General features: G+C 59.9%; 79 protein-coding genes and 1 rRNA gene. 39 read left to right on the top strand and 41 right to left on the bottom strand.

Going from position 1 to position 93,541, the window contains the following annotated elements:
- A 5S ribosomal RNA gene (gene rrf, locus AC0N03_RS07850) occupies positions 1-86 on the top strand; the annotation flags it as partial.
- A 97-nt stretch (positions 87-183) separates the two neighbouring features.
- Here the strand turns inward: rrf and AC0N03_RS07845 are convergent.
- Together AC0N03_RS07845 and AC0N03_RS07840 are read right to left on the bottom strand one after the other, a co-directional pair.
- Positions 184-1,155 (bottom strand): NAD(P)H-dependent flavin oxidoreductase, encoded by a 972-nt coding sequence (locus tag AC0N03_RS07845; RefSeq protein ID WP_474288102.1) that lies wholly within the window; start codon positions 1,153-1,155, stop codon positions 184-186.
- A 146-nt stretch (positions 1,156-1,301) separates the two neighbouring features.
- Positions 1,302-3,104 carry a chloride channel protein gene (locus tag AC0N03_RS07840; RefSeq protein WP_474288101.1) on the bottom strand — a complete coding sequence of 601 codons (1,803 nt, stop codon included), beginning with the start codon at positions 3,102-3,104 and terminating at the stop codon, positions 1,302-1,304.
- Here AC0N03_RS07840 and AC0N03_RS07835 point away from each other — a divergent pair.
- Positions 3,086-3,430 carry a hypothetical protein gene (locus AC0N03_RS07835; RefSeq protein ID WP_474288100.1) on the top strand — a complete coding sequence of 115 codons (345 nt, stop codon included), beginning with the start codon at positions 3,086-3,088 and terminating at the stop codon, positions 3,428-3,430. The genes AC0N03_RS07840 and AC0N03_RS07835 overlap by 19 nt on opposite strands.
- Before the next feature lie 34 nt (positions 3,431-3,464).
- Here AC0N03_RS07835 and AC0N03_RS07830 read toward each other — a convergent pair whose 3' ends face one another.
- The 4 genes from AC0N03_RS07830 to AC0N03_RS07815 all read right to left on the bottom strand — a co-directional run bounded on the left by AC0N03_RS07830 (position 3,465) and on the right by AC0N03_RS07815 (position 5,838).
- Positions 3,465-3,674, bottom strand: coding sequence for a YgaP family membrane protein (locus tag AC0N03_RS07830; protein WP_474288099.1), 210 nt, complete (start codon positions 3,672-3,674; stop codon positions 3,465-3,467).
- 93 nt (positions 3,675-3,767) lie between these two features.
- Entirely contained in the window at positions 3,768-4,268 is a 501-nt protein-coding gene (locus AC0N03_RS07825; RefSeq protein ID WP_474288097.1) for an ArsR/SmtB family transcription factor, read from the bottom strand.
- 9 nt (positions 4,269-4,277) lie between these two features.
- The gene (locus AC0N03_RS07820; RefSeq protein ID WP_474288095.1) at positions 4,278-5,570 is read right to left on the bottom strand and encodes an NAD(P)/FAD-dependent oxidoreductase; all 1,293 of its coding nucleotides are present in this window, start codon (positions 5,568-5,570) and stop codon (positions 4,278-4,280) included.
- Between the two features lie 64 nt (positions 5,571-5,634).
- On the bottom strand, positions 5,635-5,838 hold the full coding sequence (locus tag AC0N03_RS07815; protein ID WP_474288094.1) for a YgaP family membrane protein: 204 nt from the start codon (positions 5,836-5,838) through the stop codon (positions 5,635-5,637).
- 79 nt (positions 5,839-5,917) lie between these two features.
- Between AC0N03_RS07815 and AC0N03_RS07810 the strand changes: the two genes are divergently transcribed.
- The 4 genes from AC0N03_RS07810 (at position 5,918) to AC0N03_RS07795 (ending at position 13,524) form a co-directional block, all read left to right on the top strand.
- Entirely contained in the window at positions 5,918-6,886 is a 969-nt protein-coding gene (locus tag AC0N03_RS07810) for an efflux RND transporter periplasmic adaptor subunit (RefSeq protein ID WP_474288093.1), read from the top strand.
- Entirely contained in the window at positions 6,883-10,146 is a 3,264-nt protein-coding gene (locus AC0N03_RS07805; RefSeq protein WP_474288091.1) for an efflux RND transporter permease subunit, read from the top strand. The genes AC0N03_RS07810 and AC0N03_RS07805 overlap by 4 nt, the downstream gene beginning before the upstream one ends.
- A 212-nt stretch (positions 10,147-10,358) precedes the next feature.
- Entirely contained in the window at positions 10,359-12,224 is a 1,866-nt protein-coding gene (locus tag AC0N03_RS07800; protein ID WP_474288090.1) for an ABC transporter ATP-binding protein/permease, read from the top strand.
- 16 nt (positions 12,225-12,240) lie between these two features.
- On the top strand, positions 12,241-13,524 hold the full coding sequence (locus AC0N03_RS07795; RefSeq protein ID WP_474288089.1) for a glucoamylase family protein: 1,284 nt from the start codon (positions 12,241-12,243) through the stop codon (positions 13,522-13,524).
- A gap of 106 nt (positions 13,525-13,630) precedes the next feature.
- Here AC0N03_RS07795 and AC0N03_RS07790 read toward each other — a convergent pair whose 3' ends face one another.
- Complete coding sequence (locus AC0N03_RS07790; RefSeq protein WP_474288088.1) at positions 13,631-16,900, bottom strand: GH36-type glycosyl hydrolase domain-containing protein; 3,270 nt, start codon at positions 16,898-16,900, stop codon at positions 13,631-13,633.
- A 281-nt stretch (positions 16,901-17,181) separates the two neighbouring features.
- Between AC0N03_RS07790 and AC0N03_RS07785 the strand changes: the two genes are divergently transcribed.
- A complete protein-coding gene (locus AC0N03_RS07785; protein ID WP_474288087.1) occupies positions 17,182-18,474 on the top strand; it encodes an NRAMP family divalent metal transporter in 1,293 nt (430 codons plus the stop codon).
- A 31-nt stretch (positions 18,475-18,505) separates the two neighbouring features.
- On the opposite strand, the gene AC0N03_RS07780 is transcribed toward AC0N03_RS07785, so the two are convergent.
- The 10 genes from AC0N03_RS07780 to AC0N03_RS07735 all read right to left on the bottom strand — a co-directional run bounded on the left by AC0N03_RS07780 (position 18,506) and on the right by AC0N03_RS07735 (position 31,506).
- Complete coding sequence (locus AC0N03_RS07780) at positions 18,506-18,979, bottom strand: hypothetical protein (RefSeq protein WP_474288086.1); 474 nt, start codon at positions 18,977-18,979, stop codon at positions 18,506-18,508.
- Complete coding sequence (locus tag AC0N03_RS07775) at positions 18,976-20,103, bottom strand: HPP family protein (RefSeq protein WP_474288084.1); 1,128 nt, start codon at positions 20,101-20,103, stop codon at positions 18,976-18,978. The genes AC0N03_RS07780 and AC0N03_RS07775 overlap by 4 nt, the downstream gene beginning before the upstream one ends.
- Positions 20,104-20,202: 99 nt before the next feature.
- Positions 20,203-20,817, bottom strand: a complete 615-nt coding sequence (locus AC0N03_RS07770) for a DUF2478 domain-containing protein (protein ID WP_474288083.1) — start codon at positions 20,815-20,817, stop codon at positions 20,203-20,205.
- Complete coding sequence (locus AC0N03_RS07765) at positions 20,783-21,157, bottom strand: hypothetical protein (RefSeq protein WP_474288082.1); 375 nt, start codon at positions 21,155-21,157, stop codon at positions 20,783-20,785. Before AC0N03_RS07765 ends, AC0N03_RS07770 begins: the two co-directional genes overlap by 35 nt.
- A gap of 12 nt (positions 21,158-21,169) precedes the next feature.
- Entirely contained in the window at positions 21,170-21,991 is an 822-nt protein-coding gene (locus AC0N03_RS07760) for a peptidylprolyl isomerase (protein ID WP_474288081.1), read from the bottom strand.
- 5 nt (positions 21,992-21,996) lie between these two features.
- On the bottom strand, positions 21,997-22,701 hold the full coding sequence (gene narI, locus AC0N03_RS07755) for a respiratory nitrate reductase subunit gamma (protein ID WP_474288079.1): 705 nt from the start codon (positions 22,699-22,701) through the stop codon (positions 21,997-21,999).
- A gap of 13 nt (positions 22,702-22,714) precedes the next feature.
- On the bottom strand, positions 22,715-23,467 hold the full coding sequence (gene narJ / locus AC0N03_RS07750) for a nitrate reductase molybdenum cofactor assembly chaperone (RefSeq protein ID WP_474288078.1): 753 nt from the start codon (positions 23,465-23,467) through the stop codon (positions 22,715-22,717).
- Positions 23,467-24,999, bottom strand: coding sequence for a nitrate reductase subunit beta (gene narH, locus AC0N03_RS07745; RefSeq protein ID WP_474288077.1), 1,533 nt, complete (start codon positions 24,997-24,999; stop codon positions 23,467-23,469). Before narH ends, narJ begins: the two co-directional genes overlap by 1 nt.
- Positions 25,000-25,011: 12 nt before the next feature.
- Complete coding sequence (locus AC0N03_RS07740; protein WP_474288076.1) at positions 25,012-28,761, bottom strand: nitrate reductase subunit alpha; 3,750 nt, start codon at positions 28,759-28,761, stop codon at positions 25,012-25,014.
- 18 nt (positions 28,762-28,779) lie between these two features.
- The gene (locus AC0N03_RS07735; protein WP_474288075.1) at positions 28,780-31,506 is read right to left on the bottom strand and encodes a nitrate/nitrite transporter; all 2,727 of its coding nucleotides are present in this window, start codon (positions 31,504-31,506) and stop codon (positions 28,780-28,782) included.
- Positions 31,507-31,764: 258 nt separating this feature from the next.
- Here AC0N03_RS07735 and AC0N03_RS07730 point away from each other — a divergent pair, with 258 nt between their 5' ends.
- The 5 genes from AC0N03_RS07730 (at position 31,765) to AC0N03_RS07710 (ending at position 36,085) form a co-directional block, all read left to right on the top strand.
- On the top strand, positions 31,765-32,463 hold the full coding sequence (locus AC0N03_RS07730; RefSeq protein WP_474288074.1) for a cyclic nucleotide-binding domain-containing protein: 699 nt from the start codon (positions 31,765-31,767) through the stop codon (positions 32,461-32,463).
- Between the two features lie 135 nt (positions 32,464-32,598).
- Positions 32,599-32,937: a hypothetical protein gene (locus AC0N03_RS07725; RefSeq protein ID WP_474288073.1), complete on the top strand. Its 339-nt coding sequence runs from the start codon at positions 32,599-32,601 to the stop codon at positions 32,935-32,937.
- A 113-nt stretch (positions 32,938-33,050) separates the two neighbouring features.
- Positions 33,051-33,806: an SDR family NAD(P)-dependent oxidoreductase gene (locus AC0N03_RS07720; protein ID WP_474288072.1), complete on the top strand. Its 756-nt coding sequence runs from the start codon at positions 33,051-33,053 to the stop codon at positions 33,804-33,806.
- A gap of 63 nt (positions 33,807-33,869) precedes the next feature.
- A complete protein-coding gene (locus AC0N03_RS07715; protein WP_474288071.1) occupies positions 33,870-35,072 on the top strand; it encodes an acyl-CoA dehydrogenase family protein in 1,203 nt (400 codons plus the stop codon).
- Entirely contained in the window at positions 35,057-36,085 is a 1,029-nt protein-coding gene (locus AC0N03_RS07710; RefSeq protein WP_474288070.1) for a phosphotransferase family protein, read from the top strand. The genes AC0N03_RS07715 and AC0N03_RS07710 overlap by 16 nt, the downstream gene beginning before the upstream one ends.
- On the opposite strand, the gene AC0N03_RS07705 is transcribed toward AC0N03_RS07710, so the two are convergent.
- The 4 genes from AC0N03_RS07705 to AC0N03_RS07690 all read right to left on the bottom strand — a co-directional run bounded on the left by AC0N03_RS07705 (position 36,082) and on the right by AC0N03_RS07690 (position 40,123).
- Entirely contained in the window at positions 36,082-36,795 is a 714-nt protein-coding gene (locus tag AC0N03_RS07705) for a cytochrome c biogenesis CcdA family protein (protein ID WP_474288069.1), read from the bottom strand. The two genes, AC0N03_RS07710 and AC0N03_RS07705, sit on opposite strands and share 4 nt — an antisense overlap.
- A complete protein-coding gene (locus AC0N03_RS07700; RefSeq protein ID WP_474288068.1) occupies positions 36,792-37,193 on the bottom strand; it encodes a thioredoxin family protein in 402 nt (133 codons plus the stop codon). The genes AC0N03_RS07705 and AC0N03_RS07700 overlap by 4 nt, the downstream gene beginning before the upstream one ends.
- 122 nt (positions 37,194-37,315) lie before the next feature.
- Positions 37,316-39,640, bottom strand: a complete 2,325-nt coding sequence (locus AC0N03_RS07695; RefSeq protein WP_474288066.1) for a xanthine dehydrogenase family protein molybdopterin-binding subunit — start codon at positions 39,638-39,640, stop codon at positions 37,316-37,318.
- A gap of 171 nt (positions 39,641-39,811) precedes the next feature.
- On the bottom strand, positions 39,812-40,123 hold the full coding sequence (locus AC0N03_RS07690) for a rhodanese-like domain-containing protein (protein WP_474288065.1): 312 nt from the start codon (positions 40,121-40,123) through the stop codon (positions 39,812-39,814).
- 215 nt (positions 40,124-40,338) lie between these two features.
- Between AC0N03_RS07690 and AC0N03_RS07685 the strand changes: the two genes are divergently transcribed.
- Together AC0N03_RS07685 and AC0N03_RS07680 are read left to right on the top strand one after the other, a co-directional pair.
- A complete protein-coding gene (locus AC0N03_RS07685) occupies positions 40,339-41,532 on the top strand; it encodes an acyl-CoA dehydrogenase (protein ID WP_474288063.1) in 1,194 nt (397 codons plus the stop codon).
- On the top strand, positions 41,532-42,680 hold the full coding sequence (locus AC0N03_RS07680) for a CaiB/BaiF CoA transferase family protein (protein WP_474288061.1): 1,149 nt from the start codon (positions 41,532-41,534) through the stop codon (positions 42,678-42,680). The genes AC0N03_RS07685 and AC0N03_RS07680 overlap by 1 nt, the downstream gene beginning before the upstream one ends.
- Before the next feature lie 47 nt (positions 42,681-42,727).
- Here AC0N03_RS07680 and AC0N03_RS07675 read toward each other — a convergent pair whose 3' ends face one another.
- Entirely contained in the window at positions 42,728-43,795 is a 1,068-nt protein-coding gene (locus tag AC0N03_RS07675; RefSeq protein ID WP_474288059.1) for a glycosyltransferase family 4 protein, read from the bottom strand.
- On the bottom strand, positions 43,795-44,613 hold the full coding sequence (locus AC0N03_RS07670) for a UDP-2,3-diacylglucosamine diphosphatase (RefSeq protein ID WP_474288058.1): 819 nt from the start codon (positions 44,611-44,613) through the stop codon (positions 43,795-43,797). The genes AC0N03_RS07675 and AC0N03_RS07670 overlap by 1 nt, the downstream gene beginning before the upstream one ends.
- Positions 44,614-44,652: 39 nt before the next feature.
- Between AC0N03_RS07670 and AC0N03_RS07665 the strand changes: the two genes are divergently transcribed.
- The 3 genes from AC0N03_RS07665 (at position 44,653) to AC0N03_RS07655 (ending at position 47,727) form a co-directional block, all read left to right on the top strand.
- A complete protein-coding gene (locus tag AC0N03_RS07665; protein ID WP_474288057.1) occupies positions 44,653-45,687 on the top strand; it encodes a DMT family transporter in 1,035 nt (344 codons plus the stop codon).
- A gap of 68 nt (positions 45,688-45,755) precedes the next feature.
- A complete protein-coding gene (locus AC0N03_RS07660) occupies positions 45,756-46,373 on the top strand; it encodes a helix-turn-helix domain-containing protein (protein WP_474288056.1) in 618 nt (205 codons plus the stop codon).
- A gap of 130 nt (positions 46,374-46,503) precedes the next feature.
- Positions 46,504-47,727, top strand: a complete 1,224-nt coding sequence (locus AC0N03_RS07655) for an MFS transporter (RefSeq protein WP_474288055.1) — start codon at positions 46,504-46,506, stop codon at positions 47,725-47,727.
- Here the strand turns inward: AC0N03_RS07655 and dgcA are convergent.
- On the bottom strand, positions 47,689-48,672 hold the full coding sequence (gene dgcA / locus AC0N03_RS07650) for an N-acetyl-D-Glu racemase DgcA (RefSeq protein ID WP_474288054.1): 984 nt from the start codon (positions 48,670-48,672) through the stop codon (positions 47,689-47,691). The genes AC0N03_RS07655 and dgcA overlap by 39 nt on opposite strands.
- Before the next feature lie 86 nt (positions 48,673-48,758).
- On the opposite strand from dgcA, the gene AC0N03_RS07645 reads away from it, so the two are divergent.
- Genes AC0N03_RS07645 through AC0N03_RS07630 form a run of 4 tightly spaced genes read left to right on the top strand, consistent with a single transcriptional unit; the run spans position 48,759 to position 52,419 of the window.
- The gene (locus AC0N03_RS07645; RefSeq protein ID WP_474288111.1) at positions 48,759-49,892 is read left to right on the top strand and encodes an ABC transporter permease; all 1,134 of its coding nucleotides are present in this window, start codon (positions 48,759-48,761) and stop codon (positions 49,890-49,892) included.
- A 7-nt stretch (positions 49,893-49,899) separates the two neighbouring features.
- Positions 49,900-50,697 (top strand): ABC transporter ATP-binding protein, encoded by a 798-nt coding sequence (locus tag AC0N03_RS07640; protein WP_474288053.1) that lies wholly within the window; start codon positions 49,900-49,902, stop codon positions 50,695-50,697.
- 14 nt (positions 50,698-50,711) lie between these two features.
- Positions 50,712-51,845, top strand: coding sequence for an MlaD family protein (locus tag AC0N03_RS07635; protein ID WP_474288052.1), 1,134 nt, complete (start codon positions 50,712-50,714; stop codon positions 51,843-51,845).
- A gap of 1 nt (position 51,846) precedes the next feature.
- Positions 51,847-52,419, top strand: a complete 573-nt coding sequence (locus AC0N03_RS07630) for an ABC-type transport auxiliary lipoprotein family protein (protein ID WP_474288051.1) — start codon at positions 51,847-51,849, stop codon at positions 52,417-52,419.
- Positions 52,420-52,602: 183 nt separating this feature from the next.
- Here the strand turns inward: AC0N03_RS07630 and AC0N03_RS07625 are convergent, their stop codons facing one another.
- Entirely contained in the window at positions 52,603-57,492 is a 4,890-nt protein-coding gene (locus tag AC0N03_RS07625; RefSeq protein ID WP_474288050.1) for an apolipoprotein A-IV repeat region-like domain-containing protein, read from the bottom strand.
- 277 nt (positions 57,493-57,769) lie between these two features.
- Here AC0N03_RS07625 and AC0N03_RS07620 point away from each other — a divergent pair, with 277 nt between their 5' ends.
- The 3 genes from AC0N03_RS07620 to AC0N03_RS07610 all read left to right on the top strand — a co-directional run bounded on the left by AC0N03_RS07620 (position 57,770) and on the right by AC0N03_RS07610 (position 59,676).
- On the top strand, positions 57,770-58,204 hold the full coding sequence (locus AC0N03_RS07620; protein ID WP_474288048.1) for an Hpt domain-containing protein: 435 nt from the start codon (positions 57,770-57,772) through the stop codon (positions 58,202-58,204).
- A 91-nt stretch (positions 58,205-58,295) separates the two neighbouring features.
- Positions 58,296-58,616, top strand: coding sequence for a 2Fe-2S iron-sulfur cluster-binding protein (locus AC0N03_RS07615; protein ID WP_474288047.1), 321 nt, complete (start codon positions 58,296-58,298; stop codon positions 58,614-58,616).
- Positions 58,617-58,758: 142 nt separating this feature from the next.
- The gene (locus AC0N03_RS07610) at positions 58,759-59,676 is read left to right on the top strand and encodes a protein-methionine-sulfoxide reductase heme-binding subunit MsrQ (RefSeq protein WP_474288046.1); all 918 of its coding nucleotides are present in this window, start codon (positions 58,759-58,761) and stop codon (positions 59,674-59,676) included.
- Here AC0N03_RS07610 and AC0N03_RS07605 read toward each other — a convergent pair.
- From AC0N03_RS07605 to AC0N03_RS07590, 4 genes are all read right to left on the bottom strand, one after another.
- Positions 59,633-60,667, bottom strand: coding sequence for a YcjF family protein (locus tag AC0N03_RS07605; protein ID WP_474288045.1), 1,035 nt, complete (start codon positions 60,665-60,667; stop codon positions 59,633-59,635). The genes AC0N03_RS07610 and AC0N03_RS07605 overlap by 44 nt on opposite strands.
- A complete protein-coding gene (locus AC0N03_RS07600) occupies positions 60,664-62,106 on the bottom strand; it encodes a YcjX family GTP-binding protein (protein WP_474288044.1) in 1,443 nt (480 codons plus the stop codon). The genes AC0N03_RS07605 and AC0N03_RS07600 overlap by 4 nt, the downstream gene beginning before the upstream one ends.
- Before the next feature lie 52 nt (positions 62,107-62,158).
- Positions 62,159-62,680, bottom strand: a complete 522-nt coding sequence (locus tag AC0N03_RS07595) for a SixA phosphatase family protein (RefSeq protein WP_474288043.1) — start codon at positions 62,678-62,680, stop codon at positions 62,159-62,161.
- Between the two features lie 111 nt (positions 62,681-62,791).
- Positions 62,792-63,004, bottom strand: coding sequence for a hypothetical protein (locus tag AC0N03_RS07590; RefSeq protein WP_474288042.1), 213 nt, complete (start codon positions 63,002-63,004; stop codon positions 62,792-62,794).
- Between the two features lie 96 nt (positions 63,005-63,100).
- Between AC0N03_RS07590 and gcvA the strand changes: the two genes are divergently transcribed.
- Complete coding sequence (gene gcvA, locus AC0N03_RS07585; protein ID WP_474288039.1) at positions 63,101-64,024, top strand: transcriptional regulator GcvA; 924 nt, start codon at positions 63,101-63,103, stop codon at positions 64,022-64,024.
- 98 nt (positions 64,025-64,122) lie between these two features.
- The gene (locus AC0N03_RS07580) at positions 64,123-64,281 is read left to right on the top strand and encodes a hypothetical protein (protein ID WP_474288038.1); all 159 of its coding nucleotides are present in this window, start codon (positions 64,123-64,125) and stop codon (positions 64,279-64,281) included.
- Positions 64,282-64,323: 42 nt separating this feature from the next.
- Here AC0N03_RS07580 and AC0N03_RS07575 read toward each other — a convergent pair whose 3' ends face one another.
- The 7 genes from AC0N03_RS07575 to AC0N03_RS07545 form a co-directional block, all read right to left on the bottom strand.
- Positions 64,324-65,433: an alcohol dehydrogenase family protein gene (locus tag AC0N03_RS07575; RefSeq protein ID WP_474288036.1), complete on the bottom strand. Its 1,110-nt coding sequence runs from the start codon at positions 65,431-65,433 to the stop codon at positions 64,324-64,326.
- Between the two features lie 201 nt (positions 65,434-65,634).
- Positions 65,635-66,399 (bottom strand): SH3 domain-containing protein, encoded by a 765-nt coding sequence (locus AC0N03_RS07570; RefSeq protein ID WP_474288035.1) that lies wholly within the window; start codon positions 66,397-66,399, stop codon positions 65,635-65,637.
- A 185-nt stretch (positions 66,400-66,584) separates the two neighbouring features.
- Positions 66,585-67,304, bottom strand: a complete 720-nt coding sequence (locus AC0N03_RS07565) for an SDR family oxidoreductase (protein WP_474288034.1) — start codon at positions 67,302-67,304, stop codon at positions 66,585-66,587.
- A 71-nt stretch (positions 67,305-67,375) separates the two neighbouring features.
- Complete coding sequence (gene queC, locus AC0N03_RS07560) at positions 67,376-68,089, bottom strand: 7-cyano-7-deazaguanine synthase QueC (protein WP_474288033.1); 714 nt, start codon at positions 68,087-68,089, stop codon at positions 67,376-67,378.
- Positions 68,090-68,194: 105 nt separating this feature from the next.
- Complete coding sequence (locus AC0N03_RS07555) at positions 68,195-69,499, bottom strand: class I SAM-dependent methyltransferase (protein WP_474288032.1); 1,305 nt, start codon at positions 69,497-69,499, stop codon at positions 68,195-68,197.
- Between the two features lie 93 nt (positions 69,500-69,592).
- Complete coding sequence (locus AC0N03_RS07550; RefSeq protein WP_474288031.1) at positions 69,593-70,000, bottom strand: OsmC family protein; 408 nt, start codon at positions 69,998-70,000, stop codon at positions 69,593-69,595.
- 78 nt (positions 70,001-70,078) lie between these two features.
- Positions 70,079-70,474 (bottom strand): (R)-mandelonitrile lyase, encoded by a 396-nt coding sequence (locus tag AC0N03_RS07545; RefSeq protein WP_474288030.1) that lies wholly within the window; start codon positions 70,472-70,474, stop codon positions 70,079-70,081.
- A gap of 547 nt (positions 70,475-71,021) precedes the next feature.
- Here AC0N03_RS07545 and AC0N03_RS07540 point away from each other — a divergent pair.
- Positions 71,022-73,058: a hypothetical protein gene (locus AC0N03_RS07540; RefSeq protein ID WP_474288029.1), complete on the top strand. Its 2,037-nt coding sequence runs from the start codon at positions 71,022-71,024 to the stop codon at positions 73,056-73,058.
- 24 nt (positions 73,059-73,082) lie between these two features.
- Here AC0N03_RS07540 and AC0N03_RS07535 read toward each other — a convergent pair whose 3' ends face one another.
- A complete protein-coding gene (locus AC0N03_RS07535) occupies positions 73,083-74,042 on the bottom strand; it encodes a DUF535 family protein (protein ID WP_474288028.1) in 960 nt (319 codons plus the stop codon).
- Between the two features lie 442 nt (positions 74,043-74,484).
- On the opposite strand from AC0N03_RS07535, the gene recA reads away from it, so the two are divergent.
- The 3 genes from recA (at position 74,485) to AC0N03_RS07520 (ending at position 79,630) form a co-directional block, all read left to right on the top strand.
- The gene (gene recA / locus AC0N03_RS07530; RefSeq protein WP_474288027.1) at positions 74,485-75,570 is read left to right on the top strand and encodes a recombinase RecA; all 1,086 of its coding nucleotides are present in this window, start codon (positions 74,485-74,487) and stop codon (positions 75,568-75,570) included.
- 167 nt (positions 75,571-75,737) lie between these two features.
- Positions 75,738-78,410 (top strand): alanine--tRNA ligase, encoded by a 2,673-nt coding sequence (gene alaS / locus AC0N03_RS07525; protein ID WP_474288026.1) that lies wholly within the window; start codon positions 75,738-75,740, stop codon positions 78,408-78,410.
- A 23-nt stretch (positions 78,411-78,433) separates the two neighbouring features.
- Positions 78,434-79,630, top strand: a complete 1,197-nt coding sequence (locus tag AC0N03_RS07520) for a cyclic nucleotide-gated ion channel (RefSeq protein ID WP_474288025.1) — start codon at positions 78,434-78,436, stop codon at positions 79,628-79,630.
- 81 nt (positions 79,631-79,711) lie between these two features.
- Here the strand turns inward: AC0N03_RS07520 and AC0N03_RS07515 are convergent, their stop codons facing one another.
- Positions 79,712-80,926: an NADP-dependent isocitrate dehydrogenase gene (locus AC0N03_RS07515; RefSeq protein WP_474288024.1), complete on the bottom strand. Its 1,215-nt coding sequence runs from the start codon at positions 80,924-80,926 to the stop codon at positions 79,712-79,714.
- Between the two features lie 98 nt (positions 80,927-81,024).
- Here AC0N03_RS07515 and AC0N03_RS07510 point away from each other — a divergent pair, with 98 nt between their 5' ends.
- From AC0N03_RS07510 to AC0N03_RS07470, 9 genes are all read left to right on the top strand, one after another.
- Positions 81,025-81,834, top strand: a complete 810-nt coding sequence (locus AC0N03_RS07510; protein ID WP_474288023.1) for an RNA methyltransferase — start codon at positions 81,025-81,027, stop codon at positions 81,832-81,834.
- A 91-nt stretch (positions 81,835-81,925) separates the two neighbouring features.
- On the top strand, positions 81,926-82,756 hold the full coding sequence (gene murI, locus AC0N03_RS07505; RefSeq protein WP_474288022.1) for a glutamate racemase: 831 nt from the start codon (positions 81,926-81,928) through the stop codon (positions 82,754-82,756).
- 263 nt (positions 82,757-83,019) lie between these two features.
- Positions 83,020-83,637 carry a 30S ribosomal protein S4 gene (rpsD, locus tag AC0N03_RS07500; RefSeq protein ID WP_474288021.1) on the top strand — a complete coding sequence of 206 codons (618 nt, stop codon included), beginning with the start codon at positions 83,020-83,022 and terminating at the stop codon, positions 83,635-83,637.
- 168 nt (positions 83,638-83,805) lie between these two features.
- Positions 83,806-84,504 (top strand): AzlC family ABC transporter permease, encoded by a 699-nt coding sequence (locus tag AC0N03_RS07495; protein WP_474288020.1) that lies wholly within the window; start codon positions 83,806-83,808, stop codon positions 84,502-84,504.
- The gene (locus tag AC0N03_RS07490) at positions 84,497-84,790 is read left to right on the top strand and encodes an AzlD family protein (protein WP_474288019.1); all 294 of its coding nucleotides are present in this window, start codon (positions 84,497-84,499) and stop codon (positions 84,788-84,790) included. The genes AC0N03_RS07495 and AC0N03_RS07490 overlap by 8 nt, the downstream gene beginning before the upstream one ends.
- Positions 84,791-85,009: 219 nt before the next feature.
- A complete protein-coding gene (locus AC0N03_RS07485) occupies positions 85,010-86,527 on the top strand; it encodes an NAD(P)/FAD-dependent oxidoreductase (RefSeq protein WP_474288018.1) in 1,518 nt (505 codons plus the stop codon).
- 87 nt (positions 86,528-86,614) lie between these two features.
- On the top strand, positions 86,615-88,570 hold the full coding sequence (locus tag AC0N03_RS07480; protein ID WP_474288017.1) for a hypothetical protein: 1,956 nt from the start codon (positions 86,615-86,617) through the stop codon (positions 88,568-88,570).
- A gap of 163 nt (positions 88,571-88,733) precedes the next feature.
- The gene (locus AC0N03_RS07475; RefSeq protein WP_474288016.1) at positions 88,734-89,618 is read left to right on the top strand and encodes a DMT family transporter; all 885 of its coding nucleotides are present in this window, start codon (positions 88,734-88,736) and stop codon (positions 89,616-89,618) included.
- 361 nt (positions 89,619-89,979) lie between these two features.
- The gene (locus AC0N03_RS07470; RefSeq protein WP_474288015.1) at positions 89,980-90,858 is read left to right on the top strand and encodes a hypothetical protein; all 879 of its coding nucleotides are present in this window, start codon (positions 89,980-89,982) and stop codon (positions 90,856-90,858) included.
- Positions 90,859-90,923: 65 nt separating this feature from the next.
- Here the strand turns inward: AC0N03_RS07470 and AC0N03_RS07465 are convergent, their stop codons facing one another.
- The 3 genes from AC0N03_RS07465 to AC0N03_RS07455 all read right to left on the bottom strand — a co-directional run bounded on the left by AC0N03_RS07465 (position 90,924) and on the right by AC0N03_RS07455 (position 93,506).
- Entirely contained in the window at positions 90,924-92,162 is a 1,239-nt protein-coding gene (locus tag AC0N03_RS07465; protein ID WP_474288014.1) for an MgtC/SapB family protein, read from the bottom strand.
- A 38-nt stretch (positions 92,163-92,200) separates the two neighbouring features.
- The gene (locus AC0N03_RS07460; RefSeq protein ID WP_474288013.1) at positions 92,201-93,031 is read right to left on the bottom strand and encodes a universal stress protein; all 831 of its coding nucleotides are present in this window, start codon (positions 93,029-93,031) and stop codon (positions 92,201-92,203) included.
- Positions 93,032-93,143: 112 nt separating this feature from the next.
- Positions 93,144-93,506 carry a carboxymuconolactone decarboxylase family protein gene (locus AC0N03_RS07455; RefSeq protein WP_474288012.1) on the bottom strand — a complete coding sequence of 121 codons (363 nt, stop codon included), beginning with the start codon at positions 93,504-93,506 and terminating at the stop codon, positions 93,144-93,146.
- Positions 93,507-93,541 lie beyond the last annotated feature (35 nt).

The raw sequence follows: 93,541 nt of genomic DNA, 5'->3' as shown, positions 1-93,541 counted from the left end.
CGATCCCATCCCGAACTCGGCCGTCAAACGCTTCCGCGCCAATGGTACTCTGTCTCAAGACATGGGAGAGTAGGTCGCTGCCAGGCCTGCAAATCACAATAAGTGCCTTCTGAACCGAATGCAAAACAACCAGTTTGATCCTGGCATGTATGCGCTACCGGTGAATTCCGGGAAGTTTTCCCCCTAAAATCTGTTTATGTACGCTGCAAGGGCCGCCCGGACGAATGTGTCTTGCTGGTGTTCAAGGCAGGCCTCAGCAAATTCCGCACGCAGACGGGCGCAGAGATCCGCTGTAGCGGGAATGTCGCTTATCTGACCAACGCCCTGGCCTGCCGACCATATCGTTTTCCAGACACGCGCTTCATCATTGAGATCAAGCTGGCCATGCGGTGGCAGCTTATCGGGATCGAGGCCGGCATTGATGATGCTTTGGCGCAAAAAGCTGCCGTAAACGCCAGAAATATTAGGCGTGCAGATGATATCCGCAGCGCGGGCGGCGAGGATCATGTGCTTTTGCGCCTCTGAAATCATGGCTTCTTTTGTCGCCAGAAACCGGGTGCCCATGTAGGCGAGATCCGCGCCCATCATCCGTGCGGCAGCAATATCGCGGCCTGTGCTGAGTGCACCCGCCAGAACGAGCGTACCGGAGAAGAACGAGCGGATTTCGCCGAGCAGCGCAAACGGGCTCATGTGTCCGGCATGTCCGCCGGCGCCTGCGCATACGGCAATCAAGCCGTCCACGCCGGCATCAGCGGCCTTTTCCGCATGGCGGCGGTTGATGACATCGTGAAAGACCAGTCCGCCATAGGAATGTACGGCTTCGACAACATCCCGCACCGCGCCGAGTGAAGTGATCACCAGCGGAACCCTGTGCCGGACAACGAGTTCAAGGTCGGCTGTGAGGCGATTGTTGGATTTGTGGACGATGATATTTACCCCGAAGGGCGCTGCGCTTGCGGTTTCCGAAAGCCGAGTCGTGATTTCATCGAGCCAGCGGGCAAAGCCTGAACCGGTGCGTTGGTTGAGTGCGGGGAAGGTGCCGATCATGCCGGAACGGCATACTTCCACAACCAGCTCCGGCCCTGAGGCAAGAAACATCGGAGCGGCAATGGCAGGCAGCAGCAGCTTGTCCTGAAGGCTTTGCGGCAGGCTCATTGCGTCCGTTCCCCTTTGCCTGTTGCTGCTGAACGATGCGCCGGGGATCAGCCGGGCCGGAAGGATAATAGCCCCGGCGCCGACGTGTTGGAAATGCAGTTGGAAGATAATCCGCTATTATTTTGTCCCGCGCGATGCGTCTTCAATCAGGCATCGGATGGCAGTTCTTCCTGATATTGGCTGGCTGAGCGGGAAAAGTAAACGCTGCGCTTCTCCTCGGAGTCGATTACCGCTGCCCGGATGCGCAGGAGATCCTTGCGCGATACGAGGCCGACGAGTTTCAGACTGGCGCGGTCGAGAATAGGAACGCGGCCCATATCTGCCGCAACCATTCTGTCCGCGAGCTGGGCAACCTGTTCATCGGCATATCCCACCACAAGCGACGTATCTGACGCTCTGTCGAACAGGGTTTCGCTGCCGTGGGTCTGTTCGGCGCTCCACCGCAGGACATCGGCTCGCGCGACCATGCCGACGGTTGTGCCCGCCTGATCAAGGATGGGATAGGATTTATGACGCGGCGCATTCCGGGAGAAGAATTGCACCGCCTCGTCGATGCGCATGTCAGCGGGAAGCGTATCGACAGTCTTGACCATGACCTCTTCCACACGCGTCAGCTGGAATGGATCGATGCTGTATTCCCGGACGACATGCTGGCCGCGGCGGGCGATTTTTTCGGTGAGGATGGAGCGTTTGAGCAACAGAACCGTCAGGGCATAGGCTGCGCCCGTGGCTGCGAGAAGCGGGGCAAGCAGAGCAAAATCTCCGGTCAGTTCAATAGCGAACAATATTCCGGTGAGCGGCGCCCGCATGGTGCCGCCCATCATCGCCGCCATGCCCAGCAGCGACCAGATTCCCGCGTCGCCCGGCAGAAATTGTCCCTCAAGCCAGCCCAGACATCCGCCGAATATCAGCAGCGGCGCAAGCACGCCGCCGGACGTGCCGGAGGCAAGGGCGACAATCCAGATCAGCGATTTGACCAGCAGGATCGTCACTGTTCCCGACAGGCTGAGTTGGTTTGTCAGGAGATCGCCGATGACATCATATCCCACGCCCAGCGCTCTGGGCTCGATCAGTCCGCCGATGCCCACCGCGAGGCCGCCCATGGCGGGCCACCACATCCAATGAACGGGCAATTCGCTGAACAGGTCTTCCATGCGGTAAAGCAGCAGGGTCAGAAGGCCCGATTGCAAGCCCGCAACAATGCCGACGCCTATACATACGAGCAGCCCCCACCACGGCAATTCGAGGTGGCCGGCAAAGGGAAACAGCGGCCCCACGCCGAAAAGGCTCGGCCGCCATGTCGCGGCTATGAGGCAGGCCGTCAGCACAGGAATCAGGCTGCGCGGCTTCCATTCAAACAAAAGCAGTTCGACGGCGAGCATGACTGCCGCGATCGGCGTTCCGAAAATGGCCGTCATGCCGGCGGAAGCGCCCGCCACCAGCAAGGTTTTGCGCTCCGCCGCGCTCAGGCTGAAGCATTGAGCGAATAACGAACCTATGGCGCCGCCGGTCATGATGATCGGTCCTTCGGCGCCGAAAGGTCCGCCGGTGCCGATCGAAATGGCCGAGGAAAGCGGCTTCAGTAGCGCAACCTTGGGCTGAAGCCGGCTTTCGCCGATCAGGATCGCTTCAATTGCCTCCGGAATACCGTGGCCGCGGATTTTTTCGGAGCCATAGCGGGCCATCAGGCCGATAGCCAGCCCGCCAAGCACCGGCGCCAGAACCACCCAGAGACTGGGATGCACATGCGCCAGAGAGATGCTCTTTGTGCTGAACTGCTGAAACCAGACAAGGTTTGTCGTCAGGGCAATCGCCTTGAGCAATATCCAGGCCGCCGCCGCGCTGCCTGTGCCGACCACCACAGCCATTGCAGTGAGGACGAGGACGCGGCGATCGGTTGTGAAATCGCCGATGCGCGGCAGCGGATCCGATGGCAGAGAATGAGGCATTTGCACCTTTCAGGCGTTGGAGAATTGAGCGCTATTTATATCGTAATACGATACAAATCAAGAAAGGCCAGCCGAATTTACATATTTTCAGTCAGGGCGAGGTAAGGGAACTGTTTCTCTACTGCCGTTGCAGCGGCTTCCTCCTATTGCGCGCCGCTCATGTCGAAAGACGAGAAAAGAGGAAACAATCAGTCGGGGCGTTCCGGGCCCGCGCCCGGTCGCGGGCACAGGGCAAAGACGTGGAGGCGCTGAGTCATCGTCTGGCGCCGATGCCCGAACATCTCAATCTGGCGCGCCAGTGCCGAAATCCGTCTGGCCGCGAATAATGCCGTATGATTATGTCTGACCAGACCGAACGGCTTATTTCTTTTCAGCCGTGTCCGTCGACATTCCCAAAATCGCATAAAGCGGGCAGAAGTTGAAAATGGCGGTTGCCAGCGGAATGATGCCGATCCAGCCAACGAAATTCCAGCCCGTATGCTGAAATCCGACCGGTATGGCGTAAGCGATCAGAATAAGTCCGACGATGATGCGGATGATACGATCAGTTGATCCGATGTTTTTATTCATGCTGACCTCCGTGCGAGAGGACGTGTGCAATTTCGCCAATTTAAAATTGATCAGACGTCTTCACTCTATCGATGATGAGCATAAAGCGTTCTTTCACGCCTGCTCTCTCATTTGGACGACTTCTTCTTCCTCTTCATCATTGCAAAACAAATTATAGAGGAAATTTATGGTCTTTTCCACTTTGTCATTCGCCAGCGAATAGAAGATCGTCTGCGATTCGCGGCGTGTCTTGACGAGATTGTCCTCGCGCAGGCGGGCAAGATGCTGCGACAGGGCGGACTGGCTCAGGCCAAGCTTGCTCTGAATCGGCATGACGGACAGCTCGCCTTTGGAAAGCTCGCAAAGGATCATCAATCGATGCCGGTTGCCGATGGCTTTGAGAAACGCCTCTGCTTCTGCGGCCTTGAGGTTCAGTTTTTCCAAATTCATGTGACTTAACGTAGTAATGGCGTCGGCGGCCGTCAATGAAAACCTTGGATGAGCGTGAATCTCATCCTCGATTGTTATGTCAGGCGACGAGCAGCAACACAAGCCCTCACTTTGGGTTTGCGGTGCTGCCGGTCTGATGGGTTCGCTTGGGCCTGACTTGCGCATCTCTCTGGCTCAATCCGGCGTTTTAAGCCGCTGCACACCGATAGCTTTTGTGAGGATACGCTCATAGACGGGCTCGCTGGAGCCGACGCGGATCTTGCGCAGGAAATATTTTTCAAAGGCAAGCTTGGCGAGATGCACCCAATATCCCTTGCTCGACCAATTGACGTTACGCGGCGGAATCTGCGGCAGGGCGACGAAGGCAATTCCGTTGTTGCCAAAATCAGCGAGGCAGATGGCGTTCCAGGTTGCCTCGTGGCTTGGCTCCTTGCCGGCGAGCAGTTCATCGATGTTGCAGGCGACCGCCGCGACCATGGATTCAATCATGTAGCCGGTTTTCGGCACACCCACTGGAACGGGGGTCGCCTCATAGGGCGGAATGGCCGTGCAGACGCCCACTGCGAAAATGTTGCGGTATTTGGGATTGCGCTGATGTTTGTCGATCAGCACGAAGCCGCGCGGATTGGTCAGACCTTCGATCCATTTGCCATCTTCGCCGCGCAGGCAATCGACGCCGCGGAAGGCGGGGAGGAACATCGAAAATTTGGATGGCAGTTTGTGGGTTTTCTTCACCGAGCCGTCGTCATTGACCTCGGTTATCTCGACACCGTCGGGGCTTATCCGGTCAACCTTGGCATTGGTGATCCATTTTATGTCGCGGTCGCGGAAGAGCGATTCCAGCATGCCCTTGGTGTCGCCGACGCCGCCAAGGCCCAGATGCCCGATATAGGGCTCGGACGTGACGAAGGTGATCGGCACGCGATTGCGGATCTTGCGTTTGCGCAGATCCGTGACCGCAGTCAGCGCATATTCATAGGCGGGGCCGAAGCAGGATGCGCCCTGCACGGCGCCGACCACCATCGGGCCGGGGTTCTGGCAGAAGGCTTCCCAGTCGTCCCGCGTGCCGGCGGCGTGGCTCACTTCGCAGATCGAATGCGAGTGCTGATGCGGCCCAAGGCCCTCGATTTCGTCAAAGGCGAGCCTGGGGCCGGTGGCTATGACGAGATAGTCGTAATTGACGCTGGTGCCGTCGCCCAGTTCGAGCCTGTTGTTGTCCGGATCGACGCGTTTGACGCCGGCGGACGAGAAGCCGATGCCGAGCTTGCCGAAAGTGGTGGGCAGATGCACCTGAACGTCCTGCGGCTTGCGCCAGCCAACCGCGACCCAGGGGTTGGAGGGGACGAAGCTGAAATATTCCGTGTTTGAAACCACGAGAATTTCGGCCGAATTTCCCAGCCGTTCTTTCAGTTCGAATGCCATGGGGCAGCCGCCAATTCCGGCGCCAATGATCACAATCTTGTTCATTTTCCCCTCCGCGATTGATCTATGTGGTTTTTTGATCGTCAGATGCGTGTCATGAATGGCGGGCTTATTTGAAAGCGGCGCCCGGACGGACCCCCAGCTTCTTGAAAATGCTGGCGGCCGGGCAGAAGCCCGTGAAGGAGGACTGAATCAGATTCAGGGCTATGAATAACGTAAACAGCCAGAACAGGGGATGAACGAAATAGGTCAGGGCGAGGCTGAGCAAAATCATGAACCCGGCGAACCTCATGACGGCACGATCGATGCACATTTGTTTATCCTTTCATAAATTAGATGTTGCTAAATTAAATATAAGAAATATATTTGTCAACAGAAATTGGAGAATCGTTATGCGTCCTTCGCTGTTGCTTCTGAGCGGTCTCCTGTGCGTGACGAGCGCCAGGGCGGCTGACCTGTTGACTGTTCATGTTTCTTCCGTCGCCGACCAGAAGGCGGTCATTGCCACGGTCGAGCCGGTGCGCCAGCTGGTCGCCCGGGCGCGCATCGGCGGCACGATCACCGCGCTCGACATCAGGGAGGGCGATCTCGTCACCGGAGGGCAGGAAGTGGCCCGCGTCACCGATCCCAAACTGCAGCTGCAGATGCAGGCGCTGGATGCGCGCATCCAGTCCCTGCAGGCGCAGCGCGACCTCGCCAAGACTGAATTTGACCGCATTTCCGAATTGCAGAAGCGCGGCGTGAGCAGCACCACCCAGCTCGATCAGGCACGCACCACGCTGGATGTGGCCGAGCGCAGCCTTCAGGCCATGAATTCCGACCGCGGCGTATTGGAGCAGCAGGCTGCCGAAGGCGCTGTGCTGGCCCCCGGTGCGGGGCGGGTGCTAAACGTGCCCGTTTCGGAGGGGCGGGTCGTCATGCCGGGCGAGACCATCGCAACGCTGGCCGAGGACAAATATATCTTGCGGTTGCAATTGCCGGAGCGCCATGCCCGTTTCCTGCGTGCGGGCGATACGGTCGAGATCGCCGCGCGCGGTCTGGCGCAGAACCAGCCGGGCGACCTGCGCGAGGGCAAGGTTCGTCTCGTCTATCCTGAAATTCAGGGCGGACGGGTGATCGCCGATGTCGATGTCAGCGGTCTGGGCGATTATTTTGTCGGTGAGCGCACCCGCGTCTATGTCAACACCGGAGAGCGGCAGACCATCATCGTGCCGCAGGATTATGTGTTCCGGCGCGCAGGCATCAATTATGTCCGTCTTGCCAATGGCACGGATGTCGTGGTCCAGCCGGGCGAAACACGGCGCGAGGGCGTTGAGATTCTTGCCGGTCTGAAAGACGGCGATCAGTTGGTGAAGCCATGAGCCAGACGCCTTCTTCTCCTGAAAGCGGCAACGTCAAGCTAGGCCTTTCGGGTGTGCTGACGCGCACCTTCATCCGCTCGCCGCTGACGCCCCTGCTGCTGATTGCCGCCATGATTGCCGGCCTGCTGGCTGTCATGTCCCTGCCGCGCGAGGAAGAGCCGCAGATTTCGGTACCGCTGGTTGATATCATTGTGCAGGCCAATGGCTACAAGGCGCAGGGCGCGGTTGAACTTGTCACCCGCCCGCTCGAGGATCTGGTGCGCAGCATCAATGGCGTCGAGCATGTCTATTCGCAGACGCAGGACGATCAGGTGGTGGTGACAGCGCGGTTTTTTGTCGGAACAGACGAAGATACCGCCGTGTTGCGCGTCCATGAAAAAATCCGCGCCAATATTGTCGATCTGCCCAAGGGCATTCCCGAACCGCTCATCGTCGGGCGCGGCATCAACGATGTGGCGATAATGACGCTCACACTGTCGGCGGATCCGAAACAATCCGCCAGCTGGACGCCGAACGGCCTGTATCAGGTCGCCGAGGAATTGCAGCATGAACTGTCAAAGGTCGACAATATCGGCAGCACCTATATTGTCGGCGGCGATCCGAACCAAATCCGCGTCGAGCCCGATCCGGAGCGTCTGTCGCTGTATGGTGTCACGCTCAATCAGCTGATCGACAAGCTCACCAACGCCAACCGCTCGTTCATCGTCGGCGCGTTCCGCGATAATGGCAAATCCGTGCCGGTGCTGGCCGGGCAGACGCTGCAGGGCGTGCCCGATATCGGCCAGTTGCTGCTCACCACGCGCGATGGCCGCCCTGTCTATGTCAAGGATGTGGCGGACGTGGTTGTGGGGGCGGCAGAGCCCGAGCACCGCGCTTTCATGATGACACGCGCCGCCGATGGCAGCCTTGTTTCACGACCGGCCGTCACGCTGGCGCTGGCCAAGCGCAAGGGCGCGAATGCCGTCGTTGTTTCGGATGAAATCCTCAAGCGGCTCGACGAGGTCAGGGGGCGCATCGTCCCGCCAGCGCTGCAGCTTGACGTCACCCGTAATTACGGCGAAACGGCCAATGAAAAGGCCAATGAGCTGCTGTTCCATCTGGCGCTGGCCACGGTTTCGATCGTGGTTCTGATCACCATGACGATCGGCTGGCGCGAAGGCGTCGTGGTGATGATCATCATCCCGACGACGATCCTGATCACGCTGTTTGCCTCCTGGCTGATGGGTTACACCATCAACCGCGTCAGTCTTTTCGCGCTGATCTTCTCCATCGGCATTCTGGTCGACGACGCTATTGTCGTGGTCGAGAATATCGTCAGGCACTGGCACATGCGCGGCGCGCGCGGTCTGGTGGAAACGGCGGTGGAGGCCGTGGCCGAGGTCGGCAATCCGACCATTGTGGCCACGCTCACCATTGTTGCCGCCTTGCTGCCGATGATGTTCGTGTCCGGGCTGATGGGCCCGTATATGAGTCCGATTCCAGCCAATGCCTCGATGGCGATGCTGTTCTCGTTCTTTATCGCCGTCACGATAACGCCCTGGCTGCTGCTGAAAATCGCACGCCGTCGCTTCGAGCAGGCCGGATCGGGCGGGCATGATCATGCCGAGATCGGCGCCATGGGCCGCTTCTATATGCGTATCGCCCGCCCGCTGCTGACCGGGCGCGCCCGCTCGAAAGTGTTTCTGCTTGTCGTGGGCGCGGCGACGCTGGCGGTCTGCGTGCTTTTCGCCACGAAGGATGTGCGCGTCAAATTGCTGCCCTTCGACAATAAATCCGAAATGCAGGTGGTGGTTGATCTGCCCGAAGGCTCCTCGCTGGAGGATACGGGCCGGGTATTGCAGGCCGCAGCCGAGCGCCTCAAGGATCTGCCGGAACTGGTTTCTATCCAGTCCTATGCGGGGACGGCGGCGCCCTACAATTTCAACGGACTGGTGCGCCATTATTACATGCGTGAAAAGCCGGAACTGGGCGATCTGAGCATTAATCTCACGCCGAAGGGCGAGCGCAGCCGCGCCAGTCACGCCATTGCGCTGGATATCCGCCAGCGGCTGGCCGATCTGCCGGTGCCGCCGCATACTTCGATCAAGGTGGTTGAAGCGCCTCCGGGCCCGCCGGTTCTGGCAACTCTGCTTGCTGAAATATACGGCCCGGATGCCGCAAGCCGCAGGGCACTCGCCACCAAGGTGAAGCAGGCTTTTGCATCGAACGATTTTATTGTCGATGTCGATGACAGTTTTGGCGTGCCGTCCGAACGGCTGCGTTTTGAACTGGATCAGGAAGCGCTGGAATTCCATGGCGTGCAGGAACAGGCGGTTTACGACACGATCGCGGCGCTGGTCGGCGGTGTCAATGTCGGCTATTCGCAGCGCGGCAACGGCCTGAAGCCCGTCTCGATCCGTGTCGGCCTGCCGCGCGACGCCATGACGCTGAGCGAAAAGCTGCTGTCCACGCCGCTGCCTGCGGGCGGCTCCGTGCGGCAGGGCGCGAATGTCGAACTGGGCGATGTCGTCAAGATCAGGCGTGAGCAGGCGTCCTATCCCATTTTCCGGCATAATGGCCGCTATGCCGAAATGGTGACCGCCGAAGTGGCGGGCAAATTTGAGGCTCCGATCTACGGCATGCTGGCGGTGGACAATGCCATCGCCAAAATGGACTGGGGCAAGGACGGCCCGCCAAAAATCCTGTTCCATGGCCAGCCGCTCAATGATTCCGAGCGCGCCCTGCTGTGGGACGGCGAATGGGAAGTCACTTATGTCACCTTCCGCGACATGGGCGCAGCCTTCATGGTGGCGATCCTGGGCATATATCTGCTGGTGGTGGGGCAGTTCGGCTCGTTCAAGCTGCCGCTGGTGATCCTCGTGCCGGTGCCGCTGACGCTGATCGGCATCGTGCTGGGCCATTGGCTGCTGGGCGCGGCCTTCACCGCGACATCCATGATCGGCTTTATCGCGCTGGCGGGCATCATCGTGCGCAATTCGATCCTGCTGGTGGATTTCATCCGCCACAGGCAGGGGCATGGGCTGCCGATACGTCAGGTGCTGCTCGAAGCGGGGGCCACACGGTTCAAGCCGATATTTCTCACGGCAGCGGCGGCTGTGATCGGCGCGGCCTTCATTCTGGCGGATCCGATTTTTCAGGGTCTCGCCATATCGATGGTGTTCGGCCTCATATCCTCGACGGCGCTGACCTTGCTTGTCATTCCGGCCATTTACATCTGGCTGCGCGACGATGGCCGGCCCTTGCCGGATGAGGAGCGCTGATTCGCACCCTCGGGTGTAATGCGCCGCACGGCCGCACTCTCCCCCAAGCCGGCCTTGGGGGAGAGTTTTTTGTGGCTATTCATGTGGATCAAACGGCTGAAGACCTGACCGGCTGGTAAAAGCCTCTTGCCGGGCGCGCCGTTCCTTGATCCAATCGTTAACCATAGTGTGATAGATGGTTGATATCGGGAGAAGGCGGAGGCAGCAGCCATATGTCGGTGCATAAAGGTCATGAGCACGGCGACGGAGGTCACGCCCATGGGCGGACCAACGGTCGTTTCTTCGATCCGAAGGTGGATCAGCTTGCCCATGATGAGTCATTCTTCAGGCAGTTCATGGGAATGGCGCGGGCGTTCTGGGTTTCTCGGCAATGCGGGAAACTTCTGGTGATCGGCGTTGGCATTGTCGCCGTGGTAAGTGCGACCGCTTACGGCCAGATCAGGCTGAATGCTTGGAACCAGCCTTTTTATGACGCCCTCGCCGGTAAGGATATGCCGGAATTCCTGCATCAGATTCTGGTGTTCGGCATGATTGCCGGGGCGCTGCTTGTGCTCAACGTGGTTCAGCTCTGGCTGCGCGAGACGGCCAAGATCACATTGCGCGAGGGCCTTGTTTACGACCTGACCCGCGAATGGCTGATCCCCATGCGTGCTTTCCGCATGACAACGGCGGGTGAAATCGGCGCCAATCCCGATCAGCGCATTCATGAGGATGCCCGCCACCTGACGGAGCTGACTGCGGAGCTTGGCATCGGCCTGCTGCAGTCGACGCTGTTGCTGGCCAGTTTTATCGGCGTCTTATGGGTTCTCTCGCGTACGGTGACTGTGCCTTTGGGCGAATTCAGCTTCGTGATGCATGGCTATATGGTGTGGACGGCGCTGCTCTATGCGGGGACGGCGTCATTTCTGAGCTGGCTTGTCGGGCGGCCGCTGATCGACCTTAACGCCAAGCGCTATGCCCGAGAAGCGGAACTGCGGTTTGCGCTGGTGCGTGTCAGCGAGGAAATCAGCGGTATTGCGCTTTATGGCGGCGAAGGAGACGAAAGGCAGCGTCTCAATGAAATATTCGGCAGCGTCATCGAGGCGTCGAAGCGCGTGGTGACCTGCCTGACGCGGCTGACATGGGTCACCGCCGGATATGGCTGGTTTACCATTGTCGCGCCGATCTTTGTGGCTGCGCCCATCTATTTCCGCGGCCAGATGACCCTTGGCGAACTGATGACCATTGTCGGCGCGTTCAATCAGGTTCAGCAGGCCCTGCGCTGGTTTGTCGATAATTTTTCCGTGATCGCCGACTGGCGCGCGACCTTGCTGCGTGTGGCGACCTTCCGCACCGTCGTGCGCGCCATGGACAGCGTGGGCGAGGAACTGGGCAGCATCGTCGTCGAGGAGGGGGATGGCTCGCGTCTGCAGATGGATGAGCTGCATATAGCCGGGCGCGCAACCTGCGTGATGCTCAGCGACACGCATTGCACCATAGAAGCCGGCGAACGCGTGCTGATCTCAAGCGAGGTCGGTTCGGAAAAGATCATGCTGTTTCAGGCGCTTGCCGGACTCTGGCCCTGGGGACAGGGGCGCATCCACCGGCCGCCGCGCGAAAGCATGATGTTCATGCCCGAGCGGGCCTATGTGCCGCCGGGCACTTTGCGCGCGGCCATCACCTATCCGCATTCGACCATGCTGTATGACGACGCGCAGGTCTCGAAAGCCCTGACGGCGGTGGGGCTGGAGCGCTTCGCTTCGCAATTGCACCGCTCTGACCGGTGGGACAAACTGCTGAACGAAGATGAGAAACAGTGCCTCGCCTTTGCGCGTGTGTTGTTGCAGCAGCCGAAGTGGGTGATCATGGACGATGCTTTCGAACCGCTTGATCCGGTATCCCGCAGACGCATCGAAGCCATTTTCATGCGTGATCTGCCGGATGTCACGGTGATCAGCATCGGCCATGCCAAGCTGCCCGGCAGCTTCTTCAGCCGTTCGCTGCATATTGTGGCAGATTCGCTCGGGCCGGTCTTCCGTCCGGCGAGCCGCCACCGCGGCGCACATTGGACTCATGCCCGCGCCGCCATGCCGGGTTGAGGGAGAAAGCCAGACCATGACCCACCATCCAGATGCCGGCGTCCGGCCGCGATTCACACCGGAGCAGGGGGATGAGGCGCTGCTTGATTATGTGCAGCGCCAGACTTTCCGTTATTTCTGGGATGGCGCGCATCCCGTCAGCGGCCTTGCCCGCGACAAGATTCATATCGCCGAAGCCCCGCAGGATGATCTTGTGACCAGCGGCGGCTCCGGCTTCGGCATTATGGCGATTATCGTTGCCTGTTCGCGCGGCTGGATCACCCGCGATCAGGCTTTGACGCGTCTCGAGATGATGCTCGCCTGTCTCATCAAGGCGCCGTGCTATCATGGCATGTTCGCACATTTCATGAATGGTGCGACCGGCGCAACCATTCCCTTCAGCCGCAAGGATGATGGCGGCGATCTGGTGGAATCCTCGTTTCTGTTTCAGGGGCTGCTATGCGCGCGCGCCTATTTCGATCAGGAGAATGCGCGCGAAAAATGGCTGCGCGACACCATCAGCTGGCTGTGGAACGATGCCGAATGGAACTGGTTCACGCGGGACGGGCGCAAAATACTGACCTGGCACTGGAGTCCCAATAACGGTTTCGGGCTTGATCACGATATCCGCGGCTGGAACGAATGCCTCATCACCTATGTGCTGGCCGCGGCTTCTCCGCGCTTTCCGATCAGCATGGAGGTTTATCGCGACGGCTGGGCAGAATCCCGCGTGTTCAGCAACGGGCGTCACTATGAGGGGCTGGAACTGCCGCTCGGCCCGGAATTTGGCGGGCCGCTGTTCTTCGCGCATTTTTCCTTTCTGGGTCTTGATCCGCGCGGATTGCGCGATGCCTATGCCGATTACTGGCGGCAGAATGTGCATCACACCCTGATCCATTATCTCTATTGCTGCCGAAATCCGCATGGCTACAAAGGCTACGGGCCGGGAAGCTGGGGGCTTTCGGCCAGCGAGAGCGTGAACGGCTATAGCGCGCATACGCCGGACAATGATCTGGGCGTCATCAGCCCCTCGGCGGCGCTGTCCAGTTTTCCATATGCGCCGAAGGAAGCCATGGCGGCGCTGCGGCATTATTATGATGCGCTGGGAGACAAGATCTGGGGGCCCTATGGCTTTGTCGACGGGTTCAGCGAACAGCATGACTGGGCCTCGCCCCATTCGCTGGCGATCAGTCAGGGGCCAATCGTCGTCATGATGGAAAATTACCGCAGCGGCCTGTTGTGGAACCTGTTCATGGGTATTCCGGAAATTCAGGCCGGATTGCGCAAACTCGGCTTTCAGAGCCCGCATTTTGACGGATAGCGCAGGTTTTTGCGGTGCCGCCGCTGTCGATGCGCGGCGGGCGCGACCGCGTTTGGTTCTTCCGGATTTTCGTCCTTCGACGGGCTCAGAACAAAGCGGTGGGCGCTCAGTTGTCCGCGCGTCCGGGCCAGATGAGGCGCAGGCCGGCAAAAGCCTCCGGCAGGCAGGGTTTCTTCAGCCGCTGGCCATAGCGGCGCCTGAGGCCAAAGGCATGCTGCACCAGCATGTTGATGTAAAGGCCCGGCCCACTTGAATAAATGCGCCAGCCGCCATCTACCGCGATGCTCTGGTTCCGGACGCGGTCCCACTCCGCGCTGGCGGCTAAGCGATCAGGGAAAGCGGCGTCGCTGCTGGAAAAATAGGTGTTGCGCTGGCGCAGGCTGGCATTATCCATCCGCTCGGTCACGGCAATGGGATTGACCGCGAGCAGACCGCTCCACATGCTTTCCGCCCGGCCCATATCGGCCATGGCCTCGCAATAGCGCAGGTGCGAATGCACATACATCAGGCCGATTTCCCGCCCGAAAAATGCAGCCGATTCGGCGCGGCGGAACAGGGTTTCTATGCCGCCGTGATAGGCGATGGGTTTATCCATCAGCCGCGCGCCATCCGCAAAGACCAGATATTCGTCGATCAGCGCAGCGTGACGCTCCGCCTGTTCCGGCGTGAACAGCCCGCCGGTGATGCCTTGAATCATCGGCAGCAGAGAATAGGATACGCCTGTGATCGTATCATCGGGATGCAGCAGCAGGGTATCGATTTTGCCCTGCGGCGAAAGCACGCCATAGCCTGCGATTATCCCGTCGCGGATAAGGTGCCGGTTGACATCGGCACGCATCTCCCCGGCAAATTTTGTAAGATCGTCGGCGGCCCCGGTCTGGTCCCGCTGGTGCAACAGGGCGGCGTACCGGTTAAGTTGCTGGTAGAGCAGGGCCACTGTCCAGCTGCTGACCATCAGATCGCGTTGCGCCGGGTTGACGGGCTGGAGCGAGTCGTTCCAGTCGCCGTTGCCATAGCGCACCAGCGCTGTTCCGGGCAGGCATTGCCCGCGCAAAGCTGCAATGAGTCTGGAGACGTGCTCATATATGCTGGATGTATGGCTGGTTGTGGCGAAAGTGTCTTCCCGCCGCCAGGGAATCTGCTCATTGAGAAAGGCAAAATCGCCGGTTGTCTCGAGATAATCGCACAGCGCTTTCAGCGGCCAGATGATCACATCGCCATGGGCGTGCTTATCCTGAATGAAGCTGTAGGGCTCCAGCATGAACCATTGCGGCCAGTCGCTGCTGTGCTCATATTGCTGGGCGAACAGGATACGCAATATGTCTTTGACGAGCGCGTCATGCTCCAGCGACAGCAGCAGCTCCACCGGGCCCTGACAGACATCGCGCGTGCCCCAGGCGGCGCCGGTATATTGCTCCAGCCCGTGCGGAATGGTCAGATGCACCATGGCATTGTGCACCAGCCAGGGCAGCAGTGTATCCATGGCCTCGGCCCCGGAATCCGGCGGCCCGCTGATGCGGATGCCGCGCGTGAGCTTGCGCCACCAGTCAACGGAAGTTTGGCGTAATTCAGCCATAGGAACCGCGCGTTCATAGCGGCTGGCAAGAGCTCCGGCTGCATCCGTATCCGTCAGCGAACCGGTGACGGAAAAAACGAAGTCATGCGTCGCCTTGGTGCGAAGGGCGACTCGGGGGCCATTGCGCAAGTGAGCGTCGGCATGAAGAAGCTCATCGCCGCCCAGCGTGTCGAGCGCGTCCGGCGTTGCGCAGGTCAGGTGAAACGCGGCGTTCGGATAGGCCTTGCCCCAGAGATCATCGGCCGCGAACTGGAAGCCGATCCGTGCCTGAGCGGGGGCATATGTCACGCGTCCGGCGCTGGCATATTCGCGCTCGCCCATGACGACATGGCCGAATATGAGAAAGCGGCATGGCGCACCCTCGACCTCGATCCGCCATTGCACGGCGGCGTCAAGGCCGGATACGACTGCCTGAATGGTGATCAGCGCAGATGGTGTCCGGTAAAGCCAGCGGCAGGCGTCCGGCGCCATGTCGAAGGCGGTGGGAATGGTGAGAAGCTGCCAGCCTGCACCCTGATCGGTGAGAATGCGCAGGCCGCTGCCGCGCGTGATGTTATAAGGATCGCGCGAGATCGAAAACAGCTGATGGAACGATGTGTTGCCGAGGCTGATCTGCGCACCAAAAATGCCGTGCATCCATGTGGTGATGCTGAATGTGCGCTCGCTCGGCAGCATATCTTCGCCGGAGCGCATCAGCAGGCCATGGCGGCGCGCAACCAGCCGCTCTTTCTGCGCCAGCACGACATGAGACGCACAGACCTCATCCGGCACAAAGAAGGAGAGCAACTTGCCCTCATTATCGTGTTCCTCATGGGTGCGCGCAGGAAAGAGGCGGTCAAGTTCGCCGGGTGAAAACGCGGATGCGCGCAGCGCGGGGGCCGCTTGCACCAGCGAGACAACAGCAGGACGCCAGCTTTGCGCAGGCTCCATCCACGCGCTCTCGGGCGAAGGCGCGCTGATCATGGCGATATCGCCCTCGCCGGAGGCGGCGGGATGATCCGCCAGAAAGCAGCCTGCGAAGGTCCAGTGGGCGGAGCCGCCGGGCGGCAGGGCGACGGGCTTGCTCTGCAGCGCGGCGCAGGCGCTTTCAAACTGCAGCTTCTGTGAGGGCAGCGATGTTCCGAAAGGCAGGCTCAGACCGTCCGCGTCGCGGTGGGCCGGGCCGAGCACCTGCCGCAGGTCGGTGGCAAATGCGGCGGTCCCATCCGCGCAGGCATGGGCAACCCAGGGAAACCCGCCGTTCTGGCGTAGATTCTGACGGTTCATCAGCACTGTGCCGAATTGCGGGTGCGACGCGATATGATGGTCCAGATATTGGCTGGCATAAGCCTCGTTGCCCATGACGAAATTGGGCTCGCCGAGGCCGATATCAGCAATCAGGACAGCATCGCAGGCAAGCGGGGACGGCCCGCTGTTGCGGATGTCCAGCCGCCATATCCAGCGATCTTCCGAGGGATGCAGCCAGAGGCTGACGACATGTTCCAGTCCGTCCCGACTGCCGCGCCAATGCAGGCCGTGGGCGCTCATGCCCAGTTCTCCGCCCGCAGCGGGGGACAGCAGCGGGATGTTGCGGGGCGCATCGCCGCCGACGCGCAGGACGATCTCGGTCATGCCGGGCGCGACCGGCGAGCCCAGCGTCTGGTTGATCATAATGCGGGCTTCGCCGCGCGCATGTTCCATCGCGAAAATCGCGCCATTGTCCCAGCGGCCGATTTCAAGGCCGCTCCCGTTGCAGATGCGTTCTATCGCAAGCTCGCTCCGGCGTGGGAGTGTGGATATACGATCCTTTGGTGGCGCCATTGTGTCCTCGCGCGCTGGCCGGCAACATATCCGATGAACGAACCGGCAGGGCCGCAGCCCAAATCAGCATGATGATAGGGTGTGGGGCAAATGGCGCGCAATGCCGATGGAGAGAATAATTGTCGCCATGCGCATGAATCTTACGCCGGACAGTTCGGGCGTCGGCAATTAAAAAAGCTTTGCAAGTCTTGTGTCTGATGTCTCAATGATGATTACGCGCGTGGCAGGGGACAATGCCGCGCGCTGGCGACGGGTTCAGGTGGCGGATGACGGATCAGAGCGTGACGAACGACCCTCCGGCAGAGGCTGCTGAAGACCAGCCTTTGCCTCCGCCTGCCGCGCCGCTGTCGTGGATCGGCCCCGGGCTTATTACCGGCGTCGCCGATGACGATCCCAGCGGCATCGCCACTTATGCGCAGGCGGGTGCGCAATTTGGCCTCAACATGCTCTGGACAATGCCGCTTGCCTATCCGCTGATGGCCGCCATCCAGCTGATGGTTGCGCGCCTTGGCCGCGTGACGGGGCGGGGGCTGGCGGCCAATATCCGGACCGCCTTCCCGCCTGTCGTGCTCAAAGGTGTGGTTGTGCTGCTGCTGTTTGCCAATATCCTCAATATAGCGGCGGACGTGGCAGCCATGGGGGAAGCCGCACAGATGGTGAGCGGTATCAACCGCCACCTCATGACGGTGTTTTTCGTTGGTCTTTCGCTCCTCCTGCAGATATTTGTGCCCTATCACCGTTATGTGCATTTTCTGAAATGGCTGGCGCTTTCGCTGCTCGCCTATGCTGCGGTGCTGTTCACGGTGCGGATCGACTGGGGCGAAGTTGCTCTGCGCACGGTCTGGCCGCAGTTTTCCGCAAGCTCCGACGCCGCCATGATGGTGGTGGGCATATTCGGCACGACCATCAGCCCCTATCTTTTCTTCTGGCAGGCCTCCGAAGAAGTGGAGGACATGATGCGCAGCGGCAATGCGCCGCCGCTGGCTCAGAGCGCGCTTGGCGCTGAAACTGAACTCAGCCGCATTTCATGGGATACATGGACCGGCATGTTCTATTCCGATGCGACGGCCTATTTCATCATGCTGGCCACAGCCGTGACACTCCATGCAACGGGTGTCACCGATATTGAAACGGCGGCGCAGGCGGCAGGCGCGCTCAGGCCGCTGGCGGGGCATTTCGCCTTTTTGCTGTTTGCCGTCGGTATCATTGGCGTGGGGCTTATCGGCGTGCCCGTGCTGGCCGGTTCGGGTGCCTATGCCATGTGCGAGGCGATGGGCTGGACATGGGGGCTGGAGCGCCCGGCGCGGCAGGCTCCCGGCTTTTACGGCGTCATTGCGCTCAGCATGATCGGCGGGCTGATCATTCAATATTTGCCGGTGAATCCGATGAAGGCGCTGGTATGGAGCGCCGTCATCAACGGCATTGTCGCCGTGCCGCTGATGGTGGTCATCATCCTGCTGGTGTCGCGGCGCGCGGTTATGGGCGCCTATGTCGTCAGCAGGCCGGTTCAGGTGCTCGGCTGGATCGGCGCGCTGGTCATGGGCGCGGCCTCTGTGCGGATGTTCCTGCCCTGAGCCTTTTGCTGCACATCATGCGCCGCCCGCTTCAGAAGACATCGTAGCCTTGTGATCCGGCGACAGCGCCGGCAATGGTGATGAAGGCAAAAAACAGCAAAATCTGATGCAGGCGCGTCACCTTACGCAGTGTATCTTCCGGGTTTTCCCGGGCTCTGGCCTCGAAGCGGGCGTGCAGCAGAGGCTCGGCGACAAAGATCATCGCCATGAAGATGAGCCACAGGCCGAACATGGCGCTCATCCACCAATAATGCCCATCCCGGAACCGCGACCACAGATCGGCGCGCCAGGTCATCCACAAGCCGCTGGCGCCGGCCAGCGGAATGCTGAAGCGCACCTGCCGCGAAAACAGCCGCTCGGCTGTTGCAAATGTGGCAAGGCTGTTCTCTCGCGCCAGATTTTGCCGTGTCTGCGGCAGAACGATCAATGTGACGAAGGCCAGTCCGCCGATCCAGTGCACAAGGCTCAGAACATGAATGACGCGGGCGAGAACGAGATCCGTCATGGCATCTCCGGAGCAGGCCGGCGCAGGGCGGGCAGGCGCGCCAGCGCCGCGAGCAGGTCTGTCTGGGTGATGAACCCCTTCACTCTGCGGTCTTCATCGACGATGACAATGGCCCGTATCGAGGCGTCGGTCAGGGAATCAAGCTGGGCGAGGGCGGATTCGGTTTCGGCGGCGACGGGCGCGGGGATCATCACATCGCCGACATGCGTGCCATCCGTCATCAGTTCGCGCAGGCCGACAACGCCCACCAGCCGCTCGTCATCGTCGAGCACCGGCAATGATTTGATATTATGTTCAAGCAACAGGCGCTGCGCCGATCTGACTCCGGTGCCGGGCCGCGTGGTGATCACATCCCGCGACATGATGTCGGCGCAGGTCATTTCGGGGTGAGCGCGCGCCAGCGCGTTGAGTTCAACCTTGCGCAGCAACTGGTCGATGTCGTCCCGGTCGATATCAAGCGTTTCGCCAAGTTCCGCCAGCGCGGCGTCCACATCCTGCGCGGCGAAGCCCACACGCATTTCTGGCGGCAGGTCGCGGGTATAATGGGTGTTCTTCGGCATATGGGCGGGCCGGTGCGGATAGGAATGTCCTGAAATCCGGTGAAACAGCCACCCCGCTGCCACCAGAAGGACGGAATTGAGTCCCACGGGAACAAGGGCAAATTTATAGGGCAGCGGGCCGTTGCTCAAGCCGATAAGGGCGGTGAGCAGCGCCGCTGCGCCGCCGGGCGGGTGCAGCGAGCGCGTCATCGACATAGCGGCGATGGCAAGGCCGACGGCGAGCCCGACCACAAGCACGGGCGTCTGCACCCAATGCGTGACGCCGATGCCGATCAGAGCCGAAATGACATTGCCGCCAACAATCGACCAGGGCTGCGCCAGCGGACTGGCCGGAACAGCGAACAGCAGCACGGCAGAGGCGCCCATTGGCGCAACCAGCAAGGGCACGCTGACGCTTTGCCCGACAGCAAGATCAGAGATGAGAGCCGACAAGGCAATGCCGGCAAGCGCGCCCAGACAAGCGCCCAGCCTGTCGCGCACCGTCGCACCCGGCAGCGAAAAATTGAACAATGAAAATATAGGTTTGCCCGGAAATTGTCTTTCCGGGCCTGATGATGGCGACATGTATGTCTCGACTATGCGGTCTTGATCAATGACCGGAATGCGTCCGGGATAAATGGCTAAGTCTTGGTTCCGACATTGTTGTTATGACACGCTTGCATCTCACATCGTTTCCCGCGCCAGATGGCCGGATCTCATGCCCTTCGCGCGCTCCTGCTGGTGCGCGGGCGCGACGACGGCCTTGATCCAGCTCTCGACCTCGCTGCATCCCGTGCCTAATTCGCAGGCAAAAGATCCGGCGAAAGCGCGCCATGCCTCAATATTGCGCAGCGATACACCGATCAGAACAGGAATGTCCAGAGCCAGCGCCTCGCCGATAACCTCGCGCAGGCCGCCGCCCTCGGCTTCCACCTTGCCGAATTTGTTGATGATCAGCAGATCTGGCCGTTCCTGCGCCAGCGAATGCAGGATCAGGCCTGCCGCCCGCATCAGGCCGTTCTGATCGATGCGGCAGCCGCGCGACTCTTTGCCGCGATCTTCCGACAGGCCGATCAGAGCGCCCGAGCCCAGTTCCTCCAGAATCATGTCGCAGCGGCTGCGGTCGCTGCGCATCACATCATGCTGGATGATGCCGGCAAGGCGCAGTCCGCGTGTCTGCAGATCCCGCACCGTCCGGCTGAATATCTGGTCGGGATATCTGCCCTCGCCGTAAATGACGGCGGCGAGCGGGGCGCGGGCAGCCTCAGCCATGCGCGTGGCCTTCATGTTCATGATCATGGCCGTCCTCCGCGCCATGATGGCCGCCGCACGTGCAGCCGCCGGTCTTCATGGGCTCGGCGTCGCGCTTGAGCGCCCAGTCGATCATGTGTTCAAGGCAGGCGCGCGCCGGGTCATTCTCGCTGCGCTCCAGCTTGGTCATCAGTGAGAGCCAGCATTCATCGCTCGCGGCAACGGCGAATCTGGCGGCTGCATTGGCCGCATATTCGCCGTTTGTCTCGCCATATTCTCCGGCCATGGCCGAAATGCGCGCGAGAAGCACGAGATCGCCGGTCGCCTCCAGCAGCGATATGGCGTTTGATTCGTTTTGCAGGTCTTCCAGCAGGGTTCCGAGCAGCATGTTTATTTTCCTTCAGGCGGCTTCCGGGACGAGATCGATGCCGGTGATGACAGCGCGTTCGGCCAGAATGGCGACATATTGCTGGAGCGCGCGGCGGCGCACGCTCTCGTTGAGATAGGCGGCGATGCGCGCTTTCACGAGATCGAAGGGCAGTTCCTCACCCTCGACCTTCTGATCCAGCAGGATAACGTGGAAGCCATAGCGTGTTTCGACCGGCTCGGGATGCAGGCCGATGGCCATGGTGCGCAGAGCCGCGTCGAATTCGGCAACGGTCTGGCCGGGGCTGATCTGGCCGAGATTGCCGCCTACCTCGCGTGAGGGGCAGGCCGAGAATTCGCGGGCCATGTCGCTGAACCGCGACGGAGTCTCCTGCAGGGTGGCGATGAGAATTTCCGCTTGCGCCCGTCCCGTCTTGCGCGCCTGTGTGTCAGCGGCGGCGGCGATCAGAATATGCCGGACGCCATAGAGCGGCGCGGAACGGAATTTGGCGCGGTTCTGCGCGTAATAGCGCGCACAGGTGGCATCGTCGGCGCTGGGCACCTTGACCTCTGCGTCGATCAGCGCGCGCATATTGGCCTCGTCCGGTGTCTCCCGGCGGCCTTCCTCGTCGCTTTGCGGTTCGGCGCAAATGCCGAGACGGGTTGCTTCCTGATGCAGCAACTCGCGGATGACCAGCGCCCGCGCGGCCTGCTTCCATGCAGCAATGGGGCTTGGCGCCGCATGGTTCTGGGCCTCGCGGGCGATGGCGTTCCGGGGTATCGTGACATCATTGACGCTGACAGCGCGCGGCTTGATGTCGATCTTGGGGGATTTGATCTCACAGGTGTCTGACATGATGCTTACTCCGCAGCCTTGAGTTTGTGGCGCGAGCGCACGACCTGATAGCCGGTGCGTCCCAGATACCAGACGGGCGCCGACCAGATGTGCACCAGCCGCGTGAACGGAAACAGCAGGAAGATGGTCATTCCCAGCGTGAGATGCAGCTTGAAGATCAGCGGCACGTCCTCGACATAGGTCCAGGCATCGGCGCGCAGGATGAGCACACCCTGCGCCCAGTTCATGAACTTGACCATTTCATGGCCGTCCATCGCCCCCAGCGAGACGGAGATCGTGCCAAGCCCAAGCAGCAATTGCGCAAACAATATCAGCAATATGGCCGTGTCGGCGAAGCTCGATGTCGCGCGGATGCGCGCATCGAACAGCCGCCGGTGCGTGAGCATCGCGATGCCGGCAAGGCACATCAGGCCGGCAAGGCCGCCCACGACAATGGCGAGGCCCTGCTTGAAGCTGTGCGGGATGCCGAGCGCGTCGAACACGAAGATCGGCGTCAGCAGGCCGACAAAATGCCCGGCAAAAATGATGAGTATGCCGACGTGGAACAGGTTCGAGCCCCAGCGCAGTTGCTTGCGCCGCAAGAGTTGCGAGGAGCCGGTCTTCCATGTGTAGGGCTCGCGGTCGAAGCGGATGAGCGAGCCGAGCGCGAAAACAGTGATGCAGAGATAGGGATACCAGCCGAACAGGGCGTGATTGATGTAGGAGGCCATGACGTGATCCTTCTCAGATTTTTGCGCCGGTATGCGCGAATGTGGTGCGCGGCCCGGCCTTCGGGGCGGATTCGAGACCGGGCGCCGGGCGGCGGGCCTGACGCACCTTGGCGATCAGGCCTTCGTGGCCGCAGGCATCGGACGCGGCTGCGCCGGGGCCAAACTTGACCTCTTCCTCTTCCCATGCGGCATCGAGCGCTTCGAGATCGTCGGGCGCGTGTTCCGGCTCAGCGAGAAGGGCGGCCAGCGCCTCGCGGTCGGGCTTCGCGCTGGAAAGGCTCAGCAGGGACCGGAAGATCGCTTCATAGGGCGAATTGCGCTTGGCAAGGCGTTCGGCCAGCGCGGAAAGCACGTGGGCGGGCTGGCCGATAAGTTCGATCGCCTCCTGCGGCGGCCGCGTGGAGGCATATTCGAGAAACAGCGGCAGGTAATCGGGCAGTTCCTCGATGGTCGGCGTATAGCCGCCTTCCTCGTAGACGCGGATGAGGTCCACCATGGCCTGTCCGCGATCCCGGCTTTCGCCATGCACATGCTCGAACAGGTGCAGCGAGAGCGCCCGCGTGCGGTCGAACATGAGGCCGTAAGCCTCCTGCAGGTCAAACAGGTCCGTGGCTTCAAGATGATCTGCGAGCGCCCGCAGGCCGCGCTTCTCGCCGGCGCGCAGCAAGGGGTCGCTGTCGAGCAGGGTGCGGATCTCAGGCAAGGCGGCGATGAGATCCTCGCGCGGATAGGTGAGCAGCGCCGACAGCGCTTTCAGGCTTTTCATCAGGCGATCTCCATCGGATTCTTGGCCGGCTTGCCGGTGGCGGTCTTAGCGCCGAACATGTTGACGTTGTTTTCTCCGGGCGAGCAGCCGTTGCCGAAGGAGAAGCCGCAGCCGCCGCGCAGGTCATAGGCGTCCTCGGTGGTCTCGCGGTGCGAGGTCGGAATGACGAAACGATCCTCGTAATTGGCGATGGCCATGATCTGGTACATGGTCTCGATCTGCAGGGGCGTAAGGCCGACGCGGCGGGCGACCGCCTCGTCAATCACGCCGTCCACTGTCTTGGCCCGCATGTAGGCGCGCATGGCCAGCATGCGCTCCAGCGCCGAGGCGACGGGTGCCTCTTCGCCGGCGGTAAGTAGATTAGCGAGATATTTCAGAGGGATGCGCAGAGAGCGCACATCTGGCATTCCGCCATCTATGCCCATCTTTCCGGCTTCCGCGGCCGAGGTGATCGGCGAGAGCGGCGGCACATACCAGACCATGGGCAGAGTGCGGTATTCCGGGTGCAGCGGGAAGGCGACCTTCCATTCCATCGCCATTTTCCATACGGGGGACTGGCGCGCGGCTTCCAGCCAGTTCTCCGGCACGCCATCGGCACGCGCCTGCGCGATCACGGCGGGGTCGTTCGGATCCTTGAAGACCTTCATCTGCGCCTCGTAGAGATCGGACTCATTGGGCACGCTGGCGGCGGCCTCGATAGCATCGGCGTCATAGAGCATCACGCCGAGATAGCGGATACGCCCGACACAGGTTTCGGAGCAGACCGTCGGCTGGCCAACCTCAAGGCGCGGATAGCACATGATGCATTTCTCGCTCTTGCCGGTGGACCAGTTGTAATAGATCTTCTTGTAGGGGCAGCCGGAGACGCACATGCGCCAGCCGCGGCACTTTTCCTGATCGATGAGTACGATGCCGTCCTCCTCGCGCTTGTAGATCGCGCCGGACGGGCAGGAGGCGACGCAGGCCGGGTTGAGGCAATGTTCGCACAGGCGCGGCAGGTACATCATGAAGGTGTTTTCGAACTGGCCGTACATCTCCTTCTGCACGCCCTCGAAATTATAGTCGGCGGAGCGCTTGGAGAATTCGCCGCCCAGAATTTCCTCCCAGTTCGGGCCCCAGTTGATCTTCTCCATCCGCTCGCCGGTGATCAGCGAACGCGGGCGCGCCGTTGGAAAGGCCTCCATTTCAGGCGCCTTCTGCAGATGTTCGTAATCGAAGGTGAAGGGCTCGTAGTAATCGTCGATTTCCGGCAGGTCAGGATTGGCGAAAATATTGGCCAGCACGCGCCATTTCGAGCCGATGCGCGGTTCGATCTTGCCGTTGGCCTTGCGTTTCCAGCCGCCGTTCCAGCGCTTCTGGTTTTCCCAGTCCTTCGGATAGCCGATGCCGGGCTTGGTTTCCACATTGTTGAACCAGGCATATTCCATGCCTTCGCGGCTGGTCCAGACGTTCTTGCAGGTGACCGAACAGGTGTGGCAGCCGATGCACTTGTCGAGGTTCAGCACCATGGCGATTTGCGCGCGAATCTTCATTTTCTCGGTCCTTTATGCTGAAACGGGCAGGGCGGCGGAGGCTGCATCCTTGTGGGGACGTTCCAGCCAGTCGATATTCTTCACCTTGCGGATGATGACGAATTCATCGCGGTTGGTGCCGATCGTGCCGTAATAATTGAAGCCATAGGCATATTGCACATAGCCGCCAATCATGTGGGTGGGCTTGAGCACGACGCGCGTCACGGAATTGTGGATGCCGCCGCGCTGGCCGGTCATCTCGGAGCCGGGCACGTTCACGATCTTTTCCTGCGCGTGATACATCAGGACCATGCCTTCCTTCACGCGCTGCGAGACGACGGCGCGTGCCGTCAGCGCGCCATTGGCGTTGTAGGCCTCGATCCAGTCATTGTCGGCAATGCCGACCTTTGCGGCATCCACCTCGCTGATCCAGACAATCGGCCCTCCGCGCGACAGCGTGAGCATGAGCAGGTTGTCGGTATAGGTGGAGTGGATGCCCCATTTCTGGTGCGGGGTGATGAAATTGAGCACGATCTGCTTTTCGCCATTGGGCTTCATGTCGATCACGGGCTTTGTCGCGCGCAGGTCTATCGGCGGGCGGTAGACGCACAGCGCCTCGCCGAAGGCGCGCATCCACAGGTGATCCTGATAAAGCTGCTGGCGGCCGGTGAGGGTGCGCCATGGAATAAGCTCATGCACATTGGTGTAGCCGGCGTTGTAGCAGACCTTCTCGCTTTCCAGACCCGACCATGTCGGCGCCGAGATGATCTTGCGCGGCTGTGCCACCACATCGCGGAAGCGGATTTTCTCGTCTTCCTTGGGCAGCGCGAGATGAGCGTGCTCGCGCCCCGTGGTTTTCGAGAGGCTCTCCCATGAGCGCACCGCCACTTCGCCATTGGTCTCGGGCGCCAGCATCAGCAAGGTTTCGGCGGCATCAATGTCAGTGACGATTTTCGGCATGCCCTTTGTGGGGCCTTCGTCGGTCACGACGCCGTTGAGATGCCGCAGATGCTCGACCTCGGTTTCGGTTGGCCAGTTGATGCCCTTCACGCCGTTTCCGAGCTTGTCCATCAGCGGGCCCAACGCCGTGAAGCGCTTGTAGATATTGGGGTAATCGCGTTCAACCACAGTCACGTTGGCCATGGTCTTGCCGGGAATGGGCTCGCATTCGCCCTTTTTCCAATCCTTGACGTCGAAGGGCTGTGCGATTTCGCCCACTGTGTCGTGCATCATCGGGGTGAGAACAGTGTCCTGCTCGACCCCCAGAACCTCCGGCGCAACCGCCGAGAAGCTCTTGGCCAGCCCCTTGTAGATCTCCCAGTCGCTGCGCGCCTCCCATGCCGGGTCAACCGCCGCCGTGAGCGGATGGATGAACGGGTGCATGTCCGAGGTGTTGAGATCGTTTTTCTCATACCATGTGGCGGTGGGCAGCACGATGTCCGAATAGACGCATGTTGTGGACATGCGGAAATCCAGCGTCACCAGCAGGTCCAGCTTGCCCTCCGGCGCCTGCTCGTGCCAGACGGCCTCCATCGGCTTGGTGCGGCCTTCGGCCCCGAGATCCTTGCCCATGACGCCGTGGCTGGTGCCAAGCAGATGCTTGAGGAAATATTCATGGCCCTTGCCGGACGAGCCCAGCAGGTTTGAGCGCCAGATAAACATGTTGCGCGGCCAGTTTTTCGGATTATCCGGGTCCGTGCAGGACATTTTCAAGGTGCCGTCCTTCAGGCCGTTGGCGACATAATCCTTTATGTCCATGCCGGCCTTTTTCGCAGCTGCGGCCAGATGCAGCGGATTTGTCTCGAGCTGCGGCGCGGAAGGCAGCCAGCCCATGCGCTCGGCGCGGATGTTATAATCGATCATCGCGCCATCCCATGCGCCTTCGGGCGCGGTGGGAGAGATGATATCGCCGACATTCATCGTCTCGTAGCGCCATTGGTCGGAATGTGCGTAGAACGACGAGGTGGCGTTCTGCTGGCGCGGCGGGCGGCCCCAGTCGAGGGCGAAGGCCAGAGGCGCCCAGCCCGATTGCGGCCGCAGCTTCTCCTGCCCGACATAATGCGACCAGCCGCCGCCGGATTGGCCGATGCAGCCGCACATCACCAGCATGTTGATGACGCCGCGGTAGTTCATGTCGGCGTGATACCAATGGTTCATGGCGGCGCCGATGATCACCATGGAGCGGCCATTGGTCTTTTCGGCATTGGTGGCGAATTCGCGCGCAACCTGAATGATCTTGTCGCGCGAGACACCTGTGATCTTCTCGGCCCATGCGGGTGTATAGGGCGCATCGTCATCGAAATTCTTCGCGACATTGCCGCCGCCGAAGCCGCGGTCGATGCCGTAATTGGCCATGAACAGGTCATGGACGGAGGCGACCAGAGTCTCGCCATCGGCCAGCCTGAGTTTCTTGACCGGAACATTGCGCGTCAGCACGCTGGCGTGGTCGGTATGGGTGAAATGCTCATGGGCGATATTGCCGAAATAGGGAAAACCGACTTCGGCAAATTCGTCCCTGATGTCGGCCAGAGACAGCCGCAGCCGCGTATTCTCGTCCTTGGCGTTCTTCTCCTCAAGGTTCCACTTGCCCTGTTCGCCCCAGCGAAAGCCGATCGAGCCCTTCGGCACGACAATATTGCCGCTCGCCTCGTCATAGGCGACAGTCTTCCATTCCGGATTGTTGGTCTCGCCCAGACCGGCGTCAAAGTCGGAGGCGCGCAGGAAACGCTCCGGCACGTAGATGCCGTTCTGCCTTACGAGGCGCACCAGCATCGGCATATCGGTATATTGCCGCAGATAGCGCGTGAAATAGTCCACCTGCCGGTTGACGTGATATTCCTTGAGGATGACATGGCCCATGGCCATGGCGAGGGCCGAATCCGTACCCTGTTTCACTGAGAGCCAGATATCGCCGAATTTGGCCGCCTCGGAATAATCGGGGCAGATGACCGCCGATTTGGTGCCGCGATAGCGCGCTTCCGTATAGAAATGGGCGTCGGGCGTGCGGGTCTGCGGCACGTTGGAGCCCCACAGGATGATGAAGCCGGCATTATACCAGTCGGCGGATTCCGGCACGTCGGTCTGTTCGCCCCATGTCTGCGGCGAGGAGGGCGGCAGGTCGCAATACCAGTCGTAGAAGGACATGCACACGCCGCCAAGCAGTGAGAGATAGCGCGCGCCCGAGGCATAGCTCACCATCGACATGGCCGGGATCGGCGAGAAGCCGAAGATGCGGTCGGGGCCATGCGCCTTGATTGTATAGGCATTGGCGGCGGCGATGATCTCGTTGACCTCTTCCCAGCGGGCGCGCACGAACCCGCCCATGCCGCGCTTTTTCGTGTAGGCGGCGCGCTTTTCCGGGTTTTCGACGATGGAGGCCCAGGCTGCGACAGGCGCGGCGTTCTTGCGGGCCTCGCGCCACAGACGCAGAAGGCGCGAGCGGATCAGCGGATATTTCACGCGGTTGCCGGAATAGAGATACCAGCTGTAGCTGGCCCCGCGCGAGCAGCCGCGCGGCTCGTGGTTGGGCAGATCGGGGCGCGTGCGTGGATAATCGGTCTGCTGGGTTTCCCAGGTGACGATGCCGCCCTTGACATAGATCTTCCATGAGCAGGACCCGGTGCAGTTGGCGCCGTGCGTCGAGCGCACGATCTTGTCGTGCTGCCAGCGCTTGCGATAGCCATCCTCCCAGCGGCGATCCTCGTTGGTGGTGATGCCGTGCCCGTTGGCAAATGGTTCACGAACCTTGGAGAAGAAGGTCAGACGGTCGAGAAAATGGCTCATGATGATCCTCTTTTAAATTCAGGCGGTTCTGGCTTTGCGAAAGCGCGGGCGCTCCACATCGAAGAGCAGGCCGCCCTTGCGGGTGTAGAAAGCCCATGTCACCGCGACACAGGTCACATAGAAAACAAGGAAACAGAGCAGGGCGGCTTCCGGCCCGCCCGTGAGGGCGATGGATGTGCCATAGCTCTGCGGAATGAAGAAGGCGCCATAGGCGGCAATGGCCGAGGTGAAGCCGATGATGGCGGCGCTTTCCTTCTCGGCCTGTTTGAGCGCAGCCTCGCGTGAGAGTTGCGGCTCCAGTTCCGGCACGCGCTTGCGCATGATGTTGGGGATCATCTGGAACGTCGAGGCATTGCCCACTCCCGTCAGGAAGAACAGGGCGAGGAAGCAGCCGAAGAAGCCCCAGAACGCGCCGGGCTGGTCCTTTGTGGCGAGGAAATACATGACGCCCACCACAGCGACGATCATGCCGCAGAAGACCCAGAAGGTGACGCGCGCCCCGCCCCATTTATCCGCCACCCAGCCGGAGCCGGCGCGCGAGAGCGCACCCACCAGCGGGCCAAGGAAGACAAATTGCAGGCTGTCGATAGCCGGAAACTGCATCTTGGCCAGCAGCGGGAAGCCTGCCGAATAGCCGATGAACGATCCGAACGTGCCGACATAGAGCCAGCTCATCAGCCAGTTGTCGAGACGGCGGAAGATCACCGCCTGATCGGTGAAGGAGGCTCTGGCCGAGGCCAGATCGTTCATGCCCAGCCAGGCCGCGACGGCGGCGGCAATGATGAACGGCACCCAGACGAAACCGGCATTCTGCACGAACAGCTTCTGCCCGTTGCCGAGCACCTGCCCGTCGCCGCCCGCCGCTCCGAAAATGCCGAAGGTCACGACAATCGGCACGACGAACTGCACCACGCTGACGCCGAGATTGCCGAGCCCCGCGTTAAGCGCCAGCGCGTTGCCTTTCTCGCTCTTGGGAAAGAAGAACGAGATATTGGCCATGGACGAGGCGAAATTGCCGCCGCCCGCGCCGCACATCAGCGCCAGCAGCACAAAGATATAATAGGGCGTATCCGGGTTCTGCACGGCGAAGCCTATGCCGAGCGCCGGAACGAGCAGCGAAGCGGTGGTGAGCGTCGTCCACATGCGCCCGCCGAAAACAGGCACCATGAAGGAATAGAAGATGCGCAGCGTCGCGCCAGATACACCCGGCAGCGCCGCCAGCCAGAATAATTGCTCGGTATCGAACTTGAAGCCGATGGCCCGCAGCTTGGCAATAACGACCGACCAGACCATCCAGACGGCGAAGGCCAGCAGCAGCGCGGGGATCGAGATCCACAGGTTGCGCCGGGCGATGGCGCGCCCCTTTGTCTGCCAGAATTCGGCATCCTCTGGCCGCCAGTCCTCGATGATATGGCCCGCGAGCGCGCCGATGTGCCGGGCCTCGTGAATGGGCAGCATTTCCGGCAGTTCGGGCAGCCGCTTCAACGTGGATTCTGTGGCCTCGCGCTCCATCTGCCGGATGGCGAAATGCATCCAGACCAGCGATGTCGTGGCGATGACGAACAGAAGCATGAAGCAGGATTGCCAGAGTCCGCTCTGATCCAGCAGCCAGCCGAAGGCAAGCGGCATGATGAAGCCGCCAAGGCCGCCCACCAGACCGACAATGCCGCCCACCGCGCCGACCCGGTCGGGGTAATAGACCGGGATATGCTTGTAGACGGCGGCCTTGCCGAGGCTCATGAAGAAGCCAAGGACAAAGGTCAGCCCCATGAAGCTGTAAATTCCGGTTTCAAGATGGAAGCTGATGGCGCCCTTTTCGCCGATCATCGTATATTCTGTCGGCGGGTAGGAGAGGATGAACGTGGCTATGGCGGCGACCGAGAACGTCCAGTACATGATGCGCCGCGCGCCATATTTGTCGGAGAGGACTCCGCCATAGGCGCGGAACAGGGAAGCGGGGATCGAATAGACCGCGCCAATCATGCCGGCGGTCTTGATGTCGAGATGATAGACGCCCATCAGATAGCGCGGCAGCCACAGAGCCAGCGCGACGAAGCCGCCGAAAACAAAGAAATAATACAGCGAGAAGCGCCAGACCTGCACGCTTTTGAGCGGCTCCAGCATGGCTTTGAGCGATTCGGCTTTCTTGCCATTCGCGCGCCGCGCGGCCAGATCCGGGTCGTCGCTGGTCACAAAAAAGAACACGATGGCCGTCGCCAGCAAGGCAATGGCCCAGACGATGGCCACCATCTGCCAGCCATATGCGACAAGCACGCTGGGGGCCGCAAATTTGGTGACGGCGGCGCCGACATTGCCCGCGCCGAAAATGCCGAGTGCGGTACCCTGCTGGTTCTTGGGGAACCATTTTGCAACATAGGCAACGCCAACGGAGAAGGTGCCGCCCGCAATGCCGACGCCCAGCGCCGCCAGCAGGAATGTGGGGTAATCGTAAGCGAAGGTCAGCGCGAATGTCGCCGCAGCGGCTGTCACCATTGTCCAGAAGAAGACGAGACGCCCGCCGAACTGATCTGCCCAGATGCCAAGAATCAGCCGGATGAGCGAGCCGGTGAGAATTGGCGTGCCGACGAGCAGGCCGAATTCGGTTTCATCGAGACCGAGGTTGCTCTTGATCTGGATGCCGATGATCGCAAAAATCGTCCAGACTGAAAAGCACACCGTAAAACTGAATGTCGACATCCATAGCGCAGCATTCTTTTTGCTTTTTGATGCGAAACATGTGTTCATCTTGCCCTCGCGGCGGATTTTGCCTCTCCGAGGTCGGATTTTTGGTATAAACGATCCGTTTCCCTTGATTTGGATCAAGGCCAGTGCGCAAAAAACACGATTCAAGCTGTGTCGTGGTACGAGGCAAGTTGTTGCCGTAAATGTGGCAATGATCTGGTATCTGATCTGCAATCGGCGACATGACTAAAATCAATTTTAAGCGTGATTTTTGGCTGCGGTCGTGATTTGATGAATTGAATTTTTGGAAAGGTGCGGCCTATGCGGGCGGAGGAACTCGATCTTGTGCGGCAGATTGGTCTGCTGGCAAATCTGAGCGAGGCGCATCTGTCCGAATTGCTGCATGGCGCCTTTCTGCAGCGGTTCCCTGCTCATGTCGATCTTATCCAACAGGGCGATCCGGCCGATTTCCTGCACATCGTGCTGGAAGGGCAGGTGGAGATATTCGGCTCGTTCCGGGAGCGCGAGACGACAGTGTCGGTGGTCGGACCGGGGGATTGCTTCATCCTTGCGGCCGTTATTCTCGACAAGCGCTATCTGAAGGCGGCGCGCACGCTGACGTCCTCGCGGATTCTGATGGTGCCGGCGCAGGCGACGCGGCGCATATTTGATATTGATGCCAGCTTTGCCCGCTCCATCACGCACGAACTGGCCAAGGCTTACCGCTCCGTCGTCAAGGAACTAAAGAACCAGAAATTGCGTTCCGGCCTTGAACGGCTGGCAGCCTGGCTGCTGCGCTATAACGTCGAGAACGGACTTTCGGGCGAATTTGACCTGCCTTTCGACAAGAAGGTGCTTGCCAGCCGTCTCGGCATGGCGCCCGAGGTGCTTTCGCGCAGTTTTGTGACGCTTCAGGCCTATGGCGTCAGGGTTGGCGGCCCGCATATCAGCATCACCGACATGCCCGCTCTGATCAAGCTCGCCACGCCCGACCCGATGATCGATGATCCAAAAAGCTGACTCGCCAGAAGGCTGACTCGCCGCCATTATGCGCTGTGCCGTGGCAATATGCCGGTTTGCTCCCATATGAAAGAAATAATATCCCTTTCTTCGCGGCAGGCCTGTCCGGGCTTGCGTGCCCGGCCGGGAGCGATCATGAGAAGATTTTCCATCCTTTCCATCCTGCCCAGACATCCGATCTGGCGCTTCATGGTTATGCACTGGCTGCTGGGCATGGGCGTAGGCGCGGCGCTTGCGGGCGCATTGCTGGCCTTTGATGCAGGCGGCCTGCGCACGCTGATGGCGCATTCCGATGTGCTGTTCGTGGCGGGTTTCTTGTTTGTGGCCAGTTTCGCTTTCAGTTTTGGCGGCCTGTTCTGCGCCACCGCTGTCATGGGCATGAAGGATGAGGGCGCTGCGCCGGGCCCGCGCCTGCGGGCGCTGGTGCCCGTCATTTTGCGCCGTCGCGGCATGCCGCCCGGCAGGTCTCACTGAAGCCGACCGCCCGGGAGCCAAATTTACTTGCGCCTTAGGTTGAAGGTCCGGGGGGCTTTGCTCCCTTTCGTTTCCGGCTATGATGGCTGTCAGTCTGGCCTTCGGAGCTGAGAATGGCGCATTTTGACGATATTGCCGGAAAGACAGCGTTGATCACCGGTGCCTCAGGCGGGCTGGGATTGCATTTTGCCGGGCTTCTGGCGCGTCAGGGCGCAAGGGTTGTTCTGGCGGCGCGGCGGCGCGTCGCCTTGCAGGATCATTGCGAACGCCTGACAGCTGCGGGCGGAACAGCCGTTGCGCTGGAACTTGATGTCACCCGCAGCGAGTCCATAGCGCAGGCTCTGGCTGAATTCGGGGAGCCTGTTGATATCCTGATCAATAATGCCGGCATAGCGACTGGAGTCAGCGCCGCCGATCTGAGCGAAGCCGGATGGGACAATGTCATCGATACGAATCTGAAGGGCGCTTTTATGCTGTCTCAGGCTGTGGCAGCGCGGATGAGGCTTGCCGGCGGCGGCGCTATTGTCAATATTGCGTCCATTCTCGGACTGCGCGTCGCCAGTCATGTTGCAGCCTATGCCGCTTCCAAGGCGGGGCTGATCCAGCTCACAAAAGCGCTTGCGCTTGAATGGGCGCGCGATTCCATCCGCGTCAACGCCCTCTGCCCCGGTTATGTGGAAACAGATCTCAACCGGGATTTCTTCGCCGGGCCGGCCGGGCAGCGCATGATCCAGCGCATTCCGATGCGCAGGCTCGGGCAAATGGCCGATCTTGACTGCGCTTTGCTGCTGATGTGCTCCGATGCCGGTCGCTACATCACTGGTGCAACGCTGGCCGTCGACGGCGGGCATCTGGTCTCATCGCTCTGAATTTTCGCTCTTTTGGCGCGGGATTGAAAACACGCACATATTTGGCTGAGGACTGGAACGCTCATGGATTTTCAAATTGCTTCGCGTATCGAGGATTACCGGGCGCGCATTGCTGCCTTTGTCGGGGCGCATATCCTGCCGCTTGAGGCGGAGCGTGCGTCCTATGACGGCCATGGCAATATTGCCGAGACGCCTTTGCAGGAATTGCGCGCCAGAGCCAGAGCCGAGGGGCTCTGGTGCCTGCAGCTCAAGCCCGAAAGCGGCGGGGCCGGCCTTGGCAAGGTTGGCATGGCCGTGTGCTACGAGGAGATGAACCGTTCCATTTTTGGCCCCGTCGTCTTCAATTCGGCGGCTCCCGATGATGGCAATATGATGTTGCTGGAGGCGATGGGCAGCGCCGAGCAGAAGCGCAAATGGCTTGATCCTATCGTCTCTGGCGCGGTGCGCTCGGCCTTCGCCATGACGGAGCCGCATCCGGGCGGCGGCTCCGACCCCGGCATGATCATGACGCGGGCGGTGCGCGATGGCGGCGGCTATGTCATTTCCGGGCGCAAATGGTTCATCACCGGTGCGCAGACCGCCAGCCATTTCATTGTGGTTGCCCGCACTTCGGATGACCCGCGGCACGGCCTGACGGCTTTTCTTTTTCACAAGGATCAGCCGGGCTGGCGCATTGCGCGGCGCATCGACATCATGGGGCCGGAGGAGCATGGCGGCCATTGCGAGCTGGAATTTGACGGCCTGCGCGTTACTGATGCCGATATTCTGGGCGGCGAGGGGCAGGGGCTGAAGGTGACGCAGGTGCGGCTTGGTCCGGCGCGTCTGACGCATTGCATGCGCTGGCTGGGTCTGGCCCGGCGCAGCATAGAGATCGCGCAGGATTATGCTGCCGTGCGTACCGGCTTTGGCCAGAAGCTGGCTGAGCGCGAGAGCATCCGGCTCATGCTGGGCGATATAGCCATGCGCATCGAGATCGGGCGATTGCTGGTGATGCGCGCGGCATGGGAACTCGATCAGGGGCGTTATGCCCGCAAGGAAATTTCCATGGCCAAGGTGCATGTGGCCCGCGTGCTGCATGATGCCGCCGATATCGGCATTCAGATCAATGGTGCGCGCGGCTATTCGCAGGATACGGTGCTCGAATGGATTTACCGCTATGCCCGGCAGGCGCGGCTCGTCGATGGCGCTGACGAAGTGCACAAAATGGTGCTCAGCGGCTTTCTCTCCAAGGAGGGGCGCGGCTTCTGGTCATGGCCCGTCGCATGACGCTGCAGCTTGATTTTGATCCCCGGCCGCTGGCTGATTTTCTGCGCGCGCAACTGGGCGGCCCGGGCGAGCCCGTGCTTGAACGCATCGGCGGCGGACAATCCAACCCAACCTATTTCCTGACCTATGGCGGCGAGGCCTTCGTGCTGCGCAAAAAGCCCGCAGGGCCGATCCTGCGCGGCGCGCATGCGGTGGAGCGCGAATACCGGGTTCTGACGGCGCTGGCCCGGACGGATGTTCCGGTGCCGGAAACGGTGCTGCTGTGCGAGGACCCCGGCATCATCGGCACGCCGTTCTATCTGATGCGCCGCCTGCATGGGCGGGTGTTTCATTCCGCCGCGCTGGAGGAGGCCGCTCCCCATGAGCGGCGCGGGATCTATCTCGCCATGGCGGAGGCGCTGGCGCGGTTGCACAGGGTGCGTCCAGAGACGGTCGGGCTTGGCGATTTCGGCAGGCCCGGCAATTATTTCCGCCGCCAGATCGACCGCTGGTCGCAGCAATGGCGCGATTCGCCGATGGAACGGATCGCCGATCTTGACCGGCTGATGGACTGGCTCAACGCTAACCTGCCGCCGGATGACGGACAGGTCGCCATTGCGCATGGCGATTTCCGGCTTGGCAATCTGATCTTCCACCCGCATGAACCAAGGGTTCTCGGCATATTGGACTGGGAACTCTCGACGCTTGGCCATCCGCTGGCCGATCTAGGCTTTTGCGTCATGCCCTGGCACTCCAGCCCCGACGAATATGGCGGGATTATCGGGCTCGACCGGGCGGCGATGGGCATTCCGGGCGAAGAGGAATTCGTGCAGCATTATTTCGCACATGCGGCTGCGACAAACCCGTTGTTGCCGTTTCACATTGCCTTTGCGCTATTCCGGTTTGCCGTGATTTTCGTCGGCATTGCCGACCGCGCGCGTCAGGGAAATGCGGCGGGCGATGCAACCTCGGCCGCACCGCGTCTTGCTGCCCGCTTTGCTGCCCGCGGTCTGGAAGCCGTGCGGAATGTCTAGATTTTCGTGGCTGCCTGTACCAGCCAGTCGGGCATGAGCGAAACCAGCCGGGCCTCGATCACGATATCCGCACCGCTCAATATTGCGCCGCCGACGAAGATCAGAACCGCTGCAAGAATGTCATTGGCGATGCGGCCGCTCAGGCGGGTCAGGAGGCGCCCGCGCGCGGCAAGGCGCGAAATGCCGAATCCCGCCAGCAGCAGGGCCAGCGCCGCGCCAAAGGCAAAGGCGGTCATGGTGATGACGGCGCTCGCCAGCGAGCCGCCGCTGGCCGCAAGGGCAAAGGCCGCGCCCAGGGTGGGGCCGACACAGGGCGCCCAGGCAAAGGCCAGAATGACGCCGGCAAGGAACTGGCCCCGCAGGCCGAGTCTGCCCTGCATCTGCCCGAGCCGGTCGGCAAAACCGGCAAGAGGTCCGAGCGCAGCCTCGGCTTTCAGTCCAAGGGCCGGAATCAGCATGATCAGGCCAAAGGCCACCATCAGCGCAGCAGCAATATTGCGGATAAAGCCCGCTTCGCCGAACTCGATGCTGAAGCTGGCGAGCACGCCGCCGACCAGACCGAATGTCACGGCAAGGCCAAGCGCCAGCATCAGCGGCCCGCTGGCGTTTCTGGCGCGCGCACCGGCGATCACGATGGGCGCAAGCGGGAGTACGCAGGGCGACACGATGGTGAGCAGGCCAGCCATAAAGGCAAGAAGCAGCGTGATCATCCGTTCAAAGCGGCTTTCAGCACGTCGACCACATCCTTTTCCGAAGTGCTCCACGACATGCGGGTGATTTCCTTGCCGCCCCTGTAGGCAATGAGGGTTGAACGCGGGCATTTGAGCGCGGCGACAATATCCTTCTGGTTGTCGTAATCGACGCGGTAGAAGCTGATCTTGGCGTAATCGCTGGCAGCAAGGCTGGAGAGAATGGAAGCCTGCGCATGGCATTGCAGGCACCAGGGCGCATAGACATGCACCACGACCGGCTTGCCGGACCTGATCATTTTTTCAACGTCGCTGGCAACATAGGGCTGCAATTCAAGCGCAGCGGCGGGCCGGGCAAAAGCCACAAGCCCGGTGGCCATCATAAGACCTGAAGAGAGAAGCATTCGGCGCGATAACATGATGAACCTCCGTTTTGTCTGTTTACGGCGGTTTGTGCGGCCCGGATGCAGCATCACGTCTTTGTGATGCGGCCCGCCGCCTATCCCCGGCAGAGGATGGCGGCAGGCGCTTGATCAGCGGTTCAGTGACCCTGATAACGCGGGCCGGGACGATTATAGCCTCCGGCCGCACGGATTGCGTCAAAAACGGCAAGAGGCGTTGCTGGCATGTCGATTTTCGTAATGCCATAGCCGCGATACAGCGCATCGGCTACCGCATTCATCACCGCCGGGCTTGAGCCGATGGAGCCGGCCTCGCCAGCGCCCTTGAGGCCCATTGGATTGCTGGTCGAGGGGATGTTGCGCGTCTCGAATTCATATGAGGGCACGTCATCGGCGCGCGGCAGGGCGTAATCCATCAGGCTGGCGGTCAGCAACTGGCCGTCTTCGCTGAAGACGGTGCGCTCGAACAGCGCCTGTCCGATGCCCTGCCCGATGCCGCCATGCACCTGACCAGCCAGAAGCAGCGGGTTAAGCGTCATGCCGAAGTCGTCGACGACATGATATCCGACAATCCGGGTTGTGCCGGTCTCGGGGTCGATCTCGACCTCACAGACGTGGGTTCCGTTGGGATAGGTTGCTTCCGGCGGCTCGTAGGACGCCACCGCTTTCAGTTGCGATGGTTTGGCCTTGGGCGAGGCGGCGATCTCGGCATAGGTGACAGCGCGGTCGGTGCCCGCGATGCGGATGGCGCCATTGGCGATCTCGACATCGGACGGCGCTGCCTCCAGCATGTCGGCGGCCAGATCCTTCAGTTGCAGCGAGAGCTTTTCCGAAGCCAGATTGAGCATGGCCGCGCCCACCGGGATGGAGCGCGATCCGCCGGTTCCGTGGCCGGTCGGCACGGCTTTCGAGTCGCCCTGAATGAGCGTGACCTGTTCAAGCGGCACATCCAGATAGTGCGCCACCACCTGCGCATAGGCCGTGGCATGGCCCTGTCCGTTGGACTGGGTGCCGACACGCATGGTGAATGTGCCGTCCTTGTTCAGTTCGACCGAGCCTTCCTCGCCGTCGCCCCATGCGGTGCATTCGATGTAGGACGCAAAGCCGATACCACGCAGTTTGCCGGACTTGGCGGAGGCCTTCGCGCGTTTTTCAAAGCCCTTGTAATCGGCTTTGAGCAATGCGGTTTTCATCGCGCCCTCGAAATCACCAACATCATAGGTGCGGTGAGTCTGCGTGCGGTAGGGCATCTGCTTCGGCTTGATGAAATTGCGTGCGCGGATCACGTCGCGGCCGATGTTCATCTCGCGGGCGCAGGCATCGACAAGGCGCTCCAGCACATAGGCGGCCTCAGGGCGTCCCGCGCCGCGATAGGCATCCACGGGAACCGTATGTGTGTAGACGCCGCGCACCCGGCCGGCATAGGCCTTGATATCATAGCATCCGGTGGCCATGGACATGCCGAGCCAGGGAATATAGGGCGCGAATGTCGAGAGATAGGAACCAAGCCCGCCCAGAATATCGACTTTCATGGCGACGAAGCGGCCCTTCTCGTCCATCGCCATCCGGGCTGTGGTGAGATTGTCGCGGCCCTGCGTGTCGGCCACGAAATGTTCCGAACGGTCGCCCACCCATTTCACCGGCTTGCCCAGCCGTCTGGCGGCTTCCAGCACCAGCGGATATTCGCGGTAGACGAAGCCTTTCGTACCGAATCCGCCGCCGACATCCGGCGTTTTCACGTGGAGGCTGCCCGGCGCGATCTGCATGATCTTCGATACGATGCCGCGGATGGAATGCACCCCCTGCGATCCTGTCGTCAGGGTGAATTCCTGCTTGCGCGCATCATAGGCGCCAATGGCTGAGCGGGTTTCCATGTAATTGGCGACAACGCGGTTGTTGACAACCGTAATGCTGACCACCTTGGCCGCACTGGCGAATATGGCCTCTGTCGCGGCGAGATCGCCCATGGTGGCTTCATAGGCAATATTGCCGGCGGCGAAGGGCCAGACCTGCGCTGCGCCCGGCGCGATGGCCTGTTCGATGGTGGCGACGGCGGGTTTCGACTGATAATCGACCTCGATCAGTTCGGCGGCGGCGCGCGCCTGCGCCAGAGTGTCCGCCACGATGAGCGCCACTGCATCCCCCACATGCTGCACCACGTCCTTTGCCAGCACGGGATAGACAGGCAATTCCATCTCGACGCCGTCAGGCACGCCGCTGCACGGCAGCGGCCCGAGGTGAGCGATATCCGCCGCTGTCAGGATCAGGCGAATGCCCGGCGCTGATTTTGCCGCCTCGATGTCGCTGATCGTGAAGGTAGCGTGGGCATGGGGGCTGCGCAGCACGAATGCATTCAGCACGCCCTTTGGCTGAATATCGTCGGTATATTGTCCTTTTCCCGTGGTGAAGCGCACATCTTCCACGCGTCGGGCGGACTGGCCTATGCCAAATTTCATCGGTTTCATACCAAAATCCTTGTTTTCGTATGTTGAGCGCGCACAAGCGCGAATGATTGCGGTGGCATGCAGTGGAACGCGTCGGACTCAGACGGGCAGGTCGCCGCCGCGCTTTCCGGCCAGCAGCCATCCAGATGCTGTCGTCCAGACAGGAGATCGTTTCAGAGCCACCGGGCAAACCTATTCGACGGGCTCGCCCGCATTGTACCAGCCGAGAAAACCGGGCGCGAAATGCGTATCTACATCCGTGCGCCCCGCCGCCTGCGCCATGGCGAAGGCTGTTTTCGAGCGGTTGCCGGAGCGGCAGCTCAGGATGACGCGCTTGCCGGCCGGCAGGCGGCTGACGTCGAATGCGGAGAGCGGATTAAGCACGGAGCCGGGAATATGTCCGGCGGCAAACTCGTTGGGCTCGCGCACGTCCACGACCACCAATGATCCGTCGGCCATGCCCGCCTTCAAAGCCTCGATTGAAATTTCCTTCGGCCCAGACATGTAAGATCCTCGCTGTAATCCAATGCGGCGCACGATAAAGCGCTAACATCAGCGAGGCAAGTGACGCCGAACGAAAAGCGCCAGCCTTGCGGATTTTTTCCAGTTTGAACGAAGGTTGAGCCTGCGGCGACCTAAAACGGCGCTGTGCGCATCTGGTTTTCGGACGCGACAACGATTATGACTTGAATTCTGTCTCTTAAAGTTCGGAGTCGATCTTGTCCGCTTCTGCCCCCGCCGCTTTTGTCTGGAACGACGCTTTTCTGCTGGAAGACCAGCTCACCGAGGATGAGCGCATGATCCGCGACGCCGCCCGCAGCTTCGCGCAGAGCGAACTCGCGCCGCGCATTGAGAAGGCCTATCTTGATGAGACGACAGATCCCGGCCTTTTCCGCCTGATGGGTGAAGCGGGGTTGCTTGGCGTCACGGCGCCGGAAAAATACGGCGCAGCCGGGGCGGGTTATGTCTCTTACGGGCTGGTGGCGCGCGAGGTGGAGCGGGTTGACTCGGGCTATCGCTCGATGATGTCGGTGCAATCCTCTCTGGTGATATATCCTATTCAGGCTTATGGCAGCGAAGCGCAGCGGCAGAAATATCTGCCTGATCTCATCTCCGGCAGGAAAATCGGCTGTTTCGGCCTTACAGAGCCCGATGCAGGCTCCGACCCTGCGGGCATGAAAACCCGTGTCGAGAAGATCGCGGGCGGCTATCGACTCAATGGCGCAAAAATGTGGATATCGAACGCGCCGATCGCCGATGTCTTTGTTGTCTGGGCCAAATCGGCCGCGCATGACAACGAGATCCGCGGCTTCATTCTCGAAAAAGGCATGAAGGGCCTTTCCGCGCCGAAAATCGACGGCAAGCTGTCGCTGCGCGCGTCCATCACCGGCGAAATCGTCATGGACAATGTCGAAGTGAGCGAGGAGGCGCTTCTGCCCGGCGTTTCCGGCCTCAAGGGGCCGTTCGGCTGCCTCAACCGCGCCCGTTATGGCATATCCTGGGGTGTGATGGGCGCTGCGGAGGATTGCTGGCACCGCGCTCGCCAATATGGGCTGGATCGCCGGCAGTTTGGCAGGCCGCTCGCAGCCACGCAGCTCTATCAGAAGAAGCTTGCCGACATGCAGACAGAGATCACGCTCGGATTGCAGGGCTCTCTGCGCGTCGGCCGCCTGATGGATGAAGGCCGGATGGCGCCGGAGATGATCTCGCTGATGAAGCGCAACAATTGCGGCAAGGCGCTCGATGTTGCGCGCGCTGCCCGCGACATGCACGGCGGCAACGGCATCCAGATCGGCTATCACGTCATGCGCCATGCCGCCAATCTGGAAACCGTCAATACCTACGAGGGAACGCATGACGTGCATGCGCTTATTCTGGGCCGCGCGCAGACCGGCATTCAGGCCTTCTTCTGATGAGCCCGCTCGACGGCATCAGGGTTATCGAGCTGGCGCGCATTCTGGCCGGGCCATGGATCGGCCAGACGCTGGCTGATCTGGGCGCGGACGTGATCAAGGTCGAAAGCCCCGAGGGTGACGATACCCGCAGTTGGGGGCCGCCCTTCATTGAAACGGCGGGTGAGAGCTCTGCTGCCTATTATCACGCCTGCAACCGCGGCAAGCGGTCGGTGGTCGCGGATTTTACCAGCCCTGAGGGCCGGGATCTGGTTCGGAGGCTCGTTGCGACAGCCGATGTGCTGATCGAGAATTTCAAGGTTGGCGGCCTGAAGAAATATGGCCTCGATTATGAGAGCCTGAAGGCACTCAACCCGCGCCTCATCTATTGCTCGGTTACGGGATTTGGCCAGAGCGGGCCTTATGCGCAGCGCGCGGGCTATGATTTCATGATTCAGGGCATGGCGGGAATCATGGATCTTACCGGCCAGCCCGAGGGCGAGCCGCAGAAAATGGGCGTGGCTTTTGCCGATATATTCACCGGGCTTTATGGTGTCATCGGCATTCAGGCGGCGCTGATCCAGCGGGGAAAGACCGGACTTGGCCAGCATATCGATATGGCCTTGTTCGACTGCATGAGCGGTGTCCTTGCCAATCAGGCGATGAATTATCTGGCCAGCGGCGTCGCGCCCAGACGCCTTGGCAATGCCCATCCTAATATCGCGCCCTATCAGACCTTCAGGGTTGCCGACGGCCATGTCATCATTGCCGTGGGCAATGACGGCCAGTTTCAGCGTTTGTGCGGCGTGCTCGGGCTTGATGTGCTTGCCGCGGACGCGCGCTTCGCCACCAATGCGCTGCGTGTTAAAAACCGAGCTGAACTGACTTCGGCGCTTGGCGCCGCGCTCGCCTCATGGCCGCGCGATGCGCTGCTTGCAGCAATGGAAGCGGCGATTGTTCCTGCCGGGCCGATCAACAGCGTCGCCGATGTTTTTGCTGATCCGCAGTTTCAGCATCGCGGTATGAAAATCGAGGTGGACGGCGTGCCGGGTCTGCGGACCCCGTTGAAATTCTCCGACGCCGAACTCGCGCTCAGCCGCCGCGCGCCCAACAAGGGCGAGCATAATGCGCAGGTGCTGGCCGAACTGGAGACCGGCAAGAAGGCGTAATGCCTGAATGCGCTGTCGTTTTGTGCAGCGCCAACAGCGAGACCGGTTCAGACCTCTGGTTCACCGACAAGGCTTGCCGATCTGGTCATCCGGCTTGTTGTGCGCTGAGCAATGTTTTTGTGCGAGGCGGCAATATTGTCGAGAAACTGCCGGGCGCTGTTCTCCCAGGAATAGCGCGCTGCAAGATCAAGCGCCGCATCGCGCGGAATATCCAGCGCCGCAAGACAGGCGCTTTGCAGGTCCTCATCGAGCACGCCCGCGCCTGAGCCGCCGATGACATCAAGCGGGCCGGCAACCGGAAAGGCGGCGACGGGCAGGCCGCTGGCCAGCGCCTCAAGCAGAACAATGCCGAATGTGTCGGTGCGGCTGGGAAAGCAGAATACATCGGCGCTGGCGTAAAATTCGGCTAGTTCGATGCCGGATTTCATGCCCACGAAATGCGCGTCGGCATAGCGCGCCTGCAGCGATGCGCGGGCAGGACCATCGCCGACGATGATCTTGCTACCGGGCAGGTCAAGCCGCAGGAAGGCTTCGATGTTTTTTTCCACCGCCACTCGGCCGACATAAAGAAATATCGGCCCCTTGAGCGCAAGGTCGCGTCGCCGGGCGGGCGAGAACATCTGGCGGTCGACCCCGCGCGACCAGCGCATGAGATGGGTGAAGCCGCGCGCTGCCAGTTCGGTCTCGACGCTGGCGGTGGAGACCATTGTACCGCTGCTCCTGTTATGGAAGCGGCGCATCAGGCCATAGGTGAAGCTGAGCGGCACCGGCGCCCGCGCGGCGATATATTCCGGGAAACGCGTGTGATAAGAGGTGGTGAAGGCGCGTCCCGTGCTCATGCAATAGCGCCGTGCCGCAAATCCGATCGGTCCTTCGGTGGCAATATGCACATGATCGGCGCGAGATTGTTCTATATACCGGCCAAGCTGGCGCGACGTGACCAGCGAAAGCCGGATATCTGGATAGGTCGGCAGGGGCAGGGTGCGGAATTCCTTCGGCGTGACGAAGGTAAACCGCGCATCCAGTTTCTGCGCCGCCGCCGTCATCGCCCTGAGCGAATGGACGACGCCGTTGACTTGCGGCGTCCAGGCGTCGGTGGCGATCAGGATATGCATCAGGCGGCCGCCTGATCCGCAGTCTCCGGCCCGGCATCGACCAGCAGAAGGTGCTGGCGTTGTTCGACCTCCTTGTGCCAGTGCAGAATCTCCATCCGGCCATCCTCATGCTCGGCAATGGCGGTGCAGGATTCAACGAAATCGCCGGTGTTCATATAGGTGATGCCTTCAATGTCGCGGATCGTGGCATGGTGGATATGGCCGCAGATGATCCCGTCCGCACCCGCGCGGCGCGCCTCGTCCGCAAGCGCGGTTTCGAAGGCTCCGATGAAATTGACGGCTTTTTTCACCTTGAGCTTGGCCCAGGCTGAGAAGGACCAATAGGGAAAGCCGAGCTTGCGGCGGAAGAAATTGAAATATCGGTTGACGAAAACCGCGAAATCATAGGCCCAGTCGCCGAGATAGGCGAGCCAGCGCGCGTTATGCACAACAAGATCGAATTCGTCTCCATGCATGATCAGGAAGGTTTTGCCGTCGGCGGTGAGGTGCTGCGCGCGGCGCTGGATCGCGATGCCGCCAAAGGTCAGCTTGACGAACTGCCGGGCAAACTCGTCGTGATTGCCGGGGATATAAACCATTTTCGTGCCCTTGCGGGCCTTGCGCAGCAGTTTCTGCACCACGTCATTGTGCGATTGCGGCCAATACCAGCCGGATTTCAGACGCCATCCGTCGATGATGTCGCCGACAAGATAAATTGTATCGGCATCGTTCACCCTGAGAAAGTCGAGCATCAGTTCGGCCTGCGAGGCTTTCGAGCCCAGATGCAGGTCTGAAATGAAGAGGGTACGGTAACGGCGGGTGGATTTTGTCTTGACCACGGCTTTTATCCTGTTGACGCAGGAAGCTTAGCCAGTTTCATGTTGCGTCTGTATGACAGTGCCGCGCAAGCCCTGAATCACGGGCGATCGGGGCTGGTCCTGCAGGAGAAACGGGTCGTGTTGCTGGGAATTTGCCTGAAATTGCTCTCGACCATCGCCTTTACGGTGATGAATGCGCTCATCCGTGCCGAATCAGCCGAAGTGCCGACCGGCGAAATGGTGTTTTTCCGGTCTGCTCTGGCCATGATGGTTCTGGTGGGCTGGCTGCACGGGCGCGGGCAGTTTCCACGGGCGATTTTCACCAAACGCCCTTTCGGCCATCTGCTGCGCGGGCTGATCGGCTCCGGCGGCATGTTTTTCGGCTTCGGGTCGCTGGCCTTGCTGCCCTTGCCGGATGTCACGGCCATCGGCTTCGTGACGCCGCTGATCGGCGTGGCTCTTGCCGCGCTCATTCTGAAGGAAACTGTGCGCATCTATCGATGGTCGGCGGTTGGCGTCGGCTTTATCGGCGTTCTCATCATGCTTTACGACCAGTTGGGGCTGGCTTCGGCCATTGCCGGCGGGAGGGGCGCAGGCGCGCTCCTGGCGCTGGCCGGCGCTGCCTGTTCGGCCGCGGCCATGACACAAACCCGGCGTCTGACCCAGACCGAGCAGACCGGTGCCATTGTGTTCTATTTCTCGCTCCTGACGACAATCATGGGTCTGGCCAGCGCCTTTCTGCCGCTGCTGGCGCCGGACCGGGGCGAGATCGGGCGCTGGCTGCTGTCGCAGAGCTGGGTCTGGCCGGGCTGGGCCGGATTGGCTTTCCTTCTTGGCATAGGCGTGCTTGGCGGATCGGCGCAGATTCTGATGACGGAATCCTACCGGCTTGCCGATGCCTCTGTCGTCGCGGCGTTCGATTACACATCGATGTTGTGGGCCAGCCTTATCGGTTTTTTTGCGTTCGGCGATCTGCCGTCCGGCCTTGTCGTCAAAGGTGCCGTCATCGTCGCCGCGTCCGGCATTTTCGTGATCTGGCGCGAGCACAGGCTGGGATATCTTGCCAGCGGCACGCGCGCGCCGCCACTTTCCTGATGCCGTTTGCCGCTTAAAAATCGTTCTTTATTTCAAACAAATTTGGTATGATCCGCGCCGGAGGCTCCATGGGTATCGAAGGCAAGGACAAGGTCAAGGTGCTGGAAGCGGGCGCAACGGCGCTCAGCGGCCAGCTGGGCAAAACGGTGCAGCGCCTGCGCAAGGCGACCAATTATTCTATTTCCGAATTGTCCGAACAATCGGGCGTCGCCAAATCGATCATCAGCCAGATTGAGCGCAACGAAACCAATCCGACATTGGCGACCATGTGGCGGCTGGCGCAGGCGCTGGACGTCTCGATTGAGAAGATGCTGCAACGCTCCGACGACGAGCCCTTCGTCGAGAAGACCTCCAAGGGAGACACGCCGCTGCTGATTTCAGATGACGGCAAATGCCGTCTTGATATTACCGGCTGGATCAAGACCGTCGACTGGCTGCAATGGTATGATTTTCGCGCCGAGCCCGGCGGCGTGCTTGAATCTGACCCGCACCAGCGTGGCTCCATCGAATCGCTTTCCGTGCTGGAAGGGGAACTCGAGGTCGAGGTCGGCGGCGTTATCGAGCGCGCCGGACCGGGCGAGACCCTGCGCTATCGCTGCGACCGGCATCACGTTATCCGCAACCGCTCCGGCAGGCCGGCGCATGCCACCATGGTCTGCATTCTGAAAGCGGCGGTGATGGAATAGGGGTGGAACAACAGGCGCAGGCTGACATGCCAGCCATGTGTTATTTTCATGCCGGTTTGACGCAATCAACTTTATTCTGCCGTAATATCGTTGTTCCTGATGCCTTTATTCTCCCGGTTACCGCGCCCTGATGTCCTCGCTCCCGCTGCCTTCATTTTCGCTGCGCTCGTTCTCGCCTGCGTTTCAGCTTTCGTTCCTGTGCGGGGCGATTTATTTTTATGTCGGCATTTTTGCTCCATTCTTTCCGATATGGCTGGCGGCGCGGGGGCTTGATTCGGCACAGATCGCCATTGTCATCGCGGTGCCGCTGATCGCCCGCGTGATCGGCAATCCGATTGTGCTGGGGCTGGCCAATCGCCGCAATGCCGTCGGCGAGACAATTGTTTTCGGCGCTTTGGCGACATTGGCGGGCTATGTGGCGCTCACCTTCGCCCACGGGTTCTGGCCGATCATGATCATCACCGGCGTGACCTTCCTGTTTCAGGGCTCGCTGATGCCCCTGAGCGACGTGCTCATCCTGCATCAGGTGGAGGATGATTCCACGCTTCATTACGGCACGATCCGTTCATGGGGCTCGATTCTGGTGCTGGTCGGCATGGTGATGAGCGGCTTTCTCGCCGGAATTCTGCCATCGGAGGCGATTATCTGGCTGCTGGTTATGGCCGCCGTCATTCAGGCGCTGACGGCGGTCAACCTGCTGTCCAGCAACAAGCCGCGCGCCGCACGGGCGGCCAAGCCGCAGATCAGAGAGCGGATCCTGCGCGTCGATCTTGTGGTTCTGGTGATAGTCGCGGCATCGCTGGTGCAATGCAGTCATGCGATGATCAACACATTCGGTTCGATCGACTGGCGCGGGCGCGGCCATTCGGATGCGTTCATCGGGCTGGCCTGGGCGATGGGTGTTTTCACCGAGATCATCATGTTTCAGGTTGCCGGGCGTTATCTGGGCGGCGCAGCCAATGCCATGACATTTTTCATGGTGGGGGCGGTTTCCGCGATCCTGCGCTGGAGCATTACCGGCTTCGATCTTGGCGGAACCGGCATCATGGCGACGCAGGCCATGCATGGACTGAGCTTCTGCGCCACGCACCTTGGCACGATGTATCTGATCTCCCGCCTGGTGCCCAGCAGCCGTCTGGCGCAGGCGCAGGGCTATTACGGCGCAGCCAATTCGTTGTTCATGGCGCTGGCCACGACCGCCTGCGGCCCGATCTATGCCGAATGGGGCCGTCCGGGCGCTTTTTTCATGATCGCACCGGCCGTTCTGGGCCTTGGCATGATCCTTCTTGTCTGGCGCCTGCGCCGCAGCGGCGGCCTAGCCCCAGAGGGCGGGACGGGGTGGATGTACGAGTGAGCCGTTGTACTCAAGGCCGTTTTCGCGGTCTTTGGCCAGCAGCAGCGGCCCATCGAGATCAACAAACCGGGCCTGCGGCGTGAGCAGCATCGCTGGAGCCATGGCCAGCGACGTGCCGACCATGCAGCCGATGAAAAGGCTGAAACCGAGCGCACGCGCAGCTTCGGCCAGCGCCAGCGCCTCGGTGAGGCCGCCGGTTTTGTCCAGCTTGATATTGACCGCGTCATAAAGCGGGCGAAGGGCGGCCAGACCCTGACGATCATGCACCGATTCATCGGCGCAGACGGCGATGGGGCGCGGCAGACGGGCCAGCAGGCCATCCTGCCCGGCCGGGAAGGGCTGCTCGACGAGCGCGACGTCTGCCGCGACGCAGGCGGCTATATTTTCTGCATAGAGCGCTTCGCTCCAGGCTTCGTTGGCATCGACGATCAGCACGGCATCGGGCGCGGCCTGGCGCACGGAGCGCAGGCGCGCGGCGTCTCCGGCGCCGCCGAGCTTGATTTTCAGCACCGGCCGACCGGCGGCGGCCTTCGCGGCCGCAGCCATGCTTTCCGGCGTGCCGAGCGAGAGCGTATAGGCGGTTGTCGCCGGGCTGAGGCGGTCAAGTCCGGCCAGCACGAAAGCCGGCACGCGGGATTTTTTCGCCTCCAGATCCCACAGAGCACAATCTACGGCGTTGCGCGCCGCGCCTGCGGGCAGGGCGTTCTGCAATTCATGACGATCGAGCCCGTTCTCGATCGCGGCGCGGATGGATTCTATCTGCTGCGTGACCGAATCAAGCGTCTCGCTATATCGGGCATAGGGCACGCATTCGCCGCGTCCCCTTATGCCGTTCTCGTTCAAATCTATGGTGAGCACATGCGCGTGTGTGCGGCTTCCTCTTGAAATAACAAAGGCTTGTGCAAGCTCGAAGCTCTCGTGCGTGATATGGAGCTGGCGTGTCATGCGGTCTTTCATTATGTTCGTATAAGCTGCGGCGGTCCTATGATAAAGGGTCCGGTGGTGTGCTTGGCTTATAGCTCCGGTGAATGATGCGGGCAAATATCGGTTTTTCTCCGTCGCAGGATGGCAATCAGCTCGTATTGGCGCTGACGGGCGACTGGAGCGTGGCATCCGGCGCGGAACTGGAGAAACAGGCCGGAGAACTGTCGCGCCAGGGCGAAGGGCAGGCGGCGGTCGCGCTTGACCTGAGCGGCATCGAACAGCTCGATACGGCGGGCGCCTGGGTGATCGACCGGGCGAGGGCGCTTCTGGCGGAGCGGAAAATCAGCGTTTCTCTCACCGGTGTCAGCGAAACGCAGGCCATTCTGCTGCGTGAGGCGCATTTTCGCATATTTGAACCGGCCAAGCGCGAGTCGTTTTCCCTGTTCATTTCTTTTCTGGCCGATATCGGGTCCAGCGTCGTCTTTGCGCTGAAGGACCTTTTCGCCGGCATGGCGTTTCTGGGCGAAATGATGACAGCCCTTGTGCGGCTGGCAAAGCGTCCGCGCCGGTTCCGTCTGACATCGCTGGTGTTTCAGATTGAGCGTATCGCCTTCCGTTCCGTACCCATCGTCGGGCTGATCAATTTTCTTGTCGGGTGCATTGTCGCCCAGCAGGGCATTTTTCAGCTGCAGCGTTTTGGTGCCGCGCCTTTTGCCGTCGATCTGATCGGCATTCTGGTGTTGCGCGAACTGGCGGTGCTCCTCACCTCGATTATGATCGCCGGCCGTTCCGGCTCTGCCATTACGGCCGAGCTGGGCTCGATGAAGATGCGCGAGGAAATCGACGCCATAAGGGTGATGGGCCTTGATCCGAATGAAGTGCTCATCGTGCCGCGTGTGCTGGCGCTGGTGATCAGCTTGCCGATCCTGACCTTTCTTGGCGACATGACGGCCCTTTTTGGCGGATTGGTGACTGCATGGCTTTATGGCGACATATCTCCGCCGGTGTATCTGGACCGGTTGCAGGAGGCCATCGGCCTCAACACATTTCTCGTGGGTCTGATCAAATCGCCGTTCATGGCGCTGGTGATCGGGCTCAATGCCTGCGTCGAGGGCTTTGCTGTCGGCGGCTCGGCGGAATCCCTTGGCCGGCAGGTGACGGCTTCTGTCGTCAAATCCATTTTCATGGTGATCGTCGTAGATGGTTTGTTCGCCGTCTATTTTGCCGGTGTGCATTATTGAGGCCGCGATGACTGCTCCTGACCGCCATTCCGCTTCTCCCGTCATTCTTGCCGCGAAGAAGCTTGTCGTCGGCTTCGGGCCGAAGATCATTCTTGACGGGCTCGATCTCGATGTGCGCCGCGGCGAAATTCTGGGCTTTATCGGCCCGTCCGGCAGCGGCAAATCCGTACTCACCCGCGCCATTCTTGGCCTTACGCCGATCCGCAGCGGCACAATCGAGGTCTTCGGGCAGGATATAAGCCAGCTGAGCAAGGTGCAATTGCAGCGCATAGAGCGGCGATTCGGTGTCATGTTCCAGCAGGGCGCCTTGTTCTCGGCGCTCACCGTCAAACAGAATATTCAGGTGCCGATGCGGGAATATCTGCATTTCAGCCAGGAACTGATGGATGAACTGGCCATGCTCAAGATCGATCTTGTCGGTCTGGCGCGCGACTCTGCCGATAAATATCCATCCGAACTCTCCGGCGGCATGATCAAGCGCGCGGCTCTGGCGCGGGCGCTTGCGCTTGATCCGGACGTGCTGTTTCTCGACGAGCCGACGTCCGGTCTCGATCCGATCGGCGCGGGCGAATTTGACGAACTCATCGTCACCTTGCAGAAGACACTCGGACTGACGGTCTTCATGGTGACACATGACCTTGATAGTCTTTACAGCTCCTGTGACCGTGTTGCGGCGCTTGGATCAGGACGAATTATCATGGAAGGGCCGATTTCTGAGCTGGAAGCCTCGAATGATCCTTGGCTTCATGCCTATTTCCACGGTAAAAGATCGCGTATCCTGCAGGATGCAGTGATTCATTCTTGATGATCGGGCATTGAATGGAGACCCGTGCAAACTATGCACTGATAGGCGCTTTCACGCTGGCGATGATCGCTGCGGGATTTCTTTTTGTATATTGGTTCTCGGGCGGCACAAAGACCGTAGGCCTGAAGCAATATCAGATCATCTTTGCCGGGTCGGTTTCGGGGCTTTCGCGCGGCTCCTACGTGCTGTTCAACGGCGTGCGCGTCGGCGAAGTCCAGCAGATCGACCTCGTTGCAGACGACCCCAGCCATGTGGCGGCGCTCGTGTCCGTCGCCGCGCATACGCCGATCAAATCCGATACAAAGGCACGGCTGGAATTTACCGGCCTGACCGGCGTCGCCGCCATAGCCATGACGGGCGGATCGGCAACCTCGCCGCCGTTGCCGGTTCCTGCTGACGGCGGACCACCCATAATCAATGCCGAGCGTTCCGATCTCCAGAATCTGCTGGAATCCGTTCAGGGGCTTTCCGCCAAGGCGGATTCCGTTCTTGCGAAAGCCGACAAGATTTTCGGCGACAATGCCGATTCCATCCACAATACTGTCAAGAATGTCGAGGATTTCTCGCAGACGCTGGCCAGCAACAAGGACGGCATCAATGCCTTCCTGAAGGGTGTTGGCGATCTTGGCAGCACTGTCGGGCCGCTTGCCGACAAACTGAAACTGCTTTCCGGCGATGCCGATACGCTCGTCAAGGCTGTTGATCCCGATCAGGTGCGCAACATTGTGCATAATCTCGATCAGTTTTCCGGTGTGCTTGCGGATAACAAGGCCTCGCTCAAGGATATTATCACTAATGCGCGGGATCTGACGGCAAAGCTCAATGCGACGGCTGATAAGCTCGATGGCCTCGTTGCCACCATGAACGGCGTTGTGTCCTCGCCAGACGGCAAGGGCATGTTCGCCAATATATCCGATGCCGCCCGCTCAATTCATACGCTGGCTGTCAATCTTGACAAGCGCACCGCGGAAATGAGTGCTGGCATCAACCGCTTCACGGGGCCGGGGCTGCGCGATCTTGAAAGCCTGACGAGCGATGCCCGCCATTCGCTCAACGAGGTGAACCGATCGCTGCGTTCGCTGCAATCCAATCCGCAGCAATTCATCTTCGGCGCCAAGCCCGAATTGCCCGATTATAAGGGGAACTGATATGAGGCGGCTGTTGCTCGCAGGCGGAACCGTGTTGTTGCTGGCAGGCTGCGCCAGCGCGCCGCCCGCTTCCTATGATTTATCGGCCTTGCGGACCGAGTTGCCCGCAGGCCGCAAGGTTGCCGCGCAACTGGTGGTTTCGACGCCGCTGGCCGGAGAATTTCTCGATTCGCGGCGGATTCTCGTGCGCCATGGCGAAAATGAGCTGGCTTATCTGCCGGGCGCGGAATGGGCCTCGCGCCTGCCTGAAATGGTGCAGGCGCGGCTTGTGCAAAGTTTTGAGAACACGCATCGCGTGATTCATGTGGCCCGGCCCGGCGGGCGCATCGTGCCTGACGACCAGTTGGACACGGAAATTCGCGCCTTTGAATGGAACCCCGGTACCGGCGAGGTGGTTGTCGAGATTGAAGCCAAGCTGATCAATGACCGAACCGGCAAAATTGTCGCGACGCAGACATTCAGGCATGCGGCTGCGCAATCGGGGACTGATCCGCAGGCCGTCACTGCCGGGCTGGATAGTGCGCTGACGGACGTCATGAAGCAGATTATCGGCTGGACTGCCAAAAGTCTTTAACGCTTGTCCGCGCGGCCTTGACCCGCCTTCTTCGCCTGCGACGGGGTGTGTGACATAAACTCCCCTCATGCTGGGCCCGTTGAAGCATGAGCCTGCCGGATGAAGCCGGAACTTATTGAGCGCATCGCATGAAAAACCCCGCATTACGCGGGGTTTTTGCTTTTCTGGTTGAGATATCCGGGGCTAGTCGAAGCGGCCTGCGGAATGGGCCAGCATCGTGTAGACCTTGCCGGTGTCAGAGACCAGATAGGTGCGTGTCAGGCTGCCGTCCCGGTCATTGCGGTTGACCTCGCCAAGCAGGCGCTCGAATTCCTGCATGTAGCGATCCACTGTTTCGCGGAAATCGGAATTGGTGCGATAACGGCGCCGGATTTCCTCGAAGGTGGTCTGACCCTGCTGGGTATAGAGCCGCCGCCCGAAGGCATTGCTCTCACCAGCGCGGTAGCGATCCCAGGCGTCAATGGCGGCATCGGCGTCCACCATGCGGGCAATGTCAAGCGAGAGCGAGTCAAGCGCCTGAACCGGAGCCGCTGCTGGCCGTGCGGTCTGGCGGTTCTCATCGTCGCGGGATGCACGGTTGAGCAGATCAGACAGCCAGCCGCCGCCCGAGCGTTCCTGCGCCGTCGGCGTCGTCTGCCGGGGCAGGGCCGCTGGCTGCTGGGCAGGCCTTGGCCGCACAATCTCCTCGCGCGGCGCCTGCGGCGCCGGAGCAGGTGCGGGCGGCACGTTGAAACGCGCCGGCGCCTCAGCAACAGGCTGGCGGACGGCTGGTTCAGGCGCGCGTGCTTTAGGCAGTGGCTCGGCGAAGCGACGATGGCCGACAGGGTTCTCCGGCGGGGCCACATCCAGGCCGCGGCCCGATCTGTTGGCGATTTCGGTCAGTTCGTTCAGCGCCTTCAGCTGGTCGGCGACGACCCGGCGCAGGGTTGCCGTCTGTGCTGCAGTTTCCTTCGGCAGTTCTTCGGTGTTGCGGCGCAGTTCCTCGCGCGTTGCGTCGAGTTCGCGGCGGATGGCATTGGACATCGACAGGAGTTCTTCGGTCGAATCCTTGAACTTCGAAGCGGTGCCGGAGAAAATCTCTTCCATTTCGGCCTTGGCCTGTTCGTAGGCGGCGCGCAGCGCGCTTGCCGTGCGCTCGCGCTCTTTTCCGGTTGTGGAGCGGATCGCCTCGAAATGCTGTCCGATGGACGATTGCGCCGTTTCCGTCGACTGGGCCAGATAGGCACCGATTTCACGGGCGCGCGCTTCGGCGTTGCGGAACGATTCTTCGATCATGCCGGCAAAAGCCCGCATGACGCTGTCGAGATCGTCGCTGCGCTCGTTGACGCGGCCCAGCAGCGATTCAAGGCTCTGAATACGCTGTTCAAGCGCGCCGTCCACCTCGCCCTGCGCCCGGAGCAATTCGCCGGACGTCTGGGCCAGCGCTTCGCCCTGCCGGCCAAGCTGTTCGGCAATGCCGGTGGCGTTGCCAAGCGTGGCGGCGGAAGTTTGCGACAGCGTATTGATCTGTTGATGGATGTTGGTCAGCGCCAGATCGAATTCCTTGACGCGGGCACCAAGGTTGTTCTCGATAAGGCCAAGGGCCTGATGCGTGTTTTTGGCCAGCGATTCCAGCGATTGGTTCTGGTTGCCGAGTTCTGCGAGCAGGGCGGCGAGTTCGCTGCTGATACGCGAATTCGTATCCTGCAGGGCATGTACGGATTCCTGCGTCTGTGCTTCGATGCTGGTGCGCATGGCCTCGCTCGACTGATCGAGAGCCGAGGTCAGTTCGTTTTGCTGGCGGGCCAGATGGTCGGCAATGGCGAAGCCGCGCGACTCGATGGCGCGGGCGACGAGATCGCCGATCGAAGCGATTTCGCGGGTCACGTCGCCACCACGTTCCTGCAGGGCCTGCACAAGGTCGCGCCCTTCGGTTTCGAGCAGGGTGCGGATGGAGACCGTGCCGGAATCGAGCGCGGAACTCTGCGCTTCGAGGATTCTGGCAATATCGTGCGCCCGTTCGCGCAGGATGTCCGCGACATTGGCGCTGCGGCTGTCGAGTTCCGAGGCCACGGCATCAAGACGCCGCACAACCCGCTCCTCGAATGTGGCAATGCGCTCGTCGAGCGTTCCGGCGATTTCGTGCGCGCGTCCGCCAAGCGTCTGATTGATCTCTTCCGCCTTGCCGGCCAGTGTTTCGGTAAGCGCCGTCGAATGCGCCAGCAGGATGGAGTCGATTTCGCCGACCTTGGCATCGAGGGCGCGGGTGACTTCGCTGCCGCCTTCGCTGAGCACACGGGCCACTTCTACCGCGCGGTGTGCGAGCATGTCGTTGAGCGCCGCCGAGCGGGCATCGAGGCCGGCATCGATCTTGGTGATAAGCGTATCGAAGGATGTGGAAATCTCGCTCGACTTGGTGACCGCGCGGCTTTCAAATTCAACGATACGGGCTTCGAGCTGCTCCGCAGTGGTGCGGGTTCTGATGTCGAGATCATTGAGGAAGGCATCGCCATGCACGGTGAAGGCTTCATTGACCGCGCTCAGACGTTCATCGACAATCGTCGTGAAGCGATCAGCCTCGCTGACGATCCGGTTGGTGAGTTCGCCGCCATGGGTAAGAATGGCGTCTTCAAACGCGTTGAGCCGCTCGACGAGAGTTTCGTTCACGCGTTCGCCATGCATACCGACGGCCGCAATGGTTTCGCTGGCGGTCTGGGCGAATTTCTGATCGAGCGTTCTGGCGTTTTGCGAGAAGGTCGAAAGGGCATTCTCGACGGTGGAAATGAACTGGGTGTTGAATGCTTCGCCCTGATAGGCCAGAGCGTTGACCGCGCCCTGAACTGTCTGCTGATATTCGGTGTGGAAGGCATCGCCATGGATGCGGATGGCGGAGGTTGCCTGTTCGGTCGTGGATTGCAGCCGGTGATCGAAATTCTGCAACTGGCTGACCAGCGCGCCGCCCTTTTCATCCAGCGTCTGCACCGCCTGCGCAATCGTGGACTGATATTGTCCGAGGAGTGCGCCGCCTTTTTCATCAAGCGCAGCTGTCGCCTGTTCTATGGTGGACTGATACTGACCGACCAGCGCGCCGCCCTGTTCATTGAGCGCCTGCAGGCTCTCATCGACGATGGAGCGGTATTGGCCGCTGACAGCGCCGCTCTGCTGCTGCAAGGTTCTGAGGGCGTTGTCAACGGTGGCGCTGTAATGTTCGGCGAGAGCGCTGCCCTGCTCGTTGAGAGCCTGAAGGCTGGAATCAACCGTTGCCTGATAGCGCCCTGCAAGCGTGCTGCCCTGTTCGTTGAGCACATGAACGGCCTGACCCACTGTTTGCTCATATTGGCTGTGCAGAGCCTGGCTTTCCTGCCGCAATGTTTCCGCGGCATGACGGGTGCTGGCGCTGATGCGCTGGTCAAGAGCCGCGGTCTCCGCCGCCATCGTATCCATGGCGCTTTGCGTGGAGGCGCGGATCTGGTCGTTGAAATCGCTGGAATGGGCGTGCAGAGACTGCGCCGCGCCCACAACCACTTCGCTCAGGCCCTGCTGGATGCGCCCGGCATGTTCGCCCATCGACTGCAGCGCATGCAGCGAGGCTTCGCTGAAATGGTTGACCAGCGTCGAGGAATGGCGCGTCAGCTCGCTGTGGATATGGGTCTGGCGCTCGTCGAGCATGCTGGCGAAAGCTTCGCCGGAGGCGTGGAACAATTCATGGGCTTCCGTCGTGCGGGCGACAAGCATCTCGGCGATCCTGTCGCCGGTTTCGGCCAGACGCGCCGTCAGTGCGGCGCCGTCGACGCCGACGGTCTGCTGCAATCTTGTGCTGGTTTCGCCGATCTGGGCGATGATCCGCTCGCTCTGCTGCACGACGTCTTCAGCAATACCGCGGCTCGTATAGCTGATCTTTTCGTTGAGCTGCTCGCCAACGCCGGTGAATTCGGCGACGAGGCTGGCCGAGGTGGCGCGGAAATGCTGGTCGAGTTCGGCAATGCGGCTGTCGATGGTTGCCGCTATATCGGCATTGGACTGCCCGAGCTGCGCCGAGATTTTCTGGCTCTGATAGGAGAGCTGCTCGATGATCTGCTCATTGGTTGCGCCGATATTGGAAGCGATTTCCTCGCCCTTGGCGCCGAGGCGCGACGTCACCTGATCGCCGACGTCGTTGACGCGGGTGACCAGTGCGCGCGAGACATGCTCGAGATCGCTGGTCAGCTTGTCATGGGCGCCCGAGATGGCGATGCGCACCTTGTCGGAATGATTGATGATGGCTTCGCGCTCGCTGGCCAGACCGTCGACCAGAATACGGATGCGTCGTTCATTGTCGGTGTAGGAGCGTTCGAGGTTGGAAACTTCGGTGCGCACCATGGTCTCGAGTTCGCTGGCCCGTGCCAGAGCACGCTCGATGCCGTCACCCATGGAGGCGACCTCGCGGCGGATGGCCTGCGACAGAGTGATCACCTGCTCGCTGGCCATGGTTTCCGGTTCGGCAAGGCGCATGGCGACCTTGGCCATGGATTGCGCGCTCAGCCGGATTTCCTGAACCCGGCGCACCAGCGCCGCAATTATAAAGAAAAACAACACCGGCCCGAAGGCAAGCATTAGCCAGGACGGAAAGCGCTCGCTGCCGATGAGGGCGCTCAGAAAGCCGCTCTGCCCGAGATCAAGCGAATTACGGATGTAAAAGCCGCTCAGGCCAAGCCAGAGGATGGAGGCCGCGACTGCTGCCACCACCGGCAGCCGGCTTGGCCGGATCTGCATGGCTTGCACGATCTGTGCCGCCATCTTGCGGTCGTCGTTGGCCGGACGGCTTGCCGTCGCGGCGAGGGCAGACTTCTTATCGCTGGCTGATCTTGGGGTTTCCGCCGGTTTAGCGGCGCCGCGCTCAGGCTTGGCGGCATTCAGCGGCTTGAATTCGCCAACATTGGCTTCGACATGCGGCAACTTGATTTCAAGCACCGGCTCGGCGGCAGGCGTCTTCGGCTGCTCCGGCGCATTTTCAACCTTGTCTTCAACCTTGTCGTCCAGCGACAGGTTCAGGGCTTCCTCAATCGCCGACAGTGCTGCGCTTGCGGGATCCTGTCCAGGTCTTTGCTGTGCCATGTCTCTGCCTTTTACTCTGACTTACGCGTCTGCCAGTGTGCAGACAGAACGATCATCCTATCAGATAATCAACCTGCTTCTGCCGCACCCTAGCAATTTAGTTAACACCTTTTTAACATATCGCGATGTGAAGACGAAAGAAACTGTGAACAATCAAGATTTATAAACGTCGTTAACGCGGAAATTACCATTTGATTATAAGTGGTTGCTCGGCTGATCATCTTGAGAGGCAGCGGCTGGCCTGCTGTTTCTCGCCCCTTTCTGCCGGGAGAACTCCATGTTCCCATTTTTTTGCGGCGCATCGCTCCCGGATGGCGGGGCCGCTGGCCGTGATCCGGGCGAGGATGGAAATTCCCTGCTGGTCCTCGACAGGCAGCATCTTTCCGCGCAGTCCTGCGGCGACCGCGGCGTTGAGCGCGAGCTTCTGGAGCTGTTCTTGGAACTGGCGGGGCAAACCGGACATTCATTGCCGAGTCTTGCGGCGCAATGGCCCGGCTCGGCCAGCCAGCTCGGCGATGCCGCACACAGGATCAGGGGAGCGGCGCTTGCCATTGGCGCGCAGCGCGTAGCCTTTGCCGCCGCGGCGCTTGAGCAGGCCGTGCGCGAAGGGGCGGATGAGGATTGTGTCGGCGCGCGGGCGCAAGGTCTTGCCGAAGCTCTCGCTCTGACCCGCGAGCTATTAACCAATATCTTGGCTGCGAGCGGGGATTAGCCCCTTTTCCTTTGCAGCGCGGGCGACTATGTAGGCGCATCGACTTTTCCATAAGCATGCGCGTGCGCAACATCCATTGAATGAGAGCGACATGATCAAGGTGACATTTATAGACTCGGCAGGCAAATCCCGGGAAGTGGAGGCCAAAGCCGGAGCCACACTGATGGAGACAGCCATCAAGAACGGCGTTCCGGGGATAGAGGCCGAGTGCGGCGGCGCCTGCGCCTGCGCCACCTGTCATGTTTATGTCGATCCGGCCTGGATGGACAAGGTTGGCAAAGCTGAATCCATGGAAGAGGACATGCTGGATTTTGCCTCGGACGTGAAGCCGACATCGCGCCTGTCCTGCCAGATAAAGATCACGGAAGACCTTAACGGGCTGGTGGTTTCGACGCCGGTACGGCAGGGCTGAGGCTCCCGGCTGGTGCGCGGAGCGACCTGCTCTGCGCCGCCTTCACATAAAAGTGAACCGATGTGTGAAGCCTTTGCCGCTGTCTTGCGTATCTTGAGATGAGCCCATTTCCGGGCTCATCCGCGATATGAAAGTTCTGGCCATGTCTTTTGCTCTCGAACCGCGATTTTTGCCCTGGCTTGATCGGCAGGGGCGTTTTTCCTGGCTCAAGGCGCTGACGCTTGCGGGCATGATTGCGCCGGGCTTGTACATAGCCGTTGAACTGGCGCTGGGCTGGCTGCAACCCAAACCGATAACGCTGGCCTTGCACGGTCTGGGCGACTGGGCGATCCGATTCGTGGTGCTCTCGCTGATGATCTCGCCGCTGCGGCGCATTCTGAACTGGTCGAGGCTTATTCTGGTGCGGCGGATGATCGGCGTATCCGCATTTGCCTATGTGGCGTTGCATTTGACCTTGTACACCATCGACCAGCAATGGAACCTCATTGTGGTCGGGCGGGAAATTCTCCTGCGCTTTTATCTGACCATCGGCTTTGTCGCTCTGCTCGGCCTTGCGGCGCTGGCCGCCACCTCGACCGATGCGATGATCCGGCGCATGGGTCCGGTGCGCTGGAACCGCCTGCACAAGCTGATTTACCTGATCGCGGCGCTCGGACTCGTGCATTACCTGATCCAGTCGAAGCTGGATGTCACCCGCGCCGTGCTTGTGTGCGGCTTTTATATCTATTTCATGCTTTACCGGATGGCGCTCAAGCGCGGCTGGCCGGCGAGCGGCGCGGCTCTTGGCGTGCTCGGCGCTGGCGCGGCCGTGCTGACGGCCCTGCTTGAGGCCTCATGGTACCATTGGCGCAACGGCATAGACTTGCTTATGGTGCTCGCCAATAATTTCAATTTCCTCGACGGCTGGCACCTTGCCGATGATTTTTCGGTCAGCGACGTGACCATGAGCTGGTGGGTGCTGCTGCTGGGAATAGCGCTGATGCTGCTGGATTTTGGCCGCAGCGCGGGTCTGAAGGTCAGCCTTGCGGCTTTTTCGCGAACAAAGATGGCGCGACCTTAGTCAGGCCCGGCGCCGGTTCAAGAAAAAATGGCATTGGCCGGCACAGGGCCATGGCGGAGAGTCCGACGCGCGCCGTCAGGATGCCGTTGAGCACGCCCTCGCCGATGCGGGTCGAAATGCGGGCGGCAAGGCCGTGGCCAATGAATTGCTGCAGGATATTGTCGCCAGCCGCCATGCCGCCGGTCATGACGAGATGCAGCGCCACCGATCGTATGAGCCGGATCAGACCGAGAAGTCCGGGGCGGCCACCATAAATTTCCGCGATGCGGCGAATGAGCCAGATCGCCTGTCCGGCCACGAACACCATGTCGAAAATGGCGCGCGGAGCAAATGTCGTCACCATGGAGACGCGGGTCGTTGCCGCGCCGATCTCGCTCTGTACCTTGGCATCCAGCTTTTGCAGAAGCTCGCGCTCGGCAATATGGATGAGGTCGCGTCCGTCGACAATTTCGCCCGACAGATGGGCGACAAGGGCGCGGGCGCTGGCTGTCTCGGGCCGGTGCGCGTAAAGCGCGGACAGGTGGCGCACCAGATCGCGCGCCAGCAACTGATTGTCGGCGGCTTCCGCATGCGCGAAATCCTGATGCAGCGCGGCAATCTGCTTCTGTTTTCTAAATGCCAGCACCTCGCGCGTCAGCAGGGCCAGCGCCGATGCCAGCATGAGGCCGGCCAGCGTCACTCCAAACCAGCCCAGAGCGGCGGAGCGGGTAAAAAGGCCGAGCACGATGTCGTCGATCCAGAGCGCGAGGGCCAGCAGCACAAGCGCACCCAGCGAAGACCAGAAAAGTCCGCCCCAGCTCAAAATGCCGGATCGCGCCAGCATCGGCTGCTGCGCCTGTTCGATGATCTGTTCTTCGCGCGGCAGCTCGCCGGAGCCGAAGGTGTCGGGCTGCGGTTCGACATGCACAGGCTTGTGCGCCGGTTCCGCGCCGATATGGACATCGGGACGGTCGAGGCGGAAAGCCTGCGGGCGCGGTGTTTCCGGGGTCATGTCACATCTCCGAGCAGAAACTGAAGGGCGCGGTCCATTCTTATATGGGCGAAAGGCTCGCCCGGGTGCAACAGCGGCGGGCGGAAGCGCAGAAAGCGCAGATCGGGTGCTTTCGGCGGCTGCACCGGCTGGCGCCTGCTGAAAATATCCTGCGCATTCTGCGGCAGTTCGCCGGGAAAAACGGCGGCTTCGGTCTGGCCGTCGAATATATCGCCGTTTATGCTTTCGCCGGCGAGCGGGGTGCCGATGATCGCCTCAAGGCTGCGCCCGCGCTGCGTGACACGGGCCTCGCGTGTGGCGCGCAAAGCGGCGAGCGCCACCACATCGACCTTCGCCGAAAGGCTTTCCGCCCGGCTGAGGGCGCGTGCGATGAGCAGCCGCAAAATGGCTTCGAGGCGCTCGTGCTGGCTGTGATGGAGATGATCGGCCTTGGTTGCGGCGAAAAGCACCCGGTCTATGCGCGGCCGGAAAACATGTCCGAGCAGACCGCCGCGCCCGAGGCGAAAGGCGCTCAGGATGTCGTTCAGCGCCGTTTCGAGGTCCTGCAGCGCTGTCCGTCCGGAATTGAGCGCCGTCAGCGCGTCGACAAGCACGATCTGGCGGTCAAGCCGTGCAAAATGGTCACGGAAAAACGGCAGGACGATATATTTCTTATAGGCCTCGAACCGGCTTTCCATCATGGCCCAGAGCGAGGCGTTGTCATGCGCGGCAGGCTTATGCAGCGGTGCGAAAGTCAGTGCCGGTGCGCCCGCCCATTCGCCGGGCCAGAGAAAGCGCCCCGGTGAAAGCGTTGAGAGCGCCAGCGCTCCGCTTTTGCAGGCGCGCAGATAAGCGGTGAAAAGCTCTGCCGCCTGACGGGCCCGATCCTCCGAAGCTGGCAGGGCCGCATCGGTTTCGCGGCAGAATTGCCGCCAAGGCTCTGCCAGCGCCTGCCGGTCCGGCTGTTCAGCGGCCTCGCAGCTTTCCCGCGCCCATGTTTCATAACTTTTGGTGAGCAGAGGCAGATCAAGCAGCCATTCGCCGGGATAATCGACAATATCAACCGCCAGATGCGCGGGTCTGCTCCGCCAGCCGCCTTTGCGGCTGAATTCAAGATCAAGCCGCAATTGCGAGACGGCGCGGGTTGAGTCCGGCCATTGCCGGTCGCGTGTGAGGGCGCCGACATGCTCTTCCAGCGCAAAGCGCGGAACCGCCTGATCGGGCTGGGGCTGCAGGCTGACGCCGGACAATCGTCCCTCCGCCGCTACGCGAAAGACGGGGAACGCCGAGCGGTGCAACAGATTATGCGCCAGCGCCGTGACAAAGACCGTCTTTCCTGCCCGCGACAGGCCGGTGACGCCAAGGCGGATCGCGCCGCCACGGGCAAAATCGCCAACGCTGGCGGCGGTGATCCGCGCTTCAAGCGCAATGGATTCGGCAAGGGATTGAAACAGGTTCACGTCGGGTCGGGCTCCCCGTCAGATATGGGGGCTCCGACGCGCGAGTGTAAGGTCAGGATTCGGCTTTTTCGAGATCATCCGGCACGATGAACCGATCAAGACGGCCTTTATGAGGACTGATCTGCGCCCAATCGGTATCGAAATCGATTACGGCCAGACTGCAGGTCGGCATGGCGGCTTGCAGCCGCGCTGCCGCATAGCGGTCGCCAAAGCCAGCAAGCAGGATCGCAAGCTCATGCATTCCGGGGTTATGGCCGACCAGAAGACAGCTCTTTGCATCGTCGGGAATGTCCCGCACCACATGCAGCAAGCGGGCAGCATCGGCGAGATAGATATGCGCATCCGGCTGCACAGGCGGCGGCGGATCGAAAGCGGCAGCGGCGAGTTTGGCGGTTTCGAGCGTGCGCCGCGAATTCGAGGCCAGAACGATATCCGGCCAGAGGTGTTCCGCGAGCAGATAACGTCCCATGCGTGCGGCGTCCTTCAGCCCGCGCGGCGCGAGCGCCCGGGCGTGATCGGCGGCGCTGTGGGGCGTGGCCTTGGCGTGGCGGAGGATGAGAAGTCGGCGGTTCATGCCGCGATTTAACGCCAAATGCGGGTCATCAGCAATGGCAATATCGGGCGTAAAAATACGAAGACCAGCGGGGGAGGGGATTCCGCTGGCCTTCGCAGTTGCAGCATTCCCTTAGCGGGTCAGCCGGTAGTCCCTGTCGGCGTCGGTCAGGCCGATGTCTGAGAGGTGATTCTCGCGCATGTGGGCAAAACGCTCGCGCGCGTCATGCGCGTCGGCAATGCGGCGGGCATGGTCAGAAAAACTTAACACAATTTTAACGACTGACGAGGTCAGTTCGCCGATAAGGGAGGAAGAAGGGGAGAAAGAAGTTGTTGTGGGGCGCATTTCTTTAATTCCAATGTGGGGTTGGCGTCTTTATACTTGAAAATATGGAAAATTGAAGGCAGAGTTCATTTCTGTTCAGTCAAGAAAAACTATACGATGAGCCAGCTGGAACGTCTGCCCTCCCTCAATGCCCTGCGTGCCTTCGAGGCCGTTACGCGGCATCTGAGCTTTTCTGCCGCCGCGACCGAACTCAATGTCACCAAAGCGGCCGTGGCGCAGCAAATCCGCCTTCTGGAAGCTGAGATTGGTGCTCCTCTTGTGCAGCGCAGCGGAAGAGGTCTTACACTGACCGAAGCTGGCCATGCCGGCCTTATCGACCTGCGCGAGGGCTTCGACATGCTGTTTCGCGGCGCGCGCCGGATGCGCGAGGCCTCGGGCCACAGCCGCCTTGTCATCAATTCCTCGCCCTCTTTTGCGGCGACATGGCTGGTTGGCCGCATCGGCGATTTCAAGAAGCGTCATCCCGAGATGGATGTGCTGCTTGATGCCACCACCGAGGTGCGGGATTTATGGCGCGATAATGTCGATGCGGTGATCCGCTGGTCGCAGGGCTCGTTTCCTGATCTCCATGCCACCCATCTTTTCGACGAGGATCTTTTTCCGGTCTGCGCGCCCAGCCTGCTCGAGGGCCCCCGCGCCATCCGCACACCCGCCGATCTGGCGCATCACACGCTTCTCCATCTGGAATGGAACCCCAATTATGACACCTGGCCGACCTGGGAGACTTGGCTGGCGGCTGCGGGCGTCACCAATGTCGAGACCGGGCGCGGGGTCTGGTTTTCACAGATGTCGATTGCGCTTCAGGCTGCGGTGCAGGGGCAGGGCGTCGCCTTGATGACCAAAGCGCTTGCCGCCAGCGAAATGGAGGCGGGCCGGCTTGTTGCGCCGTTCAACATCAATGTGCATACGCCTTACGGCTATTATTTCGTGTGTCGCAAGGACCGGGTAAAGACGCCCAAAATCGTCGCTTTCCGCGAATGGCTGATCGAAGCCGCCGCTGCGGATGCTGTCAGAGCTTAGAAAATGACGGACAGGCCTTTTCCTGCCCTGCGATTGCCGCAAAATTGCCATCGATGCGGCGCAGGGGAGGAAACCAAAATAAAATAAAAGGTCAGTCAATGAACATTCTCATCCGCCCGGTTATCGCCCTCACGCTCGCGCTCGGTCTGGCAGCCTGCGCCACCACGCCGCCAGCCCCGGTACAGGCCAGCATTCCCACGCCGCATAAGAAATGCGTTGACGTGAAGATGGATCTCGACACCGGCCGCAAGTGCTGAACTGAACGGCAGGGTCGTCTGGCCTTGTGGCGTGGCTAAGGCTCAGGGCATGAGCAGGGCAAACTTGCCGACATGAGCTTTTTGCAGAAATTCCTGCTGCGCCCGCGCGATCTCGCGCAGCGGAAATGTTCCGGCGAGCAGCGGCCTGATTTCGCCGCGCTCGATATAGGAAACCAGATTGGGGAATACCGGCTCGTCCCAGGCGGTGCAGCCGATGATTTTCAGATCCCGGAGATAGACCGTCCGCAGATCAAGCTCCACGAGCGGCCCGCCTATTGCGCCGGATGTGACATATGTCCCACCGCGTCTGAGCAACCTGAGCATGGTGCCAAATTGCGCGCCGGCGACATTGTCCACAACGACATCGATCTGGCCTTCGCCCAGCGCGGCAACCAGATCGACATTGCGTTCATGCACGATATCCGCGCCGATCGCTTTCACCTGATCCAGCTTGCCCGCGCCCGCAACCGCGATAATGCTGGCGCCGCGGCGTCTGGCGAGTTGTATGGCCGCTGACCCGACGCCGCCGGACGCGCCGGTGATCAGAACCCGCATGTCTTTTCTTACGCCCGCGCGATGCAGCATGTTTTCCACTGTGCCATAGGCACAAGGGATCGTCGCCAGTTCGGCATCCGACCACGCACAATTCACCGCGAAGACTTCCGATTCGGGTGCCTTTACATATTCGGCGAAGGCGCCGTCAAAATCCGTACCGAGCCAGACGGTGTCAGCGCGCTCAAATCCGTCAACGCGCATGCAGGAGCGTACAAGCACGCGCGTGCCGGGCACCGGCTGTCGGACACCGGGGCCGAGCGCGGCAATCACGCCGCAGCAATCAGCGCCCTGTATCAGGGGAAATCCGGTCGGGCCATTCCAGCCCGATGCCTGAACGGGTGTTTCCGGTGCCGATGCCGCACTGGCGGCTGCGTCTGTGCTCGCGGTGATTGAGCCGGAATACCAGCCGACGCGCGTGTTGATATCGGTGTTGTTGATGCCGGCAGCGCGCACTTTGATGAGAATCTCGCCGGGGCCGGGCTCCGGCCTTGGCACGTTCTGGAAAGATAATTTGTCGTAGCCGCCGGTTCCGGTCGTCACGACGGCTCTCATCAGCGGCATTTCCTGCGAGATATTGGCCTCTGCCTGCACGAACATGACCTTTCAGCATGCTGTCCGCAAACGGGATCAGCTCTATGCAGGGGATCATATTGCGGCAAAAGATTCAAATGCCGATAAGAGATCGGCAAAGCGAATTCCTCGTAAATTCCGAATGAAGATGGCCGGGTTTTGCACCCGGCCATTATAAAATTCAGGTCTGACCGGCCGCCTCCGAAGGCAACCGGCAAATGGCCTCTCTCAGGGACAAACTGCAGGCGGTTGACATCCTGCCTTGGGGCCGCCGGATTTTGGAACATAGGGCGGCGGACCTCCGGGTTTTGGCCCCTGTCTCATCTGTTGCTGCGGCCCGGGTCCCTTCGGCACATTAAGCTGCTGCCCTGCCGGCGGGTGATATTTGGGCTGAGCCTTGGGCATAATATAGGGAGGCGCGTTATGCGGGGGGCGCACGCCAGCTGGCGGAGGCGGCAAATGTCCGCCCGGAGGAGGCGGGGGCAAATGGCCACCGGGAGGCGGCGGGGGCGGAAGATGCCCGCCGGGAGGTGGTGGGTGCGGGGGCTGCCCGCCCGGAGGCGGTGGAGGCGGGAGATTATGCCAGTGCCGGTATTCGCGCTGCCAGCGCGGATGATGGAACCAGGGCCGGTCGGTATAATAATGATCCCAATAATCGCCCAGACTGAAGGTCAGGATCGACAAGCCGATGATGGCGGCTATATCTCCCGGCGCATAATAGCGTCCGTCGCGCAGATATCTGATCCGCGATCCGGGAAACCAGCCGCGGTCCTGATCATACTGGACATCGCACCACGAATAGGTGGCAAGGCACCCGTAGACATAAAGCCCCGCGCCCGCCGGAACATAGGCGATGCGGGGATAGTTGGCCGAAGGCCCGGCGCGCAGGATGCCGGAGCGCCGCGCGATCGCATCCTGAGCCGATGCGCTGACAGGAACTGCCGCTATAGCAGCGCCAAGGGCAATGCCAGAAACTATGGATCGGATATTCATGTCTTATCCTTCCCCGCGCGAAACTACGAGACCGGAGAGGCGCGGGGCGCGCTGGGCCAGCCTCCTGTGAGAAGATGCTGACACATAGACAGAAATACCAGCTTCTGTAATTGACGCCCGTCAAGGCGACAGTGAATTACAGCCTCTTTGTGCCAATGGTGTGGGGCCGCAGTTACCGGGACACGTCAAACCCACTGGATGCCGCCGTCGAGTTCGAGGTCGATTCCGTTGGCGGCGCGGTTATCCATCAGAAAGAATACGCCGTGGACAATATCCTCGGTCGTCGCGAGCCGCCCGGACGGCGTACGGGCGCGCATGGCTTCGACGACAGGTCCTGCGCCTTGCTTGATGCGTTGTTGCCAGCGCGGCGAATCCTCGACGAGGCCGGGCGAAATGCCGTTGACGCGGATGGGCGCCAGTTCAATGGCCAGTGTTCTCGCCATGCCGACCATTCCGCCATTGACGATGCTGACCATGGTCGAGCCCGGATAGGGATTGGCCTTGGCCAGCCCGCCAAAAAGCACGATCGACGATGTCGGCTTCAGGCGCGGCAGGGCGCGGTGAATGACATCGGCAAAGGCCACGATCTTGATATAGGCGGCGCGTCTGGCCTCGTCTGTGTCGAAGGCTCTGATGCTCTGGTTGCCGCCATAAACCGGCGTGAGAACCAGATGATCGATCTTCTCCTCGCCCGCCAGAGCCGCTTCTATCGAAGCCGGATCTTCGAGGTCCATGTGCACACCGCGCGCAAGGGGACTGAGTGTCGCCGCCAGTCCTGCCGCGCGTTCGGCCCCGCGCCCGGCGATTGTTGTCCGGGCGCCCAGTGTAACGGCAGCGCGCGCCAGCGAAAAGCCCAGTCCCGATGTTCCGCCCACAATGTAGATATGGTCTCCAGCCTTCGGCATGAATGTTTTTCCTTTTTAAATATCTGATTTAAAATAAATATTTTATATTTTTATTTGGCTGCGCCCCGGCGTCAGTCGCCCGCGCCGGCATTTTCGGCGACAAAACGCTGGTATCCTTTGGCGCGCAGGTCGCAGGCCGGGCAGACGCCGCAGCCATAACCCCACGCATGGCGCGCGCCGCGTTCGCCCAGATAGCACGTATGGCTTTCTTCGATGACAAGATCGACAAAATCCGGTCCGCCAAGGTGCTTTGCCAGTTGCCAGGTGGCGGCTTTGTCGATCCACATCAGCGGCGTTTCCAGTACGAAACGCTGCGCCATGCCGAGATTGAGCGCTACCTGCAGGGCCTTGATCGTGTCGTCGCGGCAGTCTGGATAGCCGGAAAAATCCGTTTCGCACATCCCGCCGACGATATGCCGGAGATCGCGCCGATAGGCCAGCGCCGCCGCGAAGGTCAGAAAGATGAGATTTCTGCCCGGCACGAATGTATTGGGCAGGCCGTTTTCGGACATCTGGATCTCTATGCCGCGCGTCAGCGCCGTGTTCGAAACCTCGCCGAGCGCCGCCAGCGAGATCGTATGGTCGTCGCCGAGCCGGTCTGCCCATTCCGGCTTGAGCTGCCTCATCCGCGTACGCAATCTATCGCGGCAGTCAAGTTCGATGCGGTGGCGCTGGCCATAATCGAAGCCAACTGTTTCGACGCGGGAGAATCTGTCGAGTGCCCAGGCCAGACACGTTGTCGAGTCCTGACCGCCGGAAAAAAGTACAAGAGCGCCAGATGACATGTCGGATGATTTCCCTGATGAATCCAATCTTGTTCCGGATGGGTGAGGCACGCAGCAGTTTTCTGCAAGGGCAAAATTGGCTGCGGCTATGCCGTCCGCCTGCGCTCAATCATACCAATCGGCACGGGTTGGCGGCAGGCCGGCCGAGCCTTTTGTCTTGCGCGAGGCCAGCGTCTGAAAAATGCCGACAGAGCCGCGCTCGAAGGCCAGAGCGCAGCCCGCCAGATACAGCAGCCAGATGCGCAGCTTGGCCGCGCCGACCTCGGCTTCCGCCGCCTCGCGGCTGCGGTAAAGGCGCTCGCACCAGGCGCGCGTGGTGCGGCCGTAATGTTCGCGCCAGCCTTCGACATCGTGAATTTCAAAGCCGTGCCGTTCGAGATTGGCGAGCGACATGCCGATATGATCAAGTTCGCCGCCGGGGAAAATATAGGTTGTGATGGCGCGATATTGCGAATTCTGGCGGCGGAAGGATTTGTCGTCGCGTTTGGCCGGCCGGGCGATGGCATGGTTGAGCAAGAGGCCGCGCGGGCGCAGCAGGTTGAACATCTGGCTGAAATAGGCCGGATGATTGTCGATGCCGACATGTTCGAACATGCCGATAGAGGCGATCTTGTCGAATGTTCCGGTGACGGCGCGAAAATCCCGCAATTCCACTTTCACGCGGTCGCTCAGCCCGAGCCTTTCTATTTTCGCCTGCGCAAATTCAAGTTGTGCCTGACTCAGCGTCACGCCATAGGCCTGCACCCCGTAATGTTGCGCGGCATGGCAGACCAGCCCGCCCCAGCCGCAGCCGATATCGAGGAAGCTTTCACCGGGAGCGAGGCGCAGTTTCCGGCAGATCATGTCCAGCTTGGCTTTTTGCGCCTCTTCCAGCGAGGCGTCCCAGCGCGGATAATAGGCGCAGGAATATTGCATTTCCGGATCAAGAAAAAGGCCATAAAACTGGTTCGACAGATCATAATGGAACTGTACAAGCGCTTTGTCGTCGCGTCCGGCATCGGCTTTGGCTGCAATCTGGCCGGTAAAATCATGCCGTTCGCTGGCTCTGGCTGAACCGAACAGGAATGGAAGCGCGTTTTTGAGCAGTAATCTTTTGTTGAGGCGGCGGAACAGCCGTTTTGTCTCCATCTCTCCGCGCCGCGCCATGATGTCCAGCAGCGTGCCGCCTTCAAAGTCGATCTCGCCATCCGCAAAGCACCTGATCAGCGTGTCGAACCTCGGCCGCCTGACCAGCCGCGTCAGAGCGACGGGCGTGGTGATCGCGATGCCATATTCCGATGGCGGGCGCTTGCCCAGCGGCAGGCGCGATCCGTCCCAGAGCCGGACATAAAGATCGGAATTGATGAGTTCCGCGACATGGGCAATGATATTTTTTGCGGCTGCGAGGCGTTTGTCTGTTTGATGCGGCATTCACGACTCTCGGCATTCTGGATTGGCGGCATAAAGCGCGATTATCGTCTGATTTTCCGCGCTTAGCCAGTTCAAACGCAAGCTGGGTTCAGCTTAATTCGTTGCGCGCCGGATTGTGCCTTCCAGTTTGGTTGCCCGGGCAATGGTATTTGAAATTGTTCCATATTTTCTGATATTTGTGTGCAGGAGCGCGAGCCGCTGATCCGTTTCGTCGGTTGCGACGATAATCTCGTAATCAATCGCGCTCAGGGAGGGTGGCACATCCTCACGCACGCCGTGGAGCCGGATCTCCACGCCGCTGAACCGGAAATGTATCATTGGCGCAACCCGCTCGATGCCTTTGATCATGCAGGCCGCGACGGCGGCCAGCAGAAGTTCTGCGGGGTTGAAGGCATCGGGGCGGCCATTCATGTCAGTATCAAGGATAATCATCGCATCCTTGGTGCGCGCTTCGCTGCCGTGTTGATCAAGGCGACGGGCCTGGACGTGATATTCAAGCATGGAGAATTATCCCTTTTACTGGCGAGATGCGCGGGTCGCAGCGCTTTGGCGCTGTACGGCGCGTTGCCCTGCTGATGTCTATGCCTTGTATTGCGCGTCGCTGACATGCTCCAGCCAGTCCACGGCCTTCCCGTTCAGCGCTTCCTGAATGGCGATGTGGGTCATGGCGGTGGTTGGTGAAGCGCCGTGCCAGTGTTTTTCCCCCGGTTCAAACCAGACGATATCGCCGGGGTGGATCTCTTCAATCGGGCCGCCCTCGCGCTGCACAAGGCCACGGCCCGCAGTGACGATCAGAGTCTGACCGAGCGGGTGCGTGTGCCAGGCGGTGCGCGCACCCGGTTCGAATGTGACGCTGTTGCCTGCGGCGCGGGCAGGTTCGCGGGCTGGAAATAATGGGTCTATCCGCACAGTGCCGGTAAACCAGCCGTCCGGTCCTTTGGCTGATGGTTGCGCGCCAGCTTTTGTTATCTGCATGATATTGTTCTCCTTCTGCGATGTGCGGCCTCCGGCCAGCGGCGACTATTCGATCCGCTTACATGTGCGTCGACAGCGCAAGTCCGGCGCAGGTATTCAGGATACTATACAGCGCTCTTTGCCGGCCAGCGACATCGAACGCACGCGGTGACCGCCTGTTCTGAGGACGGGCATACTCTGCGGACAAAGGCGTCGGCGAAGTTTGTTTGAGCCGGACGGGCTCTGCAGACTGATTTGCCCGGCCGGGCGACCAATCATCCTGCAAAGCCGATGTGCCGGACGTCTGACCTCAATATTTTGTATAAAAATTTTCCATTCTGGCGAAAAGCGACAGAGACAATTGAAGTCTCACGGAAGATTTAGATGAAAATGCGTTTTTTAGGCTTATCAGCTCTATTTTTAATCAAATTTTCACTATGAATGCCGAATGAATAGTCATGTTGTCCCCGGCGCGTCGTGAGTTTCTTGCGCGGCTGATGACGAAATATTTTGAGGAATAATTAGCCGTGGGACCGGTTGCCGGTCGCAGGTCATGTCAGGGCGAAAAATGGGAATTTCTGGAATTTCGCTGCGACCCTTCGCGACAGGCGAGGTTGCGTGTTTTGGAGACGTCCAGAACAAGCCGAAAACGATATCGTCCCGTCTGAATCAACTCGGAGCAGGTTTCGTCGCGGCCTTGCCGGCAGTGATCCTGCTGGCGGCGATGTGGTTGCTCACACGCCCGAATCTGGTGCTTACGGGCAACGCCTACTATTATGCTGTCGATGCGTTGCACGATATGGGCCGGGGAAATTTCAGCGGCGATTTGTACCTGCAATTTGGGTCTCAGGATCAGTTCACCGTATTCAACGCCATTTATGCGCCATTCATCCGTCTGTTCGGTCTGAACGCGGGGAGTGTGGTGATGCTTATCATCGGCCACCTGATCTGGCTGAGCGGGCTGGTTTATCTTGCCTCTGTTTATTTCGTCGACAAGAAGGTGCTGCCTTATGCGGTTCTGCTCACGCTGGCCTTGCCGGGCGGAATTGTCTTTCAATATGGTGAGCCATCGCTGTCTCCGCGTGTTTTTGCCGAAGGGCTGAGTTTCTGGGCAATGGGTGCGATGTTGCAGGGGCGAATGCTCTTGCCTATCGTCATTCTTGGCCTGTCGGCCGTTCTGCATCCGCTGATGACCTTGCCGGGTCTGGCTATTTTTTATCTTTATCATGCGACCAGAAGCCGGCTCTGGTGGCTTTTGCCTCTTGTCAGCTGCGCCATTTTCAGCGCGCTCATCATCGGAGATTTTCAACCTTTCGTGCGGATCACCGAGATATTTGACCCGGTTTGGCTTGATGCCGTTCGCACACGTAATTTTGTCTGTTTCATCACGTCCTGGTCTGCGCACGAATGGGCTCAATTTGCTGAGACAGCGATCCTTGGCGTGCTGGCATGGGTCTATCGGACGGAGGGACAAGGACGGCTGCTGGGCTTAAGTTTTTTTGTCGGGCTGGCGGGGATAATGATCAGTCTTATCGGGGCGGATTATTTTCACAATGTGCTTGTCACTGATATCCAGCTGTGGCGGGCCACCAAGATTGCCGCTGTGCTCGTTCACCTTCAGTTTGGCGCGATCCTCGCCCATTGTCTGGCTCGCCCCAGGATATTGTCCCTCAATAGTAGTTTGCTGCTGTTGTTTTCGGTCTTCCTGCTTATTCTCTCGCGCCTTTTTAGTGAATTGGCGATCGAGCCGGCAAATCTGATCGCCATTTTGGTGCTGTGTGTCGCGGTCTTTCTGTGCCTGTTCGAGAAGGACCGGCTTTTTCAGGCTCCGCGTGTCATCAGGCTTGTTGTCATCGGCGTTGTTTGTGCTGCGAGCGCTGCGGATCTGTATTTCGTGCTGAGCCTGCGCAGTCTTCTGGGTACATCCGGAAGCATTGTGGATCAGATCGCCCGGAACAACGAGCTGATCGTCTTTTGCTTCATTACCGGATTGATTATTCTGTATCGCTCGGCTGACTCATCGCGGTCTCGCCTGTTCTGGCGTGTATCATTGGTCATGGCGACATTTTGGCTTGTTCTTGCCGGCTATAACTGGGATTGCCGAACCGACTGGCGGAAATCTGTGTTTGATGGCGGAGTGTCTTTTGCCGGAGCGGCGGCCGCGCTGCCGCCGGATGGTCCCATTTACTGGGAAGGCGATCTGGCAGTGCCCTGGTTTGCTTTAGGCCGCGCCAGCTATTTTTCTTGCGATCAGGGCGGCGGTCTGCTGTTTCATCGTGAAACCGCAATAAATTATGCAGCACGTCAGCTCAGTTTTTCTGCTTTGAACCTAAACGATTTTGCCAACAGAAATGTTTGTGCGCCGCCCGGCGCCGAGCTCAAGGCAGATTATGCACTTGCGGATCTGAAGGCTCTTTGCGAGCGGGAGCAACCTCTCGCCGCTCTGGTGCTGCTGCACGGCGCCGTGGATGATCCCGGAACGCTGTGGCGCGCGCCCTACGAATTTATCATGCCGGTCACCGCTGCCGCCGGAGGCTCTGAGCCGGAAGTCATCAGGGAATTCCATATTTATGATTGTAACAGGCTAAGACATTCGTCCGCCTGAATTCCTGGCCTGCGTGTGCGCCGGTCAGGCTGGCATGAGTTCAGCCTGACCGAGAAGGAAGCCGCCAAGCGGCTCGGGAGTGGGCGTGGCTGCGTCGCAGGGCGTGAGTGCCGGGGCCGCGATGGCGCAGCAGCCGATGTTCCAGAACAGATGCTTCATCCGCTCGCGGCGATTGCCCCCTGTTGCCCGCGCTGCCGCGGGCTGCGGCACGGGCAGAACGAAACCGAAGGCGCCGCTGGCCAGACCGCCGCGCTCCAGCCAGTAAGAATCATAATCGGCCCTGATTTGGGCGCTGCGGCCGGTCCACGGGCCGCTGAGCACGTGTTTACTGTTGCTCACGGCGAAAATATGCTGGCTGGCGAGTCGGTGCGCCATGGATTGCAGCACCAGCAGCAGCGCGTCCTTCGGCCGCAAGCCGCCAAGGTCGCGTGTTGCGCGGATGATGGCCTCCTTGCCATTGGCGTAGGGCGGTCCCTGCATGCCGCCGATCGCCAATGTATTGCCGAAGGCGGGGTCTCTGACAAAATTGAAGGTCAGCCGGCAAAGCGCGTGGGGAAAACCGTCCATGTGCAGCGCCAGCGTCAGCTCGCCCTCGTGCCGCGCGCCAGACAGTTCGGACCGGCTCAGCCTGACCTCATAGCGCAATGCGCGGCCTGCGGCATGGCCAAGGCTGCATTCACCCGTCGTCCACAGCGCCTTCAGCGCGTGCTGGTCAAGGACATCCTTCATCATCTCAAAATGCGTGACGAGCAGGCGATAGGCTTGTTGCGATGAATTCTGCCTCAGAAAATAAGTGGAAAGCGATTTCCGGACAAGATCGAGCGGCGGCGCGCCAAGATCATGCGCAGCGCTATATTTTTCGAGAAAGGCGATCCAATCTGAAACAACAGCCCTGTTGAGCAGCGAGCGGCCCAGAAAAGCCAAAGCTCTGCGCGGCCCCATGCGCTGAAAGACAGGCGAGACGTAACGGGAAATCGTAAACATGCGGAGTGCTGAAACCGGGGAATGCAATAATTAAAAAAAGCGTCTAGCGCCTGCAGCAAAGGAATTCAATCTCTCTGTTCTGATCGATCAAACTTCGCATCACCCGCGCCAACATTGCTGTGCAGCTTAAGATATTCACCTTACGTCAAACTTAACAAGCAGCGCATGGTGCTTGATTTCCGTCCGTATTTTCATGTTGCGCGGACAATGTATCTCAGGGATCGCGGAGCGGTAATGCCTCGGCGCTGTTGTGAATGTAAAGCGGAACAAAAAAAGAACTTGCGAAAAAGAACAAAACAGATACATTTGTTTCACGCAAGGCATTTGCATGCAGCTTTACAGTAAACCAAGGGGCTTCATGCAATTGCCTTGCGTAAAGATGCCATACGCGTGCACGAAGCCGTTGCGTCTTTCAAGACTCTCGTGCGACAAGGGGACAAATATGACTCAAGCGAATCTCCGCCTCGTTGAAGGATCGTCCGTGGACAAGACCAAAGCTCTCGATGCCGCTCTCTCGCAGATAGAACGCGCCTTTGGCAAAGGCTCGATCATGCGTCTGGGTAAAAACCAGAAGGCTGTTGAAATTGAAACCATATCCACAGGGTCGATCGGCCTTGATATCGCCCTGGGCGTGGGCGGGCTGCCGCGCGGGCGGGTAATTGAAATTTACGGTCCCGAGTCATCGGGCAAGACCACGCTGACTCTGCATGTGATCGCCGAGGCGCAAAAGTCGGGTGGCGTCTGCGCTTTTGTTGATGCGGAACATGCGCTTGACCCAGTTTATGCGCGCAAGCTCGGTGTAAATCTTGAAGATTTGCTGATTTCACAGCCGGATACGGGCGAGCAGGCGCTCGAGATCACGGATACGCTGGTGCGTTCCGGCGCCGTGGATGTGCTTGTTGTTGATTCGGTTGCGGCGCTGACGCCGCGTGCCGAAATTGAAGGCGAGATGGGCGATGTGCAGCCCGGCCTGCAGGCCCGCTTGATGAGTCAGGCCCTGCGCAAGCTGACGGCCTCGATTTCGCGGTCCAATACGATGGTGATCTTCATCAACCAGATCCGCATGAAGATCGGTGTCATGTACGGCTCGCCCGAGACAACAACGGGCGGCAATGCGCTGAAATTCTATGCTTCGGTGCGCCTCGATATCCGCCGCATCGGTTCGCTGAAGGATCGTGAAGAGGTCGTCGGCAATCAGACCCGTGTCAAAGTTGTCAAGAACAAGGTCGCGCCGCCATTCAAGCAGGTTGAATTCGACATCATGTATGGCGAAGGCATTTCCAAGAGCGGCGAACTGATCGATCTTGGCGTCAAGGCAGGCGTGGTGGAGAAATCGGGTTCCTGGTTCTCTTATGACAGCCAGCGGCTCGGGCAGGGGCGCGAGAATGCGAAAACCTTCCTGCGCGAAAACCCCGATATAGCCGGTAAGATCGAGCGTTCGATCAGGGAAAATGCCGGGTTGATCGCGGATCGTATTCTGGACAATATCGATCCGTCTTCCGTCGATGCCGGAGACGGGGCGGAATAGCGCCGGTACCGGCGATCTTTGGTTTTTCTCGACAGAGACGAGAGCTGTGTTTAAAAAAGGTTCGGGTTTTCAAGCCTGGGCCTTTTTGATTGAAAAAATGTCAAAAAGGATTTGTCAGACAGAAGTTTGTCGCCTTGGGCAGGGTGAAGAGAGAGCAGAGTGCAGCAATGAGCAGTGTGAATGAAATACGTTCGACGTTTCTGGATTATTTTGCCAGAAATGGCCATGAAATAGTGCCATCCAGCTCTCTTGTGCCGCGCAATGACCCGACCTTGATGTTCACCAATGCCGGCATGGTGCAGTTCAAGAATGTGTTTACCGGCGCCGAGAAACGCCCCTACGTGCGCGCGGCGACCGCGCAAAAATGTGTGCGGGCCGGCGGTAAGCATAACGATCTCGATAATGTCGGCTATACGGCCCGGCATCACACATTTTTTGAAATGCTCGGCAATTTCTCGTTTGGAGACTATTTCAAGCCGCTTGCGATAGAGCTGGCATGGAATCTGGTTACCAAAGTGTATGGGCTGCCAAAAGAGCGGTTGATGGTGACCGTCTACCACACCGACGACGAGGCCTTCGACCTTTGGCGAAAGATTGCCGGTCTGCCCGATTCCCGGATCATCCGGATTCCGACATCAGACAATTTCTGGGCCATGGGCGATACAGGACCTTGCGGCCCATGTTCTGAGATTTTCTTCGATCATGGCGACAAAATTCCCGGTGGGCCTCCCGGCTCGCCGGATCAGGATGGAGACCGCTTCATCGAGATCTGGAATCTCGTGTTCATGCAATTTGAAACGCTGGCGGGCGGGGAGCGTATCGGCCTGCCGAAGCCGTCCATCGATACAGGCATGGGGCTTGAACGGATTTCGGCCATATTGCAGGGCACGCACGACAATTACGCCACCGATATGATGCGTGCGCTCATCCGCGCCAGCGCCGAAGCCTCCAATGTCGATGCCGAGGGCGTGCACAAGGTTTCCCACCGCGTCATTGCTGATCACCTGCGTGCATCGTGTTTTCTGGTGGCGGATGGCGTTCTGCCCTCCAACGAAGGACGTGGTTATGTGCTGCGGCGTATCATGCGCCGCGCCATGCGTCATGCGCAGCTGATCGGCTGCAAAGAACCGCTGATGTGGCGCCTTGTGCCCGCTCTGGTGCGGGAAATGGGGCAGGCCTATCCCGAACTTGTGCGCAACGAGGCCCTGATCGCCGAGACGTTGCAGCTCGAGGAAACGCGGTTCCGCACGACGCTGGCACGCGGCCTTGCCATACTTGATGATGAAAGCCGCGGCCTTGTTGCCGGCCAGCAATTGCCCGGCGAGGTCGCATTCAAGCTTTACGACACTTACGGTTTCCCGCTTGACCTGACGCAGGATGCTCTGCGCGCCCGCGACATCGGCGTGGATACGGATGGCTTTTCGGCCGCCATGGCACAGCAGAAGGCCGCCGCGCGCAAGGCCTGGGCGGGTTCTGGCGAGGCGGCAACCGAGGCTGTCTGGTTTGGCGTGCGCGAGACGCATGGCGCGACCGAGTTTCTGGGATATGAGACAGAGCAGGCCGAGGGCGTTGTTTGCGCGCTTGTTCGCGATGGCGTGGTTGTTGAGCAGCTCGCCACCGGTGAAAAGGGCCAGATTATCGTCAATCAAACGCCGTTTTATGGCGAATCCGGCGGGCAGGTTGGCGACAGCGGCGTGATCCGCAATGCGGATTTTACGTTCCGTGTTGATCAGACGGTCAAGAAACTGGGCGATGTGTTCGTTCATGAAGGCGAGATGGTCAGGGGCGCGGCCAGAAATGGCCATGCCGTGGAGCTTCTCGTTGACTCGCAGCGGCGCAGCCGCATTCGCGCGCACCATTCGGCGACCCATCTTCTGCATGAAGCTTTGCGGCAGACACTGGGCGATCATGTTGCGCAAAAGGGTTCGCTTGTCTCGTCGGATCGTCTTCGCTTCGATTTCGCTCATCCGAAGCCCATCACGGATGAAGAGCTTGCCGAAGTGGAGGCCCTCGCCAATAAAATCGTCTTGCAGAACGAGCCTGTGATCACGCGGCTGATGGATCAGCAGGCCGCCGTTACATCCGGTGCGCGCGCACTCTTTGGCGAAAAATACGGCGACGAGGTGCGTGTGGTGAGCATGGGGTCTAATCCGCCCGGCTCCGCCCATGGCAAAGTTTTCTCGGTTGAATTATGCGGCGGCACACATGTCGGCCGGACGGGCGAGATCGGCCTGCTGACGATCGTCGCTGACGGGCCGGTAGCTTCCGGCGTGCGGCGCATAGAGGCCAAAACGGGCGAGGAAGCGCGGCTGCATCTTGCTGCCGAATCGCGGCGTCTGCATGAACTGGCCGGTATTCTGAAGACGCCCGTCGATAAGGCCGCCGAACGGCTCTCCACGTTGCTGGAGGAGCGCCGCCGTCTTGAAAAGGAACTGGCTGAAGCCCGCAAGAAGCTTGCCATGTCGGGCGGCGCGGCCGAAGAGAGCACAGAATTGCTGGGGGACGTCAAATTGCAGAGCCGGGTTATCTCCGGTGTCGACATGAAGGACATGAAATCGCTGATCGACGAGGCCAAGGCCGCGATTGGTTCCGGCGTCGTGGCGTTTGTCAATGTCGGCGAGGACCAGAAGGCCGGTCTTGTTGTCGGCGTTACACCCGACCTGACCGGACGGATCAATGCCGTGGATCTGGTGCGGGCCGGTGCGGCCGCGCTGGGTGGCAAGGGCGGCGGCGGACGTCCGGATATGGCGCAGGCCGGCGGGCCGGATGGCGCCAATGCACAGGCGGCGCTTGCCAGCGTGCGCTCCGCATTGCAGGCTGGACTCGGTCTGGGCGGATGAGGGCCGCGACCCGGCGATTCGGGTTGCGCCTGAGGCGGAGGGTTCACGTCATTCTTGACGATACCCGCGCCTCAGACCGGCTGAGCGTCGCGGTCCACCGTGTTCTCATTTTACTGGTTATCGTAAGTGTCGCTGCGGTGGTGCTGGAATCCGTGCCGCGATATCAGGCCCCATATGGCGATTGGTTCATGGCGGTTGAACTTATCGCGGTGGTGGTTTTCTCCGTCGAATTGCTGCTGCGGGTATGGGCTGCGCCTGAGCAGACGCCGCTGCAGGATCTGCCCTCCTGGAAGGCGCGGCTCAAATTTCTGGCTTCCGCTTCAGCCGTTGTCGATGCCATTTCGATCGCGCCGTTCTATCTGGCGCTCGTCATACCAGCGGATCTGCGCGTCGTGCTTTTGCTGCGGCTGATGCGGTTTTTCAAGCTGGCGCGCTATTCACCGGGCATGCGCTCGCTGATGGCGGCGCTCGAGGCCGAACGGAAGGCTCTGGTGGCCTCCGGCGTGGTGCTGTTCGGCCTTGTGCTGCTGACGGCCTCGGCGATGCATCTGGCCGAACATGAGGCGCAGCCTGACAAATTTGGTTCAATTCCAGACGCGATGTGGTGGTCGGTGGTGACATTGACCACGGTCGGCTATGGGGATGTTGTGCCGTTCACTTTTGCCGGGCGGATTATCGCCAGCGTAACCATGGTCATGGGGCTGATGATGCTGGCCCTGCCCGTGGGCATTATCGCAACGGCCTTCGCCAATGAAATTCATCGGCGGGAATTTGTCGTGACCTGGGGCATGGTGGCCCGCGTGCCGCTGTTTTCCGGTCTCAATGCAACGCAGATCGCCGATGTCATGCGCTATCTGCGGGCGCAGACCGTGCCTGCCGGCACATTGATCGTGCGGCGCGGGGAGCCGGCGCATTCGATGTATTTTATTGCATCCGGAGCCGTGGATGTGGAGTTGCCCGGGGCGCCCGTGCGCCTTGATGAAGGCGAGTTTTTCGGCGAGGTGGCGGTGATGAGGCACACGCGGCGCACCGCATCGGTGCGTGCCGTGGAGCCGACGAAATTGCTTGTGCTCGATGCGCGCGATCTTGCCGTGCTGATCGCACATAATCCGGAACTGGGCGCGCAACTGGAGAAGGTGTTTCAGCAGCGTGTCGCTGCGCGGGCAGAAGGACACCCGCCGGAAGGCGCGGCCCACGTCGATTTTGCGTGGTGGGATTGAAGCCGGCGGGCGCAACTTGGCAGGCAGCCGGTTCTGGCGGATGAGCGGCGCGCGGGACGGACCGCGCGCCTTTTGCCTTGATCAGGCGGCCATGGCTTTGCGCAGGTTTTCGTCGATCTTGTCGAGGAAGCCGGTTGTCGAGAGCCATTTCTGGTCAGGGCCGACAAGCAAGGCGAGATCCTTGGTCATGAATCCGGATTCAACCGTATCGACGCAGACTTTTTGCAAAGTATTGGCGAATTTGGCCAGAGCCTCGTTGTTGTCCAGCTTGGCGCGATGCAGCAAGCCGCCCGTCCAGGCATAGATCGAGGCGATGGAATTGGTGGACGTTTCCTGCCCCTTCTGGTGCTGGCGATAATGGCGGGTGACGGTGCCGTGGGCTGCTTCCGCCTCGACAACGCGGCCATCCGGCGTCATCAGCACCGAGGTCATCAGACCGAGCGAGCCGAAGCCCTGCGCCACCGTGTCGGATTGAACGTCGCCGTCATAGTTCTTGCAGGCCCAGACATAGCCGCCCGACCATTTAAGTGCCGAAGCCACCATGTCGTCGATGAGGCGGTGTTCATAGGTGATGCCGAGGGCCTGGAACTTGCCCTTGAACTCGTTCTGGTAAACCTCTTCAAATATATCCTTGAAGCGGCCATCATAGGCCTTGAGAATGGTGTTCTTGGTGGAGAGGTAAACCGGCCATTTGCGCAGCAGGCCGTAATTCATCGAGGCGCGGGCAAAATCGCGGATGGAATCATCCAGATTATACATGGCCATGGTGACGCCGGCGCCGGGGAACTTGAACACTTCCTTCTCGATGATTGTGCCGTCCTCGCCTTCAAACTTGATCGTCAGGCGGCCTTTGCCGGGCACTTTGAAGTCGGTGGCGCGATATTGGTCGCCGTAGGCATGGCGGCCGACGACGATCGGCTGGGTCCATCCGGGAACGAGCCGCGGCACATTCTTGCAGATGATCGGCTCACGGAAAATCACGCCGCCGAGAATATTGCGGATGGTGCCGTTCGGCGATTTCCACATTTCATGGAGCTTGAATTCCTCAACGCGCTGCTCATCCGGGGTGATGGTGGCGCATTTGACGCCAGCGCCATATTTGGCAATGGCGTGAGCGGCATCGACGGTGACCTGATCGCGGGTTGCGTCGCGATTCTCGACAGAAAGGTCATAATATTTCAGGTCGATGTCGAGATAGGGGTGGATGAGCTTATCGCGGATATAATGCCAGATGATGCGGGTCATTTCATCGCCATCGAGTTCGACGAGCGGATTTTCAACCTTGATTTTTTGCATGAAGCGAACCTCGCATTTGAATTGGAATGACGGTTCCTATAGCACTGGAGTGCGGCGCGGCAAAGCGCGGCTTTCGGATAAAACGAACGGATCGGAACATGGTTGGTGCAGGGACGAATCAGAGTGCGGAACTCCGGCGGGGCGGCCCCGCCATCGTGCTGGTGCGCCCGCAACTGGCGGTGAATATCGGCATGGCGGCCCGGGCCATGGCCAATTTTGGACTGTCCGACATGCGTCTTGTGGCGCCGCGCGAAGTAGGCTCACGCCATGCGCTTAAAAAAGGCGCTTCGCAGGCGGCGAGCGGCGCGGTCTATATTCTGGAGGGCGCGCGGTTTTTCGACAGCGTCGAAGATGCTCTGGCCGATCTGAATTTTGTCTGGGCCACCACAGCGCGCGAGCGCGGGCAGGACAAGCGGGTGGTTCTGCCGGAGCTTGCCATGGGGGAAACGGCGGCGCGCCTGTCGCAGGGGGAAAATGTCGGCGTGATGTTCGGCCCCGAGCGCACCGGCCTTGAAAACGACGAGATCGCTCTGGCTGATGCTATTGTGACATTTCCGGTCAATCCGGCCTATGCCTCGCTTAATCTGGCGCAAGCGGTTTTGCTGACGGGATATGAATGGATGCGGGCCTCTGGCGCGGCTTTGCCGTTTGACAACCCGAAATTTTCTCCTGCCGCACCGCGCGAGATGCTCAATTCGTTCTTCGCCTATCTGGAGCAGGCGCTGGAGGCCAACGGCTATTATCGTCCGCTGGCCAAAGCGCCGGTGATGAAGCGCAACATGCGCAATCTGTTTCACCGGATGCAACTCACCGAACAGGATATCCGCACTATGCGCGGCGCGCTTGTGCGGTTGATCCGCGGCCCGCGCCAGATGCATCCCAAAAGGCCGCCGGATAAGCCTGAATGAGGATTTCCGGCCTGTGAATGCGCGCCCCTTGATGCGTGCGGCTTTTGCTTTTCAGGCAAGGCTGCTAGCTTTCGGGGAATGAGTCCTCTTCATGGTGGTTGAATTGCCCGGTTTGCCGAAAATTTTGGTTTTTGATTCAGGTCTGGGGGGACTGACCGTCTTTTCAGCCCTGAAGCAGGTGTTGCCCGCGGCCGAATACACATATATCGCCGATGATGTGGCCTTTCCCTATGGCGGTCTGGCGGAAGCCGCCCTGATAGACCGCGTTATGCACATTATGGAGACCATGATCGCGCGCGTGCAGCCCGATTGCGTTGTCATTGCTTGTCATACGGCATCGACGCTGGTGCTGGGGCCGCTGCGGGCCAGATGGCCGAACCTGCCGTTTGTTGGCACGGTGCCGGCAATCAAGCCGGCGGCAGAACAGAGCCGGTCGGGGATGTTCTCGGTTCTGGCGACGCCCGGAACGGTTGCTCGCGACTACACGCATGATCTCGTGCGCAAATTTGCCGATCATTGCCGGGTGAATCTGGTGGGCTCGAAAACACTGGCGGGCATCGCCGAGCGCTTCATGCAGGGCGAGGCGCTGGATGAGGCTGCGGTGCGGACGGAAATTGCGCCGGCTTTCGTCGAGGCACAGGGCGCGCGAACCGATGTGATCGTTCTGGCCTGCACGCATTATCCGCTTTTGCTCGAGGAACTGAAGCGCCTTTCGCCCTGGCCGGTGCACTGGATCGATCCCGGTCCGGCCATTGCCCGGCGCACCGAACATCTGCTCCGGGAAATGGGTTTTGCGGCGGCAGGCGCAGACACGCCCGGCGCGCAGTTCATGTTTGCCAGCGGACGCGCGCCCGGCGCTGTTTTATGGGCGGCGCTGCAGGCACGCGGGTTCGCGCGGTGGCTGGACGCGGCTGTGCCGTGATACGCTTCGCCTCGGGCCGGAGGCGGAGAGGACCGGCACGGACCGTTGGATGAAGCGATGGTTGACATCCGCTTGTCACATGGTTAGAAGGCGGCATGTATGAAGCGCTCCTAAGGGGCGCTTCGTGCATTTTGCTGCAGGGCATCCGCCGTGCAGCAAATACGCACCCGGGACGCTTCCTTCATCTGAGGTGAGGTGTCTGTCGGCTCCGCAAGGGGCAGAGGAGGGCGCGTGCCTCACTTTTAACTGTTCAAGAGGACGCGATGTCAAAGCGCATTAATGCCAAGTATAAAATCGATCGCCGCATGGGTGAGAATATCTGGGGTCGTCCCAAGTCGCCTGTCAACAAGCGCGAATATGGCCCGGGCCAGCACGGTCAGCGCCGCAAGGGCAAGCTCTCGGATTTCGGCACCCAGCTCAAGGCCAAGCAGAAGCTCAAGGGCTATTACGGCAATATTTCCGAGAAGCAGTTCCGCGGCTACTATGCCGAGGCTGTCCGCATGAAGGGCGACTCGGGCGCCAATCTCATCGGCCTGCTGGAGCGCCGTCTCGATGCCGTGGTTTACCGCGCCAAATTCGTGCCGACGGTGTTCGCTGCCCGTCAGTTCGTCAATCACGGCCATGTCAAGGTCAATGGCCGCAAGGTCAATATTGCGTCCTATCAGGTCAAGGTCGGCGATCTGATCGAAGTGAAGGAAGCCTCGCGTCAACTCGCTGTGGTGCTGGAAGCTGTCGCGCTCGCAGAGCGTGATGTGCCGGATTATTTCGAGGCTGATCATAACAAGATGACTGCCAGAATGACCCGCATTCCCGGCCCGACCGATGTGCCATATCCGGTTCTGATGGAGCCGAATCTGGTGGTGGAATATTATTCCCGCTGATCGGCTTCATAGCTGCAGAATTTCAGTTATTTTCAAACAGCCGCATCCGATGCGGCTGTTTTGTTTTATGGCCTGCTGCATCTGCGTGGGATATCGGCAGCGCATCAGAATTAGCGCAGATCAATGATATTTGGCTTGATATTCGGGGATGATGCCGGGGCTGATCGCATGAAGGCGCAGGAAGAGGACATCGGGCAGTTCTGGAGCGGCTTGCGCGATATTGTGCCGCTGGGCATTGGCGTGGCCATTTATGGCCTTGCTTTCGGAATGCTGGCGGCTGAGGTTCATTATAATCTGGCGCAGATCGCCTCCATGGGCGGTATTGTCTTTGCGGGCGGTTCGCAGATCGTCGCGACGCAGCAATTGGCCCTTGGCGCGCAGGCGCTCGTGGCTGTTCTTGCCGGACTGGCGCTGAATTTGCGGCTGTTGCTGATCACGGCTTCCATTCGCGACGTTTATGCCGGGCGGCCCTTATGGCAAATCCTGCTTGGCGCGCATCTGACAACAGACGAGAGCTGGGCTTTGCTGCTGTCGGCCCGCGCGCAAGGCCGGCATGTGGGTTATTGGTACCTCGTTGGCGGCGGTGCCGGCATCATGGCGGCATGGTGCCTGTCGACGACCGGGGGATTCGTTTTTTCGAATTTTATCGCCGATCCCAAGGGAATTGGCGTAGATTTTGCCTTTACGGCGGCATTTATCGCCATTGCGAGATCGCTCTGGCGTGGGAGCAACGATGTTTTGCCCTGGATCGCAACGGTGATTGTGGTTGTGGTGGCGGTACGCGGCGCAGACATCGCGCCGTCCTGGGCGCTTGTGCTGGGCGGCGTGTCGGGCGCCGTGGTTGCAGGATTGCGGCGTCATGTCTGAAATCTGGATTGTTATTTTTGCGCTGGCGGCGGGCACACTCACAATCAGGCTTGCCGGGATTGCGCTGGGACAGCAAATTCCGCGCAGCGGCCCCTGGGCGCGCGCGCTCAACGCCTTGCCGGGTTGCCTGATCGTATCGCTTGTGGCCGTTTCATTACTCTCCGGCGGGCTCAGGGAATGGATTGCAGGAGGCGTGGCCGCTTTGATCGCCATTGTGAGTCGTAATCTGCTGCTTACGATGGCGGGCGGCATTGCGGCTGTCTGGCTGCTGCGCACCCTGATGTAAAGACAAGCTGTCGCATCGCTTTTTCGTCGCAGGTTGCCCAGCTATCGACGTAATAGAAAACAAGAGGCGGAAAAACGTCGTCGTCTGGTCAAAACATTTGCTTGTTATCAGAATATTTGCCTTGTGATAAATTGATGACACGGACGTTAAGTAAATTGTTTACACAATTTTTTCTATAATACTGCAAGGCAGTGAAGTCATGATTCGGGAAACCTCGCTTTGGCGCACAATTTTAAGGTTGTTTGTATCGGGGCGGGGCCTGCCGGTCTGACGGCGGGCTATCTGCTCAGCAAAGAGGGTGTCCCTGTTGTCGTCCTCGAATCCGATCCGCAATATGTCGGCGGAATTTCAAGAACAGAAACCTACAAGGGGTTCGGGTTTGACATCGGCGGGCACCGGTTCTTTTCAAAATCTGCAGAGGTGGAAAAGCTGTGGGATGAATTGCTGGGCGATGATTTCCTGCTTCGCCCGCGCAAGTCGCGCATCTACTATCGGCAAAAATTGTTCGATTACCCATTGCGGGCCTCTGACGCCTTGGCCAAACTCGGCGTGTTCGAAGCCGTGCGTTGCGTGCTTTCCTATGTGAAGGCGCAGATTGCGCCCGTGCGGGATCCCAGGAATTTCGAGGATTGGGTTGTCAATAAATTCGGGCGGCGTCTGTTCGAGATATTCTTCCGCACTTATACCGAAAAAGTCTGGGGCATGTCCTGCCGGGAGATTTCTGCCGACTGGGCGGCGCAGCGGATCAAGGGATTATCGCTTTTCAACGCCATCTGGCATTCGCTCAGGCCGCAACGACCCTCAAATGGGCGCGACCAGACGATAAAGACCTTGATCAACCAGTTTCGCTATCCGCGTCGCGGCCCCGGCATGATGTGGGAGGCTGCTGCGCGCAAGATCAAGCAATTCGGCGGCGAGGTGCAACTCGGCCAGCGCGTGACGGCAGTGGAGCGCCTGTCCGACGGGCGTTGGCGTGTCAGCGCGCTTGATCAGGGCGGGCTTGCGCATGAATATGTCTGCGAGCATGTGTTGTCGTCGATGCCCATGCGCGAATTGGCCGGTGCGCTCCGTCCATCGCTGCCGCTGGCGGCTCTCGATGCAGCCAAGGGCTTGCGTTATCGTGATTTTCTGGTCGTGGCACTGGTGATCAAGGACAGAAACCTGTTCGATGACAACTGGATTTACATCCATGACCCCAGCGTCAAGGTTGGGCGGATACAAAATCTCAAATCGTGGTCGCCTGAAATGGTGCCCGATCCGCAATATAATTGCTACGGCTTGGAATATTTCTGTTTCGAGGGTGACGGTCTGTGGAACCGGAACGAGGCGGATTTGCTCGCCCTTGCCGGGGAGGAACTGGTCAGGCTCGGTCTGGCGGACGCTCAGGACATCGTCGATGGCGCCGTTGTTCGGCAGCCGAAGGCCTATCCGGTCTACGACGCTGACTATCAGGAGCGCGTTGATCGGATTCGCGCTGTTCTTGAAGCAGAATATGCCAACCTGCATTTAGTTGGGCGTAACGGCATGCATAAATATAACAATCAGGACCATGCCATGATGACGGCCATGCTGACGGTCAAGAATATTCTTGCCGGACGCAGAATTTACGATGTCTGGCTGGTCAATCAGGATGCCGAATATCATGAGGAAGGTGATGAGGTCGCTTCGGATATGGGCAAAAGCGCGGGCCGCTCGCCTGCGGATGGCGGACGCCAGGTGCCGCGCAAACTCAGTTGACCTGAGCTTTCCGCCTATCGTTCGCTGCAATGTTCGAATTGCTGTGAAATGTCTCCCCGAATCCGAACACGCGGCGAGGAGACGGTCTTGTTAAATCCGCAATCGCCTAATTTGGGCGCCGATGACGCAGGCTTCGCCGAAGCGCTGAAAGACAGACGCGTATTTGCCAGTATCTTCCTGCTTTTGGCGGCGCTCTGGCTCAGTACTCACGCCTATGGGGGGATTTATCACGACGCCCGGCTGTATACGTTACAAGCGTTTAACGACTTGCAGCCTGGGAGGTTTTCGGACGATCTCTTCCTTCGATACGGCTCACAAGATCAATTCACGATATTCAGCCTGATTTACGGGCCGTTCATTCAAGGTTTCGGACTTTGGACGGGGAACATCATTCTTCTGGCCATTTCTCAACTGATCTGGATCGGCGGTCTAAGTTTCCTGGTGCGTGTATTGGTGCAAGATCCCCGCGCGGCTTTATTGTCGATGGCTGCCGTGATAGTCTTGCCACTTCAATTACTGTTCGAGTATGGCGAACGGTTTTTAACGCCGAGACTTCTCGCGGAGGCTTTGGTGCTTTGGGCATTGGGCTTCATGCTGCGTCGCCGGCTGGTTCCAAGCCTATTAATTTTCACGCTGGCGATGAGCATCCATCCGCTTATCGCGATTCCAGGTATCGGTGTTCTGTTTTTTTACGAGGGCAGCCGGCATAAAATCTGGTTCCTGTTTGCCTTTCTGGGGATTCTGTTGGTTTTTGCTCTGGCTCTTGCCGGAGCTCCGCCGTTTTATCGAGTTCTGGAAACATTTGACGACGGCTGGTGGGCAGTCGTGCGCGACAGAAATTCATTCGATCTGATCACAGAATGGGATCTTGCAAAATGTATTTCAACGATCCGCGTATTATTATTTATTGCGCTTGCGGTGTCATTTTCTTCAATAAAGGATCTTCGGTTTTTCTATAGCATAATTGTGTTGATATTTTTAATGATATTGGTTTCGGTAATCGGCGGCGATGTCTTGCACAACGTGTTGATTGCTGACCTGCAATTGTGGCGTTCAATATTGTTGCTCGGGATTGTTGCTCATGTCGGCATCGGGCCTGTTTTGCTTAGGCTGCGCAACGAAGACGGTTTAGTTTTCGCAAATCCCAAATTTTTGCTTTTGGTGGCCATTGGTCTGTCATCGATTGCTGGCTTTTTTGCAAAGGTCAATGTTGCGGCGACACCGATGGTTGCGGCTGGCGTCAGCGTTGCCGTTTGGCAGCAGTTCAGGCAAAACTCAATGCCGCTCGCCTTGCGCATCATTGTAATTGTATTTGTTGGAATATCCATCGGACTGTTTGCCATCGTTGTCTATGGTCTTTTTCTCCATCGAGATATTTATGTAGAAGATGGGCCGGCTATAATTTTTAGCTCGATAGCTGCTCAAATCATATTTTATGTTCTATATGCACTGAGTACTCGTCCCCAGCTTATCACGAAGTTGCACTGGCGCTCGGTCGTATTTGTAATTGCAATGCTTATGTTTGTGGCCGCTCTCTGGAACTGGGATCAAACCCCGTCCTGGGTCCGGTTTGTCGATACATCCGAAACTCCGCCAAAAGAGCTGGCTGTCTTGCTGCCAGGGTTCGATCCGGTTTATTGGGAAGGCGACCCGACAGTGCCTTGGTTTGTTCTGAAGCGACCGAGTTATTTCTCCTGCGATCAGGGCTCAGGCGTGTTGTTTAACCGGCGCACGGCCATGGATTTTCAACGAAAGTCCGAACATTTTTCCGCGTTCAACACTCTTGATTCGCATCTTCACGAGTTTTGCCTTGCACCTGAAAAAGCACTCGCGGTTGATCACCAGAAGAAAGACATCGTCGCTCTTTGCCAGTCAGAGCCAGACCTGACTGATCTGGTATTGGTCAATCCGGTTAGAGATACCGAAGCAAAAATATGGGAAGCTCCGACTCCATTCACATATGTGGTTCGTGTCGACGATAAATGGCGGCTGTTTTCTACCCGCCGTTTCTATATCTATTCCTGCAAGGATTTCAGATCCTGATCCGCCTGTGGCAAGGAGGCGGCTTGCGATCCGGATCAACGGTTGCCGTTACAGAATAAAATTTCCATTTTCTGTAAGTTGAATTGGACAATTCGTCCTCGGCTCGTTACAGCCCTTTCTGGGCTGCACTTAGCGCCCGGAAGCGACTTTAACGGGGCGGCATGTGAGTTTGCGGGGGAAAGGGTATTTCTTTGCAATTCTGGCGCTGACGATTTTCTCGCTTCAGGATGCGATATCGAAACATCTGGCGCAGCTCTATCCGCCCGTCTTTGTCACCATGATCCGTTACTGGGCTTTTGGCCTGTTCGCAATTGTCATGGCCTCGCGCTCACGCAGCGGCTTTTTGGCCATGGCACGCTCAGCCCGGCCATGGCTGCAGATTGCACGCGGATCGATATTGGCCATACAGGTGGTCATGGCGATTACCTGTTTCAGCATTATCGGCCTGGCGCGAAGTCAGGCCATTTTTGCCGGAACGCCGATTGTCGTTGCGCTGTTGTCGATCGTTCTGCTCAAGGAGCAGGTGGAATGGCGGCGCTGGCTTGCCATTGGCGCTGGCTTGTCGGGCGTGCTGCTGATTTTGCGTCCGGAGGGCGGCTTTTTTGATTTCAAGCTGCTGCTGGCCGTATCGGCCGCGCTTATGTTTGCTGTTTACGTTATTCTGACACGTCTCGTCAGTCGCGATGATGCGCCGATGACGAGCTTCTTCTATACGGGTTTTGCCGGAGCGGTGGTTATGACGCTTGTTGGCCCGTTTTACTGGACATGGTTCGCGCCAGCAGACTGGGTGTGGATGGGGCTGGCCTGCCTCACCAGTATAACCAGTCATTATTCATTGATCCGCGCCTATGATCTGCTTGACGCTTCTGCGGTCCAGCCGCTGACCTATCTCAGTCTGGTCTATGCCTCGCTGATCGGTACATTCTTTTTCGGCGAGCATTTGAGCTGGAATACGATTGCGGGTGCCGTCATCGTGGTGGGGGCCGGCAGTCTGTCCATTCTGCGGGAGCACCGCGCCTCAAGGCAGGTTACACAGCAGGCGCAATAATAATGGTGCGGCGAAGCGGCTTCGCCTGATCCCGAACTTCAATTGAATCCGGTGCCTGCCGGTGGGCTGCCGGACGCGGGGCGGCCAGAATTTCAATCCGCCTGAAAATTATGATTAATATTTAAGGTTATAAAATTCCCTGCAAAACATGTTTATCAGAATTTGAATCGAAATTTTTTGCTGTTTATCGCGTTAAGTATACATGTTCAGCATTGTGGTTAACCAGTGATAAACGTTTAAATGTCCGGTTTATATTCAGATATAAACTTACGTGCCCCGGCACATTGTCAAATTTCATCACCTCATTCACAAACGATTCATATTGTTGCTTCGCATTTGAATAGTTTTTTAAGAGGTTGCCATGACCAAGACCAATTATCTCAAATCCGCTCTTATCATTTCTGTTTCCACGCTGTTTCTGTCCGGTCATGCCTTCGCAACTCCGGTCAAGCATTTTGACGGATGCACGCTGATCGGCAAAACGCAGATATGCCTGCATCCTGGGCTCACCGACGATGAAGACGTCAGTGTTGATCTGGGTGAGGCCTCTGTCGGCCATCATTCAAATGGAAGCGACGGATCTGCTTCGCCCGCGCACAACGTACATGCCAGCCTCAGCAGTTCGTCCAGCACCTCCGGGCAGGGTCCGGCTGGCTCCGGCGTCGGCAATAATTCCAGCGCAGGCGGCGCGTCCAACACCTCGGGTTCGGGCAGCAGCAATAGCGGCAATTCGAACACCGGAGATAGCGGTTCCAGCAGCGGCAATTCGAATTCAGTTGGCGGCGGCACCTCCGGTGTTTCAGGTTCGTCCCAGAATGGCGGCGGCTCGTCCGTTTCCGGCGGCGGAGAAAGCAATAATGGGTCTTCAGGCTCGCCTTCGAACGGTGGCCCGGGTTCCGCTCCGGTGTCGGGCTCCTCGAATGGCTCAGGCTCAGGTAATTCCGTTTCGTCAGGCAATTCGGGTTCGTCGGGCAGCAACGGGTCTTCCGGTTCTTCTCCGAACAGCGGTTCCGGTGCCTCTGCCCCCTCGGGTACGGGCGCCAATGGGGCCAGCGGTTCCACCGGCACCGGCAATAATGGCAACAATGGCAATACCAATAACAACGGCAATACCGGCGACCATGCCAACAGCGGCAACACCGGCAACAACACGAATTCGGGCAATAACGGAAATAACAACAACCACACGGGCAGCACGGGTACGCAGGGTAATTCCGGCAGCCACAACAATGGTCACTGACCGGCGGTCATGTGGCAGGATTATCTGAAGGCCGCGCCCGGCGCGGCCTTTTCCTTGCGCGGGCTTTAAATTGTCAGAAATGCCATGGCCCAGGTGGCCGCCGTCGAGAGAATGAGCCCGGGCACAACCAGCAGAGCAAATCTGCGTGAGCCAGTCAGCGCCGCCATGCCTATCTTTGACAGGACATTGGTTGAAAATCCGGCCAGAATGGGCAGAGTCGCGTCATGCACAGTCAGTTTGCCGGAAGTAACCAGTGAGGCGACGGATACGGCAGTCGAATGCGCATCTACAAAGCCGGCAAGAGCCGAGCCGATGAGAATGCCGGTCTGTCCAAAATTTTCGCGAAGGCCGGCAACGCCAATGAGCATTATCCCCATGACCAGCGCCAGTCCGACCGCCATTTGCAGGCTGAAGGCGCGCCCCGCCTGACTTTTGCTGCGTGAGTCGCCTGAGCGAAGGGCCCGGATCGAAAAAGCCAGGCCGTAGAACGCGGCGGTCATGCCTCCGGCCAGCAGGGCTGGCAGGAGCGTGCGAAAGGTTGCCGGACTGGTCACAACCAAGAGTGCCGACATTTGCAGGAAGGTGGCCAGTGTGGAAAGCGTGGCGCCGGCAACCGCGGGCATGATGGCGGCCGGCTGGATCTTTTCCCGCGAAGCCATAGAACTGATCGTGGCGACGCTGGAAAAAAAGCCCGAGGCGAGCCCGACCAGCGGCAACCCGAACTTTGCCCCCATTGCCCGCGTGGCGACATAGCCGCAGGCGCTGATGAACATCACCAGCACAACCAGCAGCCATAAGGCGTGCGGGTTCACCGCCTGCCAGGGACCGAGATACATGTCGGGCAGTTGCGGCCAGACGATCAGGGTGGCAATCGCAAAAATCAGTCCATCCTTCACTTCGGCATCGGTGAGAATGTGCTTTGCGAAGCGATGCAGGCCGGATTTCGATGCAAGCAGAACGGCAAGCCCGGTGCCAAGCGCGGAGGCCAGCGCGACATCCGACATGGCCAGCGCACCGATCAGACATACCGCGATAAGGCTGATTTCGGTTGTCGTGCCGGGGTCGTTCTGCGAACTGCGGATATAGGACAGGGCAGCAATCACGCCTACAGCCGCGGTAGCCGCCGTGAGCAGGGTAAGGCCGCCGATCTGCGCCGCCAGCGCGCCGACAAGTGCGACCGCGGCAAAGGTTCGGATTCCTGCGGGCTGGTTTGTGGCGCGGATGCCGGCGCTATGCTCCCGCTCCAGCCCGATGAGAAGCCCGAGCGCCACGGCAACCGCGAAATTGAACCATGGTTGTGTCATGTGTCCCGCAAGCTCCCGGGGCATGACCGGGGCAAAACTCAGTATGACAGAAATACAGGGATCTCGCTTTGCAGGATCATGTCGTTGGTCGTGCCGCCAAGCAGGATCTGCATGAGCCGCATATGAACGAAAGCGCCCATGACGATGAGGTCGGCCTCAACGTCGCGCGCATGGTTGCGGATGGCTGCGCCCACGTCATGGCCAAGCGGCTCAACTTCGGTCAGTTCCACCTTTTTGCATCGATGGCTGAGATAGGCTGCAACATCGCTGCCCTCATAGCTCTTTTCGGGTTCGCCGGAAACGCAGACCACATGCACCTGCGCGGCCCGCTCCAGCAGCGGCATGGCATCGCCGACAGCGCGTGCGGCCCGGGCGCTGCCGTCCCATGCCACAACGATCCGGCCAAAGGTTGCTGCAGTTTTCAGTTTTGCGGGAACGAGAATGACCGGCCGCCCGGAATTGAACAGGGCAGCCTCAACCATATCCTTGCCGAAAGCCATTTCTTCCGCAGGTTGCGGCAATATGGACAGGTCGCTCAGTCGCGCCGCAGCGGCGAAAGCGGCGGCAAGCTGTCCCTCATTGGCGTGAAGGATGCGGGCCTCGAGATTGAACGGCTTGATCCGGACATCGTCGCTCAAGGTCTGAGCGAGGGCTCGTGCCCGTGCATGACGCTCCTCATTCACCTCATCGACGATCGATCGCAGGCCCGGAACAAGCCGGGCGCTGGGCATATTCAGCTTCGGGGCGCACAAAATGGCTTTAAGACGTCCGGTATTGGCCTGAACGAGCGCTGTGGCATAGCGCAGCGCCGGTTCCGCCAGCGGCGATTCCTCAATGACCAGCCCGAGTGCAACGTCCTGAAAAATCATAGCGCGAACTTTCCCAAAATGCAGTCTGACTGTAGGTCAAATAGAAGTGCGGGCCATGATCTTTGTCAAACGGGTTCTCGCACGTCAGGCGAGGCCGGAGGCTCCGTCCGGCTTACGGCGTTTTTGCTGCCGCGAACTGGCTGTAGGCTTCGAGCGCATGGCTGGCATACATGGCCGAAGGGCCTGCGCCCATATATATGGCCATGCCGAGCGTTTCGAGAATCTCCTCGCGCGATGCCCCATGATCGACGGCGGCTTTGACATGAAAGGCGATGCAATCGTCACAATGAACGGCTATGCCCACGGCAAGCGCGATCAGTTCTTTAGTTTTTGCGTCCAGCGCCCTGGGCGTCAGCGCGGACTGGGCGAGGGTCGCGAAAGCTTTCATCACCTCCGGCGCGCCGCCGCGCAGATTGCGTAAATTGCCGGATAATTCTTTTGTCCAGGCTGGCCAATCCAGATTTTGTTCGCTCATGGGGTTATGTCCTTGCTCGATCTGCAGGACATTAT

The sequence above is a fragment of the Methylocystis sp. sgz306128 genome (assembly GCF_056032725.1).
Note: the sequence above shows the minus strand (reverse complement) of the source record. Positions and strands in the feature narration are given on the sequence as shown.

Excerpts from the sequence above, each read along its gene's own strand:
- AC0N03_RS07720 (WP_474288072.1), top strand. The coding sequence starts at position 33,051 with ATGGCGCATTTTGACGATATTGCCGGAAAGACAGCGTTGATCACCGGT.
- AC0N03_RS07740 (WP_474288076.1), bottom strand. The coding sequence starts at position 28,761 with ATGAGCCATTTTCTCGACCGTCTGACCTTCTTCTCCAAGGTTCGTGAA.
- AC0N03_RS07795 (WP_474288089.1), top strand. The coding sequence starts at position 12,241 with ATGACCCACCATCCAGATGCCGGCGTCCGGCCGCGATTCACACCGGAG.
- AC0N03_RS07760 (WP_474288081.1), bottom strand. The coding sequence starts at position 21,991 with ATGTCAGACACCTGTGAGATCAAATCCCCCAAGATCGACATCAAGCCG.
- AC0N03_RS07620 (WP_474288048.1), top strand. The coding sequence starts at position 57,770 with ATGTTCCCATTTTTTTGCGGCGCATCGCTCCCGGATGGCGGGGCCGCT.
- AC0N03_RS07765 (WP_474288082.1), bottom strand. The coding sequence starts at position 21,157 with ATGCTGCTCGGAACCCTGCTGGAAGACCTGCAAAACGAATCAAACGCC.
- AC0N03_RS07550 (WP_474288031.1), bottom strand. The coding sequence starts at position 70,000 with ATGCTTGAATATCACGTCCAGGCCCGTCGCCTTGATCAACACGGCAGC.
- AC0N03_RS07555 (WP_474288032.1), bottom strand. The coding sequence starts at position 69,499 with ATGCCGCATCAAACAGACAAACGCCTCGCAGCCGCAAAAAATATCATT.
- recA (WP_474288027.1), top strand. The coding sequence starts at position 74,485 with ATGACTCAAGCGAATCTCCGCCTCGTTGAAGGATCGTCCGTGGACAAG.
- AC0N03_RS07460 (WP_474288013.1), bottom strand. The coding sequence starts at position 93,031 with ATGATTTTTCAGGACGTTGCACTCGGGCTGGTCATTGAGGAATCGCCG.
- AC0N03_RS07725 (WP_474288073.1), top strand. The coding sequence starts at position 32,599 with ATGAGAAGATTTTCCATCCTTTCCATCCTGCCCAGACATCCGATCTGG.
- AC0N03_RS07805 (WP_474288091.1), top strand. The coding sequence starts at position 6,883 with ATGAGCCAGACGCCTTCTTCTCCTGAAAGCGGCAACGTCAAGCTAGGC.
- AC0N03_RS07565 (WP_474288034.1), bottom strand. The coding sequence starts at position 67,304 with ATGCCGAAGGCTGGAGACCATATCTACATTGTGGGCGGAACATCGGGA.
- AC0N03_RS07705 (WP_474288069.1), bottom strand. The coding sequence starts at position 36,795 with ATGATCACGCTGCTTCTTGCCTTTATGGCTGGCCTGCTCACCATCGTG.
- murI (WP_474288022.1), top strand. The coding sequence starts at position 81,926 with ATGGTGGTTGAATTGCCCGGTTTGCCGAAAATTTTGGTTTTTGATTCA.
- AC0N03_RS07780 (WP_474288086.1), bottom strand. The coding sequence starts at position 18,979 with ATGACGGATCTCGTTCTCGCCCGCGTCATTCATGTTCTGAGCCTTGTG.
- AC0N03_RS07490 (WP_474288019.1), top strand. The coding sequence starts at position 84,497 with ATGTCTGAAATCTGGATTGTTATTTTTGCGCTGGCGGCGGGCACACTC.
- AC0N03_RS07820 (WP_474288095.1), bottom strand. The coding sequence starts at position 5,570 with ATGAACAAGATTGTGATCATTGGCGCCGGAATTGGCGGCTGCCCCATG.
- AC0N03_RS07680 (WP_474288061.1), top strand. The coding sequence starts at position 41,532 with ATGAGCCCGCTCGACGGCATCAGGGTTATCGAGCTGGCGCGCATTCTG.
- AC0N03_RS07640 (WP_474288053.1), top strand. The coding sequence starts at position 49,900 with ATGACTGCTCCTGACCGCCATTCCGCTTCTCCCGTCATTCTTGCCGCG.
- AC0N03_RS07825 (WP_474288097.1), bottom strand. The coding sequence starts at position 4,268 with ATGCGCAAGTCAGGCCCAAGCGAACCCATCAGACCGGCAGCACCGCAA.
- narJ (WP_474288078.1), bottom strand. The coding sequence starts at position 23,467 with ATGAAAAGCCTGAAAGCGCTGTCGGCGCTGCTCACCTATCCGCGCGAG.
- AC0N03_RS07470 (WP_474288015.1), top strand. The coding sequence starts at position 89,980 with ATGACCAAGACCAATTATCTCAAATCCGCTCTTATCATTTCTGTTTCC.
- alaS (WP_474288026.1), top strand. The coding sequence starts at position 75,738 with ATGAGCAGTGTGAATGAAATACGTTCGACGTTTCTGGATTATTTTGCC.
- AC0N03_RS07465 (WP_474288014.1), bottom strand. The coding sequence starts at position 92,162 with ATGACACAACCATGGTTCAATTTCGCGGTTGCCGTGGCGCTCGGGCTT.
- AC0N03_RS07660 (WP_474288056.1), top strand. The coding sequence starts at position 45,756 with ATGGGTATCGAAGGCAAGGACAAGGTCAAGGTGCTGGAAGCGGGCGCA.
- AC0N03_RS07575 (WP_474288036.1), bottom strand. The coding sequence starts at position 65,433 with ATGTTCGTGCAGGCAGAGGCCAATATCTCGCAGGAAATGCCGCTGATG.
- AC0N03_RS07770 (WP_474288083.1), bottom strand. The coding sequence starts at position 20,817 with ATGATCATGAACATGAAGGCCACGCGCATGGCTGAGGCTGCCCGCGCC.
- AC0N03_RS07815 (WP_474288094.1), bottom strand. The coding sequence starts at position 5,838 with ATGTGCATCGATCGTGCCGTCATGAGGTTCGCCGGGTTCATGATTTTG.
- AC0N03_RS07775 (WP_474288084.1), bottom strand. The coding sequence starts at position 20,103 with ATGTCGCCATCATCAGGCCCGGAAAGACAATTTCCGGGCAAACCTATA.
- AC0N03_RS07735 (WP_474288075.1), bottom strand. The coding sequence starts at position 31,506 with ATGAACACATGTTTCGCATCAAAAAGCAAAAAGAATGCTGCGCTATGG.
- AC0N03_RS07495 (WP_474288020.1), top strand. The coding sequence starts at position 83,806 with ATGAAGGCGCAGGAAGAGGACATCGGGCAGTTCTGGAGCGGCTTGCGC.
- AC0N03_RS07610 (WP_474288046.1), top strand. The coding sequence starts at position 58,759 with ATGTCTTTTGCTCTCGAACCGCGATTTTTGCCCTGGCTTGATCGGCAG.
- AC0N03_RS07545 (WP_474288030.1), bottom strand. The coding sequence starts at position 70,474 with ATGCAGATAACAAAAGCTGGCGCGCAACCATCAGCCAAAGGACCGGAC.
- AC0N03_RS07595 (WP_474288043.1), bottom strand. The coding sequence starts at position 62,680 with ATGAACCGCCGACTTCTCATCCTCCGCCACGCCAAGGCCACGCCCCAC.
- AC0N03_RS07510 (WP_474288023.1), top strand. The coding sequence starts at position 81,025 with ATGGTTGGTGCAGGGACGAATCAGAGTGCGGAACTCCGGCGGGGCGGC.
- AC0N03_RS07655 (WP_474288055.1), top strand. The coding sequence starts at position 46,504 with ATGTCCTCGCTCCCGCTGCCTTCATTTTCGCTGCGCTCGTTCTCGCCT.
- AC0N03_RS07540 (WP_474288029.1), top strand. The coding sequence starts at position 71,022 with ATGGGAATTTCTGGAATTTCGCTGCGACCCTTCGCGACAGGCGAGGTT.
- AC0N03_RS07835 (WP_474288100.1), top strand. The coding sequence starts at position 3,086 with ATGGCAGAGAATGAGGCATTTGCACCTTTCAGGCGTTGGAGAATTGAG.
- AC0N03_RS07455 (WP_474288012.1), bottom strand. The coding sequence starts at position 93,506 with ATGAGCGAACAAAATCTGGATTGGCCAGCCTGGACAAAAGAATTATCC.
- rpsD (WP_474288021.1), top strand. The coding sequence starts at position 83,020 with ATGTCAAAGCGCATTAATGCCAAGTATAAAATCGATCGCCGCATGGGT.
- AC0N03_RS07645 (WP_474288111.1), top strand. The coding sequence starts at position 48,759 with ATGCGGGCAAATATCGGTTTTTCTCCGTCGCAGGATGGCAATCAGCTC.
- AC0N03_RS07695 (WP_474288066.1), bottom strand. The coding sequence starts at position 39,640 with ATGAAACCGATGAAATTTGGCATAGGCCAGTCCGCCCGACGCGTGGAA.
- AC0N03_RS07615 (WP_474288047.1), top strand. The coding sequence starts at position 58,296 with ATGATCAAGGTGACATTTATAGACTCGGCAGGCAAATCCCGGGAAGTG.
- dgcA (WP_474288054.1), bottom strand. The coding sequence starts at position 48,672 with ATGACACGCCAGCTCCATATCACGCACGAGAGCTTCGAGCTTGCACAA.
- AC0N03_RS07800 (WP_474288090.1), top strand. The coding sequence starts at position 10,359 with ATGTCGGTGCATAAAGGTCATGAGCACGGCGACGGAGGTCACGCCCAT.
- AC0N03_RS07570 (WP_474288035.1), bottom strand. The coding sequence starts at position 66,399 with ATGAATATCCGATCCATAGTTTCTGGCATTGCCCTTGGCGCTGCTATA.
- AC0N03_RS07535 (WP_474288028.1), bottom strand. The coding sequence starts at position 74,042 with ATGTTTACGATTTCCCGTTACGTCTCGCCTGTCTTTCAGCGCATGGGG.
- AC0N03_RS07665 (WP_474288057.1), top strand. The coding sequence starts at position 44,653 with ATGTTGCGTCTGTATGACAGTGCCGCGCAAGCCCTGAATCACGGGCGA.
- AC0N03_RS07730 (WP_474288074.1), top strand. The coding sequence starts at position 31,765 with ATGCGGGCGGAGGAACTCGATCTTGTGCGGCAGATTGGTCTGCTGGCA.
- AC0N03_RS07580 (WP_474288038.1), top strand. The coding sequence starts at position 64,123 with ATGAACATTCTCATCCGCCCGGTTATCGCCCTCACGCTCGCGCTCGGT.
- narI (WP_474288079.1), bottom strand. The coding sequence starts at position 22,701 with ATGGCCTCCTACATCAATCACGCCCTGTTCGGCTGGTATCCCTATCTC.
- AC0N03_RS07700 (WP_474288068.1), bottom strand. The coding sequence starts at position 37,193 with ATGTTATCGCGCCGAATGCTTCTCTCTTCAGGTCTTATGATGGCCACC.
- AC0N03_RS07675 (WP_474288059.1), bottom strand. The coding sequence starts at position 43,795 with ATGCATATCCTGATCGCCACCGACGCCTGGACGCCGCAAGTCAACGGC.
- AC0N03_RS07590 (WP_474288042.1), bottom strand. The coding sequence starts at position 63,004 with ATGCGCCCCACAACAACTTCTTTCTCCCCTTCTTCCTCCCTTATCGGC.
- AC0N03_RS07845 (WP_474288102.1), bottom strand. The coding sequence starts at position 1,155 with ATGAGCCTGCCGCAAAGCCTTCAGGACAAGCTGCTGCTGCCTGCCATT.
- AC0N03_RS07515 (WP_474288024.1), bottom strand. The coding sequence starts at position 80,926 with ATGCAAAAAATCAAGGTTGAAAATCCGCTCGTCGAACTCGATGGCGAT.
- queC (WP_474288033.1), bottom strand. The coding sequence starts at position 68,089 with ATGTCATCTGGCGCTCTTGTACTTTTTTCCGGCGGTCAGGACTCGACA.
- AC0N03_RS07810 (WP_474288093.1), top strand. The coding sequence starts at position 5,918 with ATGCGTCCTTCGCTGTTGCTTCTGAGCGGTCTCCTGTGCGTGACGAGC.
- AC0N03_RS07630 (WP_474288051.1), top strand. The coding sequence starts at position 51,847 with ATGAGGCGGCTGTTGCTCGCAGGCGGAACCGTGTTGTTGCTGGCAGGC.
- AC0N03_RS07790 (WP_474288088.1), bottom strand. The coding sequence starts at position 16,900 with ATGGCGCCACCAAAGGATCGTATATCCACACTCCCACGCCGGAGCGAG.
- gcvA (WP_474288039.1), top strand. The coding sequence starts at position 63,101 with ATGAGCCAGCTGGAACGTCTGCCCTCCCTCAATGCCCTGCGTGCCTTC.
- AC0N03_RS07830 (WP_474288099.1), bottom strand. The coding sequence starts at position 3,674 with ATGAATAAAAACATCGGATCAACTGATCGTATCATCCGCATCATCGTC.
- AC0N03_RS07635 (WP_474288052.1), top strand. The coding sequence starts at position 50,712 with ATGGAGACCCGTGCAAACTATGCACTGATAGGCGCTTTCACGCTGGCG.
- AC0N03_RS07715 (WP_474288071.1), top strand. The coding sequence starts at position 33,870 with ATGGATTTTCAAATTGCTTCGCGTATCGAGGATTACCGGGCGCGCATT.
- narH (WP_474288077.1), bottom strand. The coding sequence starts at position 24,999 with ATGAAGATTCGCGCGCAAATCGCCATGGTGCTGAACCTCGACAAGTGC.
- AC0N03_RS07710 (WP_474288070.1), top strand. The coding sequence starts at position 35,057 with ATGGCCCGTCGCATGACGCTGCAGCTTGATTTTGATCCCCGGCCGCTG.
- AC0N03_RS07625 (WP_474288050.1), bottom strand. The coding sequence starts at position 57,492 with ATGGCACAGCAAAGACCTGGACAGGATCCCGCAAGCGCAGCACTGTCG.
- AC0N03_RS07605 (WP_474288045.1), bottom strand. The coding sequence starts at position 60,667 with ATGACCCCGGAAACACCGCGCCCGCAGGCTTTCCGCCTCGACCGTCCC.
- AC0N03_RS07840 (WP_474288101.1), bottom strand. The coding sequence starts at position 3,104 with ATGCCTCATTCTCTGCCATCGGATCCGCTGCCGCGCATCGGCGATTTC.
- AC0N03_RS07690 (WP_474288065.1), bottom strand. The coding sequence starts at position 40,123 with ATGTCTGGGCCGAAGGAAATTTCAATCGAGGCTTTGAAGGCGGGCATG.